The 103,876-nt window shown below is 59.6% G+C and carries 102 protein-coding genes, 1 tRNA gene and 3 pseudogenes (1 of these 106 running past the window's edge); 56 read left to right on the forward strand and 50 right to left on the reverse strand.

Features of this window, described 5'->3' with window-relative positions:
* From tolB to nadA, 7 genes are all read left to right on the forward strand, one after another.
* Nucleotides 1-541 carry the 3' end of a Tol-Pal system beta propeller repeat protein TolB gene (gene tolB, locus ACM6J5_RS23675; protein WP_167362903.1) on the forward strand. 740 nt of this gene lie to the left of the window's left edge, so 541 of the gene's 1,281 nt are visible here — the last part of the coding sequence; its start codon lies beyond the left edge, outside the window; its stop codon occupies nt 539-541.
* A 52-nt stretch (nt 542-593) separates the two neighbouring features.
* The gene (gene pal / locus ACM6J5_RS23680; protein ID WP_003178634.1) at nt 594-1,091 is read left to right on the forward strand and encodes a peptidoglycan-associated lipoprotein Pal; all 498 of its coding nucleotides are present in this window, start codon (nt 594-596) and stop codon (nt 1,089-1,091) included.
* 6 nt (nt 1,092-1,097) lie between these two features.
* A complete protein-coding gene (gene ybgF / locus ACM6J5_RS23685) occupies nt 1,098-1,937 on the forward strand; it encodes a tol-pal system protein YbgF (protein ID WP_414929438.1) in 840 nt (279 codons plus the stop codon).
* 166 nt (nt 1,938-2,103) lie between these two features.
* Nucleotides 2,104-2,751, forward strand: coding sequence for a 7-carboxy-7-deazaguanine synthase QueE (gene queE, locus ACM6J5_RS23690; protein WP_150754451.1), 648 nt, complete (start codon nt 2,104-2,106; stop codon nt 2,749-2,751).
* A gap of 1 nt (nt 2,752) precedes the next feature.
* A complete protein-coding gene (gene queC, locus ACM6J5_RS23695; protein ID WP_414929439.1) occupies nt 2,753-3,445 on the forward strand; it encodes a 7-cyano-7-deazaguanine synthase QueC in 693 nt (230 codons plus the stop codon).
* Between the two features lie 63 nt (nt 3,446-3,508).
* A tRNA-Lys gene (locus ACM6J5_RS23700) sits at nt 3,509-3,584 on the forward strand.
* A gap of 270 nt (nt 3,585-3,854) precedes the next feature.
* Nucleotides 3,855-4,913, forward strand: a complete 1,059-nt coding sequence (nadA, locus tag ACM6J5_RS23705; RefSeq protein ID WP_095942772.1) for a quinolinate synthase NadA — start codon at nt 3,855-3,857, stop codon at nt 4,911-4,913.
* 136 nt (nt 4,914-5,049) lie between these two features.
* Here nadA and ACM6J5_RS23710 read toward each other — a convergent pair whose 3' ends face one another.
* From ACM6J5_RS23710 to arcD, 12 genes are all read right to left on the reverse strand, one after another.
* On the reverse strand, nt 5,050-5,538 hold the full coding sequence (locus ACM6J5_RS23710) for an RDD family protein (RefSeq protein WP_095942771.1): 489 nt from the start codon (nt 5,536-5,538) through the stop codon (nt 5,050-5,052).
* Between the two features lie 95 nt (nt 5,539-5,633).
* On the reverse strand, nt 5,634-5,846 hold the full coding sequence (locus ACM6J5_RS23715) for a cold-shock protein (protein WP_007977299.1): 213 nt from the start codon (nt 5,844-5,846) through the stop codon (nt 5,634-5,636).
* Between the two features lie 403 nt (nt 5,847-6,249).
* The gene (gene gcvT, locus ACM6J5_RS23720; RefSeq protein ID WP_150673656.1) at nt 6,250-7,374 is read right to left on the reverse strand and encodes a glycine cleavage system aminomethyltransferase GcvT; all 1,125 of its coding nucleotides are present in this window, start codon (nt 7,372-7,374) and stop codon (nt 6,250-6,252) included.
* Nucleotides 7,375-7,410: 36 nt separating this feature from the next.
* The gene (locus ACM6J5_RS23725) at nt 7,411-8,787 is read right to left on the reverse strand and encodes an L-serine ammonia-lyase (RefSeq protein ID WP_150673655.1); all 1,377 of its coding nucleotides are present in this window, start codon (nt 8,785-8,787) and stop codon (nt 7,411-7,413) included.
* A 203-nt stretch (nt 8,788-8,990) separates the two neighbouring features.
* Nucleotides 8,991-11,843 carry an aminomethyl-transferring glycine dehydrogenase gene (gcvP, locus tag ACM6J5_RS23730; protein ID WP_414929440.1) on the reverse strand — a complete coding sequence of 951 codons (2,853 nt, stop codon included), beginning with the start codon at nt 11,841-11,843 and terminating at the stop codon, nt 8,991-8,993.
* Between the two features lie 11 nt (nt 11,844-11,854).
* The gene (gene gcvH, locus ACM6J5_RS23735; RefSeq protein WP_008047373.1) at nt 11,855-12,238 is read right to left on the reverse strand and encodes a glycine cleavage system protein GcvH; all 384 of its coding nucleotides are present in this window, start codon (nt 12,236-12,238) and stop codon (nt 11,855-11,857) included.
* A gap of 430 nt (nt 12,239-12,668) precedes the next feature.
* The gene (locus ACM6J5_RS23740) at nt 12,669-14,177 is read right to left on the reverse strand and encodes a sigma-54-dependent transcriptional regulator (RefSeq protein WP_414929441.1); all 1,509 of its coding nucleotides are present in this window, start codon (nt 14,175-14,177) and stop codon (nt 12,669-12,671) included.
* A 200-nt stretch (nt 14,178-14,377) separates the two neighbouring features.
* Entirely contained in the window at nt 14,378-14,740 is a 363-nt protein-coding gene (locus tag ACM6J5_RS23745; protein WP_095942766.1) for a DUF5064 family protein, read from the reverse strand.
* 63 nt (nt 14,741-14,803) lie between these two features.
* Complete coding sequence (gene arcC, locus ACM6J5_RS23750) at nt 14,804-15,733, reverse strand: carbamate kinase (RefSeq protein ID WP_095942765.1); 930 nt, start codon at nt 15,731-15,733, stop codon at nt 14,804-14,806.
* A gap of 151 nt (nt 15,734-15,884) precedes the next feature.
* Nucleotides 15,885-16,895, reverse strand: a complete 1,011-nt coding sequence (locus tag ACM6J5_RS23755) for an ornithine carbamoyltransferase (RefSeq protein WP_095942764.1) — start codon at nt 16,893-16,895, stop codon at nt 15,885-15,887.
* Nucleotides 16,896-16,919: 24 nt separating this feature from the next.
* Nucleotides 16,920-18,176: an arginine deiminase gene (gene arcA / locus ACM6J5_RS23760; RefSeq protein ID WP_095942763.1), complete on the reverse strand. Its 1,257-nt coding sequence runs from the start codon at nt 18,174-18,176 to the stop codon at nt 16,920-16,922.
* Nucleotides 18,177-18,228: 52 nt separating this feature from the next.
* A complete protein-coding gene (gene arcD, locus ACM6J5_RS23765) occupies nt 18,229-19,656 on the reverse strand; it encodes an arginine-ornithine antiporter (RefSeq protein ID WP_414929442.1) in 1,428 nt (475 codons plus the stop codon).
* Nucleotides 19,657-20,091: 435 nt separating this feature from the next.
* Here arcD and ACM6J5_RS23770 point away from each other — a divergent pair, with 435 nt between their 5' ends.
* Together ACM6J5_RS23770 and ACM6J5_RS23775 are read left to right on the forward strand one after the other, a co-directional pair.
* A complete protein-coding gene (locus tag ACM6J5_RS23770; RefSeq protein WP_414929443.1) occupies nt 20,092-20,226 on the forward strand; it encodes a hypothetical protein in 135 nt (44 codons plus the stop codon).
* Complete coding sequence (locus ACM6J5_RS23775) at nt 20,223-21,086, forward strand: DNA-3-methyladenine glycosylase family protein (RefSeq protein WP_414929444.1); 864 nt, start codon at nt 20,223-20,225, stop codon at nt 21,084-21,086. Before ACM6J5_RS23770 ends, ACM6J5_RS23775 begins: the two co-directional genes overlap by 4 nt.
* Before the next feature lie 127 nt (nt 21,087-21,213).
* On the opposite strand, the gene ACM6J5_RS23780 is transcribed toward ACM6J5_RS23775, so the two are convergent.
* From ACM6J5_RS23780 to ACM6J5_RS23790, 3 genes and pseudogenes are all read right to left on the reverse strand, one after another.
* A complete protein-coding gene (locus ACM6J5_RS23780) occupies nt 21,214-22,563 on the reverse strand; it encodes a CoA transferase (RefSeq protein WP_414929445.1) in 1,350 nt (449 codons plus the stop codon).
* 171 nt (nt 22,564-22,734) lie between these two features.
* Nucleotides 22,735-23,490, reverse strand: coding sequence for a methyl-accepting chemotaxis protein (locus ACM6J5_RS23785; RefSeq protein WP_414929478.1), 756 nt, complete (start codon nt 23,488-23,490; stop codon nt 22,735-22,737).
* A gap of 150 nt (nt 23,491-23,640) precedes the next feature.
* Nucleotides 23,641-24,873: pseudogene (locus ACM6J5_RS23790) on the reverse strand (chemotaxis protein); the annotation flags it as partial.
* Nucleotides 24,874-25,250: 377 nt separating this feature from the next.
* Between ACM6J5_RS23790 and ACM6J5_RS23795 the strand changes: the two are divergent.
* The gene (locus ACM6J5_RS23795) at nt 25,251-25,472 is read left to right on the forward strand and encodes a hypothetical protein (protein WP_414929446.1); all 222 of its coding nucleotides are present in this window, start codon (nt 25,251-25,253) and stop codon (nt 25,470-25,472) included.
* 338 nt (nt 25,473-25,810) lie between these two features.
* Here ACM6J5_RS23795 and ACM6J5_RS23800 read toward each other — a convergent pair whose 3' ends face one another.
* The 8 genes from ACM6J5_RS23800 to gap form a co-directional block, all read right to left on the reverse strand.
* Nucleotides 25,811-26,542 (reverse strand): hypothetical protein, encoded by a 732-nt coding sequence (locus tag ACM6J5_RS23800; RefSeq protein ID WP_414929447.1) that lies wholly within the window; start codon nt 26,540-26,542, stop codon nt 25,811-25,813.
* 146 nt (nt 26,543-26,688) lie between these two features.
* Nucleotides 26,689-27,078, reverse strand: a complete 390-nt coding sequence (locus ACM6J5_RS23805) for a YbaN family protein (protein WP_150673646.1) — start codon at nt 27,076-27,078, stop codon at nt 26,689-26,691.
* 159 nt (nt 27,079-27,237) lie between these two features.
* A complete protein-coding gene (locus tag ACM6J5_RS23810; RefSeq protein ID WP_095942755.1) occupies nt 27,238-27,840 on the reverse strand; it encodes a biliverdin-producing heme oxygenase in 603 nt (200 codons plus the stop codon).
* A 114-nt stretch (nt 27,841-27,954) separates the two neighbouring features.
* Nucleotides 27,955-30,522, reverse strand: a complete 2,568-nt coding sequence (locus ACM6J5_RS23815; RefSeq protein ID WP_414929448.1) for a TonB-dependent receptor — start codon at nt 30,520-30,522, stop codon at nt 27,955-27,957.
* A gap of 122 nt (nt 30,523-30,644) precedes the next feature.
* Entirely contained in the window at nt 30,645-31,610 is a 966-nt protein-coding gene (locus ACM6J5_RS23820; protein WP_414929449.1) for a FecR family protein, read from the reverse strand.
* Nucleotides 31,611-31,731: 121 nt separating this feature from the next.
* Nucleotides 31,732-32,250, reverse strand: coding sequence for an RNA polymerase sigma factor (locus ACM6J5_RS23825; RefSeq protein WP_414929450.1), 519 nt, complete (start codon nt 32,248-32,250; stop codon nt 31,732-31,734).
* A 77-nt stretch (nt 32,251-32,327) separates the two neighbouring features.
* Entirely contained in the window at nt 32,328-32,792 is a 465-nt protein-coding gene (locus tag ACM6J5_RS23830; RefSeq protein WP_095942751.1) for a methylglyoxal synthase, read from the reverse strand.
* Between the two features lie 149 nt (nt 32,793-32,941).
* Nucleotides 32,942-33,943 carry a type I glyceraldehyde-3-phosphate dehydrogenase gene (gap, locus tag ACM6J5_RS23835; protein WP_095942750.1) on the reverse strand — a complete coding sequence of 334 codons (1,002 nt, stop codon included), beginning with the start codon at nt 33,941-33,943 and terminating at the stop codon, nt 32,942-32,944.
* A gap of 220 nt (nt 33,944-34,163) precedes the next feature.
* On the opposite strand from gap, the gene edd reads away from it, so the two are divergent.
* The 11 genes from edd (at nt 34,164) to ACM6J5_RS23890 (ending at nt 47,819) form a co-directional block, all read left to right on the forward strand.
* A complete protein-coding gene (gene edd / locus ACM6J5_RS23840) occupies nt 34,164-35,990 on the forward strand; it encodes a phosphogluconate dehydratase (protein ID WP_057713545.1) in 1,827 nt (608 codons plus the stop codon).
* Nucleotides 35,987-36,946 (forward strand): glucokinase, encoded by a 960-nt coding sequence (locus tag ACM6J5_RS23845; RefSeq protein WP_414929451.1) that lies wholly within the window; start codon nt 35,987-35,989, stop codon nt 36,944-36,946. The genes edd and ACM6J5_RS23845 overlap by 4 nt, the downstream gene beginning before the upstream one ends.
* Before the next feature lie 186 nt (nt 36,947-37,132).
* Nucleotides 37,133-37,864 carry a response regulator gene (locus tag ACM6J5_RS23850; RefSeq protein ID WP_095942747.1) on the forward strand — a complete coding sequence of 244 codons (732 nt, stop codon included), beginning with the start codon at nt 37,133-37,135 and terminating at the stop codon, nt 37,862-37,864.
* Between the two features lie 31 nt (nt 37,865-37,895).
* Nucleotides 37,896-39,323 carry an ATP-binding protein gene (locus ACM6J5_RS23855; RefSeq protein WP_224790036.1) on the forward strand — a complete coding sequence of 476 codons (1,428 nt, stop codon included), beginning with the start codon at nt 37,896-37,898 and terminating at the stop codon, nt 39,321-39,323.
* Between the two features lie 228 nt (nt 39,324-39,551).
* Complete coding sequence (locus ACM6J5_RS23860; RefSeq protein ID WP_414929452.1) at nt 39,552-40,811, forward strand: AGE family epimerase/isomerase; 1,260 nt, start codon at nt 39,552-39,554, stop codon at nt 40,809-40,811.
* Between the two features lie 117 nt (nt 40,812-40,928).
* Entirely contained in the window at nt 40,929-42,227 is a 1,299-nt protein-coding gene (locus tag ACM6J5_RS23865; RefSeq protein ID WP_095942744.1) for an ABC transporter substrate-binding protein, read from the forward strand.
* Between the two features lie 159 nt (nt 42,228-42,386).
* Complete coding sequence (locus ACM6J5_RS23870; protein WP_007974433.1) at nt 42,387-43,295, forward strand: carbohydrate ABC transporter permease; 909 nt, start codon at nt 42,387-42,389, stop codon at nt 43,293-43,295.
* Complete coding sequence (locus ACM6J5_RS23875; protein ID WP_095942743.1) at nt 43,288-44,133, forward strand: carbohydrate ABC transporter permease; 846 nt, start codon at nt 43,288-43,290, stop codon at nt 44,131-44,133. The genes ACM6J5_RS23870 and ACM6J5_RS23875 overlap by 8 nt, the downstream gene beginning before the upstream one ends.
* 4 nt (nt 44,134-44,137) lie before the next feature.
* Complete coding sequence (locus ACM6J5_RS23880) at nt 44,138-45,298, forward strand: ABC transporter ATP-binding protein (RefSeq protein ID WP_414929453.1); 1,161 nt, start codon at nt 44,138-44,140, stop codon at nt 45,296-45,298.
* A 205-nt stretch (nt 45,299-45,503) separates the two neighbouring features.
* Complete coding sequence (locus ACM6J5_RS23885; RefSeq protein WP_095942741.1) at nt 45,504-46,850, forward strand: carbohydrate porin; 1,347 nt, start codon at nt 45,504-45,506, stop codon at nt 46,848-46,850.
* Between the two features lie 114 nt (nt 46,851-46,964).
* Nucleotides 46,965-47,819 carry a D-hexose-6-phosphate mutarotase gene (locus ACM6J5_RS23890; protein WP_095942740.1) on the forward strand — a complete coding sequence of 285 codons (855 nt, stop codon included), beginning with the start codon at nt 46,965-46,967 and terminating at the stop codon, nt 47,817-47,819.
* A 154-nt stretch (nt 47,820-47,973) separates the two neighbouring features.
* Here ACM6J5_RS23890 and ACM6J5_RS23895 read toward each other — a convergent pair whose 3' ends face one another.
* Nucleotides 47,974-48,834: a MurR/RpiR family transcriptional regulator gene (locus tag ACM6J5_RS23895; protein WP_170948639.1), complete on the reverse strand. Its 861-nt coding sequence runs from the start codon at nt 48,832-48,834 to the stop codon at nt 47,974-47,976.
* Nucleotides 48,835-49,062: 228 nt separating this feature from the next.
* Between ACM6J5_RS23895 and zwf the strand changes: the two genes are divergently transcribed.
* The 4 genes from zwf to ACM6J5_RS23915 all read left to right on the forward strand — a co-directional run bounded on the left by zwf (nt 49,063) and on the right by ACM6J5_RS23915 (nt 52,885).
* Entirely contained in the window at nt 49,063-50,532 is a 1,470-nt protein-coding gene (gene zwf, locus ACM6J5_RS23900) for a glucose-6-phosphate dehydrogenase (protein ID WP_095942739.1), read from the forward strand.
* Nucleotides 50,519-51,232, forward strand: coding sequence for a 6-phosphogluconolactonase (gene pgl / locus ACM6J5_RS23905; protein ID WP_414929454.1), 714 nt, complete (start codon nt 50,519-50,521; stop codon nt 51,230-51,232). The genes zwf and pgl overlap by 14 nt, the downstream gene beginning before the upstream one ends.
* A gap of 17 nt (nt 51,233-51,249) precedes the next feature.
* Complete coding sequence (locus ACM6J5_RS23910; RefSeq protein WP_095942737.1) at nt 51,250-51,915, forward strand: bifunctional 4-hydroxy-2-oxoglutarate aldolase/2-dehydro-3-deoxy-phosphogluconate aldolase; 666 nt, start codon at nt 51,250-51,252, stop codon at nt 51,913-51,915.
* 244 nt (nt 51,916-52,159) lie between these two features.
* Nucleotides 52,160-52,885: an intradiol ring-cleavage dioxygenase gene (locus ACM6J5_RS23915; RefSeq protein ID WP_095942736.1), complete on the forward strand. Its 726-nt coding sequence runs from the start codon at nt 52,160-52,162 to the stop codon at nt 52,883-52,885.
* Nucleotides 52,886-52,887: 2 nt separating this feature from the next.
* Here ACM6J5_RS23915 and ACM6J5_RS23920 read toward each other — a convergent pair whose 3' ends face one another.
* Nucleotides 52,888-54,069 (reverse strand): aminotransferase class V-fold PLP-dependent enzyme, encoded by a 1,182-nt coding sequence (locus ACM6J5_RS23920; protein WP_414929455.1) that lies wholly within the window; start codon nt 54,067-54,069, stop codon nt 52,888-52,890.
* Nucleotides 54,070-54,088: 19 nt separating this feature from the next.
* Nucleotides 54,089-54,325, reverse strand: coding sequence for a DUF3820 family protein (locus ACM6J5_RS23925; RefSeq protein ID WP_003227425.1), 237 nt, complete (start codon nt 54,323-54,325; stop codon nt 54,089-54,091).
* A 203-nt stretch (nt 54,326-54,528) separates the two neighbouring features.
* On the opposite strand from ACM6J5_RS23925, the gene ACM6J5_RS23930 reads away from it, so the two are divergent.
* The gene (locus ACM6J5_RS23930) at nt 54,529-54,996 is read left to right on the forward strand and encodes a ferritin-like domain-containing protein (RefSeq protein ID WP_095942734.1); all 468 of its coding nucleotides are present in this window, start codon (nt 54,529-54,531) and stop codon (nt 54,994-54,996) included.
* Between the two features lie 125 nt (nt 54,997-55,121).
* On the opposite strand, the gene ACM6J5_RS23935 is transcribed toward ACM6J5_RS23930, so the two are convergent.
* Nucleotides 55,122-55,592 (reverse strand): MaoC family dehydratase, encoded by a 471-nt coding sequence (locus ACM6J5_RS23935; protein ID WP_007974451.1) that lies wholly within the window; start codon nt 55,590-55,592, stop codon nt 55,122-55,124.
* 41 nt (nt 55,593-55,633) lie between these two features.
* On the reverse strand, nt 55,634-56,578 hold the full coding sequence (locus ACM6J5_RS23940) for an alpha/beta hydrolase (protein ID WP_095942733.1): 945 nt from the start codon (nt 56,576-56,578) through the stop codon (nt 55,634-55,636).
* Between the two features lie 245 nt (nt 56,579-56,823).
* Here ACM6J5_RS23940 and fadD2 point away from each other — a divergent pair, with 245 nt between their 5' ends.
* Together fadD2 and fadD1 are read left to right on the forward strand one after the other, a co-directional pair.
* Nucleotides 56,824-58,512 carry a long-chain-fatty-acid--CoA ligase FadD2 gene (gene fadD2, locus ACM6J5_RS23945; RefSeq protein WP_414929456.1) on the forward strand — a complete coding sequence of 563 codons (1,689 nt, stop codon included), beginning with the start codon at nt 56,824-56,826 and terminating at the stop codon, nt 58,510-58,512.
* Nucleotides 58,513-58,892: 380 nt separating this feature from the next.
* The gene (gene fadD1 / locus ACM6J5_RS23950; protein ID WP_095942731.1) at nt 58,893-60,593 is read left to right on the forward strand and encodes a long-chain-fatty-acid--CoA ligase FadD1; all 1,701 of its coding nucleotides are present in this window, start codon (nt 58,893-58,895) and stop codon (nt 60,591-60,593) included.
* A gap of 337 nt (nt 60,594-60,930) precedes the next feature.
* Here the strand turns inward: fadD1 and ACM6J5_RS23955 are convergent, their stop codons facing one another.
* On the reverse strand, nt 60,931-61,308 hold the full coding sequence (locus tag ACM6J5_RS23955) for a hypothetical protein (protein ID WP_008054262.1): 378 nt from the start codon (nt 61,306-61,308) through the stop codon (nt 60,931-60,933).
* A 352-nt stretch (nt 61,309-61,660) separates the two neighbouring features.
* On the opposite strand from ACM6J5_RS23955, the gene ACM6J5_RS23960 reads away from it, so the two are divergent.
* Nucleotides 61,661-62,617: a YihY/virulence factor BrkB family protein gene (locus ACM6J5_RS23960; protein WP_095942730.1), complete on the forward strand. Its 957-nt coding sequence runs from the start codon at nt 61,661-61,663 to the stop codon at nt 62,615-62,617.
* 2 nt (nt 62,618-62,619) lie between these two features.
* Nucleotides 62,620-63,159 (forward strand): peptide deformylase, encoded by a 540-nt coding sequence (gene def, locus ACM6J5_RS23965; protein WP_095942729.1) that lies wholly within the window; start codon nt 62,620-62,622, stop codon nt 63,157-63,159.
* A 105-nt stretch (nt 63,160-63,264) separates the two neighbouring features.
* On the opposite strand, the gene ACM6J5_RS23970 is transcribed toward def, so the two are convergent.
* A complete protein-coding gene (locus ACM6J5_RS23970) occupies nt 63,265-63,675 on the reverse strand; it encodes a GNAT family N-acetyltransferase (protein WP_095942728.1) in 411 nt (136 codons plus the stop codon).
* 329 nt (nt 63,676-64,004) lie between these two features.
* Between ACM6J5_RS23970 and ACM6J5_RS23975 the strand changes: the two genes are divergently transcribed.
* From ACM6J5_RS23975 to ACM6J5_RS23990, 4 genes are all read left to right on the forward strand, one after another.
* Nucleotides 64,005-64,946, forward strand: coding sequence for a fatty acid desaturase (locus ACM6J5_RS23975; protein WP_414929457.1), 942 nt, complete (start codon nt 64,005-64,007; stop codon nt 64,944-64,946).
* Between the two features lie 53 nt (nt 64,947-64,999).
* Nucleotides 65,000-65,791: a phosphate/phosphite/phosphonate ABC transporter substrate-binding protein gene (locus ACM6J5_RS23980; RefSeq protein WP_414929479.1), complete on the forward strand. Its 792-nt coding sequence runs from the start codon at nt 65,000-65,002 to the stop codon at nt 65,789-65,791.
* A 203-nt stretch (nt 65,792-65,994) separates the two neighbouring features.
* Nucleotides 65,995-66,543, forward strand: coding sequence for a sigma-70 family RNA polymerase sigma factor (locus ACM6J5_RS23985; RefSeq protein ID WP_414929458.1), 549 nt, complete (start codon nt 65,995-65,997; stop codon nt 66,541-66,543).
* Nucleotides 66,540-67,553, forward strand: coding sequence for an ABC transporter substrate-binding protein (locus ACM6J5_RS23990; RefSeq protein WP_414929459.1), 1,014 nt, complete (start codon nt 66,540-66,542; stop codon nt 67,551-67,553). The genes ACM6J5_RS23985 and ACM6J5_RS23990 overlap by 4 nt, the downstream gene beginning before the upstream one ends.
* A gap of 129 nt (nt 67,554-67,682) precedes the next feature.
* Here ACM6J5_RS23990 and gstA read toward each other — a convergent pair whose 3' ends face one another.
* On the reverse strand, nt 67,683-68,285 hold the full coding sequence (gene gstA, locus ACM6J5_RS23995) for a glutathione transferase GstA (protein WP_095942724.1): 603 nt from the start codon (nt 68,283-68,285) through the stop codon (nt 67,683-67,685).
* Between the two features lie 99 nt (nt 68,286-68,384).
* On the opposite strand from gstA, the gene ACM6J5_RS24000 reads away from it, so the two are divergent.
* The 3 genes and pseudogenes from ACM6J5_RS24000 to ACM6J5_RS24010 all read left to right on the forward strand — a co-directional run.
* A complete protein-coding gene (locus ACM6J5_RS24000) occupies nt 68,385-69,281 on the forward strand; it encodes a LysR family transcriptional regulator (protein WP_150674271.1) in 897 nt (298 codons plus the stop codon).
* 396 nt (nt 69,282-69,677) lie between these two features.
* A pseudogene (locus ACM6J5_RS24005) lies at nt 69,678-70,451 on the forward strand (PAS domain-containing protein); the annotation flags it as partial.
* 138 nt (nt 70,452-70,589) lie between these two features.
* A pseudogene (locus tag ACM6J5_RS24010) lies at nt 70,590-70,997 on the forward strand (methyl-accepting chemotaxis protein); the annotation flags it as partial.
* Nucleotides 70,998-71,185: 188 nt separating this feature from the next.
* Here the strand turns inward: ACM6J5_RS24010 and ACM6J5_RS24015 are convergent.
* Entirely contained in the window at nt 71,186-71,824 is a 639-nt protein-coding gene (locus tag ACM6J5_RS24015; RefSeq protein ID WP_150674270.1) for a glutathione S-transferase family protein, read from the reverse strand.
* 373 nt (nt 71,825-72,197) lie between these two features.
* Between ACM6J5_RS24015 and ACM6J5_RS24020 the strand changes: the two genes are divergently transcribed.
* A complete protein-coding gene (locus ACM6J5_RS24020) occupies nt 72,198-72,446 on the forward strand; it encodes a DUF6124 family protein (RefSeq protein ID WP_095942720.1) in 249 nt (82 codons plus the stop codon).
* A 150-nt stretch (nt 72,447-72,596) separates the two neighbouring features.
* On the opposite strand, the gene ACM6J5_RS24025 is transcribed toward ACM6J5_RS24020, so the two are convergent.
* A complete protein-coding gene (locus ACM6J5_RS24025; RefSeq protein ID WP_414929460.1) occupies nt 72,597-73,484 on the reverse strand; it encodes a LysR family transcriptional regulator in 888 nt (295 codons plus the stop codon).
* Nucleotides 73,485-73,624: 140 nt separating this feature from the next.
* Here ACM6J5_RS24025 and ACM6J5_RS24030 point away from each other — a divergent pair, with 140 nt between their 5' ends.
* The gene (locus ACM6J5_RS24030; RefSeq protein ID WP_414929461.1) at nt 73,625-74,476 is read left to right on the forward strand and encodes an isocitrate lyase/PEP mutase family protein; all 852 of its coding nucleotides are present in this window, start codon (nt 73,625-73,627) and stop codon (nt 74,474-74,476) included.
* 78 nt (nt 74,477-74,554) lie between these two features.
* The gene (locus ACM6J5_RS24035; protein WP_414929462.1) at nt 74,555-75,850 is read left to right on the forward strand and encodes an SLC13 family permease; all 1,296 of its coding nucleotides are present in this window, start codon (nt 74,555-74,557) and stop codon (nt 75,848-75,850) included.
* A 21-nt stretch (nt 75,851-75,871) separates the two neighbouring features.
* On the opposite strand, the gene ACM6J5_RS24040 is transcribed toward ACM6J5_RS24035, so the two are convergent.
* Nucleotides 75,872-76,903, reverse strand: a complete 1,032-nt coding sequence (locus tag ACM6J5_RS24040) for a LacI family DNA-binding transcriptional regulator (protein ID WP_414929463.1) — start codon at nt 76,901-76,903, stop codon at nt 75,872-75,874.
* Between the two features lie 215 nt (nt 76,904-77,118).
* On the opposite strand from ACM6J5_RS24040, the gene ACM6J5_RS24045 reads away from it, so the two are divergent.
* Nucleotides 77,119-77,652 carry a gluconokinase gene (locus ACM6J5_RS24045; RefSeq protein ID WP_095944528.1) on the forward strand — a complete coding sequence of 178 codons (534 nt, stop codon included), beginning with the start codon at nt 77,119-77,121 and terminating at the stop codon, nt 77,650-77,652.
* An 81-nt stretch (nt 77,653-77,733) separates the two neighbouring features.
* On the forward strand, nt 77,734-79,086 hold the full coding sequence (locus ACM6J5_RS24050) for a GntP family permease (protein WP_095944529.1): 1,353 nt from the start codon (nt 77,734-77,736) through the stop codon (nt 79,084-79,086).
* Between the two features lie 155 nt (nt 79,087-79,241).
* Here the strand turns inward: ACM6J5_RS24050 and alaC are convergent, their stop codons facing one another.
* Nucleotides 79,242-80,459, reverse strand: coding sequence for an alanine transaminase (gene alaC / locus ACM6J5_RS24055; protein ID WP_150674268.1), 1,218 nt, complete (start codon nt 80,457-80,459; stop codon nt 79,242-79,244).
* Nucleotides 80,460-80,596: 137 nt separating this feature from the next.
* Between alaC and ACM6J5_RS24060 the strand changes: the two genes are divergently transcribed.
* The 3 genes from ACM6J5_RS24060 to ACM6J5_RS24070 all read left to right on the forward strand — a co-directional run bounded on the left by ACM6J5_RS24060 (nt 80,597) and on the right by ACM6J5_RS24070 (nt 82,399).
* Complete coding sequence (locus tag ACM6J5_RS24060; protein WP_414929464.1) at nt 80,597-81,259, forward strand: LysE family translocator; 663 nt, start codon at nt 80,597-80,599, stop codon at nt 81,257-81,259.
* A 67-nt stretch (nt 81,260-81,326) separates the two neighbouring features.
* The gene (locus ACM6J5_RS24065; protein ID WP_095944531.1) at nt 81,327-81,812 is read left to right on the forward strand and encodes a GyrI-like domain-containing protein; all 486 of its coding nucleotides are present in this window, start codon (nt 81,327-81,329) and stop codon (nt 81,810-81,812) included.
* 98 nt (nt 81,813-81,910) lie between these two features.
* On the forward strand, nt 81,911-82,399 hold the full coding sequence (locus tag ACM6J5_RS24070) for a GNAT family N-acetyltransferase (protein WP_095944532.1): 489 nt from the start codon (nt 81,911-81,913) through the stop codon (nt 82,397-82,399).
* 146 nt (nt 82,400-82,545) lie between these two features.
* Here ACM6J5_RS24070 and ACM6J5_RS24075 read toward each other — a convergent pair whose 3' ends face one another.
* Nucleotides 82,546-83,031 (reverse strand): GNAT family N-acetyltransferase, encoded by a 486-nt coding sequence (locus tag ACM6J5_RS24075; RefSeq protein WP_095944533.1) that lies wholly within the window; start codon nt 83,029-83,031, stop codon nt 82,546-82,548.
* 142 nt (nt 83,032-83,173) lie between these two features.
* Here ACM6J5_RS24075 and ACM6J5_RS24080 point away from each other — a divergent pair, with 142 nt between their 5' ends.
* The 3 genes from ACM6J5_RS24080 to ACM6J5_RS24090 all read left to right on the forward strand — a co-directional run bounded on the left by ACM6J5_RS24080 (nt 83,174) and on the right by ACM6J5_RS24090 (nt 85,247).
* The gene (locus ACM6J5_RS24080) at nt 83,174-83,599 is read left to right on the forward strand and encodes a YybH family protein (protein ID WP_095944534.1); all 426 of its coding nucleotides are present in this window, start codon (nt 83,174-83,176) and stop codon (nt 83,597-83,599) included.
* A gap of 66 nt (nt 83,600-83,665) precedes the next feature.
* Nucleotides 83,666-84,010, forward strand: coding sequence for a YciI family protein (locus tag ACM6J5_RS24085; RefSeq protein ID WP_108215161.1), 345 nt, complete (start codon nt 83,666-83,668; stop codon nt 84,008-84,010).
* A 1-nt stretch (nt 84,011) separates the two neighbouring features.
* The gene (locus ACM6J5_RS24090) at nt 84,012-85,247 is read left to right on the forward strand and encodes an RNA polymerase sigma factor (protein ID WP_414929465.1); all 1,236 of its coding nucleotides are present in this window, start codon (nt 84,012-84,014) and stop codon (nt 85,245-85,247) included.
* Between the two features lie 101 nt (nt 85,248-85,348).
* Here ACM6J5_RS24090 and ACM6J5_RS24095 read toward each other — a convergent pair whose 3' ends face one another.
* Entirely contained in the window at nt 85,349-86,203 is an 855-nt protein-coding gene (locus ACM6J5_RS24095) for a LysR family transcriptional regulator (protein ID WP_095944536.1), read from the reverse strand.
* Nucleotides 86,204-86,295: 92 nt separating this feature from the next.
* On the opposite strand from ACM6J5_RS24095, the gene ACM6J5_RS24100 reads away from it, so the two are divergent.
* Nucleotides 86,296-86,730, forward strand: coding sequence for a multidrug/biocide efflux PACE transporter (locus tag ACM6J5_RS24100; protein ID WP_414929466.1), 435 nt, complete (start codon nt 86,296-86,298; stop codon nt 86,728-86,730).
* 33 nt (nt 86,731-86,763) lie between these two features.
* On the opposite strand, the gene ACM6J5_RS24105 is transcribed toward ACM6J5_RS24100, so the two are convergent.
* The gene (locus tag ACM6J5_RS24105; protein WP_414929467.1) at nt 86,764-87,786 is read right to left on the reverse strand and encodes a transporter; all 1,023 of its coding nucleotides are present in this window, start codon (nt 87,784-87,786) and stop codon (nt 86,764-86,766) included.
* 271 nt (nt 87,787-88,057) lie between these two features.
* Here ACM6J5_RS24105 and ACM6J5_RS24110 point away from each other — a divergent pair, with 271 nt between their 5' ends.
* A complete protein-coding gene (locus ACM6J5_RS24110) occupies nt 88,058-89,683 on the forward strand; it encodes a methyl-accepting chemotaxis protein (protein ID WP_414929468.1) in 1,626 nt (541 codons plus the stop codon).
* Nucleotides 89,684-89,743: 60 nt separating this feature from the next.
* Here the strand turns inward: ACM6J5_RS24110 and ACM6J5_RS24115 are convergent, their stop codons facing one another.
* Together ACM6J5_RS24115 and ACM6J5_RS24120 are read right to left on the reverse strand one after the other, a co-directional pair.
* The gene (locus ACM6J5_RS24115) at nt 89,744-90,049 is read right to left on the reverse strand and encodes a PepSY domain-containing protein (RefSeq protein ID WP_095944540.1); all 306 of its coding nucleotides are present in this window, start codon (nt 90,047-90,049) and stop codon (nt 89,744-89,746) included.
* Between the two features lie 138 nt (nt 90,050-90,187).
* Nucleotides 90,188-91,312: a glycerophosphodiester phosphodiesterase gene (locus tag ACM6J5_RS24120; protein WP_414929469.1), complete on the reverse strand. Its 1,125-nt coding sequence runs from the start codon at nt 91,310-91,312 to the stop codon at nt 90,188-90,190.
* A gap of 211 nt (nt 91,313-91,523) precedes the next feature.
* Between ACM6J5_RS24120 and ACM6J5_RS24125 the strand changes: the two genes are divergently transcribed.
* Complete coding sequence (locus tag ACM6J5_RS24125; RefSeq protein ID WP_095944542.1) at nt 91,524-91,850, forward strand: DUF2025 family protein; 327 nt, start codon at nt 91,524-91,526, stop codon at nt 91,848-91,850.
* Between the two features lie 145 nt (nt 91,851-91,995).
* Here ACM6J5_RS24125 and ACM6J5_RS24130 read toward each other — a convergent pair whose 3' ends face one another.
* Both ACM6J5_RS24130 and ACM6J5_RS24135 read right to left on the reverse strand, forming a co-directional pair.
* Nucleotides 91,996-92,319: an antibiotic biosynthesis monooxygenase family protein gene (locus ACM6J5_RS24130; RefSeq protein ID WP_095944543.1), complete on the reverse strand. Its 324-nt coding sequence runs from the start codon at nt 92,317-92,319 to the stop codon at nt 91,996-91,998.
* Nucleotides 92,316-93,023 (reverse strand): CTP synthase, encoded by a 708-nt coding sequence (locus ACM6J5_RS24135; RefSeq protein ID WP_414929470.1) that lies wholly within the window; start codon nt 93,021-93,023, stop codon nt 92,316-92,318. Before ACM6J5_RS24135 ends, ACM6J5_RS24130 begins: the two co-directional genes overlap by 4 nt.
* A 15-nt stretch (nt 93,024-93,038) precedes the next feature.
* On the opposite strand from ACM6J5_RS24135, the gene ACM6J5_RS24140 reads away from it, so the two are divergent.
* Nucleotides 93,039-93,980, forward strand: coding sequence for a LysR family transcriptional regulator (locus tag ACM6J5_RS24140; protein ID WP_414929480.1), 942 nt, complete (start codon nt 93,039-93,041; stop codon nt 93,978-93,980).
* A 6-nt stretch (nt 93,981-93,986) separates the two neighbouring features.
* Here ACM6J5_RS24140 and ACM6J5_RS24145 read toward each other — a convergent pair whose 3' ends face one another.
* Together ACM6J5_RS24145 and ACM6J5_RS24150 are read right to left on the reverse strand one after the other, a co-directional pair.
* Nucleotides 93,987-94,517, reverse strand: a complete 531-nt coding sequence (locus ACM6J5_RS24145; RefSeq protein WP_150674257.1) for a DUF1003 domain-containing protein — start codon at nt 94,515-94,517, stop codon at nt 93,987-93,989.
* Between the two features lie 125 nt (nt 94,518-94,642).
* Entirely contained in the window at nt 94,643-95,254 is a 612-nt protein-coding gene (locus tag ACM6J5_RS24150; protein ID WP_414929471.1) for a TetR/AcrR family transcriptional regulator, read from the reverse strand.
* 217 nt (nt 95,255-95,471) lie between these two features.
* On the opposite strand from ACM6J5_RS24150, the gene ACM6J5_RS24155 reads away from it, so the two are divergent.
* Nucleotides 95,472-96,527: an MBL fold metallo-hydrolase gene (locus ACM6J5_RS24155; protein ID WP_095944547.1), complete on the forward strand. Its 1,056-nt coding sequence runs from the start codon at nt 95,472-95,474 to the stop codon at nt 96,525-96,527.
* Between the two features lie 23 nt (nt 96,528-96,550).
* Here the strand turns inward: ACM6J5_RS24155 and ACM6J5_RS24160 are convergent, their stop codons facing one another.
* From ACM6J5_RS24160 to ACM6J5_RS24170, 3 genes are read right to left on the reverse strand one after another with little or no spacing between them, the layout of a single operon-like run.
* On the reverse strand, nt 96,551-96,871 hold the full coding sequence (locus ACM6J5_RS24160) for a helix-turn-helix domain-containing protein (RefSeq protein WP_095944548.1): 321 nt from the start codon (nt 96,869-96,871) through the stop codon (nt 96,551-96,553).
* A complete protein-coding gene (locus ACM6J5_RS24165; protein WP_095944549.1) occupies nt 96,864-97,226 on the reverse strand; it encodes a type II toxin-antitoxin system RelE/ParE family toxin in 363 nt (120 codons plus the stop codon). The genes ACM6J5_RS24160 and ACM6J5_RS24165 overlap by 8 nt, the downstream gene beginning before the upstream one ends.
* A 46-nt stretch (nt 97,227-97,272) precedes the next feature.
* The gene (locus tag ACM6J5_RS24170) at nt 97,273-97,590 is read right to left on the reverse strand and encodes a hypothetical protein (protein WP_095944550.1); all 318 of its coding nucleotides are present in this window, start codon (nt 97,588-97,590) and stop codon (nt 97,273-97,275) included.
* A gap of 243 nt (nt 97,591-97,833) precedes the next feature.
* Between ACM6J5_RS24170 and ACM6J5_RS24175 the strand changes: the two genes are divergently transcribed.
* Nucleotides 97,834-98,202: a hypothetical protein gene (locus tag ACM6J5_RS24175; RefSeq protein ID WP_095944551.1), complete on the forward strand. Its 369-nt coding sequence runs from the start codon at nt 97,834-97,836 to the stop codon at nt 98,200-98,202.
* Nucleotides 98,203-98,226: 24 nt separating this feature from the next.
* Entirely contained in the window at nt 98,227-98,916 is a 690-nt protein-coding gene (locus ACM6J5_RS24180) for a DUF6933 domain-containing protein (RefSeq protein ID WP_414929472.1), read from the forward strand.
* 19 nt (nt 98,917-98,935) lie between these two features.
* Here the strand turns inward: ACM6J5_RS24180 and ACM6J5_RS24185 are convergent, their stop codons facing one another.
* Nucleotides 98,936-99,901: a hypothetical protein gene (locus ACM6J5_RS24185; RefSeq protein WP_414929473.1), complete on the reverse strand. Its 966-nt coding sequence runs from the start codon at nt 99,899-99,901 to the stop codon at nt 98,936-98,938.
* Between the two features lie 275 nt (nt 99,902-100,176).
* Here ACM6J5_RS24185 and ACM6J5_RS24190 point away from each other — a divergent pair, with 275 nt between their 5' ends.
* Nucleotides 100,177-101,967, forward strand: a complete 1,791-nt coding sequence (locus ACM6J5_RS24190; RefSeq protein WP_414929474.1) for a SulP family inorganic anion transporter — start codon at nt 100,177-100,179, stop codon at nt 101,965-101,967.
* Between the two features lie 209 nt (nt 101,968-102,176).
* Here ACM6J5_RS24190 and ACM6J5_RS24195 read toward each other — a convergent pair whose 3' ends face one another.
* Nucleotides 102,177-102,890 carry an HNH endonuclease gene (locus ACM6J5_RS24195; protein ID WP_150674253.1) on the reverse strand — a complete coding sequence of 238 codons (714 nt, stop codon included), beginning with the start codon at nt 102,888-102,890 and terminating at the stop codon, nt 102,177-102,179.
* A 119-nt stretch (nt 102,891-103,009) separates the two neighbouring features.
* Entirely contained in the window at nt 103,010-103,543 is a 534-nt protein-coding gene (locus ACM6J5_RS24200; protein WP_414929475.1) for a Bro-N domain-containing protein, read from the reverse strand.
* Nucleotides 103,544-103,876: the final 333 nt, after the last annotated feature.

Consider the following 103,876-nt stretch of genomic DNA (forward strand, 5'->3'; position numbering starts at 1 on the left):
TGGCAATCGCCTGGCGTTCGTGCTGTCGAAAGACGGCAACCCGGACATCTATGTGATGAACCTGGGTTCGCGTCAGATCAGCCGCGTCACCAACGGCCCTGGCATCAACACCGAACCGTTCTGGGGCAAGGATGGCTCGACCATCTACTTCACGTCCGACCGTGGCGGCAAGCCGCAGATCTACAAGACCAGTGCCGGTGGTGGCGGTGCCGAACGCGTGACTTTCGTCGGTAACTACAACGCCAACCCTAAACTGTCGGCTGATGAAAAGACGCTTGTCATGATTCACCGTCAGGATGGCTTCACCAATTTCAAGGTGGCGGCCCAGGATTTGCAGCGCGGTAGTGTAAAAATCCTCACTGATAGCACTCTGGACGAGTCGCCTACTGTCGCGCCCAACGGCACCATGGTAATCTACGCCACCCGCCAGCAGGGCCGGGGAGTCTTGATGCTCGTGTCCATCAATGGACGCGTAAGGCTCCCGCTTCCTACCGCACAAGGCGAAGTCAGAGAACCTTCCTGGTCCCCTTACCTGAACTGACGCGGCGCTATACGTTGTACTTAACACACTGGGGTTCATTAGGAGTTTCACGATGGAAATGCTGAAGTTTGGTAAATTTGCTGCGCTGGCACTGGCCATGGCTGTAGCTGTAGGTTGCTCGTCCAAAGGCGGCGACAATGCCGGTGAAGGCGCGGTAGATCCAAACGCTGGTTACGGCGCAAACACTGGTGCAGTTGACGGCTCCCTGAGCGAAGAAGCTGCTCTGCGCGCTATCACTACTTTCTACTTCGAATACGACAGCTCGGACCTGAAGCCAGAAGCCATGCGCGCTCTGGACGTTCACGCCAAAGACCTGAAAGCAAACGGCGCTCGCGTTGTTCTGGAAGGCAACACCGACGAACGTGGTACTCGTGAGTACAACATGGCACTGGGCGAGCGTCGTGCGAAAGCCGTTCAGCGCTACCTGGTACTGCAAGGTGTTTCCCCAGCTCAGCTGGAACTGGTTTCCTACGGCGAAGAGCGTCCAGTTGCTACCGGCAACGACGAGCAGTCCTGGGCTCAAAACCGTCGCGTCGAACTGCGTAAGTAATTCGTCATGCGAACGTGCCGTCGTGCTGTAACTGTTCTGGCTCTCAGTCTCGCGCCGCTTGCGGTGTGGGCTGCGGTTCCTGTGGTCGATAACGACTCCGGCTATAACAATAGCGGGAGCAGTTATCCGCCTGCAGGTTACGGTACGAACGGCGCCTATGCCGGGGGAGGGGTTTCGGCCCCTGTCTCGGCACAGGGCGAGCTGTTCAACCAACTGCAATCAATGCAGCAACAGATCGAGCGCCAGCAAGGTGCGATTGAAGTTCTGCAAAATGATGTAGCGCGCATGAAACAGGAAAACCTGGAGCGATACCAGGATCTTGATCGGCGCATAGGAACCGGCGTTGCACCAGCCGCGACTCCTGAAAATTCTTCCACCGGCGGTGATTCGAATTCCGCTGGTGCAGCCGCAGGTGCGGCAGCTGGCGCAGCCGCCGCTCAAGCACCTGCCGCGGGTGGCGAACCGGCGGATCCGGCGAAGGAAAAGCTCTATTACGATGCTGCCTTCGACCTGATCAAGGCCAAGGATTTCGACAAGGCCAGCCAGGCTTTTGCCGCTTTCCTGCGCAAATACCCGAACAGCCAGTACGCGGGCAACGCCCAATACTGGTTGGGCGAAGTGAATCTGGCCAAAGGCGATCTGCAAGGCGCAGGTCAGGCGTTTGCCAAGGTTTCGCAGCTGTATCCCAAGCACGCCAAAGTGCCGGACTCGCTGTACAAGCTCGCTGATGTAGAGCGTCGCCTGGGTCATACCGACCGGGTCAAAGGCATTCTGCAGCAGGTGGTGTCCCAATATCCGGGCACTTCCGCCGCTCAGTTGGCCCAGCGTGATCTGCAAAAAATGTAAGCCTGCTTGACCCGTTTCAAAGAAACCCGCGCTTGTCGCGGGTTTTTTCGTTAGAATTCACGCCCTTTTTATGAAACACGCTTTTAGGGGCCTGCGCTTTGCCGGGGTTCCTTCAAGTGCCTGACGGAGGCGGACAGCCTGTTTAGCTGTTACGCCCGTGGCGACTATGCAAGACACATTGAGAATCACCGAAGTTTTCTACTCGTTGCAGGGTGAAACGCGGACTGCCGGCCTGCCCACTGTTTTTGTGCGCCTGACCGGTTGCCCTCTGCGTTGCCAATACTGCGACAGCGCCTACGCGTTCACCGGCGGAACCATTCGCACGCTCGACGACATCCTCGAGCAAGTTGCCGGTTTTCGCCCGCGATACGTCTGCGTCACGGGCGGCGAGCCCCTGGCACAGCCCAACGCCATTCCCTTGCTCAAGCGCTTGTGTGACGCCGGTTACGAAGTGTCGCTGGAAACCAGTGGCTCCATCGATATCTCGGCAGTAGATTCCCGGGTCAGTCGCGTTGTCGACCTGAAAACCCCGGGTTCGAAGGAAGCGCACCGCAATCGCTACGAAAACATCGAGCTGCTCACGCCCAACGATCAGGTGAAGTTTGTCATCTGCTCGCGGGAGGACTATGACTGGTCCGTATCCAAGCTGATCCAGTACGGTCTTAACCTGCGTGCCGGTGAAGTCCTGTTCTCGCCAAGTCACCATGATCTCAATGCCCGGGATCTGGCGGACTGGGTGGTGGCGGACAACCTGCCAGTGCGTTTGCAATTGCAGCTGCATAAATATCTATGGAATGACGAGCCGGGGCGCTGAAATGACTGAACAACTCAATACGGCTGAAAAACGAGCGGTCATCCTGCTTTCCGGTGGCCTGGACTCGGCGACCGTCGTGGCCATGGCGCGCGCCGAAGGCTACAGCTGCTACACCATGAGCTTTGACTACGGTCAGCGCTCTCACGCCGAGCTGTACGCCGCCGAGCGTGTGGCGCGGGACCAGGGTGTGGTCGAGCACAAGGTGATCGGCCTGAACCTGAACGGCATGGGCGGCTCGGCCCTGACCGACAGCAGTATCGATATTCCAGAGGAGCTCGGTGAAGGCATTCCGGTGACGTACGTGCCTGCGCGTAACACGGTGTTCCTGTCCCTGGCCCTGGGCTGGGCAGAAGTGCTCGGCGCACGGGACATCTTTATCGGCGTCAACGCGGTGGACTACTCCGGTTACCCGGACTGCCGTCCCGAGTTCATCGAGTCGTTCGAGCGCATGGCCAACCTGGCAACCAAAGCCGGCGTGGAAGGCAATGGCTTCCGCATCCAGGCGCCGCTGCAAAACTTCAGCAAGGCGCAGATCGTCCAGGAAGGCGTGAAGCTTGGCGTGAACTATGGACTGACCGTTTCCTGCTATCAGGCCGACGATGAAGGCCGTGCGTGCGGCAAGTGCGACAGCTGCCGACTGCGTGCAGAAGGCTTTGCGGCGGCCGGAATCAGCGATCCAACCCCTTATTTTTGATTTATTTCAAAATAGGTGTTGAATAGTCCTTAAAAATCAGTATTATACGCGCCACCACACAGCGGGTCGTTAGCTCAGTTGGTAGAGCAGTTGGCTTTTAACCAATTGGTCGTAGGTTCGAATCCCACACGACCCACCATTTTTGGCGGTTTAGAAAATCCGGAAGGCCCACGCAAGTGAGGATTTCCGGGTTTTTTTTTGCCCGCGATTCAAGCCCGCTTCGCAGCGCGCTGCTGCGCATGACGCAGGTCAGAATCACCTTTTGCATCCGTCGGATATTCTGTAGCCTTGCGCAGCTTCAACGCTGTCCGTGCCTGATCAATACTCACTTTCCCGGCGGTACCCCGATGGGTCCGGAGCCGGGTGTATACTCGACTTTCGCGCGAATGCGCTTGCAGGTCTTGCGAACATGACGCAAATTTCCGAACGCCTTCTGGTTCAAGCCCACCTCGACGCCAAACAGCCCAAGCCGCTGACCGCCGATGAAGAGGCTTATTACCGTGCTGCCATCGCTGCCGAGCTCAAGGCTCAGGACGCGGTGCTGGTGGCCCACTTCTATTGTGACCCTGTCATTCAGGCGCTGGCCGAAGAGACGGGGGGCTGTGTTTCCGACTCGCTGGAAATGGCTCGTTTCGGCAACGCCCATCCGGCCAAGACCGTGGTCGTCGCTGGCGTGAAGTTCATGGGTGAGACCGCCAAGATCCTCAATCCGGAAAAACGCGTGCTGATGCCGACGCTCGAAGCGACCTGTTCGCTCGACCTGGGTTGCCCGGTGGACGAGTTTTCCGCGTTCTGCGATCAACACCCGGAGCGCACGGTGGTGGTGTACGCCAACACGTCGGCTGCGGTAAAGGCCCGAGCGGATTGGGTGGTGACTTCAAGCTGTGCGCTGGAGATCGTCGAAAGCCTGATGGACAATGGCGAGACCATTATCTGGGGCCCGGACAAGCACCTGGGGACCTACATCCAGCGCCAGACCGGTGCCGACATGCTGCTGTGGGACGGTGCCTGCATCGTTCACGAAGAGTTCAAGTCCAAGCAGCTTGAAGACATGAAGGCGCTGTACCCGGATGCGGCGATTCTGGTGCACCCGGAGTCGCCGACCTCGGTGATTGAATTGGCGGACGCCGTGGGTTCGACCAGTCAGTTGATCGCGGCGGCCCAGAGCCTGCCGAACAAGACGCTGATCGTCGCGACCGACCGTGGCATCTTCTACAAGATGCAGCAGCTGTGCCCGGACAAGGTCTTTATCGAAGCCCCGACGGCGGGTAACGGCGCGGCATGCCGCAGTTGTGCGCATTGCCCGTGGATGGCCATGAACACCCTTGAGCGCACGCTCAAGGCGTTGAAGGAAGGGTCGAACGAGATCTTTGTCGACCCGGCACTGATCCCGCAGGCGATTCGCCCGCTCAAGCGCATGCTTGATTTCACCCAGGCTGCGCGGATGAAGTTGGCCGGGAACGCCTGAAGTCTGTCAGGATCGCCGCATAATACTGTAGGAGTGAGCCCTGCTCGCGATGGCGGTCTGTCAGTCATATCAATGTTGACTGACAGACCGCCATCGCGAGCAGGCTCGCTCCTACAATGGTTTTTGCGTCGGAGAATTATTTGGTCTTCTTCGGAATCCGCACCAGCTCGGTATTGGAGTAGATGTCATGCCAGCTGCGTTTCTGTTTGTCGAACAGCGACCAGAAGAATCCGAGGCCAACGCAGAGCAGCGAAGCAATCGACACCACAAAGCGCAGCAGCGCCTGCCACAGGCTGATGGACGAGCCATCGGCATTCTGCACACGGATGCACCAGACCTGCATGCCCAGCGTCTGACCGGACCAGGTCCAGAATTTGGCGAAGAAGCCGAACAATACGAACAGCAAGACGGTGGAAAGCAGGGGGTCGCCGTCCAGCGCGCCCGCTTCGGTCAGGGTGCGCATCCTTTCTTCGCCGATGATCGCCATCTGGATCATCTTGTAGACGCCGCTGGTGACGATCAGCAGAGCGGTGCACAGCAGGAAATCATAGAACATGGCTGCCAGACGACGACCCAGGCCAGCGGCAGGAAAGTTGCCCTGGGGGGTAAGCAGGTGTTTCGACATGGCAGGCTCTCGGCGAAAAAAGAAGCCATTTTACGGATTTACGCGCACAAAAAAGCCCCTGATGTCAGCATCAGGGGCTTTTTCGTTACAGAAGATCAGGCTTCTGCTTGTACTTCGTCAGCCTGCATGCCTTTCTGGCCCTGCACGGCGATGAAAGTCACTTTCTGGCCTTCTTTCAGGCTCTTGAAGCCGTTGCCCTGGATGGCGCGGAAATGCACGAACAGATCCGGACCGCTTTCAGGAGTGATAAAACCAAAACCTTTCTCGTCGTTAAACCACTTGACGGTACCGCTCTGACGTTGGGACATTTCTTATTTCCTTTGACGCAAAAAATTAATGACAGTCTCCTTCTCATGAAAGAGTACTGGGGCTGGTTGCAGGAGAGTAAGAAGACGTCGAACGGGATGTAGCTAACTTGTAGGCTACTGCCCAGGTCACGATTCCAAGCGACCCATGCAAACACAGTGAACAAACTCTACGCCAACTACGGGAGAAAAAACAAGCCCCGTGAAGGCCCCGTATTTCCTCAGGTTGATGGCAAAGTCAGTCCATTAGCGGGGGCTTATTCCCTAGTGTTGTTCAATTGTTTTCGATCGTTATAAGCAAAGTTCATAATCGAAGCTTATAGCCAAACGATGCACTGTTATATGGCGGTTGCGTTACACATTAGTGCACCGTTAACGCAACCGCGTTACTTATAGGAACAGTCAATCAGCCACGATAGTAGCGTTGTGGAACAAATGGCATTTTGCTTACAAGCAAAGGCACCTTTTTCCCACGAACGATCGCCCAAACGGGGGTGTCCAGTGCGATGTAGGCGCTGTCGACATAACCCATGGCCAGCGGACCGCCCAGGGTCGGTCCGAAACCGCCGCTGCAGACGCTACCGATGATGTCGCCGGCTTCGTTGACGATCTCGGCGCCTTCACGCACGGGTGTACGTTCCTGCGGCAGCAGACCTACACGTTTGCGGTTCACGCCTGCCTGTTGCTGGGCGAATACGGTTTCGGCGCCAGGGAAGCCGCCAGCCCGTGCACCATCGGCGCGACGTGGCTTGGAGATCGCCCACAGCAGGCTTGCTTCGATCGGGGTGGTGTCGGTGTTCATGTCGTGGCCGTACAGGCACAGGCCGGCTTCCAGGCGCAGGGAGTCGCGGGCGCCAAGACCGATGGCGGCCACTTCCGGTTCGGCCAGCAGGGCGCGAGCCAGGGCTTCGGCATTGGCGGCCGGTACGGAAATTTCGAAACCGTCTTCGCCGGTGTAACCCGAACGGCTGGCAAAGCAGTCCACGCCCAGCAGCTTCACGCGGGCGAACTGCATGAAGGTCATCTTTGCAACTGTAGGCGCCAGACGCGCCAGTACATTGACTGCCGCCGGGCCTTGCAGGGCGAGCAGGGCACGCTCTTCGAACAGCGGCTCGATGCTGCACTGGTCGCCGATGTGCTTGCGAAGGTGGGCCAGGTCCTGATCCTTGCAGGCGGCGTTGACCACCAGGAACAGTTCGTCGTTACCCAGGTTGGCGACCATCAGGTCGTCGAGGATGCCGCCGGTCTCGTTAGTGAACATGGCGTAACGCTGCATGCCCACCGGCAGGTCGATGATGTCCACCGGCACCAGGGTTTCCAGGGCCTTGGCGGCATTGGCGCCGGTCAGGCGGATCTGGCCCATGTGCGAGACGTCGAACAACCCGGCCTGATCGCGGGTGTGCTGGTGTTCTTTCATCACGCCCAGCGGGTATTGCACGGGCATGTCGTAGCCGGCGAAGGGCACCATGCGTGCGCCGAGTTCGATGTGCAGTGCGTGCAACGGGGTTTTCAACAGTTGTTCGGTGGACATATTCAGCTCCTGAAGAAGGGTGCAGATGAGCGCGCATCAGCACTCGATAATGTTGACCGCCAAACCGCCACGGGCGGTTTCCTTGTATTTGCTTTTCATGTCGGCGCCAGTCTGGCGCATGGTGCGGATGACCTTGTCGAGAGAGACGAAGTGTTGTCCGTCGCCGCGCATGGCCATGCGCACGGCATTGATGGCCTTGACCGAACCCATGGCGTTGCGCTCGATGCAAGGCACTTGCACCAGCCCGCCAATCGGGTCGCAGGTCAGTCCGAGGTTGTGTTCCATGCCGATTTCCGCGGCGTTCTCCACTTGTTGCACAGTGCCGCCCAGTACTTCGCACAAGGCGCCGGCGGCCATCGAGCAGGCGACACCGACTTCGCCCTGGCAGCCGACTTCGGCGCCGGAGATGGAGGCGTTTTCCTTGTACAGAATGCCGATGGCCGCGGCGGTCAGCAGGAATCGCACCACGCCGTCGTCATTGGAACCCGGGATAAAGCGCATGTAGTAGTGCAGCACCGCTGGAATGATCCCCGCCGCACCATTGGTGGGCGCCGTTACGACGCGCCCGCCGTTGGCGTTCTCCTCGTTGACCGCCAGCGCGTAGAGGTTGACCCAGTCCAGCACAGACAGTGGGTCGCGCAAGGACGATTCCGGGTTTTTGCACAATTGCCGATGCAGCGCGGCGGCCCGGCGCTTGACCTTCAGCCCGCCGGGCAGGATGCCTTCGTTACGGCATCCGGCGGCGACGCAGTCCTGCATCACTTGCCAGATTTTCAGCAGGCCGGCGCGGGTTTCCGCTTCCGGGCGCCAGGCGCTTTCATTGGTCAGCATCACCTGGCTGATCGACAGCCCGTATTTGACGCAATGACCGAGAAGATCCTTGGCGCTTTTGAACGGAAAGGTCAGGGGCGTGGCGTCTTCGACGATGCGGTCGGCGCCGGCGGCGTCCTCATCGACCACGAAACCGCCGCCGACCGAGTAGTACTCGCGGCTGCGGATCTGCAGGCCCGCTGCGTCGAAGGCGCGGAAAATCATGCCGTTGGGGTGATAGGGCAGCGGTTTGCGAATCATCGCCAGGTGTTCTTTCTCGTTGAACGCAATGCTGTGTTCGCCGAGCAGGTTCAAGCGGCCGTTGCCGCGAATGTCTTGCAGACGCTCAGCGACGGTTTCGGTATCCACGGTGTCCGGGTGTTCGCCTTCCAGGCCCAGCAACACAGCCTTGTCGCTGCCGTGGCCTTTACCGGTGGCGCCGAGCGAGCCGTACAACTCGACCTTGACGCAGGTGGTGGCCGTCAGCAGCCCTTCACGGCGCAAACCTTCGACGAAACGCGCAGCGGCGCGCATCGGGCCGACGGTGTGGGAGCTGGAGGGGCCGATGCCAATCTTGAACAGGTCGAACACGCTTAACGACATGGTGGTTCTCCGGTTTCTTGTTATGGGTATGGCGGGATCTGAGGCTTGGCTCAGTTCCCTGTGGGAGCGAGCCTGCTCGCGATAGCGGTCGTTCAGTCGACAACGATGGTGGCTGTCAGTCCGTCATCGCGAGCAGGCTCGCTCCCACAGGGGGCTGTGGTGTTCTGGAAATTGGGGGCGGATGATTCCGCCCCCTCATTCGTTTAAGCGTAGCTTTCGATCGACGGGCAGGCGCAGACCAGGTTGCGGTCGCCGAACACGTTGTCGACGCGACCGACCGGCGGCCAGTACTTGCCTTCGATCAGCGACGCAACCGGGTACACCGCTTGCTCACGGCTGTACGGGTGCGACCACTCGCCCACCAGTTCCTTGGCGGTGTGCGGCGCGTTTTTCAGCGGGTTGTCGTCCTTGTCCAGCGTGCCGTTTTCCACTGCGCGGATTTCTTCGCGGATGCGGATCATGGCGTCGCAGAAGCGGTCCAGTTCTTCCTTGGACTCGCTTTCGGTCGGCTCGATCATCAGCGTGCCGGCCACCGGGAACGACATGGTCGGCGCATGGAAGCCGAAGTCGATCAGGCGCTTGGCGACGTCATCGACGCTGATGCCGCTGCTGTCTTTCAGTGGGCGCAGATCAAGGATGCACTCGTGCGCCACCAGGCCGTTGCTGCCGGTGTACAGCACTGGATAGTGTTCTTCGAGGCGACGGGAGATGTAGTTGGCATTGAGGATCGCCAGCTGCGAAGCACGCTTGAGGCCCGCGCCACCCATCATACGAATGTACATCCAGGTGATCGGCAGAATGCTCGCGCTGCCGAACGGTGCCGCGCAAACGGCGCCTTCCTTGCGCTCCATCTGGGCGTGGCCCGGCAGGAATGGCGCCAGGTGCGATTTCACACCGATCGGGCCGACGCCCGGGCCGCCACCGCCGTGAGGAATGCAGAAGGTCTTGTGCAGGTTCAGGTGCGAAACGTCGCCGCCGAACTTGCCCGGGGCGCAAAGGCCGACCATGGCGTTCATGTTGGCGCCGTCGATGTACACCTGACCGCCGTTGTCATGAACGATGCCACAGATTTCGCGGATGCCTTCTTCGAACACGCCGTGGGTCGACGGGTAGGTAATCATCAGCGCGGCGAGGTGTTCGCGGTGCTCGATGGCTTTGGCGCGCAGGTCTTCGATGTCGACGTTGCCACGGGCATCGCAGGCGGTGACGACCACGCGCATGCCGGCCATGTTGGCGGTGGCCGGGTTGGTGCCGTGGGCCGACGACGGGATCAGGCAGATGTCGCGACGGTCTTCGCCACGGCTCTGGTGGTAGGCACGGATCGCCAGCAGACCTGCGTATTCACCCTGGGAACCGGCGTTCGGTTGCAAAGATACCGAGTCATAACCGGTAGCGGCGCAAAGCATCGCTTCCAGCTCGTCGGTCAGTTGCTGGTAGCCGACGCTTTGCTCGGCCGGGGCGAACGGGTGCAGGGCGCCGAACTCGGCCCAGGTCACCGGGATCATTTCGCTGGCGGCGTTGAGCTTCATGGTGCACGAACCCAGCGGGATCATGGTGCGGTCCAGCGCCAGGTCCTTGTCCGCCAGTTTGCGCAGGTAGCGCATCAGCTCGGTTTCCGAGTGGTAGCGGTTGAACACCGGGTGGCTGAGGATCGGCGACTGACGTACCAGCGTGGCCGGGATGGCGCTCTGCACCGAAGCGGCGAGGGCGGTGAAATCCGGCAGGGCCTTGCCGTCGGACAGCAGTATCCACAGGGCTTCAACGTCAGCCTGAGTGGTGGTTTCGTCCAGGGACAGGCCCAGGCGCTCGCCATCGACCACGCGCAGGTTGATGCGCTGGGCGTGTGCCTTGTCGTGCAGGGCAGCGGTTTGCGCGCCGGTCTTCACGGTCAGGGTGTCGAAGAAGCTCGCTTGCTCGACGCTCAGGCCCAGTGCACTCAGGCCTTTGGCCAGGATTGCGGTCAGGTGATGCACACGATTGGCGATCTGCGTCAGGCCTTTCGGACCGTGGTACACGGCGTACATGCTGGCGATGTTGGCCAGCAGTACTTGCGCGGTGCAGATGTTGCTGGTGGCTTTCTCGCGACGGATGTGTTGCTCGCGGGTCTGCATGGCCAGGCGCAGGGCCGGGTTGCCGAAACGGTCTACGGAAACACCGACCAGGCGGCCCGGCATGTCACGCTTGAACGCGTCCTTGGTGGAGAAGTACGCCGCGTGCGGGCCACCGAAGCCCAGCGGTACGCCGAAGCGTTGTGCACTGCCGATGGCCACGTCGGCACCGAATTCACCCGGCGCGGTCAGCACGGTCAGGGCCAGCAGGTCGGCAGCCACGGCAACGAGGGCGTTGGCGGAGTGGAAGCGTTCGGTCAGTTCGCGGTAATCGAACACGTCACCGTTGCTCGCCGGGTATTGCAGCAGGGCGCCGAAGAATGGCGTCACGTCGCTCAGCTCGCGCTCGTCGCCAACCACCACGTCGATGCCCAAAGGCTCGGCACGGGTGCGCAGTACGTCGAGGGTCTGCGGGTGACAATGCACGGAGGCGAAGAAGGCGTGGCTGCCTTTGTTCTTGCTCAGGCGTTTGCAGAAGGTCATGGCTTCGGCAGCGGCGGTGGCTTCGTCGAGCAGCGAGGCGTTGGCGATCGGCAGGCCGGTGAGGTCGCTGATCAGGGTCTGGAAGTTCAGCAGCGCTTCGAGACGGCCCTGGGAGATTTCTGGCTGGTACGGGGTGTAGGCGGTGTACCAGGCCGGGTTTTCCAGCAGGTTGCGCAGGATCGGCGACGGCGTGTGGGTGCCGTAGTAACCCTGGCCGATGAAAGTCTTGAACAGCTGGTTCTTAGTCGCGATGGACTTGATCAGGGCCAGGGCATCGGCTTCGCTCAAACCATCTTCCAGGCCGAGGACGCTGGTGCCCTTGATGCTGTCGGGAATCACGCTGGCGCTCAGGGCTTCCAGGGAGTCGAAACCGAGGCTGTTGAGCATGGCTTGCTCGTCACCGGCGCGCGGGCCGATGTGACGGGCGATGAATTCGTTGGCTGTGGTCAGATTCACTTGGGTCATGTCAGCGCTCCTCAGGCTTCGGCTTGGGCTTTGATCAGGCGGTCGTAGGCGTCCTGATCCAGCAGTTGGGCGACTGCCGAGGCGTCGCTTGGCTGGAAGCGGAAGAACCAGCCTTCGCCCAGCGGATCTTCGTTGACCAGTTCAGGGCTGCTGTCCAGCGCCGGGTTCACTTCCAGCACTTCGCCGTCCAGCGGCATGTACACGCCACTGGCAGCCTTTACCGATTCCACGGTGGCGGCTTCGGCGCCTTTGTCGTAGGACTGCAGCTCAGGCAGTTGAACGAAAACCACGTCGCCCAGGGCGTTCTGTGCGAAAGCGGTGATGCCGACCGTGACGCTGCCGTCAGCTTCGGTGCGCAGCCATTCGTGATCTTCAGTAAAACGCAACTCGCTCATGGAAACTCCTAAGGGGGCCAGACTCGTCTGGTGGACGCGATTGAATGCTTGGGCGATGCCCGGGTTATGGGGGAGTACATAGCAAGAACGCGGCCAATGTTGTTTTTATTGTTATTTATCAATGAGTTAGGTGGTTTCTGCAAAGTCTGAAAATCAATCGTTGTAGCGAAATCGATACGGCACATGTCAATGATAAAAGCCGAGGTGGATCAAAGCCTTGTACAGCCGTGATCGGAGAGGGGTGTAGCGATATCGTTCCGCTGTAGCGCTTTCAGTACAGATGGAGGTCGTATTTAGAGTGGGATTTGCGGGGCGAACACAAAACCTGTGGGAGCCAGCCTGCTGGCGATTGCGGTGTGGCAGGCAATAAAGATGTTGACTGATATGACCCCATCGCCAGCAGGCTGGCTCCCACAGGTTTTGTGTTGTGTCAGGCCTTGCTCGGAATTCCGTACTTGCGCAACCGATGGGCAATCGCCGTGTGGGAGGTTTGCAGACGCGTCGCCAGTTGCCGGGTCGAGGGGTAGCTGGCGTAGAGTTTTTCCAGCAGGGTTTTCTCGAACTCGTCCATGGCCTGTTCCAGGCTGTCGACGTCATGGTCGCCCTGGCGAGCCACCGAGGTGCCGGCGATGTCGAGGTCGCCGATGTCCACCAGGCTGCTTTCGCAAATTGCCGCGGCGCGGAAGATCACGTTCTGCAATTGCCGCACGTTGCCCGGCCAGCGGTTGCCCAGCAGCGCCGGGTAAGTGCCCGGCGCCAGGCGACAGATCGGTCGCTGGATCTGCGCGCAGGCCTGCTGCATGAAGTAGCGGGCCAGCAGCAGGATGTCCTGGCCGCGCTCGCGTAGCGGCGGCACCTCGACATTGAGGACGTTGAGGCGATAGAACAGGTCTTCGCGGAACAGGCCTTCGCTGACCATTTTTTCCAGGTCGCGGTGGGTCGCGCTGAGGATCCGTACGTTGACCTTGACCTCACGGTCACCGCCGACCCGGCGAAAACTGCCGTCGTTGAGGAAACGCAGCAATTTGGCCTGCAAGTACGGTGACATCTCGCCGATTTCATCGAGAAACACCGTGCCCTGGTTGGCCAGTTCCATCAGCCCCGGCTTACCGCCCCGTTGTGCGCCGGTGAAAGCGCCAGGGGCATAGCCGAACAGTTCGCTTTCGGCGAGGTTCTCCGGCAATGCCGCGCAGTTCAACGCCAGAAAGGGTGAATTGTGCCGGGCACTGATGGCGTGGCAGGCGCGGGCCACCAGTTCCTTGCCGGTGCCGGTTTCGCCCTGGATCAGCAGCGGTGCATCGAGGGCCGCCACCCGCTGGGCGCGCGCCTTGAGGGTGCGGATCACCGGGGACTCGCCGAGCAGGGCATCGAAACCTTCGGCGTGGTCATGGTGCAGCGCGGAGAGGCGTTCGCCGATGCGGTTCGGTTGGTACAGGGTCAGCAGGGCGCCGGCGTCGGTAATCGGCGTGGCGTCGAGCAACAGGGTCTGGCCGTTGACGGTGATTTCCCGAAGCGGCAGGCGAAAGCCGTGTTCGAGCAGGGCGTCGAGCAAGGCCGGGTCGGCAAACAGGTCGCCCACGCTTTCACCGTCCGGTTCGCGGCCGTACAGGGCGATCAGGGCCGGGTTGGCCAGCAGCACCTTGCCGTCGCTGTCCAGTGCCAGCACCGGGTCGGTCATGGCGGCCAGCAAGGCGTCGAGCTGCAAGTGCCGGCGCTGGCCGGGCAGGATGTCGACCACCGTCACCGCTTGCACGCCACGCACGCTGAACAGGGCATCGCGCAGTTCCTCGAGCACTTGCGGGCTCAGGGTCGGGGCGTCGATATAGACATTGGGCGGGACCATTTCCACCGCATCCAGGTTCAGATTGCGCCCGCCGAGCAGGGCCAGGACTTCCTGGGTGATGCCGACGCGGTCGATGAAGCTGACGTGGATACGCATGGGGCGGTCTTGGGGTCTGCAGTGCGGAGGGTGGCAAGTATGCCTTGGGGCGGGCTAATGGTGAAATTTTGCGCGACCTTCAATGGGGTGATGCCCCCCTGTGGGAGCGAGCCTGCTCGCGATGGCAGTGTGTCAGTCACTAAAAATATTGTCTGACACTACGTCTTCGCGAGCAGGCTCGCTCCTACAGGCTCGGTAGGTTATTCCAGGTGCTCGGGTTTGACCGGGTCGCCCGATTTCATGTTCAACTGCACCCGCACGTCCTCGAACATCGCGTCGTAGTGCTTGTGGATCGAACCGATGTTGCTATGGGTTTTCGGGATGCCATGCTTTTCGGCAATCTTGGTGACGTTGCTGGCGAAGTTGTAGGCCATGTCCTTGGGCAGGAAGAACGACTCGCTCATGTCCTTGTTCTGAATGCTGCCGTGCATCTTGAACAGCATCCCTTTGCCTTCCTTGGGGTCCTGGCTGACTTCATAGTCGATATGGATGTTATAGCTGACGTCGTCCTTGTTCAGCGCGTGTCGCTCGATGTGCAGGTGACCCGGCTCGAACGTTGCCATTGTTGACTCTCCTTCAAAAGATCTCGAATCAGGACAGGCCTCAGGCCTGCCCCGATGTTTCGTTTACTGATAGCTGATGCCCGGTGTCGCCGTGCTGATGCGCGTACCGGCCTTGCCCTGGACGATCGCTTCGATGTCCGCGAGCGAGCCGATCACTGCGACTTTTCCAGTATGGCGTGCGAATTCGCAGGCTGCCTGCACCTTCGGTCCCATGGAGCCGGCGGCGAAGCCGAGTTTCTCAATTTCGTCGGGGTGGGCCTGGGCGATGGCTTTCTGCGTGGGTTTGCCAAAGTCGATGAACGCGGCGTTGACGTCGGTGGCGATTACCAGCAGATCGGCTTCAAGCTGTTCGGCCAGCAGCGCCGAGCACAGGTCCTTGTCGATGACCGCTTCGACGCCCTCGAGTTTGCCGGGCGAGGTATACATGGTCGGAATGCCGCCGCCGCCGGCGCAGATCACGATGCTGCTTTTTTCCAGCAGCCATTTGATCGGACGGATTTCGAAGATGCGCTTGGGTTTCGGGCTGGCGACCACGCGGCGGTATTTGTCGCCGTCCGGGGCAATGGCCCAGCCTTTTTCGGCGGCGAGTTTTTCCGCATCGGCCTTGCTGTAGACCGGGCCGATGGGTTTGGTAGGGTTCTTGAAGGCCGGGTCATTGGCATCGACTTCGACCTGGGTCAGCAAGGTCGCGAAGGGCACTTCGAAGTCCAGCAGGTTGCCCAGTTCCTGTTCGATGATGTAGCCAATCATGCCTTCGGTCTCGGCGCCGAGCACGTCCAGCGGATAGGGCGAAACCGAGGTGTAGGCCGCCGCCTGCAATGACAGCAGGCCGACCTGAGGGCCATTGCCGTGGGCGATGACCAGTTGGTTGCCGGGATGGATCCTGGCGATCTGTTCGGTTGCGATTCGGATGTTGGCGCGCTGGTTGTCAGCGGTCATGGGTTCGCCCCGGCGGAGCAGGGCATTACCGCCAAGAGCTACGACAATACGCATGGTGCAGTCCTTCTAAACAGAGGAAAGGCAAACGACTCGGTCAATTGTAGGAGTGAGCCTGCTCGCGATTGCGCAGCATCAGTCGACATTAATATTGAATGTCAGACCGCTATCGCGAGCAGGCTCGCTCCTACATTGACCGGTGCCGGTCTTAAAGGTCAGCCAGCGTCGACACCAGAATCGCCTTGATCGTATGCATGCGGTTTTCCGCTTGCTCGAAGGCGATGCAGGCCGGCGACTCGAACACGTCATCGGTCACTTCGATGCCGTTGCTCAGGTGCGGGTACTGCTCGGCAATCTGCTTGCCGATCTTGGTGTCGCAGTTGTGGAACGCCGGCAGGCAGTGCATGAATTTGGTGCGCGGGTTGCCGGTGGCTTTCATCAGTTCGGCGTTGACCTGATACGGCAGCAGTTGCTGGATGCGCTCGGCCCAGGCTTCGACCGGCTCGCCCATCGATACCCAGACATCGGTGTGGATGAAGTCCACGCCCTTGACCGCCGCTTTCGGGTCTTCAGTGAGGGTGATGCGCGCGCCGCTTTCTTCTGCGTATTGCTTGCAGCGGCCCACCAGGTCGTCCGCCGGCCACAGGGCTTTGGGCGCGCAGATGCGCACGTCCATGCCGAGCTTGGCGCCGATCAACAGCAGGGAGTTACCCATGTTGTTGCGCGCGTCGCCCAGGTAGGCGTAGCTGATCTCGTGGATGGGCTTGTCGGCGTGTTCACGCATGGTCAGCACGTCGGCGATCATTTGCGTCGGGTGATATTCGTCGGTCAGGCCGTTGAACACCGGCACGCCGGCGAACTTGGCCAGTTCCTCGACGATTTCCTGCTTGAAGCCACGGTACTCGATGGCGTCGTACATGCGCCCGAGTACGCGGGCGGTGTCCTTCATGCTTTCCTTGTGGCCGATCTGCGAGGAGTTCGGGTCGATGTAGGTGACGTTGGCGCCCTGGTCATAGGCTGCGACTTCGAACGCGCAGCGGGTGCGGGTCGAGGTTTTTTCGAAGATCAGTGCGATGTTGTTGCCCTTGAGATGCTGCTGTTCGGTGCCGGTGTACTTGGCCCGCTTGAGGTCGCGGGACAGGTCGAGCAGGTAGCGCAATTCGCGAGGGGTGTGGTGTTCCAGGCTCAGCAGATTGCGGTTATGGATATTGAACGCCATTTTGGATCTCCTAAGGTGAACAGGTTAGTAGTCAATCGGGTCGCGGATGATCGGGCAGGTCATGCAATGGCCGCCGCCCCGTCCCCGGCCGAGTTCGCCGGCGCTGATGGTGATCACTTCCACACCGGCCTTGCGCAGCAGGGTGTTGGTGTAGGTATTGCGGTCGTAGCCGATGACCACGCCGGGCTCCAGGGCCACTACGTTGTTGCCGTCATCCCATTGCTCGCGTTCGGCGGCGAAGCTGTTGCCGCCGGTTTCCACCACGCGCAGGGCCTTGAGGTTGAGGGCCTGGGCGACGGTATCGAGGAAGCTGGTTTCTTCGCGGCGGATGTCGATGCCGCCCGCCTTGCTTTCATCGGGACGCAGGGTGAAGGCGACAATCTTGTTCACCACTTCCGGGAAGATCGTGACGAGGTCGCGATCACAGAAGCTGAACACGGTGTCCAGGTGCATCGCCGCGCGGGATTTCGGCAGGCCGGCGACGATGACTTTCTCGACCGCCTTGTTTTTGAACAGGTTCACCGCCAGTTGCGCAATGGCCTGGCGCGACGAGCGTTCGCCCATGCCGATCAACACCACGCCGTTGCCGATCGGCATCACATCACCGCCCTCAAGGGTGGAGTTGCCATGTTCTTTGTCCGGGTCGCCGTACCAGATCTGGAAGTCGGCGTTGGTGAATTCGGGGTGGAACTTGTAGATGGCGGTGGTCAGCAGGGTTTCCTGACGGCGTGCCGGCCAGTACATCGGGTTGAGGGTGACGCCACCGTAAATCCAGCAGGTGGTATCGCGGGTGAATTGGGTGTTGGGCAGCGGCGGCAGGATGAAGCTGGAGTTGCCGAGGAAGTCGCGGAACATCTCGATGGCTTTGCCGCCGAAACTGGTCGGCAAATCATCGCCCGACACGCCACCGATCAGGAACTCGGCGATCTTGCGTGGCTCCAGGCTGCGCAGCCAAGAGGCCGTTTCGTTGATCAGGCCCAGGCCCACCGAGTTGGCGGTGATCTTGCGTTCCAGAATCCAGTCCAGGGCTTCGGGAATGGCGACGATGTCGGTCAGCAGGTTGTGCATTTCCAGCACATCGATGTTGCGTTCGCGCATCTTGGTGACGAAGTCGAAGTGGTCGCGCTTGGCCTGGGCCACCCACAGCACGTCATCGAACAGCAGTTCATCGCAGTTGTTCGGGGTCAGCCGCTGATGGGCCAGGCCTGGGGAGCAAACCATGACTTTGCGCAGTTTGCCGGCTTCGGAATGGACGCCGTACTTAACTTTTTCCGTGGTCATTGCAGTGATCCTCCAGATGACAAAAAAGGGTAGTGATCCTGGAAACAGGGGGCTAAAGGGTCAGGAAACCGTCGTAGAGACCGTAGGCCGCCACCACGGCGCCGACGACCACCGCAGCGAAAATCAGCTTCTCGACGTTGGTAAAAACCGGTTTGTTGATTTCCAGCTTGGCTTTGGCGAACAGAATCACGCCGGGGGCGTAGAGCAGGGCCGAGAGCAGCAGGTATTTCATGCCGCCGGCGTAAATCAGCCAGATCGCATATATCAGGGCCACGGCGCCGATAAGCAGGTCTTTCTTGCGTGCGGCCAGCGCGCCTTCGTAGGTTTCGCCGCGAACCGCCAACAGCAGTGCGTAGGCCGCCGACCACAGGTAGGGCACCAGGATCATCGAGGTGGCGAGGTAGATCAGCGACAGGTAAGTACTGGCCGAGAACAGCGTGATGATCAGGAAGATCTGCACCATGGCGTTGGTCAGCCACAGGGCGTTGACCGGTACATGGTTGGCGTTTTCCTTGCGCAAAAACGCCGGCATGGTGTGGTCCTTGGCGGCAGCGAACATGATCTCCGCGCACAGCAGCACCCACGAAAGCAGCGCCCCCAGCAATGAGATGATCAGACCAACGCTGATCAGCACCGCGCCCCAGTGACCGACCACGTGTTCCAGCACGGCGGCCATGGACGGGTTCTGCAGTTTGGCCAGTTCCGGCTGGGTCATGATCCCCAGCGACAGCACATTCACCAGGACCAAAAACAGCAGCACGGTGACAAAGCCGATCACGGTGGCTTTACCCACGTCGCTGCGTTTTTCCGCCCGGGCCGAAAAGATGCTCGCGCCTTCGATGCCGATGAACACCCACACGGTGACCAGCATCATTTTGCGCACTTGATCCATCACGCTGCCAAGGTCCGGGTTCTTCAAGCCCCAGATGTCGGCGGTGAAGATGTCCAGTTTGAAAGCGAACAACGCGATCAACATGAACAGCAGCAGCGGCACGATCTTGGCGACGGTGGTCACCAGGTTGATGAACGCTGCTTCCTTGATTCCTCGCAGCACGAGGAAATGTACGGCCCAGAGCAGCACCGAGGCGCCGATCACGGCAGCAGGGGTATTGCCCTCCCCAAATAGCGGAAAGAAGTAGCCGAGGGTGCTGAACAACAGTACGAAGTACCCGACGTTCCCCAGCCAGGCACTGATCCAGTACCCCCAGGCGGACGAGAAGCCCATGTAGTCGCCGAAACCGGCCTTGGCGTAGGCGTAGACACCGCCATCAAGATCGGGTTTGCGGTTGGCCAGGGTCTGGAACACGAATGCCAGGGTGAGCATGCCGACCGCGGTAATCGCCCAACCGATCAGAATGGCGCCGACATCCGCGCTGGCGGCCATGTTTTGTGGCAAGGAAAAGATCCCGCCACCAATCATCGAACCTACGACTAACGCAATCAGCGCGCCGAGTTTCAATTTTCCGGGTGCTTCAGACATTGCATGACTCCAATGCAGGAGAAGAGAGGCAACAGACTAATTCCGTTGGCTATACAATCAGCTGACTTGGATCACTAAATGAGAGTGCGACAGTTTGTTGGCAGAGTGCCATTGTTTGCAGGGTGGCTGTCTGTAATGCTTGTTCTAGAGGCTTTTGCAGGTTATTTAAGAACTTTTTTGCATTTGTTTCGAATTATGACGTTAGTTGGTTGTTCAGGATCTGAAAATGCTCTTAACGGGTTTTGTACAAAATTGATGTATTAATAAAACGTATAAAGCAAATGGTTATATCGACGACCATTTAGCCGTTTTGTGCAAGTTAAAAGACGGTTGTTGGCGTTATTCAATAAACGTCATTACTCTTCATCAATTTAATTAACATCCGCTATGTGACGGTCTCGCGGCAGTTGCCGCCCGAAAAATGGAGATGCAACGATGTCGCAATCACTGAACAAGCTTCGCTTGAGCGCATTGAGCGCGTTGGTGGTGGGCCCGATGATTGCTCGCATCGCTCTGGGCCATGCGGGGCTGGCGGCCTATGGCTTGTACAGCGGGTTGTCGAGCCTGTGAAGGTGTTGCTGGCGTATCAGCCACCCTATGACTGGCCGGCGATGCTGGGTTTTTTGTCGGCGCGGGCGATTGCAGGATTGGAGACGGTTGCCGGCGGCGTTTACTCGCGCGGCATCGAACTGAAGGGTAAGCACGGCAGCTTTTCTATCCGACCTGCTACGTCTGATGCCCTGGAGCTGACGCTGGATTTTCCCGACTCGAACGCCGTGCCCGAAATCGTCGCAAGCGTGCGGCAGATGTTTGATCTGGATGCCGACCTCGCCACGATCCATCGGCATTTAGCGGTTGATCCGCTAATGGCCCGGTTGATTGCCGAGCGCCCCGGGCTGCGTGTGCCGGGGGCCTGGGATGGGCTGGAATTGGCGATCCGCGCGATACTGGGGCAGCAGATCACGGTGGCGGCGGCGATCAGATTGGCGGGGAAACTGGTGGCGCAGTACGGTGTGCCGTTGAGTTCAGAGCTACCGGGTTTGACCCATGTGTTTCCCCGGGCCAGCGTTTTGGCAGGCGCAGATCTGGCAGCGCTGGGCATGCCGAAAAGCCGAGGCCGGACCTTGTCGGGGGTGGCTCAGGCACTGCTCGATGATCCACGATTGTTTGAGCCCGGCCGGGAGGGGGGCGTAGCGCGGTTGCTGGCGTTGCACGGGATTGGTGACTGGACGGCGCAATACATTGCCTTGCGCCAGTTGCGGGAGATGGATGGGTTTCCCAATGGTGATGTCGGGCTGATCAATGCGTTGACGGCGCTGGAAGGTGGGCCGGTGACGGCGCGGCAGCTTTTAACGCGAGCCGAAACCTGGCGGCCTTATCGGGGGTATGCGGCGCAGGTGTTGTGGACTTCGTTGAGTCGCCCTGATTGATCGGGAGCGAGTTTAGTGTTGTCTCTGCTGGCGCTATCGCGAGCAGGCTCGCTCCTACATTTGATCGCGGTCGTCCGGGAGAACCCGGTTACCTGTGGGGAGCCTGTTCGCGACAGCCATCTGAAAGTCACCACCACTGCGCGGGATGTGAACCCAGCTCAGTCGCGGGCAATGCCCACTGCAGCGGCGTTCCGATGATCTTCAGGGGCGGCTGCAATCGATGCGCCGGCCCCCAGGGCGTTTGCTCAATCTGGAGCCCCTGATCGTGTTGATCTTCGCCACGCAACGATTCATTCGGGCCGGCACCCTGTTCGATCAACAACCTCGCCGTACGCGCCAACGACAACCGGGCCGAGCTCCCCGTACCGTCGTTCAACCGCTGTGCCAACAACCGGATCGCACTGGCCGCCATCAAATACCCGGTGGCGTGATCGAGGGCCTGTACCGGCAATGGCGTCGGCTTGTCCGCCTGTTTCCAGCGCCTGCCCGCTTCGGCGATGCCACTGCTCATCTGCACCAGGCTGTCGAAGCCCCGCCGGTTTTGCCAGGGGCCGCTCCAGCCATAGGCGTTGAGGCAAACGTCGATCAGGCCGGGGTTCAGTTGCCGACGCTCATTCATGCCCAGGCCAAGTCGCTCCAGTGCATCGGCGCGATAGCCGTGGAGCAGAATGTCGGCGTCCTTGAGCAGGCATTCGAATACGGCGCGGTCGGACCTGTCGTTCAGATCAAGACGCGCGCAGCGTTTTCCCAAGGTGACTTCCGGCACCACCCCGGGCTCGTTCCAGGTCGGCGGATCAATGCGCAAGACATCGGCACCGAGGCCTGCCAGAAAGCGACTGGCAATGGGGCCTGCCAGTACTCGGGTCAAATCCAGCACCTTGATATCGGCCAACGGTCGAGCAACTGAACCTGTCCACGGTTTGCGGCTCTGGCTTGGGTGGTTGGCGAACAGAATCAAGGGTTCGGCATTCACTGCCTGGCCTTGAGGATGGACCTGCCATTGTTCCCAGGTGCGCATTTCGGCGGCGCAACCACCGGCATCGACCACCGCCTGCTCCAGTTCGTTGTTCGCCCATCGGGCCACTTTGCCGGCCATCGCTGAGCGGTCCGTACAGGCGCCGAGCACGCTTTCGGCGGCGGCGCGGTGGTGGGGCGCGTTGGTGTGCAGGCGAATCCAGCCATCGCGGGTGGCGTAGTCACCGGCTATCGGGTCCCACAGCGGCGGAACGCTCCAGCCAAGCGTGCGAATCGAGGTTGCGAACCAGAATGATGAGAGGCGCCGGTCAACTTCAAGGTCGGGCAGGCGCCCGGTTTGCTGGTGCAGCAGTTCGCTGGCGGCCTGGCCTGCGGCGGCAATGCTGGCGCAGGCCAGATCCGTGACGGCAAACGCCGAGGGCAGGGCGCCGCTGGACGTGAATGGAATCGGGGTATGAGGCAAACCGAGTGCGGCTTGAATGGACGTGAGCAGATCAGTCATCGAAGGGCCCTCCGGAGTGAGAGCCAGATCTTAGTTCAAACATGGCTGGATCATGTGAAACCTTGTGGGAGCGAGCCTGCTCGCGATAGCGGTGGATCAGTCGACATCTGCATTGAATGTCAGTCAGCTATCGCGAGCAGGCTCGCTCCTACAGGGGGATGTGGTGATTATTTAAACGCGGAACTGATCCATCAACCTCATCTGGTGGGTGGTCAGGGAATTGAGCTGGCTGCTGATCTGCGCCGATTCCGTGGCCTGGCCGGTCAGGGTTTCGGTGACGGTGCGGATCGCCGAGACGTTGCGGTTGACCTCTTCGGCGACGGCGCTTTGCTGTTCGGCGGCGCTGGCGATTTGCAGGTTCATGTCGCTGATCACGGTGACCGCGTCGCTGATCTTGCCCAAGGCCTGGACTGCCTGCTGGATCTGCCCGGCGTTGCTGTGGGCCTGGGTCTGGCTCGAATGCATGGTAGCGACCACGCCGCGGGTGCCGCTCTGGATGCGTTCGATCACCAGACGAATCTCTTCCACCGAATCCTGGGTACGCTTGGCCAGGTTGCGCACTTCATCGGCAACCACCGCAAAGCCACGACCGCTTTCACCGGCACGGGCAGCTTCGATGGCGGCGTTGAGCGCCAGCAGGTTGGTTTGTTCGGCGATGCTGCGAATCACCTCCAGCACCGAGCCGATCTGCTCGCTGTTGACCGCGAGGGCTTCGACTTCGGTCACGGCCTTGCTGACTTCTTCGGCCAGTTGATTGATGTCGCGGGTACTGCGCTCGATGATCGACATGCCGTCGCGGGCCGACTGGTCGGCACCTTTCGCCGCGTTGGCCGCGTTCGAGGCGCTGTTGGCGACATCATGGGCGGTGGCGCTCATTTCGTTGGACGCGGTGGCGACCTGGTCGATTTCGCGGAATTGTACCTGCATGCCTTCACTGGTCTGGCGGGCGATTTCCGAAGACTGGTCGGCGGTGCCACGGGCATCGGTGATGCTTTGCTTGATCTGCGCGATGGTCGGTTGCAGCTTGTCGAGGAAGCGGTTGAACCAGCCCACCAGTTCACCCAGCTCGTCCTTCTTGCTGTAGTGCAGGCGCTGGGTCAGGTCGCCGTCGCCACTGGCAATCGCCTTGAGCATGTCGGCCACGCTGTTGATCGGGCGGGTCACGCCGGACGCGGTGAGCCACATCAGCAACAGCCCGAGCAGGCCGGCAATCACCGCCACCGACAGCGCCTTGAGTGTGCCGCTTTGCTGGGCATCGTCGAGCACCGCTTGCAGCTTCACCGAATCGGCCAGCAGCACTTGTTTGGGCAGGTCGATCACCACGGCCCAGGCCTTGGCATCGCTAATCGGGCTGACCGGGTACACCGCGCGGATCAGGTCGCCTTGCTGGAGAATCTTCGGCGCACCATTGGCGAGCAATTGCAGGATGTCCTTGCCATCGCCGCCCAGGGTGTCGCCGATGTTCTTGCCGACTTTGCCAGCATCGACACTGTAGGCGGCCAGCACGCCGGTGCCGGAAACGATCAGCATGTGCCCGGCACTGTTGAACAGGTCGCGCTGGGAGTCGACCGCCGCCGCTTGGAGGGCGTCGAGGGCGATGTCGATACCGACCACGCCGATGGACTTGCCTTCGACCAGCAGCGGTACGGAAATGGTGGTCATCAACACTTCCTTGCCGCCGACCGTATCGGCGTAGGGGTCGAGCAGGCAGATGCGCTTGCTGTCCCGCGGGCAGGTGTACCAGACGTTGTACGGCGTGCCGCTGAGGTTCAGGGTGGTTTTGGTCATGTCCTCTTCGACCATGATTGTGTTCAACGACTCACCGCCGGCGCGGCTCCAGTAGGTGGCGAAACGACCGATCTCGTTGGACTGGCGGGCGGCGTCGTTGGCGAATTCGCTGTCCTTGCCGTCCAGCCCGTTGGGTTCGAAGGCCAGCCAGATCCCCAGCACTTTGCTGTTGCGCTCGAAGGCGGTTTTCAGGCTCTCGTTCAATTCCTCACGCAAAGCGCCGGGCTCCAGCGAGCGCTTGGCGGCCAGGGTGCGCATGTCCTTGATCTGGTCGGCCAGGGCGGTCACCACCGTCAGGGTTTCACCGAAGGTCTTCTGCACCCGCACCGCTTGCTCGGCGGCTTTGGCCTGGAGCAGGTCCTGCACACTGGTGGTGAGCATTGTGCTGCTGGAATCGCTGACCAGGTCATCGTTCTGATTGGTCTGGTAGATGTTCATGCCCACTATCAAGGCGACTACGCCCAGCAGGCACAGACCGGACAGCAGGACGATTTTCAGGCGGATGGACAGTGAGTCGAACATAGGGCGAGCTCGCGAATGGATGAAGTGTTGGCTGTGGGCCGTTGCGGCTCACTCGCTAAATCCATTTAGCGCCGATCAATGCACATCGGCGTGGCGTTGAGGTTACATGAGGGGCAACCCGACGAACGGTATTGGTTGAACGTTTGCGCAGGAAAATGTGCCGAAAATGGGGTTAAAAATAGGAAAAACGCGGGGCGGATTCAAGAGGAGTTCACGTCTCGAGTTTTGAGGCGACGGGCTGGGGGTGTGTGCTCCAACATATATATGTACCGCCTCTCATGGTGGGCGGGACGTTTAAATGCAGATGCCACTTCGGTGGAACTCTTCCGGAAGTCTTGGCTTCTGGCATCTGATTTTAAGTAGTGAGAAAACACATCATGTGGAACACAAGTTGTAAAAGTGCCGGGTTACGCTCGTTGTTGTTTTTGGGGATGTTGTTGGCGGCGGATGTGACACCTGCAATGTCTTTTCTGAGCTCGGCAGCTGTTTCGGGCATCGCCTCTCAAGTAACAACGGCGGTAACGGTACTGCCGGACAAACTGAACACGCTCGAGGACAGCCTGGCTGACGAAACCGATGTGAAGCATTCGCTACTTTAAAATTGAACAAGGGGGCGGATGAGGATTCGTTCGATCTTGTAACAGACGGTACTGGTCACGCTGCGGGCGCCATTCAGTTGGACGGGTGTCACGGCCAATTGAAGTCTGACCCTTTCTGGACCAGCAGTGGCAAGTATCGCAATAAGTGGGAAGTCGAATACAACCGGGGGTATTGGTTGATCCAGGTTAAAGGCAAAGACGCGTCGGGGGTGGGAGGTCGCAGAGTGCCGAACGTTTCATTCGCACAGATATGCTATCAAAGGATGTTGCGTAATTAGGGCTGTCATGTTCCCGGCAAAGCGAGTGTGCATGAGCGCTTTGCCGAGCGAATCATACGATCAGGCCTCGATGTGCAGTCCCTGCTTTTTCACGCTCGGATCCTGGTCGGACTTTTTATGCAATTGGTCCAGCCAAGAGTCCGGGCTTCTCAGGTCCAATGCGCCTTTGCTCAACAATAATCCATAGTCAATCAGCGTATGGAAGTTGCTCAAGTCCAGTTTCACCTTGCCCTCGAACTGTGGCTTGTCCAGCTGGACCAGTTCGATCACGGCGATTGCGTGCTTGAGAGTCAAGGCTTGCAAGCCTTTGGTCTTGTTCAACAGGCTATTCAGTATTTCCTCTCCCTTGGGGGTCAATGTGTTGGGGGGCGAAGTGACTTTCAACCGACCGTCTACGGCTATCGTGAAACCAATGACGTTTTTGGCCATGCCTGGCCATTTACTTTGCAGGTCTTTTTTGAAGTTGGCGTATATCCCTTCCATATCATGGAGCATATCTCCTGCGCGAAGCTCTTTAGCCCAAAGGATTAGGTCTCTATGGCACTTTATTTCATAACGCAGGCCGGAATACTTGCTGCCTGTACCGGATACCTCCAAAAATTTTTCCAACTCATCCAGATCTTCGCTAGTGATACCTGTTTTTATAGGGGACCGGAGTTTCTCGATGGTCAAATTCACCCTTTTCTCATCTACTACAAAGCCTTCGACTTTCTTGGATTGGGCTTTTTCCGTGTTCGCCTTCACTGTTTGCGGATACGGAACTTGAAAAGATGCAGCGGCACTTACATTCATGTCAGCTTCTCGTTGTGGGCGTCATGGTGCTTAACGGCCAGACACAGAAATGGATGACCTGATAAACACGTAGGAGAAATCCGAACAGGAAGTAGGTACTTTCAAGTGTGCCGTTGCCGGCTGATACAGGGCGGTTTGAAGAGGTTTCAGGTCGATTGCGACAGTGATTCCGGTCGCGACCAGATCCACAGGTTGCCCAGCCCCATACCGGCAATTGCCAGGTAAATCGGCCAGCCGTGATCGAGCATCACCAGCATCAGACCGGCGCATAACAGCATGCTGACACTGGCGCTGATTTTTGCCCGGCGCGCGATGATCCTGCCGTTGCGCCAGTTATGGAGGATGGGGCCGAACAGCCGGTGGTTTTCCAGCCAGGCACTCAGGCGCGGCGAACTTCGGGTTGCGGCCCAGGCGGCCAGCAGGATGAACTCGGTGGTTGGCAGGCCGGGTATGACGATGGCGATCAGGCCGACGCCCAGGCTGACGTAGGCCAGCAGGCCGAAGAGGAGGCGGGAGAGTTTTGTTGATGCGGGCATGGGCTCGGGAGGCGTGTGACGCTGAATGGAGATCCTGCAGATTGACCCGGCCCTTTGTAGGAGCGAGCCTGCTCGCGATAGCGGTCTTACAGTCGACATCTCTATTGAATGTCATTCCGTCATCGCGAGCAGGCTCGCTCCCACAGGGGCAGTGGTGTGTCAGGCAGCTTCGGTAGCGTAAGCCTGCTCCAGCAACACCGTAAAACGGTTGAACGCGTCGATGGCGCCTTTTTCCACTTCGGCTTCTTCCTGGGCGCTGAATGCCAGACCGTCCAGGGTCTTGACGAAGCGCTTCCAGCCTTCAGCGCGGCCACCGGCCGGTTCGCCGAGGTGGCGGGCGCCGAAGGTTTCGCTCAGGCCAAGGCCCACGGCACGCTTGATCAGAAACGCCGCGCCGAGCTTCGAACCTTCGGAGACGAAGATCCAGCCCAAGGCCTCGGCCTTGGTCGGGTGCTTCAGTGCACCGGCCACAGGTGCCGGCACGTCGGTGTCCAGGTCCGCGAGGTCGGCCCTGGCGGCATCGGCACGGCAGCGGGCCGGCAGGTCCGGGACGATGGCGGTCAGTTCTGCATCGTTATACAGCGACACCAGTTCCGACTGGAACAGGTACTGCGCCACCACGAAGCGGGCGAAACTGGCCGGGGTTTCAAACGGAGCATGGGCCTTGACCAGGGCATCGAGCTTGCTGTGTGGCTCGTTGGTGATCTGGTTCAAACGTTGCGAACGCAGGTTGGTGCGTTGTGCAGTGGCCTGGGTAGTCATGGCGATTCCTTGGAGAAAGATGAGGCGCTTGGTAACGAGACGAACAGCAAGGCGCCTGACAGTAAAAATTCCTCGCCGGGCGGCGTGATGAAACCGCCCGGCGAGATGAGCGGATCAGATATCCCAGATCAGGTTGACCGCAAAGTTGCGACCCGGCTGGGTCAGGCGGTCGAGGTTGGCCGGTTGGGTCACCGAGGCTTCGCCGACGCTGTCGTAGCCGCGCACGTCATCCCACAGCCAGTATTTCTTGTCGGTGAGGTTGTAGACGCCGCCGCTGATAGTCACGTCGTCGGTCACTTTGTAGAACGCGCTCAGGTCCAGAATGCCGAAACCGGGGGTCTTGAACTGGGTGCTGGTACCGTCCGGGGTTTTGAAACTGGTGCTGTCGACGCGGTCCTTCTTCTTCGCCAGCGTCCAGCTGAGCAAGCCGCCGTAGGTGTCCTGGTCGTAGCCGAGGCCGAATACGCCGGTCAGCGGGTTGACGCTGTTGAGCGGCTCGCCGTTGTCGTCGTTGCGACCGTAGGCATAGGCCACCGAACCCCGGGTATAGAGGCCTTGCGGCGCACCGAAGGCGTCGAGGTTCAGACGGCCCTTGATCTCGGCACCCTTGATGGTGGCGTGCTTGATGTTGTTGCTCTGGAACGTGGTCTCGGTGTAGCCCGGAGTGATGGCGTTCTCGTTGATGAAGTCGCGGTACTTGTTGTAGAACACGGCTACGTCAAACGAGCCCTGCTCGAAGTTGCCACGCAAGCCCGTCTCGTAGCTTTTGCTCTTTTCCGGTTCGAGGTCCGGATTAGGCGCTACCCGATAGCCGCCGGCGATGTTTTCGAAACGACCATACAACGCCTTGGCGGTCGGGGTGCGGAAGCCTTCGGCGTACTGGCCGTACCAGGTGTAGTGATCGTTGAAGCTGTAGGTGGTGCCGAACTTCGGCGACAGGCGATGCCAGGTCTTGGTCTCGTCGCTCACCACGCCGTTGCCGCTCTGGTCGGCGGTGGCCAGGAACTCGTCGGTGATGTGCGGCTTGAGCTGGGTGTAGTCGTAGCGAGCACCGGGCAGGAAGGTCCAGTTGCCCCAGCTGATCTGATCCTGGGCGAACAGGGCGTAGCTGTTGATGGTCGGGTCCGGGAAATCACTGGCGGGTGTCAGTGTGTCGCTGGCGCTAGGGGCACCGATGACCCGGCACGCGCCGGCCACGGTCAGGCAGGTGCCAGTACCGGTACGCAGGCCGGTAACTTTGTCCTGCTTGATGGTGGTGCCATAGGTGAAGAGGTGTTCGGTGTCGGCGATGGCAAACGACTTGTCAGCCTGGGCGTCGAACACCCATTGGCGATCCTTGTAAGTCGTATCGCGGTTACGCAGCACGGTCCGCGACGGCGGCGCGTAGATTTCTTCGGTGCTCTGGTCGGTCTTGGCGATCTGATAGTTCAGCGTCCACTTGATGTTGTCAGCCAGTGCGCTGTCCAGGCCGAAACTGTGTTCCAGACCAAAGCGTTCGCGGGTGATCGTGTCATTGCCGGTACGGGACTTGTAGTAGCCAAAACCGCGTCCGGCGTTGAACGGTCCGCCCACCGCGCTCAATTGATTGGTGTCGCGGTCGTCCTTGTAATGCTCGTAGGTCAGGCCAAAACGCGCGTCGTCGGCGTAATTCCAGCCCAGTTTGGCCAGCACGCTGGTGGTGCGCGCGTCCTGCGGGTTGGCTTCGGTACGGTTCAGGCCAGTGCCGCCGGTTTCGCCAAAGGACTCTGTTTCATGACCGTTGCGTTGACTGAGATGCAACAGGCCATCGAACTCGCCGGTGCGGCCGGCGACGGTGCCGGAAGTCAGCCAGCTGTCGTCGGCGGAGCTGTAGCCGGTTTTCAGGCGCGCGCCGACGTCCTTGCCCGGCTTGATGATGTCGTCCGGGTCCAGCGTGTAGTAGCTGACCGCGCCGCCAATGGCGCTGCTGCCATACAGCACCGATGCCGGGCCCCGGAGGATTTCCACACGCTTGACGATTTCCGGGTCGACATAGTTGCGGTTGGTCTGGGCATACGGGCCGTTGAAGAAACCGTCGGGCACCTGCACGCCATCGACCTGGGTCAGCACGCGGTCGCCATCGATGCCGCGAATGTTGTAGCCCGTGATGCCGGCGCGTTGGCCTGCACCACCCACCGAAACACCGGGTTCGTAGCGCACCAGTTCCTTGATGGTATTGACGTTGTTGCGGTCCAGATCTTCGCGAGTGTAGACAGAGACCGTGCTCGGCACGCTGTTCACATCCTGCTCGTTACGGGTGGCGCTGATGGTGACCTGATCCAGATTGAGGGCACTGCTACCACTGCGTTTTTCCAGGACGATGCTGTTGTTGCCCAGTTTGCGATAGCCCAGGTTGGTCCCCACCAACAGGCGATCCAGGGCGTTCTCCGGCGACAGCGAGCCGCGTACTCCCGGTGAGGCCACACCTTGCGCCAGCTCCGACGACACGCCGACCTGCCAGCCCGTCACGGCGGTAAAGGCATTGAGTGCCGACACCAATGATTGCTGGGGAATGGCGAACGCGTAGTCGCCCATTTTGCGGGTCGACTGCTCGGTGGCCGTGGCGGCCATGAGCGGTGCGGTACCGGCCATCAGGATGGCGGCGGTCAGCAGCGACAGCACGCGGGAAGGTGTAGGGGCTTGGCGGGTAAGGCGAGGGGACATCGATAGCGCTCCGTGTCGCACGAATCTTTATAGGTGCTGATCGGCATGGTGAGATGCGAATCAATTGCATTGGCTATAACGAGACGTACGGGGTTTGGCTATCGAGTAAAAATAATTCTCATTCAGTTCAGGATGACCAGCGCCGGGAATTCCTGGAGCCTTGCCGAGGTGATGTGAGCCAGGGAGCGGACCACGTCCAGTGGCTGATCGAGGCGGTAGTTACCCGTCACGGTGACATCGGCCAACTGTTCGTTGTTGTTGATGATCCAGCCCGGGTAGTAGCGGCGAAGTTCTGCCAGCACCTGGTTCAACGGGCAGTTTTCGAACACCAGCCGTCCCTGGACCCACGCCAGGTCGGTGGCGGTATCCAGCTTGGCCGGGCGGTCGAAGCCGTTGGGGCCGATGCGAATGCTTTCCCCGGCGGACAAGCGCACCCGCGTGTCATCCCGGGTGGCGCGCAAATCGACATCCCCGCGCTGTACCCGCACCTGCGCCACGCCGTCGAGGTAGCGCACGGCAAACGCGGTATCGCGAACGCTGGCGGTGACCGGGCCGGCGTCGATTTCCAGTGCCTGGCCGCGATTGGCCTGCACTTCGAAAAACGCCTCGCCCTGATACAGGCGGGCAACACGTTGTCGGTCGTTGATGGTGCTGGAAAACGCCGAATTGGTATTGAGCAAAACCCTGGAACCGTCCTCCAGTTGCAGGCGCTGGCGCTCGCCGATGACGGTCAGGTGATCGGCCTGCAGGCGCATTGGCAAACTGCTGAAACTGAACAGTCCGAGGATCAGCACGGCGGCGGTGGCCAATGGTTTCCAGTGCGGACGCAAACGGGCGAGGACAGTGACTTTCGACGGACGGGCGGCCAGGTTTTGTGCGCATTGCGCCACTTGCGGGCCGTCCCAGATCGCCTGGGCCTTGGCGAACGCCTGGGCATTCAACGGATCGGCATCAAGCCATGCATGGAATTGGCGGCTCTGCTCCTCGTCGGGACTGCCGAGCACGATCAGCCACTCCAGGGCCTGGTCCATCGCGCTTGCGGGATCCTGCGCCGATGAAGGCTCTGGAGAGCGGTGGTTGTCCGTCACGGTGTTTCCTCGGCAGTGTCTGCGCACGGCTGTTTTTTTAGTGAAGCGTAAAAAGTGCGCCAAGGGTAGCAAAGCCCGAAGGTCAGCGCAGTCGGTCCAGATAAGCGCAGGGCCTTGGCGCTCAGTTGGCGTTCAAGCGATCGGCAACCCCGATGCAGATCGACATGATCAGTTTGAGTTCTTTCTGCACGGTGCTGAGGGACACGTTCAGCTCCTCGGCGATTTCCTGGTAGCTGTGCCCGTGCAGGCGGCTGAGGATGAAAATCCGCTGTTGGCGGGCGCTGAGTTGACCGAGGCTCACGTTCAGGCGCTCCAGCAATTGTTCGGCGTGGGCGGCGTCTTCGGCGCTGCTGGTGGGGGCGGCGATGCTGTGCATCACCTCCTGCGGAACGTCGTCGACCATGGTGCGCGAATGGATGCGCCGCGCGCGCAAATGGTCCAGCGCCAGGTTGCGCGCCGTCTGGAAGACAAAGGGTTCAAGATGATCGATGGCCCGTTCGCTCAATGCACGGGTCACCCGCAGGTAGGTTTCCTGCAAGAGGTCTTCAGCAGTGCTGTGATTGTTGACCATCCGTTCCAGCGTGCGCAGCAGGGAGGTGCGCTGGGCGAGGAAAACGTGGTTGAAGCGCGACTGACTCACGGGAGAACCTGATCCATTTCGAGTAGATGATAATGCTTATCATCTACTCGAGTGGTCAAGTGCTGATTTGTGAAGCTTTATGCGCGGCCCTGCAAATAGGTGGCGTAATCGGGAATCCGATGGGTATGCGCCTGATCCATCAACGGGCTGCTGAGCAGGTAGTCGGCGCTGCATTCGTTGCACGCCACCGGGATGTTCCACACCGCCGCGACCCGCAGCAACGCCTTGATGTCCGGGTCGTGGGGCTGGGGTTCGAACGGGTCCCAGAAAAACACCAGCATGTCGACCCGCTGCTCGGCGATTTGCGCACCGAGCTGCTGGTCGCCGCCCAGTGGCCCGCTGATCATGCTTTGCACCGGCAGGTCGAGGCGTTGCTGCAACAACAATCCCGTGGTGCCGGTGGCGACCAGATCATGCCGGGCCAGTCTGTCTTTCTGCCGTTCGGCCCAGTCCAGCAAGAACACCTTGCAGTGGTCATGGGCGACCAGGGCGATGCGCTTGCGCGCCAACAGGGTCTTTTGTGTAAAGCTGATGCCGATCATCGGTTGCCGCTCCAGAAATGACACGTACCCTGTAGGAGCGAGCTCGCTCGCGATGGATGTAAGGACCCCACGCTCATTCAGGCGCCCCTTGTCATCGTTAACGACCATCGCGAGCAAGCTCGCTCCTACAAGACCGGGGGGCGTGCTGCTTATTCAGCGTTGCACAGCGCCAGGCAGTTATCGAGCATGCGGTTGGAGAAGCCCCATTCGTTGTCATACCACGCCAGTACCTTAAGCAGCTTGCCGCTGGACTTGGTGTGGTTGGCGTCGAAGATCGACGACAGCGGGTTGTGGTTGAAGTCGCTGGAGACCAGCGGCAGGGTGTTGTAGCCAAGGATCTTCGAGTGCTGGCTGGCTTCTTTCAGCAGCGCATTGACCTCATCGGCCGACGCTTCGCGCTTGAGCTGCACCGTCAGGTCCACCAGCGACACGTTGATCACCGGTACGCGCACCGACATGCCGGTCAATTTGCCCGCCAGTTCCGGCAGCACCAGGCCCACCGCTTCAGCAGCACCGGTCTTGCTCGGGATCATGTTCTGGGTGGCCGAACGGGCGCGGTACGGATCGACGTGATAGACGTCGGTCAGGTGCTGATCGTTGGTGTAGGCGTGGATGGTGGTCATCAGACCGCTTTCGATGCCCAGTTCGCGATGCAGCACCTGGGCCACCGGGGCTAGGCAGTTGGTGGTGCACGACGCGTTGGAAATAATCTGGTGCGATTGGCGCAGAATGTCGTGGTTAACACCGTAGACCACGGTAGCGTCGGCGCCTTTGGCCGGAGCCGAGATGATCACTTTGCGTGCGCCGGCCGTAATATGCGCGGCGGCCTTGGCCCGGTCGGTGAACAGACCAGTGCATTCGAACACGACATCAATTTTTTCCGCGGCCCAGGGCAGGTCGGCCGGGTTGCGGATGGCACTGACCGAAATGCGGTCGCCGTTGACCGTCAGGCTCTCCTGGTCGTGCTGGACATCGGCATCGAACGTGCCGTGAACGGTGTCGTACTTGAGCAGATGAGCATTGATCGCGCTGTCGCCAAGGTCGTTGATGGCAACGATCTGCAGATCCTGACGGTAGCCCTGGGTATAGAGTGCGCGCAGGACATTACGGCCGATGCGGCCAAAACCATTGATTGCGATTCGAAGAGTCATAGTGCGGCGCTACCGTCGTTTTGTTGTTGGAATTACAAGATTATTCGTAAAAAAATAGAAAACAAGCCTTTTTGATGGCAATATTTTGTTCGATCTACAACGAGTGACCTGAATCAACTGGTCCGAATGGTCAAATAAACCGTCTGTCATCCCATCGACACCGGCCTTTGATCAGCATAGACAATCAGGTCGCCACATCCGTTAGCCTGGAGTTCTACACATGCATCCCCGCGTCCTTGAGGTCACTGAACGGCTTATCGCCCGCAGCCGCGCCACGCGCGAGGCCTACCTTGCATTGATCCGCGGTGCGGCCAGCGACGGTCCGATGCGCGGCAAGCTGCAATGCGCCAACTTCGCCCATGGCGTGGCCGGTTGCGGCAGCGACGACAAGCACAGCCTGCGGATGATGAACTCCGCCAACATCGCGATAGTGTCGTCTTATAACGACATGCTCTCGGCGCACCAGCCGTATGAAGTCTTCCCCGAACTGATCAAGAAAGCCCTGCGCGAAATCGGCTCCGTCGGCCAGTTCGCCGGTGGCACCCCGGCCATGTGCGATGGCGTGACCCAGGGCGAGCCGGGCATGGAACTGAGTCTGCCTAGCCGCGAAGTGATCGCGTTGTCCACCGCCGTGGCGCTGTCCCACAACATGTTCGACGGCGCGCTGCTGCTCGGCATCTGCGACAAGATCGTGCCGGGGTTGATGATGGGCGCGCTGCGCTTCGGCCATCTGCCGATGATCTTCGTACCGGGCGGGCCGATGGTGTCGGGCATTTCCAACAAGCAGAAAGCCGATGTGCGCCAGAAGTACGCCGAAGGCAAGGCGACCCGCGAAGAGCTGCTGGAATCGGAAATGAAGTCCTACCACAGCCCTGGCACCTGCACCTTCTACGGCACCGCCAACACCAACCAGTTGCTGATGGAAGTCATGGGGCTGCACCTGCCGGGCGCGTCCTTCGTCAACCCGAACACGCCGCTGCGCGATGCCTTGACCCGCGAAGCCGCGCACCAGGTCACGCGCCTGACCAAGCAGAACGGCGACTTCATGCCAATCGGCGAAATCGTCGACGAGCGTTCGCTGGTCAACTCGATTGTCGCGCTGCACGCCACGGGCGGCTCGACCAACCACACCCTGCACATGCCGGCTATCGCCATGGCGGCGGGCATTCAATTGACCTGGCAGGACATGGCCGACCTCTCCGAAGTCGTGCCGACCCTGAGCCACGTCTACCCGAACGGCAAGGCCGACATCAACCACTTCCAGGCCGCGGGCGGCATGTCGTTTCTGATCCGTGAACTGCTGGAAGCCGGGTTGCTCCACGAAAACGTCAACACCGTGATGGGCCATGGCCTGAGCCGCTACACCCAGGAGCCGTTCCTCGACAATGGCCAACTGGTCTGGCGTGAAGGCGTGACCGACAGCCTCGATGAAAGCATCCTGCGCCCAGTCGCCCGTGCATTCTCGGCAGAGGGTGGCCTGCGGGTGATGGAAGGCAACCTCGGTCGTGGCGTGATGAAAGTCTCCGCCGTGGCCGTGGAAAACCAGATCGTCGAAGCGCCAGCCATGGTGTTCCAGGATCAGCAGGACCTGGCCGATGCCTTCAAGGCCGGTTTGCTGGAAAAGGATTTTGTCGCGGTGATGCGCTTCCAGGGCCCGCGCTCCAACGGCATGCCAGAGCTGCACAAGATGACGCCGTTCCTCGGCGTGCTGCAGGATCGCGGCTTCAAAGTCGCGCTGGTGACCGACGGGCGCATGTCCGGCGCGTCGGGGAAAATCCCGGCGGCCATTCATGTCAGTCCCGAGGCTTATGTCGGTGGCGCTTTGGCGCGGGTGCAAGAGGGCGATATCATCCGCGTCGATGGCGTCAAAGGCACCCTGGAGCTTAAGGTGGACGCCGAAGAATTCGCAGCGCGCACACCGGCCAAAGGCCTGTTGGGCAACAACATCGGCACCGGTCGCGAGCTGTTCGGTTTCATGCGCATGGCCTTCAGCTCGGCGGAGCAGGGCGCCAGCGCCTTTACTTCTGCCCTGGAGACGCTTAATTGAAACTGGCTTTGGTCGGTGACATCGGTGGGACCAACGCACGTTTCGCGTTGTGGAAAAATCAGCAGCTGGAATCGGTCCAGGTGCTGGCAACGGCAGATTTCCCAAGCCCCGAAGAGGCGATCAGCCGCTACCTGAATGGCCTGGGGCTGGCGCCGGGTTCGATCGGTTCGGTGTGCCTGTCGGTGGCGGGCCCGGTGAGTGGTGATGAATTCAAGTTCACCAACAATCACTGGCGCCTGAGCCGCAAGGGCTTTTGCCAGACCCTGCAAGTGGATCAGCTGCTGCTGGTCAACGATTTCTCGGCCATGGCCCTGGGCATGACCCGTTTGCAGCCCGGCGAATTCCGCGTGGTTTGCGAAGGCACGCCGGAGCCATTGCGCCCGGCGGTGGTGATTGGCCCGGGCACGGGCCTGGGGGTCGGCACTTTGCTCGATCTGGGCGAGGGCCGATTCGCCGCGTTGCCGGGGGAGGGTGGTCATGTCGACCTGCCATTGAGCAGTCCGCGTGAAACCCAGCTCTGGCAGCACATCTTCAACGAAATTGGCCATGTCAGTGCGGAAACAGCCCTGAGCGGCGGCGGCTTGCCCCGTGTTTACCGGGCGATCTGCGCGGTGGACGGGCACACGCCGGTGCTCGACACACCGGAAGCGATCACGGCGGCCGGGCTGGCGGGCGACCCGATTGCCGTGGAAGTGCTTGAGCAGTTCTGCTGCTGGCTCGGTCGCGTGGCCGGCAATAACGTGCTGACCACCGGTGGGCGCGGTGGCGTGTACATCGTGGGCGGGGTGATTCCACGGTTTGCCGATTTCTTCCTCGAAAGCGGCTTCGCCCGCTGCTTCGCCGACAAGGGCTGCATGAGCGATTACTTCAAGGGGATTCCGGTGTGGCTGGTGACGGCGCCGTATTCGGGCCTTGTTGGGGCGGGAGTAGCGCTGGAGCAATCAATCCCGAACTGAAACCCGATTACCTGTAGGAGCGAGCCTGCTCGCGATGGACGTCAACGATAACGCGTGCTTTCTGAATGTACGCGGTGCCTGCAAGTCCATCGCGAGCAGGCTCGCTCCTACAATTGTTTTGTGGTGTTTGCAGTTTCAGTGCTTAAGGCATAATCCGCCCAATTCAAACAACAAGGACGCCTTCCTGTGAGCTCAGTCAACAAGTCGATTTTGTTGGTCGATGACGATCAAGAGATACGCGAGTTGCTGGATACCTACCTGACCCGCGCCGGTTTTCAGGTGCGTGCCACCGCCGATGGCGCCGGTTTTCGCCAGGCGCTGAACGATGCGTCGGCCGATCTGGTGATCCTTGATGTGATGCTGCCCGACGAAGACGGCTTCAGCCTGTGCCGCTGGATTCGCCAGCACCCGCGCCAGGCGCAGGTACCGATCATCATGCTCACCGCCAGTTCCGACGAAGCCGACCGTGTCATCGGCCTGGAACTGGGCGCCGACGATTACCTCGGCAAGCCTTTCAGTCCACGGGAATTGCAGGCTCGGATCAAGGCGTTGCTGCGCCGCGCGCAGTTCGGTCAGGAGCGCAGTGGCGGTGAGGTGCTGGCCTTCGATGACTGGCGCCTGGACATGGTCAGCCATCGGCTGTTTCACATCGACGGCGAAGAGGTGATTCTCTCGGGCGCCGACTTTGCGCTGCTGAAACTGTTCCTCGATCACCCGCAGGAAATCCTCGACCGCGACACTATCGGCAACGCCACTCGCGGCCGTGAACTGATGCCCCTGGATCGCATCGTCGACATGGCAGTCAGCCGGTTGCGTCAGCGCCTGCGCGACACGGAAAAACCACCACGGCTGATCCGCACCGTGCGCGGCAGCGGCTACCAACTGGCGGCCAACGTGGTTGCCGGCAATGGTCACTGAAACTTTGCGCAAGCTCGCCGCCAAGGTGCCGATGCCGCGTTCGCTGCTCGGGCGGATGTTGTTGCTGACCCTGCTGGCGGTGTTGTTCGCCCAGGCATTGTCGAGTGTGATCTGGGTGTCGCAACTGCGCGCGACTCAGCTCGAGGGCCTGGTCACCAGTGCTCGCAGCCTGGCCCATTCAATGACCGCCAGCGTCAGTTATTTCCGTTCGTTGCCGGTGGCGTTTCGGCCCCTGGTGCTTGATCAGTTGCGCAGCATGGGCGGCACCCGGTTCGTGGTGACGCTCAACGACAAACCCCTGGGCATGGAGGTGCTGCCCATCACCCCGCGCAAAGAGGCGGTGCTCAAAGCGGTGGACGAAGTGCTGCGCCAGTCACTCGGCCAGGACACGGATATCTCGGTCACCTTCGTCAGCCCGGAAGACCTGCGCATCTTCAATGGCGGCCTGAAGCTCGATGAGTTGCCACGCTCCTGGGCGCACTACGCGCTGACCCTGGAGCCGGTGAACCCGCCGGTGCTGGTCACGCAGATCCAGATGGCGCCGGGCGAATGGCTGTACATCGCCTCGTTGTTGCCCGAGCCCTATACCAGTCTTGAGGAGCAGGGCCTGCCGGCGCAGCAGGTGTGGTTCATTGTCCTGACCAGCAGCTTTTTGCTGTTGTTCATCGGCCTGCTGGTGCACTGGCAGAGTCGTCCGCTCAAGCGCCTGGCGCGGGCGGCGCGGGACCTGTCGTTGGGGGCCGACGTGGAACCGGTGGCCGAGGGCGGTGGCAGCGAAGTGGTCGAGGTCGGGCGCGCCTTCAACACCATGCGCGAGCGCATCAGCCGTTACCTGACCGAGCGCAGCCAGTTGTTCAGCGCCATTTCCCACGACCTGCGCACGCCGATCACCCGCCTGCGCCTGCGGGTCGAATTGCTCGAAGACGAAATGCTGCAAACCAAGTTCGGGCGCGATCTGGACGAGCTCGAATTGTTGGTCAAGGGCGCGCTGCAATGCGTGAAAGACACCGACATCCACGAGAACATCGAGCCGGTTGACCTCAACCATGTGCTCGACTGTCTGGTGGAGCCCTATCTCGCGCCGAATGGCAACGGCCGCGTGACCCAGCAGGGGCGGGCGCTGGCGGCGTACCCGGGCAAACCGCTGGCGCTCAAGCGCTGCATCGGCAACCTGATCGACAATGCGCTGAAGTACGGGCAGAACGCGCACCTGCACATCGATGACGACGAAAGCGCGTTCATCCTGCATGTCGATGATGAAGGGCCGGGCGTGCCGGAGCAGCGCCTGGAGCAGGTGTTCGAACCGCACTTCCGCCTGGCCGGGCAGCAGCAGGGTTATGGCTTGGGGCTGGGGATTGCCCGCAACATTGCCCATAGCCATGGCGGTGAAGTGAGTTTGCAGAATCTGCGTGAGGGTGGGTTGCGGGTGACCCTGCAGTTGCCCCGCAGTGTTGACTAGTCAGACCGCGTTATCGTTCTTCGCGAGCAGGCTCGCTCCCACATTGGATTCGTGTACGACGCAGCCCCCCTGTGGGAGCGAGCCTGCTCGCGAAGGCGTCAGATCATTCAACACATCCCTCAAGGTAAATGTCACGGCTCGGTGACATAACCCATCCCCTTCGTTACAAGCCGACCTTCGTCTGTTGTTTATGCTGCCCCACAGTCATAACAACAAAAAAGGTACGCCATGGACACCTTCCAACCAGCCTTCAGCAGTTGGCTGAATGCACCTGCCCATCAGCAATGGCTTGCCACCGAAGGCTTGCGCCTGCTGGCGTTTGCCAAAGCTTCGAAACTGCCTGAAGGCTTCGGCAACCTCGATGAAAAAGGTCGCCTCCCGGCTGATGCGCAAGCCCAGACCATGAACACCGCGCGCATGACCCACAGCTTCGCCATGGCCCATATTCAGGGCTTGCCGGGTTTTGCCGAGCTGATGGATCACGGTGTCGCGGCGCTGCGCGGGCCGTTGCGTGATGCGGTGCACGGTGGCTGGTTCGCGGTTGCCGAGCATCGCGACGGCAACACCGGCAAGAACGCCTACCTGCATGCCTTCGTAGCACTGGCAGCCAGTTCTGCGGTGGTCGCGCAACGCCCCGGTGCGCAAGCCTTGCTTGATGATGCCATCGACATCATCGACACCTGTTTCTGGAGCGAAGAAGAAGGCGCCATGCGCGAATCCTTCAATCGCGACTGGAGTGAAGAAGAAGCCTACCGAGGCGCCAACAGCAACATGCACGCCACTGAAGCCTTCCTCGCCTTGGCCGATGTCACTGATGACAGCCGTTGGCTGAGCCGTGCCCAACGGATTGTCGAGCGCGTGATCCATGGTCACGCAGCCGCCAACGACTACCTGGTGATCGAGCATTTCGACCGCGCCTGGCAGCCGCTGCGCGAGTACAACCGCGAAAATCCGGCCGACGGCTTTCGCCCCTACGGCACCACCCCGGGCCATGGTTTCGAGTGGGCGCGGCTGTTGCTGCACCTCGAGGCGTCGCGGGTGAAGGCCGGGATGCTCACACCGGGCTGGCTGGTCACCGACGCGCAGAAACTGTTCGAGCACAATTGCCTCCACGGCTGGGACGTCGATGGTGCGCCGGGCATTGTCTACACCCTGGACTGGGACAACAAAGCGGTGGTCCGCCATCGCCTGCACTGGACCCATTGCGAAGCCAGCGCCGCCGCCAGTGCCTTGCTCAAGCGCACTGGCGATGAACAATACGAACACTGGTACCGACTGTTCTGGGAGTTCTGTGACAGTCATTTCATCGACCGTTGCGATGGCAGCTGGCATCACGAACTCGACCCGCTGAACCGCCCAAGTGCCGATATCTGGCCTGGCAAACCTGACCTTTACCACGCCTGGCAAGCCGTGCTGATTCCGCGCCTGACGCTGGCGCCGAGCATGGCCACGGCGCTGGCGCGCTTGTCCCAGAGCGGTTCTATGTAACCATGCGGTGACATTCGCGCATCCCTTCGTTACCTGCGAGGGGATATCCCCTGTTTAGAATCCTATGCAGCGCAAGCAACAGACTTGCATGCATAACAACAAGAAAGGTGCTCCTGGATGAATTCGTTTTCTCGCCTCGCTACTGTCATTTCTCTCGCTTCCCTGTCTGCACTCCCTCTCAGTGTCCTGGCCGCCGAATCCAAAGGTTCCGTTGAAGTCGTTCACTGGTGGACTTCCGGTGGTGAAAAAGCAGCGGTCGATGTCCTGAAGGCTCAAGTCGAAAAAGACGGCTTCACCTGGAAGGACGGCGCAGTCGCCGGTGGTGGCGGTTCCACGGCCATGACCGTACTCAAGAGTCGCGCCGTAGCCGGCAACCCGCCGGGCGTTGCACAGATCAAGGGTCCGGACATCCAGGAGTGGGGCAGCACTGGCCTGCTCAGCACCGACGCATTGAAAGAAGTATCCAAGTCCGAAAACTGGGATGGCCTGTTGTCGAAGAAAGTCTCCGACACCGTTAAGTACGAAGGCGATTACGTGGCCGTGCCGGTGAACATCCACCGCGTCAACTGGCTGTGGATCAACCCCGAAGTGTTCAAGAAAGCCGGGATCGAAAAAGCCCCGACCACCCTCGAAGAATTCTATGCCGCCGGCGACAAGTTGAAAGCCGCCGGCTTCATCGCGCTCGCCCACGGCGGCCAGCCCTGGCAGGACAGCACCGTGTTCGAAGACGTGGTGCTCTCGGTCATGGGCGCTGACGGTTACAAGAAAGCCCTGGTCGATCTGGACCAGAAAACCCTGTCCGGCCCGCAGATGACCCAGTCGTTCGCCGAGCTGAAAAAGATCACCGGCTACATGGACCCGAACCGCGCCGGTCGTGACTGGAACATCGCCGCCGCCGAAGTCATCAACGGCAAGGCCGGCATGCAGATGATGGGCGACTGGGCGAAAAGCGAGTGGACCGCGGCGAAGAAAGTCGCTGGCAAGGACTACCAGTGCGTAGCGTTCCCAGGCACTGAAAAAGCCTTTACCTACAACATCGACTCCCTGGCGGTGTTCAAGCTCAAGGCCGATCGCAAGGGCGATATCGCTGCCCAGCAAGACCTGGCCAAGGTTGCATTGGGTACCGACTTCCAGAAAGTCTTCAGCATGAACAAGGGTTCGATCCCGGTGCGTAACGACATGCTGAACGAAATGGACAAGCTCGGCTTCGACGAGTGCGCCCAGAAGGCGGCGAAGGACTTCATCGCCGACGACAAGACCGGCGGCCTGCAACCGAGCATGGCGCACAACATGGCCACCTCCCTGGCTGTGCAGGGCGCGATCTTCGACGTGGTCACCAACTTCATGAACGACAAGGACGCTGACCCGGCCAAGGCCAGCGCCCAACTGGCCTCGGCTGTCAAAGCTGCCCAGTAATCCCTTGGCATTTACCTGAGTGAGTTCCCCCTTGTAGGAGCGAGCCTGCTCGCGATGGTGTGTCAGCTGCACAGATGTCTACTGACACTCCATCGCGAGCAGGCTCGCTCCTACAAGGGATCGCACTCCGATCCTTACATCTAAACCTGGATTATCCCGATGAGCTCTGTGGCGGTTTTCAGCAAAGCCTCACCGTTCGATGCGCTGCAACGCTGGCTACCCAAGTTGGTACTCGCGCCGAGCATGCTGATCGTGTTGGTTGGTTTCTACGGTTACATCATCTGGACGTTCATTCTGTCCTTCACCAACTCCAGCTTCATGCCGAGCTACAAGTGGGTCGGCCTGCAGCAATACATGCGCCTGATGGACAACGACCGCTGGTGGGTCGCGAGCAAGAACCTCGCGGTGTTCGGCGGCATGTTCATCGGCATCAGCCTGGTGCTGGGCGTGTTCCTCGCCGTGTTGCTGGACCAGCGCATTCGCAAGGAAGGCTTCATCCGCACCGTCTACCTGTACCCGATGGCGCTGTCGATGATCGTCACCGGTACCGCGTGGAAATGGCTGCTCAACCCTGGCCTGGGCCTGGACAAGATGCTGCGTGACTGGGGTTGGGAAGGCTTTCGTCTCGACTGGCTGGTGGATCAGGATCGCGTGGTGTACTGCCTGGTGATCGCCGCCGTGTGGCAGGCCTCCGGGTTTGTCATGGCGATGTTCCTCGCCGGTCTGCGCGGCGTCGATCAATCGATCATCCGTGCCGCGCAAGTCGACGGGGCGAGCCTGCCGACCATCTACCTGAAGATCGTCCTGCCGAGCCTGCGCCCGGTGTTCTTCAGTGCCTTCATGATCCTGGCGCACATCGCGATCAAGAGCTTCGACCTGGTTGCGGCGATGACCGCGGGCGGTCCGGGTTACTCCTCCGACCTTCCGGCGATGTTCATGTATTCCTTCACCTTCAGCCGTGGCCAGATGGGCATCGGTTCGGCCAGCGCCATGCTGATGCTCGGTGCCGTGCTGACCATCCTCGTGCCGTACCTGTACTCCGAGCTGCGAGGCAAACGCCATGACTAATCAACTCGGAAAGCCTGGTATCAGTTTCAGTCGCATCGCGATCTACGCCACCCTGCTGTTGGCAGCGGCGGTATACCTGATCCCGCTGGTGGTGATGCTGCTGACCAGTTTCAAATCCCCGGAAGACATCCGTACCGGCAACCTGTTGAGCTGGCCGACCGTGATCGATGGCATCGGCTGGATCAAGGCCTGGGACGTGGTCGGCGGCTACTTCTGGAACTCGGTGAAAATCACCGTGCCAGCAGTGCTGATCTCGACCTTCATCGGGGCCATGAACGGCTACGTGCTGTCGATGTGGCGCTTCCGTGGTTCGCAACTGTTCTTCGGCCTGTTGCTGTTCGGCTGCTTCCTGCCGTTCCAGACGGTGCTGCTGCCGGCCTCGTTCACCCTCGGCAAGTTCGGCCTGGCCAACACCACCACCGGCCTGGTGCTGGTGCACGTGGTCTACGGCCTGGCGTTCACCACGCTGTTCTTCCGCAACTACTACGTGAGCATTCCGGATGCGCTGGTCAAGGCCGCAAGGCTCGATGGCGCGGGCTTCTTCACGATCTTCCTGAAGATCCTGCTGCCGATGTCGATCCCGATCGTGATGGTCTGCCTGATCTGGCAGTTCACCCAGATCTGGAACGACTTCCTGTTCGGCGTGGTGTTCGCCAGCGGCGATGCCCAGCCAATTACCGTGGCCCTGAACAACCTGGTCAATACCAGCACCGGGGCCAAGGAATACAACGTTGATATGGCCGCCGCGATGATCGCCGGGCTGCCGACACTGCTGGTCTACATATTCGCTGGCAAGTATTTCCTGCGTGGGCTGACGTCCGGCGCGGTCAAGGGGTAGAAACATGGCAACTCTCGAATTACGCAACGTCAACAAGACCTACGGCCCCGGCTTGCCGGACACCCTGAAAAACATCGAACTGAAAATCGATGACGGGGAATTCCTGATCCTGGTCGGCCCGTCGGGCTGCGGTAAATCCACGCTGATGAACTGCATCGCCGGCCTGGAAACCATCAGCGGCGGCGCGATCCTGGTGGACGACGCCGACATCAGCGGCATGAGCCCCAAGGATCGCGACATCGCCATGGTGTTCCAGTCCTATGCGCTGTACCCGACCATGAGCGTGCGCGACAACATCGCCTTCGGCCTGAAGATCCGCAAAATGCCGACTGCGGAAATCGACGAAGAAGTCGCTCGGGTTTCCAAGCTGTTGCAGATCGAACACCTGCTCAGCCGCAAACCCGGCCAGCTCTCCGGCGGCCAGCAACAGCGCGTGGCGATGGGCCGTGCCCTCGCGCGGCGGCCGAAGATCTATCTGTTCGACGAACCGCTGTCCAACCTCGACGCCAAGCTGCGGGTCGAGATGCGCACCGAAATGAAACTGATGCACCAGCGCCTGAAAACCACCACGGTCTACGTGACCCACGACCAGATCGAAGCCATGACCCTGGGCGACAAAGTGGCGGTGATGAAGGACGGGATCATCCAGCAGTTCGGCACGCCTAAGGACATCTACAACAACCCGGCCAACCTGTTCGTGGCGAGCTTCATCGGTTCGCCGCCGATGAACTTCATCCCGTTGCGCCTGCAGCGCAAGGACGGTCGTCTGCTGGCGCTGCTCGACAGCGGCCAGGCCCGTTGCGAACTGCCGCTGGGCATGCAGGACGCGGGTCTTGAAGACCGCGAAGTGATCCTCGGCATGCGCCCTGAGCAGATCATCCTCGCCAACGGCGAAGCGAACGGTTTGCCGACCATTCGCGCCGAAGTCCAGGTCACCGAACCGACCGGGCCCGACACCCTGGTCTTCGTCAACCTCAACGACACCAAGGTCTGCTGCCGCCTGGCACCGGACGTTGCGCCGGCGGTGGGCGAGACCCTGACCCTGCAATTCGATCCGGCGAAAGTGCTGCTGTTCGATGCGAAGACCGGGGAACGGTTGGGGGTTGCCGGCCTGCCGAAAACCGAGGCGCACAGCGCCAACGTGGCCCAATTCAAAGGCCGCTGAAGAACAAAACTGTAGGAGCGAGCTTGCTCGCGATGATCTCAACGGCGCCGCATTTAATCAGAGAGTACGCGTCGTCATTGCGTCCATCGCGAGCAAGCTCGCTCCTACAGAGGGGGGATATGCGGTGCGCGGCCTGTCGCGCATCGCAACTGATGTAACCGCGTTAAAGAAGAAAAGTTAATAACAATAAAACGAGGAAGTAGGGATGAAGATGAAGAACAAGGCCCGGTTGATCTGCCAGGTTTCAGCAGCGGCAGCACTGGTTCTGGCCGGCAACGCGATGGCCGATGAAGCGTTCAGCTCTGACTCCAAATGGATGACGGGCGACTGGGGTGGCGAGCGTACCAAGCTGATCGAGCAAGGTATCGACATCAAGATGGACTACGTCGGTGAAGTCGGCGGCAACCTGCACGGCGGTTTCAACGATGACAAGACCGCGCGCTACGCCGACCAGTTTGGCCTGGGTGCGGCGCTGGACCTGGAGAAACTGTTCGGCTGGGATAACACCCAGGCCAAGATCCAGCTCACCAACCGTAACGGTGAGAATATCTCCAACGACCGTATCGGCGATCCGCGTGCCGGCACCTTGAGTTCCTCCCAGGAAGTCTATGGTCGCGGCCACATGGTCCGTCTGACCCAACTGTGGATTCAGCACCAGTTCTTCGACAACAAGCTGGACGTCAAGGCCGGTTACTTCGGTGAAGGTGAAGACTTCAACACCTTCCCGTGCGAATTCCAGAACCTGGCGTTCTGCGGTTCCCAGGTAGGTAACTGGGCGACCAACATCTGGTACAACTGGCCGGTCAGCCAGGCGGCGATCCGAGTGAAGTACAACATCAATGACGAGCTCTACGCCCAGATCGGCGCGTACAACCAGAACACGTCGCAACTGGAACACGGTAACGGCTTCAAGCTCAGCGGCAGTGGCACCAATGGCACCGTCCTGCCAGTCGAGCTGGTCTGGTCGCCGAAGGTCAACAACCTGCCGGGTGAATACCGTGTCGGTTACTACAAAAGTACCTCTGATGCCGACGATGTTCTCGAGGACGACAACGGCCAGAACGCCGCGACCACCGGCAACCCTTATCGCGTCCACGATAGCAAGCACGGCTACTGGTTCGTCGCGCAGCAGCAACTCACCAGCCACAATGGCGATGCTTCCCGTGGTCTGAACATCGCGGCCAACGCCACTTTCCATGACAAGGACACCAACTTCATCGACAACTACCAGTCGCTGATGTTCGTGTACAAGGGCCCGTTCGACGCACGTCCCAAGGATGACGTGGGTATCGGTTTCGCCCGTATCCATGTCAACGATGACGTGAAGAAAAACGCCGAACTGACCAACGTCGCCAACGGTGTTTCGGAATACGACAATCCGCTGTTCTCGCCCATTCGTGAAACCGAATACAACTACGAGATCAACTACGGCTTCCACGTGACCAACTGGCTGACCGTACGTCCCAACCTGCAATACGTCACGCACCCGGGTGGTGTGGATGAAGTCGACAACGCGCTGGTGGCCGGCCTGAAAATTCAGTCGGTGTTCTAACGCGTCTGCGATAAGCTTCTCTCCAAGTGCGCATATTTGCGGACAGCCATGGCTGTCCGCTTTTTTTTACGGGCCGCGCACCCCGGTGACAGATGATTTTCAGGACCGTGGCACATGCTTGAGCATCCGCTACAACGCTTCTTCAAATCCTTGCGCGAACGTCCGTTGTTTGCGTGGGAGCGCTATCAGACGCGCGATGTGCTGGTGATCGATCATCCGCTGTGTCAGGCGGTGTTCAGCCGTCAGGGCGCGCAGTTGTTGCACTTCCAGCCCAAGGGTCAGAAACCGTGGCTGTGGTGCGCGGCAAAGTGGCCGCAGGTCGGCGCCATTCGCGGCGGCGTGCCGGTGTGTTGGCCTTGGTATGGCCGGCATCCGAGCGAAAACGCCTGGCCGTCCCATGGCTGGGCGCGGTTGCTCGACTGGAAGCTGCTTGACAGCAACAGTGACGACGATGGCGTGCGATTGCACTGGCAACTGAAGCTGTGCGACTGGCAAGTGGACCTGCACGCGCATCTGGGTGAACGCATGGAGCTGCGCCTGAGCACCGAGCATCAGGACGACATGCCGTGCCAGTTGAGCCAGGCGTTGCATGCTTACTGGCGTATTGGCGATGTTAGTGAGATAGCGCTGTCTGGGCTCGAGGGGGCGCAGGGTTACGACCAGTTGAGCCGGCAGGTTTGTCAGCAGGAAGGCGAATTACGCGTGGACGGCGGATGCCAGAGGGTGTTCCAGCATGACGGCGAATTGCAGTTGAACGACCACGCCTGGGACCGGGCGTTGTGCATTGATACCGGGGATACGGCAGACACGGTGGTGTGGCACCCCGGTTCACGTCCGTTGCTCGGCGTGACCTGGAACGAGATATCCGAATTTGTCTGTGTGGAAGCGGCGAGCGGCGGTACTGACAGCCTGTGCCTGAAGCCTGGGGAGCGGGCCCATTTGAGTTTGCAGGCGCGGGTGGGGGCTTAGTTCTGGATCTTGTGGTGTCTGGGCTGGCCCCTTCGCGAGCAGGCTCGCTCCCACATTGGGTCTTCGGTGAACACAAGGTTTATGTTCAAACCAAATCCCCTGTGGGAGCGAGCCTGCTCGCGAAGAGGCCGGACCGGTCAGCCGAGATTTCGGATCAGTTGAACTCGTCACCCACCGGATACCGGCTGGCATTCAGGCTCTCCTTGATCTTGCGCAAATGCGGCTGGAAATCCACGCCCCGGCGCAAGGTCATGCCGGTAGCGAGCACGTCCAGCACGGTCAGCTGGATGATCCGTGACGTCATCGGCATGTAGATGTCGGTGTCTTCCGGCAGCGGAATGTTCAGGCTCAGGGTGCTGGCCTTGGCCAGTGGCGAGTTCTCGGCGGTCAGGCCAAGCACCGAGGCGCCGTTTTCCCGGGCGATGCGCGCCACTTCCACCAGTTCGCGGGTGCGACCGGTATAGGAAATGATCACGAACAGCTCTCCGGTATGGGCCACGGAGGCAATCATGCGCTGCATCAGCACATCCGCGTGGGCCGTGACGGCGAGGTTGAAGCGGAAGAACTTGTGCTGCGCATCCAGTGCCACCGGGGCCGAGGCGCCGAGGCCGAAGAAGTGGATCTGCCGCGCCTGGATCAGCAGGTCGACGGCGCGGCTGATCAGGTTCGGGTCCAGTGCCTGGCAGGCGCTGTCCAGCGAGGCGATGGCGCTGCCGAAGATCTTCTGCGTGTAGGCCTCCGGATTGTCATCGGCCTCCACCGCACGGCTGACATAAGCGGCGCCACTGGCCAGGCTCTGGGCCAGTTGCAGTTTGAGCTCAGGGTAGCCGCTGACGCCGAACGAACGGCAGAAGCGGTTGACCGTCGGTTCGCTGACCGAGGCGGCCTGGGCGAGGGCGGCGATGCTGAAGCGGGTGGCCTGCTGCGGGTTGAGCAGGATCACCTCGGCGACTTTGCGTTCGGCCTTGTTCAGCTCTTCAAGGCGATTCTGGATTTGCTCCAGTAAATTTCGCACGCGGTCCATATAAGTATCCTTGATTCACCGGCACCGATAAGCGCGCGGCTAATGCAAAAAGGGCCTTTGGTGAGGCCCGTAACGGTGGCCTATCCTACTGATGGCTCCGACCGACCACCACTCGCAATCTGTATTTTGCGAAAATGTTGTGGTTATTACTACATTTTCCCTTGAGTGATGCCTTAAAAAAAGGTATTTGTAGCTTAACTTGATAAAAGAACAAACATCATGCTCTCGATTACGGTTGAACCGTGCACCTTTGCCTTGTTCGGCGCCCTTGGCGACCTGGCCTTACGCAAGCTGTTTCCTGCCCTTTATCAACTCGACGGAGCCGGCCTGTTGCACGAGGATACGCGGATCATCGCGCTGGCCCGTGAGCCGGGCAGCGAGCAGGAACACCTGGCGTTCATCACCTCCGAGCTGCGCCGCTATGTCGGTGCCAAAGAGCTGGACGAAGCCGTGGTCGAGCGTTTTCTGGCGCGCCTGAGCTACCTGCACGTCGACTTCCTCAACCCCGATGATTATGTGGCCCTGGCCGAATCCGCCGGTAGTTCGCAGCGGGTCATCGCCTACTTTGCGACCCCGGCCGCGGTGTATGGCGCGATTTGCGAGAACCTGGCCAAGGTCGGTCTGGCAGAAAACACCCGCGTGGTGCTGGAAAAGCCCATCGGTTCGGACCTGGAATCCTCGCGCAAGGTCAACGACGCCGTGGCGCAGTTCTTCCCGGAGAACCGCACCTACCGCATCGACCACTATCTGGGCAAGGAAACCGTCCAGAACCTGATCGCCCTGCGTTTCGCCAACAGCCTGTTCGAAACCCAGTGGAACCAGAATTACATTTCCCATGTGGAAATCACCGTGGCCGAGCAGGTCGGCATCGAGGGCCGCTGGGGTTACTTTGACAAGGCCGGCCAGCTGCGGGACATGATCCAGAACCACCTGCTGCAACTGCTCTGCCTGATCGCCATGGACCCGCCGGCCGACCTGTCCGCCGACAGCATCCGCGATGAGAAGGTCAAAGTGCTCAAGGCCCTGGCGCCGATCAGCCCGGAAGGCCTGACCACCCAGGTGGTGCGCGGCCAGTACATCGCCGGCTACAGCGAAGGCAAAGCAGTGCCGGGGTACCTGGAAGAACCTAACTCCAACACCCAGAGCAATACCGAAACCTTTGTTGCCCTGCGCGCCGACATCCGCAACTGGCGCTGGGCCGGCGTGCCGTTTTACCTGCGTACCGGCAAACGCATGCCGCAGAAGCTGTCGCAGATCGTCATCCACTTCAAGGAGCCGTCGCACTACATCTTCGCTCCCGAGCAGCGCCTGCAAATCAGCAACAAGCTGATTATCCGCCTGCAGCCGGACGAAGGCATTTCCTTGCGCGTGATGACCAAAGATCAAGGCCTGGACAAAGGCATGCAGCTGCGCAGCGGTCCATTGCAGCTGAATTTTTCCGACACCTGGAGCAGCGCACGGATTCCCGATGCCTACGAGCGGTTGTTGCTGGAAGTGATGCGCGGCAATCAGAACCTGTTTGTCCGTAAAGATGAAATCGAAGCCGCGTGGAATTGGTGTGACCAGTTGATCGCCGGGTGGAAAAAATCCGGTGATGCGCCCAAGCCGTACGCGGCCGGGTCCTGGGGGCCGATGAGCTCCATTGCTCTGATCACGCGGGACGGGAGGTCGTGGTATGGCGATATCTGATTTGAAACTGCCGCGGGGCGTCAGCGCCCATGCGTTCAAGAGCCCGGTGCTGCTGGCTGAAAGCCTGGCACTGAACGTGGCGAAACAACTGAGCGACGCGATCGACGCCCAGGGCACCGCGACCCTGGTGGTTTCCGGTGGCCGCAGCCCGGTGGCGTTTTTCCAGCACCTGGCCAAGCAAGTGCTGGACTGGTCGCGCGTGGTGATCAGCCTGGCCGACGAGCGCTGGGTACCGGTCGAACACGCCGACAGCAACGCCGGTCTGATCAAGCGTTACCTGCTGCAAGGCCCGGCGGCCAAGGCGCAGTTCCTGAGCCTGTACAGCGCCAGCGCCAACCTGGAACAGGCGGCCGAGCAGGCCGACCGTTTGCTGTCCGAGTTGCCGGTGATCGACGTGCTGATCCTCGGCATGGGCGATGACGGCCACACCGCGTCGCTGTTCCCCAACAGCCCGAACCTTGCCGAGGCATTGCAAGTCGATGGCGTCCGTCGCTGCTGGCCGATGCTGGCGCCGACCGTGCCGCATCAGCGCCTGACCATGAGCCGCGCGCTGCTGGCCTCGGCCAAACACAAGGTTCTATCGATTTCCGGTCAGTCCAAGCTGACTACCCTGAGTACCGCACTGGCCAGCGACGATGTCGCCGCAATGCCGATTCGCGCGTTTCTGCAACCTACGTTAGAGATTTACTGGTGCCCATGAGCCAAGGAACAGCCGCTATGACAAACCCATCCCCGACCGTTTCCATGGCGGACAAAGTTGCCCTGATCGACGGCATTTGCGCGAAAGCGCGGATTCTGCCGGTGATCACCATCGCCCGCGAGCAAGACGTTCTGCCCCTGGCCGACGCCCTCGCGGCCGGTGGCCTGACGGCCCTGGAAGTGACCCTGCGTTCGCAATTCGGCCTCAAGGCCATCCAGATTCTGCGTGAGCAGCGTCCGGAACTGGTGACCGGTGCCGGCACCGTGCTCGATCGCCACATGCTGGCGGCGGCCGAAGCGGCCGGCTCGCAATTCATCGTCACCCCGGGTATCACCCGCGACCTGCTGGAAGCCAGCGTCGCCAGCCCGATCCCCCTGTTGCCGGGCATCAGCAATGCCTCGGGCATCATGGAAGGCTACGGCCTGGGCTATCGCCGCTTCAAGCTGTTCCCGGCCGAAGTCAGCGGCGGCGTTGCGGCCATCAAGGCTTTGGGCGGTCCGTTCGGCGAAGTGAAATTTTGCCCGACCGGCGGCGTGGGACCAGCCAATATCAAGAGCTACATGGCATTGAAAAACGTCATGTGCGTGGGCGGTAGCTGGATGCTTGATCCGGAGTGGATCAAGAACGGCGACTGGGCCCGCATTCAGGAATGCACCGCCGAGGCTTTGGCGCTGCTGGACTGATCGCTTCACCCTACACCTCGTTGTGTGTTCTACGGCTTTACGGTGCGCTTGGTCGGTGCACCGTTTTTTTTTGCCTGAAAGAAAGAGTCGTGCCCGGATTGCCAGCTCGGCGCTTATCCCCTGCGGGAGCGAGCAAGCTCGCTCCCGCAGGGGCAAGGGCAGGGACATCATGCGATACATAGTTACCGCATACCTGAAATCGGTCAGTGCTAGCCTGCGTCCATCTTATGGAAGAGAGAACGTCATGGACGCTACCACCCCAGATGCACCCGCGGCACCGGTTTGCCTGCTGTCCCCCGAACAGATTGCCGGCCCGTATTTCCGCAACCCCAAACTGATCCGCAGAAACATCAGCGAAGGCGCCGAAGGCGTTCCGTTGGTACTGCGACTGACCATTGTCGACGCCATGACCGGCGAGCCGGTCCCCGATGCGCTGGTGGACATCTGGCACTGCAATGCCCGCGGTGCCTATTCGGGCTGGAGCAAGATCAACCCGGACGTCGAGGTCGATACCGGTGACATTGGTGCCGTCCCGCGCACCGATGACGATACCTACCTGCGCGGCGGGCAATTCACCGACAAGTCGGGCATCGTGCGCTTCACCACGATCTATCCGGGTTTTTACGCCGGCCGCGCCTTGCATATTCACGTCGCCGTGCGTATCACGTCCGGCAACAACTATCTGCAAGAACGGCATGTCGCCTGGGTCGGGCAACTTTACCTGCCGGAGGTGGCCTCACGTTCGGTGCTCGGTAGCCGAGCCTATAGCGGCCGAACCGTGCCGGTCCTGACCAACGACCAGGACTTTTTCTATACAACCATGGGCGGTGAAGAATCGACCTTGAGCGTGCACACCCTGGGGCGGGATTCGGCTGAAGACGGCTACTTCGGGCAGATGACCATCGGCATCGACACGTTCGCCGTGTCGACACAGATCAGGCCCGAGGACTTTGACAAGTACACCGTCTGAACTCAGCCCAGCTCGGTCAGTGCCCTGGCCAGCACATCCATGTCAGCCGCCGTGGTGGTCAGCCCCGGTGTAATGCGGATGCACGGACCGCATGCCGCGCCACTGCGGGTTACGGTGAACAGGTTGTATTCATTGAGCAGGCGCTGGACCATGAGTTGCTGGTCGGCATGCCGGGTAAAGCGCATCGAGGTGATGCCGCAATACAGGCGCGGGTCATCCGGGGTCAGGACTTCGACCCCCGGCAACTGCCGCGCCGCACCGACCCAGCGGTTGCGCAGATAATTGAGCCGCGCGCCCTTGGCTGAGGCCCCCCCCATCGCCCAATGTTCTTCAAGCACCAGCGGCAGGGTCAGCAGCGCCGGGATGTTGGGGGTGCTGTACGAGGTACGGGCACGAATGTCAGTGGGCGGGAAATGCGTCTCGCCCATGTCCGGATCGATGTCGGTCAGGCGTTCGGGCGCGATGTAGATAAAACCGAGCGTCAGCGGTGCGCCGATCCACTTGTGCAGGTTATAGCCAGCGAATGCGATACCAGGATCAGTCAGGTCGAACTCAAGCTGGCCGAGGGCATGGGCGCCGTCGAGGATGATGTCGATGCCATGCTCCTTCGCAGCCGCTGCAATCGCCTGCACCGGCATCACCAGCCCCGTGCGATGGGTGACGTGGGTCAGGGCCATCAGCTTGAGCCGCGGATACCGCGCGAAGGCTTCCCGATAGGTATTGAGCAGGCTGTCGAAGGTTGCCGGGTGTGCGTGTTCGATCTCTATCACTTCGACACCACGATTACGCGCCAACCAGCGCATGGCGCCTTTGACCGTGTCGTACTCCAGATCGCAAACCAGTACCTGATCGCCGGGCTGCAGCCGGTTATAGTTGCGGATCAGCGACTGCAAACCCTCCGAGGCGTTACGGGTCAGGGCGATGCTGTCGGCGGGCACGCCAATCAATCTGGCCAGTTGCGCGCGGATCTTCAGGCTGTCGCCCTGTTCGAAACGCTGACGCACGTACACCGAATTGCTGCGGTTGATCAGCTCGATGTTGCGCTGGTATTCCTCGATCACCGTGCGCGACATGCGTCCGAAATAACCGTTCTCCAGATTGAGCGGGCCGGGTTCGACATCGTAGCGGTCGGCAAAGGTTTGCCAGAAGGCTTCATCACGGGCGCGGCGGGTGTTGTCGGGCATGGGGTACTCGGTAGGTGATTCAGTGGCGCGGGGCCGGTTTGCCGTGTTTGGCGCGCAGCGGTTCGAGCAAGTCCGATAAACCGTTGTGATCGATTTCCTGCATCAGGGCCAGCAGACCGCCTAACTCGCCATGGGGGAAACCCTCCCGGGCGAACCAGTTCAGGTAAGGGCCGGGCAAGTCGGCAATGATTCGCCCCTTGTACTTGCCGAAGGGCATTTCGCGGGTGATCAGCAGTTCGAGCTTTTCAGGGTTCATCAATCGGTCGTCTTGATTCAGTCAGTCTGGAAAATACAGGCATTCTGCATGCAGGCCAAATGACAGATCATGCAAATAAAACGGATACAGATTTTCTTGTAATGAGTAACTACTTGAAAAATAAGGAATAAGTAAGAGGTTACCGGCTGGCATGCAGGGTGCACTACTCATTGCATCTTTCATCAACCGCGAGGAATTGAGAAATGACCGACGTGAATAAAGAAGCCATTTCTGTACTCAACGACCTGATTGAAACCAGCAAGGACGGTCAGGCCGGATTCAAGACTTGCGCTGAAGACATCAGGCACCCTGAACTCAAAACCCTGTTCATCAAGCGTTCGACCGATTGTGGGACGGCCGCAGCGGAACTGCAGTCTGCCGTGCGTTCGATGGGGGGCGATCCGGAAACCTCCACCAGTATCGGCGGTGACATGCACCGTCGTTGGGTCGACGTGAAGTCGATGTTCACCGGCAAGGGCGAGGAGGCTGTACTCAATGAAGCCGAGCGCGGTGAGGACCATGCGTTGAAGGCTTACCGCGACGCCATGGAGAAAATCAACAAGCACAACCTGGTGGGCATTCGCGATCTGGTGGAGCGTCAGTACCACGGCGTGCAACGCAATCACGATCAGGTCAAGGCCCTGCGTAACCAGGCGCGTGCACGTTCGTAACGCCTGCTTGAAACAACTGTGGGAGCGAGCCTGCTCGCGAAGGCGGCGTGTCAGTCACTATTAAAGGTGGCTGTCAGAGCGCTTTCGCGAGCAGGCTCGCTCCCACAGTGTTTTTGACCGGTCAATCAGCCGATGCTGATGGCCGGCAGTTCCGTCAAGGTCACGCTCTGTTGCTTGCGTGGCGCGAGGATTTCCGCCTCGCCATCCACTACCAGTTCATCGCGCTGGTTGAACACGCGAGTGGCGATGCGCACGCGAAACTTCGGCAGTTTTTCCAGGATTTCCAGGCGCACGGTCAGGGTATCGCCGATTTTCACCGGTTTCTGAAAGCTCATTTGCTGGCCGATGTAGATGGTCCCCGGGCCAGGCAATTCGCAGGCGACCGCCGCGCTGATCAATGCGCCGCTGAACATGCCGTGGGCGATGCGCTCCTTGAACATGGTGCTGGCGGCGTATTCGGCATCCAGGTGTACCGGGTTGTGATCGCCGGACATCGCAGCGAACAACTGGATGTCGCGCTCTTCGACTGTCTTGCTGAAACTGGCGGTCTGGCCGACTTCGAGGGCTTCGTAAGGGGTGTTGGTAACCTGGGTCATCTGTATCAATTCCTGTGACGAATTAAAAAATTCACAAAAAACTATTCGGACCGGTGCGGCCGAGGAGCGCTCAAGGCCTGTGCGATCCAGTTCAGCACATCGGCGATGATTTCATCGCGGTTGCTCTCATTGAACAGTTCGTGCCGCGCCTGCGGGTAAACGGTCAGTTGCAGGTGCTGGTTTCCGGCCGCTCGCAGCGCGTCGGCCAGATCCTTGAGACGTTTGCCTTCGCTCACCGGATCACATTCGCCGCCAATCACCAGCAGCGGCAGGCCCGGGTCGATCTGGGCGAGATTGGACGCTTTGCTGATTTGCTGCAAGCCGCCGAGCAAATCGATCCACAGTTGATTGGTGCAACGGAAACCGCAGAGCGGGTCGTTGACGTACAGATCGACCTGCGCCGGATCACGGCTGAGCCAGTCGAACGGTGTGCGTGCCGGTTTGAATTTGTTGTTGAACGAGCCGAACGACAGCCATTCGATCAAGGCGCTGCGTCCCTTGCGGCCCTGGCGCAGGCGTTCGAGACGGGCGATTTGCCGTGCCGCGCGATAAAGCGCCACGGGCTGGAAGTTCGAGCCGCTGAGGATGGCCCCGTGCAGGCTGGCACTGTGGTGCAGCAGATAGCCCTGGGCGATGTAACTGCCCATGCTGTGACCGAGCAGCACGATCGGCACGCCCGGATACTGCTGGCCGATGTGCTGGTTGAGGCTGGCCAGGTCGCTCACGACCTTGCACCAGCCATCGTCATCGGCGAAATGCCCGAGTGTCCCGTTTTCGGCAGTTTTGCCATGTCCACGCAGGTCTGGTGCGCATACGCCATAGCCCTGAACACAGAGTTTTTCCGCCAGGGGGCCATAGCGGCCGCTGTGTTCGGCCATGCCGTGGGCCAGCAGAATCATTGCCTTGAGGCTGCCGTCGGGAAGCCACTGGTTGACGAAGAGGCGGCTGTGGTCGCTCGTGGTCAGCCAGAAAGTGTCATGGATCATGGCGGTTCCTTTGCATGAGGCTGCTTTGTCTGAAACAGCTCGTTGCAGTTTATAGCGCATCCTTGGCTGGGCGTCTGATCAGCCTACGCCACGGCGAGTAGATTCATACGGTCAATGACGGCCGTGGGCATATTTGCCTGCTACGTCATAACTGCTAGTGTCCGTGAAGCTCCGCTTTTTGCATTTTTTTTGAAAAGTGACAGAAAAGTGGCCCCGGATAGATTCAGGTAAAGAGGACAAGAACAATGCAACCTGATTTCTGGAATGACAAACGCCCGGCTGGCGTCCCCCTGGATATCGATCTGGGAGCCTACAAGTCGGTAATCGAGGTGTTCGAGCGTTCCTGCAAGAAGTTTGCTGACCGCCCTGCGTTCAGTAACATGGGCGTGACCCTGACCTACGCCGAACTGGAACGCCAGAGCGCTGCCTTCGCCGGCTACCTGCAAGCCCACACCGACCTGGTGCCGGGTGACCGCATCGCGGTGCAGATGCCCAACGTCCTGCATTACCCGATTGCCGTGTTCGGTGCCTTGCGCGCCGGGTTGATCGTGGTCAACACCAACCCGCTGTACACCGCGCGGGAAATGCGTCACCAGTTCAAGGACTCCGGTGCCCGGGCGCTGGTGTATCTGAACATGTTCGGCCAGAAAGTCCAGGAAGTGCTGCCCGACACCGATATCCAGTACCTGATCGAAGCGAAGATGGGCGACCTGATGCCCGCGGCCAAGGGGTGGCTGGTCAACACGGTGGTGAGCAAGGTCAAGAAGATGGTCCCGGACTATTCCTTGCCCCAGGCCGTTTCCTTCAAGAGCGCACTGCGCATGGGCCGCGGCCTGGGTATCAAGCCGCTGAAGGTCGGCCTCGACGACATCGCCGTGCTGCAATACACCGGTGGCACCACGGGCCTGGCCAAGGGCGCGATGCTGACCCACGGCAACCTGGTGGCGAACATGCAACAGGCACGGGCCTGCCTGGGACAGTTCGGCAGCGATGGGCAACCGTTGTTGCGCGAAGGGCAGGAGGTGATGATCGCGCCGCTGCCGCTGTACCACATCTATGCCTTCACGGCGAACTGCATGTGCATGATGGTGACGGGCAACCACAACGTGCTGATCACCAATCCACGGGACATCGCCGGCTTCATCAAGGAACTGAAGAACTGGCGGTTCTCGGCGCTGCTGGGGCTCAACACGCTGTTCGTCGCGCTGATGGATCACCCGGACTTCAAGACCCTGGACTTCTCCAGCCTCAAGCTCACCAACTCCGGCGGCACTGCGCTGGTCAAGGCCACCGCCGAGCGTTGGGAACAACTGACCGGTTGCCGCATCACCGAAGGTTACGGCCTGACCGAAACTTCGCCGGTGGCCTGCACCAACCCCTATGGCGACCAGTCGCGGATCGGCACGGTCGGCCTGCCGGTGCCGGGCACCACGCTGAAAGTCATTAGCGATGACGGCGTCGAACAACCTTTGGGCGAGCGTGGCGAACTGTGTATCAAGGGCCCACAGATCATGAAGGGTTACTGGCAGAAACCCGAGGCCACGGCCGAAGTGCTGGATGCCGAGGGTTGGTTCAAGTCCGGTGACATTGCGGTGATCGACCCGGACGGTTTCGTGCGCATCGTTGACCGCAAGAAGGACATGATCATTGTCTCGGGTTTCAACGTGTACCCCAACGAGATCGAAGACGTGGTGATGGCTCATCCGAATGTCGCCAACTGTGCGGTCATCGGTGTGCCTGACGAGCGGTCGGGGGAGGCGGTGAAGTTGTTCGTGGTGGCCCGTGAAGCAGGGGTCAGCCTTGAAGAGCTGAAGGCTTACTGCAAGGAGAACTTCACGGCGTACAAAGTACCGAAGCACATCGTGCTACGGGAGTCGCTGCCGATGACGCCGGTGGGCAAGATTTTGCGGCGGGAGTTGCGTGATATTGCCTGATGGGTGAATGGCTGATCCCTGTAGGAGCGAGCTCGCTCGCGATGGACGTCAACGATAACGCGCGCTGTCTGAATGATCGCGTTGCCAGGACGTTTTTCGCGAGCAAGCTCGCTCCTACACGTTTAAGCTAAAGGCCCGGTTTTCGCGGGTTACAGGGCTTTATAGGTTTTTTGCTCTAAAATGACTGCTTGCAAGTCTTGAGTCACAATTGTGACCGTAGAGGCCGCTTTTGGCTCTGGTCGACCCTTGGCAAAGCTGCTACTCTCGGCGCGCTTTGTGACTTCTCGGCCTTCTATCAGCCAGATTCACCAATGACCAAACACCAATAATAATCGCATCAAATGCGGTGCTGAATTCGCGTTGCTGAGGAGTGGGCTTCCATGATCGAAGACTTTTGGAAGGATAAGTACCCAGCTGGGATTGCTGCCGACATCAATCCAGACGAGTATCCGAATATTCAGGCAGTGTTGAAGCAATCCTGCCAACGCTTCGCCAACAAGCCGGCATTCAGCAACCTGGGCAAGACACTCACCTACGGTGAACTGTACGAATTGTCCGGTGCGTTTGCCGCTTATCTGCAACAGCATACCGATTTGCAGCCTGGCGATCGAATCGCCGTGCAACTGCCCAACGTGTTGCAGTACCCGGTAGCCGTCTTCGGTGCCATCCGCGCCGGGCTGATCGTGGTCAACACCAACCCGCTCTACACCGCGCGGGAAATGGAACACCAATTCAACGACTCCGGTGCCAAGGCCCTGGTCTGCCTGGCCAACATGGCGCACCTGGCCCAAACCGTGGTGCCGAAAACCGGCGTCAAGCACGTGATCGTCACCGAAGTCGCCGACCTGCTGCCGCCGCTCAAGCGTCTGCTGATCAACAGCGTCATCAAGTACGTGAAGAAGATGGTGCCGGCCTATCACTTGCCCAAGGCCGTCAAGTTCAATGACGTGCTGAGCAAAGGCCTGGGCCAGCCAGTGGCGGAAGCCAGTCCGGCCAGTGGCGATGTCGCGGTACTGCAATACACCGGCGGCACCACCGGCGTGGCCAAGGGCGCGATGCTGACCCACCGCAATCTGGTGGCGAACATGCTGCAGTGCAAGGCGCTGATGGGTTCCAACCTCAATGAAGGTTGCGAGATCCTGATCACCCCGCTGCCGCTGTACCACATCTATGCCTTCACCTTTCATTGCATGGCGATGATGCTGATCGGCAACCACAACATCCTGATCAGCAACCCGCGCGACTTGCCGGCGATGGTCAAGGAACTGTCGAAGTGGAAGTTCAGCGGTTTCGTCGGCCTGAACACGCTGTTCGTGGCCTTGTGCAACAACGAAGGCTTCCGCAAGCTGGATTTCTCCGCGCTGAAAGTCACCTTGTCGGGCGGTATGGCCCTGCAACTGGCTGCGGCCGAACGCTGGAAAGCGGTGACCGGTTGCGCCATCTGCGAAGGCTACGGCATGACCGAAACCAGCCCGGTGGCGACGGTGAACCCGATCCAGAACATCCAGATCGGCACCATCGGCATTCCGGTTCCGTCGACCCTGTGCAAAGTCATCAACGATGCCGGTGTCGAACAACCGATGGGCGAAATCGGTGAACTGTGCGTGAAGGGCCCGCAAGTCATGAAGGGTTACTGGCAGCGCCAGGAAGCCACGGATGAAATCCTCGACAGCGAAGGCTGGTTGAAGACCGGTGACATCGCGTTGATCCAGCCCGATGGCTACATGCGTATTGTCGATCGCAAGAAAGACATGATCCTGGTCTCCGGTTTCAACGTGTACCCGAACGAACTCGAAGACGTGCTGGCCACCCTGCCGGGCGTGCTGCAATGCGCGGCTATCGGTGTACCGGACGAGAAGTCGGGCGAGGCGATCAAGATTTTCATCGTTGCCAGGCCGGGCGTGAACCTGACCAAGGAGCAGGTGATGGAGCACATGCGCGCCAACGTCACCGGCTACAAGGTCCCGCGCTCCGTGGAGTTCCGCGATGCACTGCCGACCACCAACGTCGGCAAGATCCTGCGTCGTGAATTGCGCGATGAAGAGCTGAAGAAGATCAACGCGAAGAAAGCTACCGCGTAATCAGCAAAAAGCCCCGCCGATGCGGTAATGCTGTTCACTTAAGCGAATGTGGTCCTCTGTAGGAGCGAGCTTGCTCGCGATGGTCGTTAACGATAACGCGTATTTACTGGCTAAACGCGGCGTTCTTGAGTCCATCGCGAGCAAGCTCGCTCCTACAACTTCCTTAACTGAACAGCATTACCGCCGATGCGGGGCTTTTTGTTGGATGCCTGACAACACCGATCCTCTGTAGGAGCGAGCATGCTCGCGAAAAAAGTACAGACAACGCGGGCATCCAGGCCCCCCGCGTTATCGTTTACGTCCATCGCGAGCAGGCTCGCTCCTACAGGAATGATGGTTATTGGCGAAACGGCGCGAAGTTGACGTTGGTGCCCGCCGGACGCATGTCCTGGAGGAAGGAGTCCTTGTCGGCGCTCAGTTCCAGGCTCAATGCCGCCTTGCGCTTGCCTTCATTGCGCACCACCAGGCCTTCGAGCTTCTCGCGCAGGAACACGGTCGGCACTTTCAGGTGCAGCAGTTCGTCGGTGGCCGGCGTGTGCATCAGCAGGTGAATCCACTCGTACTGACCGATGGCAAGGCGCGTCACCGGGAGATCGAACCACCAGATGTTGCGGTTACGGTTCAATTCGGCGAAGTGGCAGTTGTTGACGCCAAGCACAGCACCGCCGAGTTCCTGGTTTCTGCGGGCAATGGCCTGCTTTTTATCGAGTTTCATAACGTTCCTACGGGATTGGATCTTCAGCGCCAAGGCCTGAATGTGATGCGCATTCTCAGGGGTTGGCCCGCAAACATAAAGCGCAACCTGCACTGAGCGATGAAATGTCGTGGTGAAATAAATGAAACTCCCTGCAAAAGCCCCCGGTCAACCTTGTGTAACGACTTTCCTGCATTGAAATGTCTTAATGAAAAGAGGACGCGGCCATCTTCAGATGGCCGTTTTTGTGTCAGCCTGAACTTGCACGCTGTATTTGTTTCAAAGTCGCCAACTGGGCTACCTTGATGAAAGAAAACAGCCCCTGAGTCGCCACGACTTCAACCCAATCCGTATGCGGCGAATGGAGACGCGAATGATTTTCCCGGACATGAGAGGCTTGCCCCTGCACCGTGTGATGATGCGCACGGTCACCGAATTCATGGCCGACGAGATGTCGACCTATGCCTCGGCGCTGGCCTATCAAATGCTCTTTTCGTTGTTTCCGTTCATTCTGTTCCTGATCGCCCTGATCGGCTTCCTGCATCTGCCCGACTTCTTCTCCTGGCTGCGCCTGCAATCGGAACTCGTATTGCCGCCCCAGGCGCTGGAGCAGGTCAACCCGGTGATCGACCAGCTTCAGCAGTCCAAGGGGGGATTGCTGTCAGTGGGTATCGTGATTGCGCTGTACACTGCCTCCGCCGGCGTGCGGCTGATGATGAGCGCGATGAACGCTGCCTATGACGTGGTAGAAGGGCGCCCGCTGTGGAAACGCTTTCCGTTGTCGATCATCTACACCGTCGGCATTGCCGGCATGCTGCTGATCGCCGCGGCACTGATGGTGCTCGGGCCGCAGGTGATGAGCTGGATCGCTGCACAAGTCGGCCTTGAGTACTTCATCGTCACCCTCTGGACCATCGCGCGCTGGCCGGTGATCGTGATTTTGATGATGGTCGCGGTGGCGTTGATCTACTACGTCATGCCCGACGTCAAACAGGAATTCCGCTTCATCACCCCAGGCTCGGTGCTGGCGGTGGTGGTATGGATCATCGCGTCCCTGGGCTTCGGCTTGTACGTCAAGGAGTTCGCCAACTACAACGCCATGTATGGCAGTATCGGTGCGATCATCGTGCTGTTGCTGTACTTCTACATTTCCGCCGCGGTACTGCTGCTGGGCGCGGAAATGAATGCCGTGATCGAGCACATGTCACGAGAGGGTAAAGACCCTGGCGAAAAAGTGGCTGGCGAGCATGGTCCCGTCCATGAGGAAAAACACCACGTTTCAGGCCTGGGCCGCGATCATTCACACAAACCGACCATTGATGAAACCTGATCATGATTCGTGAAATTCTGAAAATGGGCGATGAGCGCCTGCTGCGCATTGCCTCGCCAGTGTCGGTCGAAATGTTCGACAGCCCCGAGCTGTGGCAACTGATCGATGACATGTTCCAGACCATGGAAAGCGTGGGGGGCGTTGGCCTGGCCGCTCCGCAAATCGGCGTCGACCTGCAACTGGTGATCTTCGGTTTCGAGCACAGCGAGCGATATCCGGATGCCGAGGCCGTGCCGCAGACGATCCTGATCAACCCGTTGATCACACCGCTGAGCCCGATCCTGGAAGAGGGCTTCGAAGGCTGTTTGTCCGTGCCTGGCCTGCGTGGCGCGGTGCAGCGTTACCAGCAGATTCGCTACGAAGGCGTCGACCCCAAGGGCGAGCCTATCGTGCGTTTTGCTTCGGGGTTTCATGCACGGGTGGTGCAGCATGAGTGTGATCACCTGATCGGCCGCCTGTACCCGTCGCGCATTACCGACTTCAGCAAGTTTGGCTTCACCGAGGTGATGTTCCCGGACCTGGACCCCAACGCGGACGACTAAAGCCGCCGCAAAACCTGTAGGAGCGAGCCTGCTCGCGAAAGCGGTCTAACAGTCAGCATTGATGGTGACTGACACACCGCCATCGCGAGCAGGCTCGCTCCAGATTTAGGGCGCCAACCCCATCGCAATCATTGGCTTGCTGCGCGCATAACGGCTCAATCGCTCAACCATCGCGTAAGGCATTGGCGGATCAAAAGTAAACCCGCGTCGCTCATAAAACCCCCGCAAATCCGGATGACAGAACAACCACACCGGCTGTTCGCAATCCTTCACCGCGGCCGCAATCAATCCGGCGGCAAGCCCCTGCTCGCGACAGGCCGGATCGACCAGCAAGCCGGTCAGCCAATGCCCACCGGACACCGGACGCAAACACAGCACGGCAACAATCTGCTCACGCCGGGCCACCCACAGCTGCGCGTCGCGCACGGCTTTCATCGACGATTGGTGAGCGCGATAGAACTTGTTCATCAATGGCCATAATGGTTCGTCGAGCAGGGCGTATTGGGTGTCGGGCATGGTCTTTGGCTGTCGGTATGCAAAGCGGGCGATTATAAAAGAACGCGCGCGCCGGGATAGGTGTATACCTGATCTCACATCCCCATGAGTGGAGTACGCATCATGTCCAAAGGTATGGATTCAAAGAAAGCGGCGAAAAAGAAACCAGCGAAAACCGCCATTGAAAAGCGCGCGGACAAGAAAGCCAAGAAAGTCGGCGTGTTCGGTCACTGATGCCGCATTGATTGATCGCTCCCATGCAAAGTGGGAGCGATCCTCCTGAAAATAATCTGCAGGATTTCCCAAGGCCATTGCACAGAAGGGGACTGGTCCCAGATCTGAGCAACGCCATGCCCCATTACTTTGATAGCGCCCACCAGGCAGAAATCGAAACCCTGCGCCGACGCTTCACCGCGCGCACCGAGTGGCCGACCTGGCTGCTGTTGATCGGTGTGTATGGCGCCTGGTTTGGCGTCATGTTGAACAGCCATCGATTGGGTCTGTGGTGGAGCACGCTGTTGCTGATTCCATTGCTGGTGCTGTGGTTGTCCGTGCAACACGAACTGTTGCACGGCCACCCCACGCGCTGGCCAACCCTGAACAAAATCCTTGGCTACGCGCCGTTTGCCGTCTGGTATCCGTACACCTTGTACCGCGATAGCCATTTGCTGCATCACCGCGACGAGGACCTGACGATCCCCGGTCGCGATCCGGAAAGCCGTTACCTGAGTGCCGGGCAGTGGCAGGGCAGTTCACCTCTGGGGCGCAGCCTGCACTGGCTGAACAAAACCGTGCTCGGCCGCTTTGCCCTGGGCGCACCGCTGGCCTTGCTGGCGTTGGCCCGTGAAGAGCTGCAACGCCTCAGAGCAGGCGAGCGACAAGCCTGGTTGATGTGGTTGAGTCACGGCTCGATGACCGGGTTGATGCTGCTGTTCATCGCGAACTTCAGTGTGTTGCCGGTTTGGCATTATCTGTTTTTGATCAGTGTGCCGGCGCTGTCGATCTCCATGATTCGTTCCTACTATGAACATCGGCCTCATGCCGCGCCGGAGCAACGCACCGTGCTCAATGAAGCGGCGTGGCCGTGGCGCTGGCTGTTCCTGAACCTCAATTTTCATCTGGTGCACCACGAGTTGCCGGGGTTGCCCTGGTACGACTTGCCCCGCGCTTATCGGGCTCGCCGCGAGCAATGGCTGGCGCGTAGTGGTGGGTTCCTGGTGCAAGGTTATGGGCGGTTGTGGCGTGAAAATGGAGTGAAGGCCATCGACAGCCCGAGGCATCCGTTTTACTGAAACATGGATCACCTCCAATCCCACAGGGAACTTCGTTGTATGGAGATACGATGATTACCCAACACATCGCCGAACTTCTGATGTACACCGCCCCCGACCCCATCCACCAGGCCAACGAACGCTGGCTGGCGCGAATCCTTGAGCATCTGGGCGACACCCGCCTCGATACCGATGGCCTGTCACTGATGCAGATGTGGTTGTCGCCGCACTTGCTGCTGACACAAACCTGCGGTTATCCGCTGATGACGGCATTGCGCGGCAAGGTCCGGGTGCTGGGGCGGCCTCGTTATGAGCTGCCGGACAGCAGCGGCGGCAATCATTGCAGTCTGATCCTGGGACCGATTGATGATGCACGGCGAACCCTGGCGGATTTTCGCGGCAGCCGAGGCGTGATCAATGGCCTGGACTCCAACAGCGGCATGAACCTGCTGCGCCACCGGTTGGCGCCGCTGCAACGTGACGGCCGGTTTTTTGCCCGGGTCGGAATCAGCGGCAGCCATCGCGAAAGCCTGCGCTGGTTGCGCGAAGACCTTGCCGATCTGGCGGCCATCGACAGCGTGACCTTTGCCTATCTGGCGCGTCATGCCCCAGAGGAAGTGGCCGGTTTGCGAGTGATTGCCCGCAGTGCGCTCAGTCCTGCCTTACCGTTCATTACCGCCGCGACGATCAGCGATGAGCTGGCTGAAGAACTCCTGCGGGTGATGAACCTGGCGCTGCGCGAGCTGCCGGAAGTTGCCGAAACCCTCGGATTGCCAGAGGTACTGCCCGCCGACGAAAGCGACTATCAGGTTGTGCTCGACTATCAGCGTGAAGCCGAGATCTTGGGGTATGGGGACTTGCGATAAGGTTTGAATGTTGGGTCCAGGTACACCAAAACCTGTAGGAGCGAGCTTGCTCGCGATGACGGACTGTCAGGCGCAAATAATTTTTTAATTCAATAAAAGAATATAAAAATAAGTTTTAAGTATTATTAATGAATAAGGCTCCTTGCTAGGATTCGCCTCACCGGACCACCGGACATTCAGCGACCCCTAACCCAGGAGCCCCTATGTCCGGCGCCGATATTCTTCATCGCCAATACGTGGACGGATTGTTCCGCGCCCACTACCACTGGCTCTGCACACGCCTGCGTCAGTCCCTGAACGATGCCGCCGCTGTCGAAGACATTGCCGGCGAAACCTTCGTGCAACTGCTCCAGGCCCCTGGCCTGACGGCAATCCGTGAGCCCCGTGCCTTGCTCAGCACCATCGCCCGGCGCCTGCTCTATCAGCGTTGGCGTCGAGGTGACCTGGAGCGCCAGTACCTTCAGCAACTGCAACAGGCCGAGCCGATCCACGCCGAATCGCCGGAGGCACTGGCTCAGGTGTCCCAGACCCTGACCCGTGTGGATCGCAGTCTTCAGCGGCTGCCCGGCAAAGTCCGCTCTACCTTCCTGCTGTCGCGGGTCGACGGCCTGACCTATCCACAAATTGCCGCCACGCTGGGCATCTCCCTGCGTTCAGTCAGCGATTACATGTCCCGTTCCCAAGCCCTGTGCGACCGGCACAGCGCCAACCAATCCCTGAACCGTCCCCTCCAGAACAAGAGGTCCGCATGAGATCGATCAAAACCCTGCTCGGCAGTTCGTTGCTGGCCCTGAGCCTGTTGTCCCACCCGGCATCGGCCACGGAAAAAGCGGCGCCTATCCACTTTGGCGACATCACCTGGGAAAGTGGCAGCCTCATCACCGAAATCCTGCGCCTGATCGTTGAAAAAGGTTACGGCTACCCGACCGACACACTGCCGGGCAGTACCGTCAGTCTTGAAGCGGCGCTGGCGAAAAATGATATCCAGGTCATCGGTGAAGAGTGGGCCGGACGCAGCCCTGCCTGGGTCAAGGCGGCGGCGGAGGGCAAGGTGTTCGGCCTTGGCGATACGGTCAAGGGCGCCACTGAAGGTTGGTGGGTGCCGGAGTACGTGATCAAGGGCGATCCCGAGCGCGGCATCAAGCCCTTGGCCCCAGAGCTGAAATCCGTTGCCGACCTGGCGAAATACAAGGACGTGTTCCGCGACCCTGAAGACCCGAGCCGCGGACGCTTCCTCAACAGCCCCACCGGCTGGACCTCGGAAATCGTTAACAGCCAGAAACTCAAGGCTTATGACCTGACCGCCAGCTATGTCAATTTCCGCACGGGGTCCGGTGCCGCACTGGATGCCGAGGTGGCATCGTCGATCCGCCGTGGCAAACCGGTGCTGTTCTACTACTGGTCGCCGACACCGCTGCTGGGGCGTTTCAAACTGGTGAAACTCGACGAACCGTCGTTCGACGCCGAAGCCTGGAAAACCCTGGCCGACGCCAACAACCCCAACCCCAAAGGCACGCGCTCGATGCCGGCCAGCCTGGCCATCGGCGTGTCGGCACCGTTCAAAGCGCAATACCCGGACCTGGTGACGTTCTTTGAAAAGGTCGACCTGCCGATTGATCTGTTGAACCAGACCCTGGGCCAGATGAGTGAAAAACGACAGAAACCCCGGGACGTCGCCGAAGCGTTTTTGCGTGAACAGCCGCAGGTGTGGAAGGGCTGGGTGCCGGGGGAAGTGGCCACCAAGGTGAGTGCCAGTTTGTAGTTTTGTGTTGTCTGGAAGGTTGCCATCGCGAGCAGGCTCGCTCCCACATTAGGTCTGTATTGCCCACAAAACCCGTGGTCAACCAAGATCCCCTGTAGGAGCGAGCCTGCTCGCGATTGATCTCAAGTCTTACGCCAACTCTGCGGCCAACGCCGCTTTCACCGCCGGCCGTTGATCCACCCTGGCTTGAAACCTTGCCAACGCCGGCCACCCATTCAAATCAATCTCAAATAACCGAGCCCAGCGCAGCACCGTAAACAAGTACGCATCAGCAACGCTGAACCCGCCCGCCATCAAATAATCCTGCCGCTCCAGCGTCTGGTTCAACACGGCAAAACGCTTGAACAGTTTCTCCTTGATCAGCGCTTTCACTTCATCCGGAAATCGACTGTTGAACAGCCAACCGAGCCCGCCATGAATCTCCGTCGAGATGAAGTTCAGGCATTCCTGCAATCGCACCCGCTCAAATGTCCCCTGGGCTGCGGCCAGTTTTGCGTCTGGATGTAGATCCGCCAGGTATTGCAGGATCGCCGGGCCTTCGGTCAGCACTTCGCCGTTATCCAGTTGCAGGGCAGCGACGTAACCCTTGGGGTTGATGGCGAGAAAGTCGTCGCCGTCGGCGGTGGTTTTGCTGATGTTATCGACGCGGATCAATTCGAAGGTCAGTTCCAGTTCGCGCAATACGATATGCGGCGCCAGCGAGCAGGCTTGAGGGGCGTAATACAGCTTCATGGGGCGGGCTCTGGTTGTGGATTTACGCCAGTGTCATAGTGCGCTGCGGCCTCGGTAAAATTAATCTTTCAGAAATCTGCCATAAGGAAAGCTACTGCCATGATGAACCTGATGCACTGGCGAATGGTGGTGGCCGTGGCGGACACCGGCAACATCACCCGCGCCGCCGAGCGGGTCGGAATGACCCAGTCGGGCGCCAGTCAGGCCTTGGCCTTGATCGAGGAAACCCTGGGCGTACAGTTATTCAGCCGGGAGAATCGCCAGACGCTACCGACAGCCATCGGCCTGCCGGTCATCGAGCAGGCGCGGACCATGCTCGCCGCGCTGCAAGCCATTCGCAGCACCGTCGAGGCCGCCAAAGGCGTTGAACGCGGGACGATTCGCCTGGCCAGTTTCCCCATGGTGCTGGCGACTTTTCTGCCGCCGTTGCTGCGCCAATTCAACCGGCTTTACCCCGGCATCGAGGTGGTCGCCCTGGAAGTCAGCGATGACGAAGTGGAAACCCTGCTCGGCGCGGGCCTGGTGGATGTCGGCGTGGTGCTCAATCCGTCTACCGAGCGCAAGGCCAGTCCTTTGGGACGCGATGCCTGGATGGCGGTGTTGCCCGGGGGCCATCCGCTGGCGCGGCGCACCCATGACGAAGGCGTCACCCTCGAAGAGTTGGTGGCGCAACCCTTTGTACTGGCCACGGGCGGATGTTCGACCAATGCGCGAAGCCTGGCAGCCGATGCGGGGCTGCAACTGCAGGATGTGCGCGTCGAGGTCCGCGAGTGGAGCAGTGCGTTCACCCTGGTGCGGGAAAACATCGGCGTGAGCCTGGTGCCGGAAATGACGCTGCCAGGTAATCGGCAGGGTTTGCGCGTGGTGCCTGTGCTGCCGCGGATCGACCGCGAGTTTGCCTTGGTGGTCACGGCGAACAAACCACCGTCGGCGGCGGTGCAGGCGCTGCTGGACATGCTCGATGGACGCAAACCCCTCTCCCCGGTAAACCGCTGAACCGATTTTGTCCTCAATGATGGCCTACTAGTGGCCTTGCAAGCCCGAGGTTCCTGTCTATGATCAGGTGTAACTAACTATATCGGTCGTGATGGGGCGGTCGATGTCTTGGCGAAAGAGTGCGCAATCGAAGGCACCAACACTTGATGACAGGGAGTTGTCCGCTAAATGGAATTTGTTGTGAACCTGTTAGGGCTGGCCCGCATGCGGGCTATCAAGAGAAGGATGTCTTGATGAGCGTGTCGCTGTAAGGACCCTCCGATTGATCATCATTTATCACCTGACTAGTCCTTCTTTTTGGAGGGATGCGTGTGCCTGTTCCGTGGAACGCAGTGGTGGATGTGAAAGACCTGCAACTTTCATCAATCAAAAAACCGCGCTGAAGGTGATACAACCATGTTCAACCTACATCACAAGGCTGACCTGCTGGAAATCGAACGCTTCAGCTGTGCGCTGACTGAGGCTAATGCCAAGTTGGCGGCGATCAGCCGTTCGATGGCGATGATTGAGTTCACCCCGGACGGTATCGTCATCGATGCCAATGAAAGTTTTTGCAATGCCATGGGCTACAGCTCCGACGAAGTGCGCGGCAAACATCACCGGGTCTTTTGTGAAGAGCAGTATTACCGCAGCGACGAGTACACCAAGTTATGGCGTGACCTGGCGCGGGGCGAGCCGCTGAGCGGGACCTTTCAATGCTTGCACAAGAGTGGCCGGGAGATCTGGCTCGAAGCCAGTTATATGCCGGTGCTGGGCCCCGACCGGCAGGTGAAAAGCGTGATCAAGGTGGCCACGGACATCACCGCACGGATCAACAAGGAACACGAAAACGAAAGCAGGCTCGCCGCGATCGGCCGTTCAATGGCCGTGATCGAATTCACGCCCGAAGGCAAGGTCATCAGCGCCAACGAGAACTTCCTGAAAACCATGCAGTACTCGCTCAACGAAGTGGTGGGGCAGCATCACAGCCTGTTTTGCCACCGTGCCGAAGCCGAGTCCCAGGGTTACCGGAATTTCTGGGCTTCGCTCAACCGTGGCGAATATCACTCCCATCGTTTCGAGCGCAGGAACAAGCAGGGTCAGACAGTATTCCTGGAAGCGTCCTACAACCCGTTGTTCGACGCCAAGGGGCGGTTGTACAAAGTGGTCAAGTTCGCCAGCGATATCACTCACCAAATGACCACCCTGCAAACCGCCGCAGAATCGGCCCACAGCACATCGGTGCAAAACGACGTCTGCGCGCGCAAGGGTTCCGAGGTGGTGCAGCAGACGGTGCAGATCATCCAGGACATTTCCCGGGACCTGAACGAAGCGGCGCTGAGCATCGATGCCGTGAGCAAACAGTCCGACATCATCGGCACCATTGTGCAGACCATTCGCGGCATTGCCGATCAGACCAACCTGCTGGCGCTCAACGCGGCGATCGAAGCGGCCCGCGCCGGTGAGCACGGGCGCGGCTTTGCGGTGGTGGCCGATGAAGTGCGCAGCCTCGCGGCACGCACCAGTCAGGCGACGCTGGAGATTGTCGAGGTGGTGCGCAAGAACCACGATTTGTCGCTCAGTGCGGTGTCGAGCATGCAATCGAGCTTGAGCCGAACCGGCCTCGGCGTGGAACTGGCGAACGAGGCGGGGGAGGTGATTCTGGAAATCCAGCAGGGTTCGCGGCATGTGGTGGATGCGATCAGTCAGTTCAATTCGACGTTGCAACTGAACTAAGCAGGGCAACTGTAGGAGCGAGCCTGCTCGCGATGGTCGATAACGATAACGCGTGTTTTCTGACTAAACGCAGCGCTCTTGCGTCCATCGCGAGCAGGCTCGCTCCTACAAGAAACCGCGGCAAATGAAAAAGGGTCCCGGTAGAGGGACCCTTTTTCATTGTGTGGCCGGCGGCAATCTGCGGCCACTCAAGGCAAGCCATTGCAACAATGCTTCAGGAAACCGGGGTGTTGCGCCAGGCGTTTGAAATACTCATCGACGGCGGGGTAGTCAGGCCGGTCGATTGGCGTCATCAGCCAGCGATTGACCGACAAACCGATGACAACGTCGGCCAAAGTAAACTGTGGTCCGGCGACATAGGCCTTGGTGGTTGCGAGTTGATGCTCGAGGATGCCCATCTTCTGGTTCCAGGCGCGGATGCCGACTTCAAGGCTATGCGGGTCCTGGAATTCCGGGTCCTTGCGCACCAGTGCCATGAACGGGTATCTCCAGGACGGATTGAGCTCGGTGGCTTGCCAATCCATCCACTGCTCCACCCGGGCGCGGGCGGCCGGATCGGTGGGTAGCAGGTCGGTGTGATGGTGGTGGTGTTTACCGACCAGGTAGCGGCAAATGGTATTGGACTCCCATAACACCCCGGCTTCATCGATGATCACCGGCACCTGCGCGTTGGGATTGAAGCGCAGGAACTCGGGGCTGTGGGTGGACGCAAAACCACTGCCCCAGTCCTCGCGTTCGTAGGTTATGCCCAGTTCTTCGCAGGTCCACAGGACTTTTCTGACGTTGATGGACGAGGCTTTGCCGAGAATCTTCAATGTGTGTTCCATTTGAGCTACTCCATCGCGAAAGGCGTAGGTGTAATTGTAGGAGTGGTCTGTAGGAAAGGGGTTTCATCAGGTTTCCGCAGGCTACGGTTTCTTGCTCCATTGCCTACAACTGCGCCAGAATCCGCCGGCTTGTGCGCCTGGTATCCGGACTCTATCGTTCCGTGTCGCTGCAAATTCAGCGATCGGGTTTCGCAGCCCGGGTAACTCTAGACGCATAGCGTCCACCGTTCGTGATCAATCACGTTATGGCGGCTGTGCGTGGGAGACCTCAGGGTCTACCGGGTTCTAGAGTCCCGGTCTGCGACCCGCGTACAGCTGCCACCCTTCGTATCGCAGCGAGACGTGGCAGCTCCATCACTCTAGGAGCATCACCATGTTCAAACCCACGCCGAACCCCCCACGCAATCCCAGCCCAATGTTCTCCATCTCACCCGGCATCAATAACGAAACTCTGTTGGCGCACGCCTGCGAATCGTTGGCCTCGGCGAGTGTCATGACCAATGACTTTGCTGCATTCCTGGAAGGTAGCCAGCGCAACACGGCTCTGGCGATTGCACAGATCATCATGCTGGCCGAGTTGGCGGTGAACCGGGTGCTGGATAACCTCGATCCGCAGGATTAATCACGGAACCTGTGGCGAGGGAGCTTGCTCCCGCTGGAGTGCGAAGCGCTCCCAGTATGAGCGGATGCGTTTTTTCCGTATTACGACGGCTGCGCCGCCGAACGGGGGCAAGCCCCCTCGCCACAATATGGTCTGTATCTGGAGGATCAACTACGGAGTTTCGATTCTCGTCGAACTAATCAGGTCTTTGACTACTGCTGACTGATTCGCCTTTCGCGTGGCCAATCCAAGTATCGCCTTCGGCCAATCAAGCCGAAGTGCTCTGTAGTGCAGGTCAGCGCGTTGAATTCGCTGCATCGATGCGGGTACCACCGCAATACCCATCCCGGCAGATACCAGGTTTACAGCGGAAGATAGTTGGGGTGCCTGCTGACGGATGGTCGGATTGAACCCGGATTGCCGGCAAGCGGTCACGATATCCGCACTCAGCCCATAACCGGATTTGCGTGAATACAGGATGAAGTTCTCCTGCCGTAACTCAGCAAGCGACAGACGCTTGCGTGACATTAATGGGTGGCCGTCAGGCAGGACAACAATAAGTGGTTCTTCGGATAAGGTGATGAAGTCAATATCGCCGCCCATAGCAAACGGAGGCCTGACGAACGCAGCGTCAATTTCTCCACGGCTGAGCCTGGAAATAAGCGATTCGCTATCGTTCTCCTCAAGGTTTACCTCCACCTTGGGGTGCTGTCGCTGATAACGGCTGATCAAACCGGTGACGGTATCGTTGAACGAAGCGGATTCGGTGAATCCCAGGTTCAACGAGCCGACCTCTCCTCGTGCGGCGCGCCGCGCATTTTTTTGGGCGTCCTCGGCACGCGCAAGAATATCTTGTGCCGAGACCAGGAATACCCTGCCAGCATCACTGAGTATGACGCCGCGTCCTACCCGATGGAAAAGCGGCGTACCAATTTCATCCTCCAAATCACGTATTTGCTGTCCAAGCGGGGGTTGGGCGATCCCAAGTTGTTCGGCTGCTCGTGTGAAGTTCTCCGCTTGGGCCGTAACGACGAAATAACGTAGATGCCTGAGTTCCAATTAGGACTCCAAAGATATCAATCTTGTATTTTCTAAATATTAGACATTTTATTTGTCTGCCGCCATGCTTCTTCTGCACCAAAAATACCGCCAGTGGTTCGGTCAGAACGTTTACGGTCCGAGAATTAGGAGAACTTCATATGAAACCAACTCGACAATTGCGTGAAAAACTATCCTCAGGTTCTCCTGTGATAGCACCAGGCGCTTATGACGGTATATCCGCTCGACTAGTTGCTATGGCGGGTTTCGACGCGGTCTACGCCAGCGGCGGTGCGATTGCGCGTGCTTCTGGATATCCGGACATCGGTCTATTGAGTTTCTGCGAAGTACTGGAGCGGATCGAGAAAATTGTCGAAGCAAGTGACCTGCCAGTGATCGCAGACGCCGACACGGGATTTGGGGGATCAGCCAATGTTCAGCGCACGGTTCGAGCTCTTGAGCGTGCCGGTGTCGCCGCTTTCCACCTTGAGGATCAATCGTTTCCCAAGCGCTGCGGCCATCTGGATGACAAAAAGTTAATAGACGTAAGCGAGATGTGCCGGAAAATTCGAATTGCACGCCATACGCTGATCGATCAGGACTGCATGGTTATTGCCCGTACCGATGCAATTGCGACAGAAGGTTTTGAGTCTGCGTTAAGCCGAGCCGAGCAGTACGTGAAGGCCGGTGCAGACATGATTTTCGTAGAAGCCCCAGAGACACTGGATCAAATCCGCACGATTGCCCGACGCATCCCAGGGCCAAAACTGATGAATATGTTCTACGGTGGCAAGACTCCCTTAATGCCCATTGAAGAGCTGTCCTCCCTTGGCTACCAGCTCGTCATCATTCCTTCGGATATGCAGCGTGCTGCAATACACGCGATGCAAATCGTTTTGGCTGAAATCAAACGCTCAGGGGATAGCAGCGCCATGGCAGCTCAATTGACGAGTTTCGAGGAACGCGAAAAAATCGTTCAGACCAGTCGGTATCTTGCCTTGGACTTGTTATAAACCCAGCTATGAAGTCGGACCTCAGGAACTGAGAAAATTCAAGATGTAAACCGAGTCCGCGGAACATAGGAAAGTGATATGGATGTTCAGCTCATAACAGTGGCCGGTTTGGTAACTGTGACAATCGCGCTATGGGCAACACGCAGACTTCCGGAGTACTTGACTGCACTTTTGTTCTTCGCGTTCGCGATGATTCTCCATGTCGCTCCCGCGTCCTTGATATTTTCTGGGTTTACCTCCGCCGCATTTTGGCTCGTTATCAGTGGCTATGTCATTGGAATCGCTATCCGCAAGACAGGATTGGCCGCTCGAAGTGCGAGGGTGCTCGCTACCCATCTTTCCAGATCATATCCACAAATGGTCTTGGGTATTGTCGGCCTCACTTACGCGCTCGCTTTTGTTATGCCTTCCAATATGGGGCGTATTGCGCTACTGATGCCGATTGTCCTGGCGCTTGCTGATCGAGTGGGTTTCAGGGAGAAAAGTCCAGGGCGTATTGGTCTTTCACTTGCTGTCGGCTTTGGAACCTTCCAGCTTTCGGCATCCATTCTGCCGGCGAATGTTCCAAATCTTGTCATGGCGGGGGCCATCGATACCACGTACGGGTTGCAGTTATCCTATCTGCCTTATCTGATATTGCATGCACCCGTACTTGGCATACTGAAGGGACTTGCACTATGTGCGTGTATCGTCTGGTTGTTTCCAGATAAAGCGGGAAAAAGCATAGAGGTGGAACCTGCTCGCCCTTTGAGTCCTGAGGAAAAGAGGTTGGGTATCCTTCTTTTGATGACTCTGGGGCTCTGGCTTACCGACTCCTTACACGGCATTTCCCCTGCATGGGTCGGCCTCGTGGCAGCTTGCGTATGCCTCCTTCCACGAGTTGGCTTTGTATCCAGTGAAGAGTTTGGTCAAGAGGTAAATCATCGGACCGCGGTCTATGTCGCAGCAATCCTCGGACTCGCCGCACTTGTAGGACAAAGCGGACTCGGAACATTAATTGGTAATGAAATACTTACCCTCGCACCGTTGAATCCGGCTTCACCGTTCGGCAGCTACACCTCAATCGTAGGTCTTTCCACGCTGCTAAATTTTGTGGTTACAGCGAACGGAGTACCAGCGTTATTTACTCCCTTGGCACAGTCGTTAGCCACCGCATCCGGACTGCCGTTACTTAGTGTTCTGATGATTCAGGTCATCGGGTTTTCAACACCGCTTCTGCCTTACCAAGCCTCTCCGATTGTTCTTGCTATTGAAATGGGAAGAATCCCTTTCATGGCAGCGTTACGGTTGAGTCTTGCGCTTGCATTTATTACGTATGTTGTATTGGTTCCCATCAATTACGGATGGTTTGTCTTTCTGGGTTGGTTACCGTGATCCGTGTCGCCGAACGTGTCTTTAAGTACTCTCCCGCACCTTCAACTCAAACCCCATGTCCTGCACCGGCTTGGCCACGGTGTTGCCGACCATCAGCGTCAGCATCTGTTCCGCCGCGCGACGGCCGATGGCTTCGCGTGGGGTGTTGATGCTGCTCAGGCGCGGGACCATGTGTTCGGACATGGGCAAGTCGTTGAAACCGAGGATCGCCACCTGTTCGGGAATCCTGATCCCATTGCGCATGGCTTCAAGCAGGGCGCCCTGCGCCAGGTCGTCGTTGCCGAAGAAGATCGCGTCGACATCCGGATGACTGGCCAGCAGTTGCAGAAACAACTCGCCGCCGAGGCCGACAGAGGAGGAGCGGGGCGTCAGCACTTCCAGGTCCGGGTCATACAGGCCAGCCTTTTGCAGGGCTTTGCGGAAACCTTCGCCGCGCAGCAAGGTGCGCTGGTCCAGTTGCGCGCCGATGTAGGCCAGGCGTTTGCGACCGCGAGACAACAAATGCTCGGCCGCCGTTTCGCCGGCGGCCAGTTGCGAAAAGCCAACGCAATTGAGCCCGGCGGCGCTGTCCAGTTCCATCATGTACACACACGGAATGTTGCTGGCTTCGATCATCCGCCGTGAACTTTCGGTGCGGTCGAAACCCGTCAGCAACAAGCCGCGCGGTTGATAGGCCATGTAATTGCGCAGCAGGTTTTCTTCTTCATCGCGCGAATAATGGAAGTTGCCGATCAGCACTTCGAAGCCCTTGGGGCGCAAAACCCGATGAATGGCTTCCAGGGTGTCGATGAACAGCAAATTGGATAGTGAAGGCACCAACACCACCACCGATTGGCTCTGGGCCGAGGCCAGGGCGCGGGCGGCAGTGTTGACCACATAGTTGAGCTCCAGCGCCGCTTTCTGCACCTTTTCCACCAGTTCGGTGGCCACGGTGCTGACCCCGCGCAAGGCGCGGGAGGCGGTGATCGGGCTGACGCCGGCCAGTCGGGCCACTTCGTTCAGGGTAGGGCGGCCAGTGGTGCGGGTATTTTTATCGTTCTTGGTTGTGTTCATCGACGGCTTGCCAAACAAAATTCAAGGCACTAAGGTAGCGCTGTCTCGATGCAGCTGCAAATGCGTGAGCGAGGGTTCGCCTGATCCTTGCTTTTTGGTGTTGGGACCTAACCTGCTGCAACCCATAAAATGACAAGAAAGGCGTCGGCAACTTCTGCTTTTGAACTAGTGTCATAACTGGCAAAGGTAGCGCTGTCTGCGCGCTGAGGTGTTACATGAATCATCCCATCACCGCCCTGGTCATCATGGGCGTTGCCGGTTGCGGCAAGACGTGCGTCAGCGAGGCCCTGTGCCATTTGAGCGGCGCCACTGCCATTGAAGGCGACTCTTTTCACCCTGCCGCCAATATCGAAAAGATGAGCGCGGGTATTCCCCTGAACGATGAAGACCGTGCCGGCTGGCTCGACAGCCTGTGCGATGAACTGCGCCGTGTCGACGCCATGGGCCAGCGCCCGGTGCTGACCTGTTCGGCGCTCAAGCATATCTATCGCGAACGTCTGCGCAGTGCCTTGCCGGGCCTGGGCTTCGTGTTCCTTGAATTGACCCCCGAAGTCGCCGCCGACCGTGTGTCCCATCGACCAGGCCACTTCATGCCGTCGACCCTGATCGACAGCCAGTTCGCCACCCTCGAATCGCCCGTCGGCGAGCCGTTGACCCTGGCGCTGGATGCTTCGACCCATAGCGTCGAACAACTGGCGGCGCAGGCTCATGCCTGGTGGCAGGCGCACGGCCTGAAACAGGCGGTATGACTGTGTTCCCAAAGACAGCGCTGTCCTCACGATTTCTGATCAACCCGCTTTAATAACAACAACAACCAGGAGACACCCCTAATGTTTGGCATGTCCCACGAGACGTTCCTGCTGCTCGATGCAGTGGTCACGGTGATCGGGCTTATCGTCCTGATCACCAAGTTCAAATTTCACCCCTTCATCGCCCTGATCATCGCCGCAGCCTTCCTCGGGCTGACCTCCGGCATGCCGATCGGCACCATCATCAAGGCGTTCCAGGACGGCTTTGGTGGTGTGCTTGGCTTTGTCGGCATCATCCTGGCGCTGGGCACGATGCTCGGCAAAATGATGGCCGAATCAGGCGGTGCGGATCAGATTGCGCAGACGTTGATCCGCGCCTTCGGCAAGGACAAGGTGCAGTGGGCGATGATGTTCGCCGCGTTCCTGGTCGGCATTCCGCTGTTCTTCGAAATCGGCTTCGTGTTGCTGATTCCATTGGTGTTCATCGTGGCCCGCCGCACCGGCGTGTCGATCATCAAGATCGGTATCCCGTTGCTGGCCGGTCTGTCCGCCGTACACGGCCTGGTGCCGCCGCACCCGGGTCCGTTGCTGGCCATCGGCGTGTTCGGTGCCGACATCGGCAAGACCATTCTTTATGGTCTGATCGTTGCGTTGCCAACCGCCATCATCGCTGGCCCGATCTTCGGTACGTTCATTGCCAAGCACATTCCCGGTCATCCGAATCAGGAACTGGTGGATCAACTGGTGCGCGATGAGAATGCCGGCGATCTGCCTAGCTTCGGCATTACCCTGATCACTGTGCTGTCACCCGTGTTCCTGATGTTGCTCAAGACCTTTGCCGATGTGGTGCTGCCGGACGGCAACTTCTTCCGCACTTTCATGGACCTGATCGGTCACCCGATCTCGGCTCTCCTGCTGGCATTGCTGCTGTCGCTGTACACCTTCGGCTACAAGCAGGGCATCGGTTCGCAACAGATGCTCAAATGGCTGGATGCGAGCCTCGCGCCGACCGCCGCGATCATCCTGATCATCGGTGCCGGTGGTGGCTTCAAGCAGATGCTGGTGACCAGCGGTGTAGGTGATGTGATCGGTCACATGGCGGTGGCTGCACAGATCTCGCCGATCCTGCTGGCCTGGCTGGTGGCGGCGGTGATCCGTATCGCGACCGGTTCGGCGACCGTGGCGACCATCACGGGTGCCGGCATCGTGGTGCCGGTGGTGGGGATGATTCCGGGTGTGAACCGTGAGCTGCTGGTGCTGGCCACCGGTGCAGGTTCCCTGATCCTGTCCCACGTCAACGACGCCGGTTTCTGGCTGGTCAAGCAGTACTTCAACATGACCGTGGCCGAAACCTTCAAGACCTGGACTGCGATGGAAACCATCCTCTCCGTGGTTGGCCTGGGCTTTATCCTGTTGTTGTCGCTGTTCGTCTAAGCGATTCGACAGGCACAAAAAAACCGCAGCGATGCGGTTTTTTTGTGGGTGCTGTAGGAGCGAGCCTGCTCGCGATGGTCGTTAACGATAACGCGGGGTATCTGATTTTCCGCGGTGGTCTTGCGTTTTTCGCGAGCAGGCTCGCTCCTACAGGGTTAGGCGTTGGTTTTGGCGACTAACCCATCCGCCCGGAACATCCCGCGAATCCCGCGCACGGCCTGGCGAATCCGGTCCTGGTTTTCGATCAGGGCGAAGCGCACGTGATCATCGCCGTATTCGCCAAACCCGACGCCCGGCGAGACACACACCTTGGCTTCGGCCAGCAGCTTCTTGGCGAACTCCAGCGAACCCAGGTGTGCATAAGCCTCGGGAATCTTGGCCCAGACGTACATCGAGGCTTTCGGGTTTTCCACCATCCAGCCCAGTTCATGCAGGCCCTTGACCAGCACGTTGCGGCGCTGCCGATACTGTTCGGCGATGTCGCGCACGCATTGCTGGTCGCCTTCAAGCGCAGCGATGGCCGCCACTTGCAGCGGGGTGAAGGTGCCGTAGTCGTGGTAGCTCTTGATCCGCGCCAGGGCGTTGACCAGTTCCGGGTTGCCGACCATGAAACCAATGCGCCAGCCGGCCATGTTGTAGCTCTTGGACAGGGTGAAAAACTCCACTGCAATGTCCTTGGCCCCCGGCACTTGCATGATCGACGGGGCTTTCCAGCCGTCGTAGACGATGTCGGCGTACGCCAGGTCGTGCACCACCAGCACGTCGTACTGTTTGGCGAGGGCAATGACGCGCTCGAAGAAATCCAGCTCCACGCACTGGGCGGTAGGGTTGGACGGGAAACCGAGGATCATCATCTTCGGCTTCGGGATCGAGCCGCGAATGGCTCGCTCCAGTTCAGCGAAGAAATCCACGCCCGGCACCAGCGGCACCGACCGCACCTGGGCGCCGGCAATCACGGCACCGTAGATGTGAATCGGGTAACTCGGGTTGGGCACCAGCACGGTGTCGCCCTGATCGAGGGTGGCCAGCATCAAGTGCGCCAGGCCTTCCTTGGAGCCGATGGTGACAATGGCTTCGCTTTCCGGGTCGATGTCGACCTCGTAGCGATCCTTGTACCAGTTGGAAATCGCCCGGCGCAGGCGCGGAATGCCCTTGGACGTGGAGTAGCCGTGAGTGTCTTCGCGCTGAGCGACCTGCACGAGTTTTTCGACGATGTGCGGCGGCGTGGCGCCGTCGGGGTTGCCCATGCTCAAGTCGATGATGTCTTCGCCACGACGACGGGCGGCCATCTTCAGCTCGGCAGTGATGTTGAAAACGTAAGGGGGGAGTCGATCGATGCGCGCAAAGCGGCGCGGCGAACCTTGTTCGGCCATTGTTGCCTCGGATAACGTAAGCGCCCGGAACCGTCCGAGCGACGCAGGTCAGCGGTGACCTGTGGCGGAATGTAAGGGCAGCTGTGGCAGACTGTCCAGCCTCCATGTAAACAATTTTTTCCGAAGGATAGGGTTCGATGGAATTTACCAGCGGCTTCTTGTTGAGCCTCTCGCTGTGCCTGGATATCGGCGTGGCCAACATCGCGATGATCACCCTGGCCATGCAACGCGGCTATTTCCAGGGCTTTGCGCTGGGGCTGGGGACCTGTGTCGGCGACCTGATCTATGCGGTACTGGCGCTGGCTGGCATGACCGTGTTGCTGCAATACGAAACCGTGCGATGGGTATTGTGGATCGGTGGCTCGGCGCTGCTGGTGTACTTCGCGGCGAAGATGATCTATTCGGCGATTCACCACGAGGCGCTGCTGGCGGAGACGGCGGAGGTCGGGAACAACTCCCACTGCAAGGAGTTTTTTCGCGGGATTTTCCTGGCCATGTCTTCACCCAGCGCGATCCTCTGGTTCGCCGCGGTGGGCGGCACCCTGATCGCCCGTTCCGGTGGCGGTGGCCCGCTCAGTTCGGCGCTGTTTCTCGGTGGTTTCCTCTGTGCCGGGCTGCTCTGGTCGGCAGGCCTGTGCTTCGCCGCGAGCCATGGCGGCAAGTTGCTGGGGGACAAGCTGCTGCGTTATTCCTACATGGCATCGGCGGCGATCTTCTGCTATTTCGCGGTCTACGTGATTCTATCGGGGTACAACGAGTTCGTTGGCGCCGCTGCCGTCGAGCAGTTGCACGCACTGTAATTGGGCGAATCGGGTTTGGCTTCTATACTCCCAGCCGAACCCATTTTTATGCGTCAGGAGTCGAGTCATGGATGAGTTAGCACGCGTCGAACCGACGCAACCGCGCTTCGAACACGGGCACTTCCTGCTGATTGCAGGGCTGGGCGGACAATTTACCCAGCAAACCACCCAAGGCATTCCCGATCTCTGGGAGAGATTCAACCCGCATCTGGGCCAAATTCCGGGCCAAAAAGGCGAAGTCACCTACGGTGTCTGCTGCAATTTCGACGGCAAGGGCGGCTTCGATTACATCGCGGGCGTCGAGATCAGCAAGCTCGACGATTTGCCGGACACGTATCGTTGGGTAGAGATTCAGCCCCAGCAGTACGTCGTGTTCGAACATCAAGGGCCGCTGGCCACATTGCCGCAAACCTTCCAATACATCCATGGCACGTGGCTGCCGCAGTCCGGGCGTGAATTGCTGGACGCCCCGGAATTCGAGCGCTACAGCGAAGACTTCAATCCCAGGCTCAACACCGGCAAGCTGGAAATCTGGCTGCCGATCAAGGCGTGACACCTGCATCGAGAGGCGGATCAGCCGATTCGTCTCTCGATGTCCCACGGCGGCTGATTTATGATCCCCGGCCTTTCCCACGCCGATTCCGAGCTGCCATGAACACCGTCATCCGCAACGTCACTCCCGCCGATCTGGACCGCTGCTTTGCCATCGAAACCCTTGCCTATGAAGGTGACGAGGCCGCGACCCGCGAGAAGATCGCCACCCGCATCGCCACCTGGCCCGAGGGGTTTATCGTCGCGCAAGTGGACGGGGTCGTCGCCGGATTCATCAATTCCGGTGCGGCGTTTCAGGTGGAAATGTCGGACGAGGCGTTCAAGGAACTGATCGGCCACGACCCGGCCGGACCCCACGTGGTGATCATGTCGGTGGTGGTGCATCCGGATTATCAGGGGCAGGGCCTGGCCAAGCGCCTGATGGGCGAGTTCATCGAACGCATGCGTGGGATGAACAAAGCCAGCATCAATCTGATGTGCAAGGAGCGGCATATTCCGTTGTATGCCGGTTTTGGCTTTGCCTACATCAAACCGTCGGCGTCCGACCATGGCGGCATGGCGTGGCATGAGATGGTGCTTGAACTCTGATCCGACGTAGATCCCCTGTAGGAGCGAGCCTGCTCGCGAAGGTGTGTCAGCATAAGTGGTGTCGACTGACACTCCATCGCGAGCAGGCTCGCTCCTACAGGGGGGCGGTGTTGTGTCAGTAATGTCTGCAAAAAACTAACGCGCAGTCAAAACACCAACCCCATCCGCCGCTCATAACCGATCCGGCCCTTGTACGCCTCGCCGCTGTCGACAAAGCCAAACCTGGCGTACAGGGCGATGGCGGCTTCGTTGTCGGCATCCACCGACAGTTCCAGCCCCCGGATTTCCGGCCAGGCCAGGCGCGCCGCCTCGGGCAGCGCTTGCAGGCAGGCCTTGCCGTAGCCCTTGCCTTGGGCGCGTTGATCGACCTGTAGCGCATGCAGCGTAGCGCTGTGTTCATCGGCCCATGCCGGCAACACCGGCGGGCGCTTGAGCAACAGGAACGCGACGGGCACATTCTCGGCCAGCAGGGCGAAGCCTTTGACGCCAGGCCCGGGCTTGGACAGCAGCGTGTGCAAGGCGCCGTGGATATCACCGCAGAACCTGATCTGTTGCGAATGCACTTCAATGGCCTCGACCTGTTGGCGCTGCAGCGCATTCAGGCTTTCATAAGGCACGAGTCGGGCTGTCACTGGAGTGTCCTTTTTCCAACTGAAAATGAGTCTTGGATTCTAGCGAGTCTGGCCGTTTGGATTATTTTTATTTCACCTGTCGATTTGCCGGATCGCCGGACGACTAAGGGTGTCTTCACTATAAAAACCACGGAGAACCACCATGAACTCGCAAACCCAGATCCAGAACCTCATCGAGAACTATCGTCAGGCGGTCATGGCCAAGGACATTGAAAAAGTCATGGCCCTTTATGCCGATGACATCGTCTCCTTCGACGCGGTCAAGGCCCTGCAATTCAAAGGCAAGCCGGCGTATCGCGCACATTGGCAGGCCTGCATGGAAATGTGCCCCGGCCCGCACATCTTCGAATTCCACGAAATCACCATCGAGCCGTCCCAGGAAATTGCATTCGCTCACTGGCTGGCAAATTGCGGTGGCACCAACGACAAGGGCGAAACCCAGTCCTGCTGGATGCGCGTCACCGCCTGCTATCGGCAAGAAGCCGGGCTGTGGCAGATTGTCCACGAACATTGGTCGGCACCGTTCGACATGACCAGCGGTGCAACGCTGTTCGATCTCAAACCCTGATCGTCGGGAAGCCGAGCCAGAATGCCAATCAGCGACCATCGTTGATCGTTCGATAAGGAGAGCGTGATGAAGTATTTATGCCTGGTCTACAGCGATGAGCAGTTGCTGCATTCGCTGCCGGAAAGCCCGAAGGACGAAGAATGCATGGCCTATGCCGAGTCGATCCAGGGCAGTGGCCGGATGGTCGCCGCCGAAGCGCTGGAATCGGTGCAGACCGCCACCACGGTGCGCATGCGCAACGGCAAGATGTCGATCACCGACGGGCCATTCGCTGAAACCAAGGAGCAGTTGGCCGGCTTCTACCTGATCGATGCCAGGGACCTCAACGAAGCCATCCAGGTCGCCGGGAACATTCCGGCGGCCCGGGTCGGCAGTGTCGAAGTGCGCCCCGTTCGACAGTTGAATCCTTAAGATGCCGGGGCTGCCGGTTCAGGCGCAGGTCGAGCGGGTCTATCGCGAAGAGTCGCGGCGCATTCTGGCGACCCTGATTCGTTTGCTGGGGGATTTCGACCTCGCCGAAGAGGCCTTGCACGAGGCGTTTTTCGTCGCGGTCGAACGCTGGCAGCGTGACGGCGTGCCGGACAATCCGCGGGCCTGGCTGGTGTCCACCGGGCGCTTCAAGGCTATCGATGCCTTGCGTCGGCGGGCACGTTTTACCGCGTCGCAACCCTTGTTGATCGCGCAACTGGAGGCGCTGGAACAGGCCGACTGGAGTGATGAAGACGTGGAAGACGATCGCCTGCGGCTGATCTTCACTTGCTGTCACCCGGCCCTGGCGGCCGACGCGCAAGTGCCGTTGACGCTGCGGGAGGTCTGCGACCTGACCACGGAAGAAATCGCCCGGGCCTTTCTCTCGGCCCCGGCCACCATCGCCCAGCGCATCGTGCGCGCCAAGGCGAAGATCCGCGATGCGAAAATCCCTTATCAAGTGCCGACGCTCGCTGAGTTGCCCGAGCGCCTGGACAGCGTATTGCGGGTGATTTACCTGGTGTTCAACGAGGGCTACTCGGCGTCCATCGGGGCCGAACTGATACGTGAGGATTTGACCCGCGAAGCGATCCGCCTCGGCCGGTTGCTGGTGGAACTGCTGCCGGAGCCGGAGGTAATGGGCTTGCTGGCATTGATGCTGCTGCACGAGTCGCGCCGCCCGGCCAGGACTTCGGCGAGTGGCGAGTTGATCGTGCTGGATGAGCAGGACCGTTCGCTGTGGGATGCCGGGTTGGTCCGCGAAGGCTGCACGCTGGTCGAACAGGCGCTGACCATGGGACGATTCGGACCCTATTGCCTGCAAGCGGCGATCGCGGCGGTGCATGCCGAAGCCCCGACGGCTGGGGAAACCGATTGGCCGCAGATTGTCGGTCTGTATGACGTTCTGCTGCGGGCGGTGCCGTCGCCGGTGATCGAGTTGAATCGAGCGGCGGCGATTTCGCAACGCGATGGTCCACTGGTGGGGCTGACGTTGGTCGACGCGATTCTGGAGCGGGGAGAACTGCTCGACTACCACCTGGCGTATTCGGCGCGGGCTGAGTTCTGTCGGCAACTGGGCCGGGTGCAAGAGGCGCGGGCGGCTTGGGAACGGGCGCTAGAGTTGACCCGGCAAGAGCCGGAGCGGCGGTTTATTGAAGAGCGGCTCAGGGCACTGGATTGATGTGATACTGGCTGGCCTCATCGCGAGCAGGCTCGCTCCTACAGGGGAATGCATTTCAAATTGTGGGAGCGAGCTTGCTCGCGATAAGGGCCGAAGGACCTTCACTCCAGCATCTTGCCCAACAACCAGCTCCCCGCCGGCCCCGGCGGATTCAAGCGCGACCACAACGCATCCACCGACACCGTTTTCGGCCAGCCGCGCACCACCAGTTCCTGCAACGTGCCGGGCCCGAACCGCTCAACCAGCCAGCGGGGCAACGGCGCCCAGCCGAATCCGCCCTGGGCCATTTCCAGCAGCATCAGATAACTCGGCGCCGACCAGACGCGGCCCTTCGCCCGACTGTCATAGGGATTGATGATGGTGGCCAGGCGCAGCTCGCGGTGCTGCTGCAGTACGTCCCGGTCGACGTGGTCCAGCGTTGCCAATGGATGTGCCGGGGACACGAACAAGGCGAATTCCGTGCGCTCGTCCACCGTCGAGCTGACCAGGTCCGGCGGGTAGCTGTCCTGCATTTCGGCGAAGGCAATCTGCGCCCGGCCGCTTTGCACCAGGGACATCAGGTCATCGCATTCGGCGATCAGGCACTCGAGCTCCAGGTCCGGGTAACGCTGCTCGAAGGCACTGAGGGCGGCTTCGAAGCGATCCGACTGATAGGTATCGGACAGCGCCACCGTCAGCTTCGCTTCCACCCCTTGGGACAGTTGGCTGGCGGCGATTTCCAGGCGACTGGTGGCGGCCAGGATGTCTTCGGCCCGTTGCAGCATGACGTGCCCGGCCGGGGTCAGCCCGGGCTTGCGGCTGCTGCGGTCGAACAGCGTCAGGTTGAGGTCGATTTCCAGGCTGGCCACCGCCGCGCTGATGGTCGACTGACTGCGGCCCAATTTGCGCGCCGCGGCGGAAAACGAGCCTTGCGTCGCGGCTTCGACAAACGCCAGCAACACTTCGTGAGAGGCCATGAACTATCGCCTTGATCGATGGTTATTGGTTATGAAGTATCGGTGTGGTGACGGATCATGGCAACCACACCGTCACTCAAGGGAGTTCGGCCATGAGCGCCAACAAATCCATTACTGAACGTATTTTCCAAGCCATTGGCTTCGAACTGCTGGCCATCCTGATCTGTACCCCGTTGCTGGCCTGGATCATGAAAAAACCGATGCTGGAAATGGGCATGGTCACCGTCCTCATCGCCGGCCTGGCCCTGGCCTGGAACGTGGTCTTCAACGGTCTGTTCGATCGGCTGCTCAAGCACCTGGCCATCGCACACAACGCCTGGGTCCGCGTGGTGCATGCGCTGTTGTTCGAAGGCGGACTGGTGGCCCTGGGCGTACCGCTGATCGCCTGGTGGCTGAATGTCAGTCTGTGGCAAGCGTTCCTGCTGGATATCGGTGTGTTGCTGTTCTTCCTGCCGTACACCTACGTCTACCACTGGGCATATGACGTGGTTCGGGAGCGGATGCTGGTGACTCGCGAAGTTTGCTAAGTACCGTTTTTGTGGCGAGAGAGTTAGCAGGCGTCAGTAATCCCGCTGCTTGCGAAACGCCCAGCGCCCGGCGATCACGGTAAAGGTCGCCACCAGCACCACCAAGACCCAGAAACCCTGCGGATCATCGGCCAGCGGAATGCCGCCGACGTTCATACCGAAGAAACCGGCAATGATGTTGATCGGTAGCGCCAGCACCGTCACCACCGTCAGGGTGAATAGGGTGCGGTTGGTCTGTTCGTTGATGTTGGCGGCGATCTCCTCCTGCAACAGCTTGATCCGCTCACCCAGCGCCGTGAGGTCGTTGATGATCAGCGCGAACTCCTCGGTGGATTTGCGCAACTCCTTCACGTCTTCCTTTTGCAGCCATTGCGGCGGCCGGTTGAGCAGGCGCAGCAATGAGCCCGGTTCCAGCGCCAGCAGCCGTTGCAATCGCACCAGCACCCGGCGATTGGCGCCCAGTTCGGCGCGGTTGGTCGACAGCCGCGAGGACAGCAATTCATCTTCGATCTGATCCACGCTCTGGCTGGTCTTGCGCACGATCTGGGTCAGCACTTCACCCTGGTCGCGCAGCAGATGCACCAGCAACTCCAGCGGGGAACGAAAGCATTCCCGGGCCTTCACCGACGAGCGCAATTTGTCCACCGAGTGCAGCGGTTGCAGGCGGGCGCTGATGATCAATTGGCTGCGGGCGCACACCCACAGGGTCGAGACATCCGAGGAGACCATGTTGCTGAGGTTGAACACCACATCGTTGACCACCGCCAGCAACGCGGAGTCGACATGTTCGATACGCGTCGAGCGCGAGCCTTCGTGCAGCGCTTCGAAAAACTCCTCGGGCAATTCCAGATGGCTTTTCATCCAGCGCTCGCACGCGGCGTGGGCCAGGTTCAGGTGCAGCCAGAGAAATTGCTCGTTGCTTCCCGGTTGTTGCAGGTACTGCAAGGCCTCGGCGGAATTGATTTCCCGACCGGCCTCACCGGGGCGAAAGCTGAAACCGTAAAGCAGGCCGAACAGATCCGTGTCGCGATGGCTTTGATCGATGCTGTGGTTCATGAGGACTCGCAAGGGGAGGCGCCTGTCACATGTTTTACAGATTCACTTGAGCGGCATCATTGCAAGCGGGGGTGACGTTTTTGTGACAGGAAAATAACGCAAAAAATTGTTCTACCGACGGTCGGGATATTCTCAAGAACCGCTCTGGCTAGCCGATCACGCTTGGGTTGAGTTGCGCGCCGTCGGCCTCGGCCGGGACCGCAGACAGGGATGTCCGGACACTTTTCACGCCTTAACGGGCGTGCCTCATTCCTGTCATGAGTACCCTGCGATGCTTTTGCAAAAGTCCCTGAGAGCACAAATTCTTGCCCTGCTGAGCGGCAGTCTGCTGGCGATGCTGTTGATCGCCCTGGCGTGCTTTCACTTCCTGTCCAGCGGCGTGCAGAACTACGCCAATCTGATCGAAGGCCCGCTGCACACCTCGCAATTGATCGATGAAGCCAACCTGCAATTCAAGGTGCAGGTGCAGGAGTGGAAAAACGTCCTGCTGCGCGGCAAGCAACCGGCGGACCTGAGCAAGTACTGGGGGCAATTCGAGGAGCGTCAGCGCGATGTGCAAAACATCCTCGGCGAGCTGGCCGCGCAGAAGGGCATCGAGCCGCCACTCAAGAGCCGAATCGAGCGCTTGCGTGACGAACATCGTCAGTTGGGCGCGGCCTATCAGAAGGGCCGGGACGCGTTCGTGGCCGCCGGTGGTGACCCGGCGGCGGGCGACGCGGCGGTCAAGGGCGTGGACCGCGCCGCCAGCGATCAGATGAGTGAACTGGTCAGTGAGTTGCGCAAGCAGGGCGCTGAACAATCGACACTGATCAGCGCCAGTGCCGATCGCACGGTGTTGCTGGGGCTGGTCGTGATGCTGGTTTCGGGGCTGCTGATCGGCCTGCTGAGCCTGTGGCTGGTCAACCGTAACCTGGTCGAGCCGATCCGCAAACTGATCGAATACGTGGCGCAACTCAGCCAGGGGCGTTTTGCCGAGCGCGTGGCCAGCACCCGTCAGGACGAGTTGGGCAAACTGGCGATGGCCGCCAACACCCTGCGCGATTTCCTCGCCGAAACCTTCAGCCGTTTACAGCGCAGCGCGTCGGACCTGGACAGCGCCAGCGGTGAGTTGAATTCGATCGCCACCCTGATGGCCGGCGGCACCAACGAGCAGTTCAACCGCACCGATCAGGTGGCCACGGCGATGAACGAAATGTCCGCTACCGCACAGGAAGTCGCCCGTCATGCCGCCGAAGCGGCGCGGGCCGCCGACGATGCCGACCAGTCCGCCCAGCAGGGCGAAAAAGTCATGCAGGGCACCATCCACACCATCACCCAAATGCGCGGCGAAATCGCCAACACCGCCACGGTCATCCGCCAACTGGAAACCGACAGCGGACGCATTGGCAAAGTCCTGGAAGTGATTCGCGGCATCGCCGAGCAGACCAACCTGCTGGCGCTCAACGCCGCCATCGAAGCGGCCCGCGCCGGTGAGGCCGGACGCGGATTCGCGGTGGTGGCCGATGAAGTGCGCAGCCTGGCCCAGCGCACGGCGGCGTCGATCATCGAGATCAACCAGATCATCCAGACCGTGCAGACCGGTGCAATCGAAGCGGCCCAGGCGATTGAAAGCGGTCAGTCGCGCAGCGAACAAAGCGTGCAGCAAGTGACGGAGGCCGGCGCCATGCTCGAGCGCATCACCCTGGCCGTGGAAGCCATCCGTGACATGAACCGCCAGATCGCCACTGCCGCCGAAGAGCAGACCTCGGTGGCCGAAGACATCTCGCGCAACCTCACCGAGATCACGAGTATCGCCAGCACCAACCTGGACAACGTGCAGCGCACTGAAGCGGCCAGCACCAACCTGCACGGCTTGTCGGGGCAGTTGAACGAGGTGACGGCGCGCCTGAGCGCTTGAACCCCGAAAACGCAAAAGCCGCACGATGTTCCCATCGTGCGGCTTTTGTCTGTTTCGCGATTACGTGTCCTGTTTGTTTTCCAGGACCTTGCCGTTGGAGGCATCGATGTCCACATCCCACTCGACGTTCTTGGCGTCACGCAGTTCGACTTCGTACTCGTAACCGTTGAAGTGGTTGTCCAGCTCGGTCTTGGTAATCGTTGCACCCGGGTGCAGATCCAGGGCGATCTTGTTCAGGTCTTCCAGTGGCTTGATCTTGCCGTCCTTGACCAGTTGCGGGATCTGATCGACCCGCACATCGGCCTGGGCCAGGCCGGCGCTGAGGGTCAGGGTTGCAGCGGTAAACAAAGCAGTCAGGGTCTTCATGGGCTTCTTTCCTTGGGTGATCCGTTCAAGTGAGATCAGGTTAGCCTGTGTAACTTAATCCACCCTTAAATCCCTCGACATGTCCTGCATCAATCCCTGTAGGAGCGAGCCTGCTCGCGATGCAGGCACCTCGGTGGCTCAATAGCCGTTGTTCTTCAACACCTGATCGACACTCGCCGCCGAGCGTTTATAGAACTTCAACAACTCACTGGCGCGATTGGTGAAGATGCCGTCGACACCGGCGTCCATGACTTTCCGGTAGTCCACCGCATCGTCGATGGTGTAGACGTGCACCAACAGGCCCTGGTCGTGGGTGTACTGGTTCATCCAGGGTTGCACCAGATCCGAGTAGCTCTGGTCGCCACCCTGGGTCAGTGCGGCGGACGGGCCGGTGCCGATGGCGCCCTGGGCCTTGGCGTAGTCGACCCAATTCTGGAACTCGGCCTTGTCCTTCGGTTGCTGTTTGGCGTAGTAAGCGGCTTTATCCTTTTCGCCGGACTCGGCGAATGTCACTTTGGAGTTGGGTTCGATACTGCCTTCGCCGACCCACAGCAGCAGGATCTTCGGCACCTTCGGCATTTCCTTTTGCAGCAGTTCGAGGCTGCTCTTCTCGAAGGTCTGCAGGACCACCTTGCCTTTGCCCTGGCCGACCGCCAACTCGCTTTTCGCCAGTTTCGAACCGGTCGGGCTCAGCCAGCCACGGTCCTGAAGTTTTTCCTTGAGGTCGTGTTCGATGCCGGGGAACTGCTTGGGCTCCTTGGTCTCGATGTACAGGCCGGGCTTGTGCAGGCTGTTGCCCTCGGCGATGTCGATGATTTCATCAAGGGTCAAAATCTTCAGACCCGCGAAGGCTGGACGTGCGCGATCCGGGTACGCGGCATTGAACCAGCTGCCCGCGTCCAGGGTTTTCAGTTCGGCCATGGTGAACGCATTGGCGGGGCTGTCCTTGCGCTCGGGGAATTTGCTGGCGACGTCGGTGGTGCGTTGCAGATTGTTGTCGTGCAGGGCAAACAGCACGCCATCCTTACTGCGCTGCAGATCCAGTTCCAGGTAGTCGGCGCCCAGGTCGCGGGCAGTCTTATAGGCGGCGGCGGTGGATTCCGGCGCATCGAACGACGCGCCCCGGTGGGCGATTACCGCTGGATGCGGAATGCCCAGGCGGGTCGCCAGTGCCGAGGGTGCTGGTTCGCTGGCGGCCTGTGCGTGGCCGAGGCCGAGCAACAGGCTCAGTAACAGGGCGCTTTTGGTAAAGGTTGCGGACATGCTCGAGATCCTTTCGCAATGAGTGGGCGGTCCCTTTTAACAAGTCATCTTTGCAGACGCTATCGCCAGACCGACAAAAAGCTGTCTAAAGCTGATTTTCGTCAGCGCTTTTGTGCGCTCGTTTGCAGTACGCTGGGGCGCTGCAATTTCCCCGGCAGAGGGAAACGCGGGCCCTGCGTGCAAACCAACGATCACCATTGCGGGGTTTACCATGCGCATCACTTCCCAGCTCATCTGCCAGGCTGCCGACCAACTCAAAGGTTTTGTCGGCCTCAACCGCAAGACCGGCCACTACATCGTGCGTTTCAGCGAAGACTCGTTTGGCATGGACGTGGCGGACGACGGCATCATCCCGACCAGCGAATTCGTCTGGGCCGAGGGCCCCGAGCAGACCATGACGCTCAAGCGCGAATTGATTCAGTTGCTGCTGGACCAGAACATCGATGACCGGATCAACATCACCGAGCCGTTGCGGGTGTACATGAACCGGCGGGAAGTGCCGGAGATTTCGGCGGTTCGTTGTCTGGTTAAGGGTTGAGTTTTTGTACTGACCGTTCTGGCCCCATCGCGAGCAGGCTCACTCCTACAGTGGATCTTTGTCGTGCACAAATGTTGTGACCGACCGGGATCAAAATGTGGGAGCGAGCCTGCTCGCGATGGCGATCTGAAAAACACTACATCACTCACTGGTTAAACCCGTAGGCCCGCTCAACCCGACACACCCGTGTATGACACCGCCCATACCAGGTCGAGCGCCCACGCTCGCGAATCGCACTGTGCTCAGGATGATGTTTCCACGCCAGAATCGCCGCTTCACTGGCCCAGTACGACACGGTTATTCCCAACCCATCCTCGCCCCGCGCCGACTCCACACCGAGAAACCCCGGCTGTTCACGGGCCAGTTCCAGCATTCGTGCAGCCGCCTCGGCGTAACCCTGGTCACCCTCGGTGCGCAGTGAGGTAAAAATCACCGCGTAATAGGGCGCAGTTGGCGTATCGGCGATCATGCCGAGCGCCCCGCACAGGCTTCGACAAAGGCGCCAACCAGCGGCGGCAAGACGCCCTTGAGCGCCGCCCGCTCGGGCTGGAACAAGGTCGCGACAAAGAACGGATGACCGCTGAGCTCGACCGCCCGTAGTCCGTGTTCAGAATCGTGGCCGACGGCGTGAAGTTCGCGCTTGAGCAGCTCCCCTTCGAACTGCGGATTCACACCATAACGACAGCGATAGCCTTCACGAATCTCGGCGCTTTCGTACGCATGGGCAATCAACGAGCCTTCACGTAAATGAATGGTATCGACCGCTTCCACCAGCGCGCACGACAGCGGCGTCAGCAGTGCTCGTGCCGCACCGGGATTTGTCTCGCCATGTTCGGCATCCGACCAGCCCAGCACGTTGCGCGCATATTCCAGCACCGCGTGTTGAAAACCACCGCAGGTGCCGAGGAAAGGTCGCCGTTGTTCGCGGGCAAAACGAATCGCTTTTAATGCACCGTCCGTGCTCCGGTAAGGGCTGGCCGGTACGCACCAGAAGCCATCGAATGTATGCAGCGGTGCATCGGCGTGGATTTCATCGGTGGCCAGCCATTGCCATTGCAGGTTCAGGCCAGAGTGTTCGGCGGTCATTTCGAGGGCGATGGGAATGGCCTGGTGGGCGGTGACTTGCGGGTCGTGGTCGCCGATCAGGGCGATGCGAATCGGGCGGGTTTCCATGTGGGGCCTCTGCACTTGTTGATTGCCGGTGCCCACTATAAATTGGCGTTCACGCACTCAATATTGGCGTTTTCCCAAGTGATCAATGCAGCGACGCACTATCGACTCGACTACCCGGACCTGGCCCTGATCCTCGCGCTGGTGCGCGCCGGCTCTCTGTCCCGGGCCGCGCAACTGCTGAAGGTGGATGTCTCGACGGTGTTTCGAGCGGTGCGCCGGCTGGAGGCTGCCCTGGGCCAGCAACTGTTCGAAAAAAGCCGCGCCGGTTACCTGCCCACCACCCTGGCGCAGTCCCTGGCGGAACAGGCTGAGCGCGCTGAGCAGGCTTTGGAGGCGGCGCGCATCGGTGTGGAGCAGGGCGGTGACGTGATCAGCGGCATCGTGCGCCTGACCTGTACCGATTCAGTCCTGCAAGGTTTGCTGTTGCCGGCGCTGGCGCAGTTCATGCCGAATTATCCGGCGCTGACCCTTGAACTCAGCACGTCCAATGATTTTGCCAACCTCAGCCGTCGGGATGCCGATATCGCCCTGCGCCTGACTCGCACGCCACCGGAGCATCTGGTGGGACGGCGGCTGGCGGAGATTTCCTACCGCGTGTATGCCAGCGAGCGATACCTGCAGTCGGTCAATAGCACTGACCTGGCCGCATTGACCTGGATCGCCCCGGATGACTTCCTGCCGGATCACCCGACCGTTACCTGGCGTCGCCAGGCCTTGCCGGGGGTAACGCTGGGCTATCGCTGCAACAGCATGTTGTCGGTGACCGAACTGGTCAGGGCGGGGTTGGGCGTGGCGGCGTTGCCGGACTTTTTGATCGGCGACGGATTGCAGCCGCTGAGCGAACCACTGCACGGATTCGACACCGCGCTGTGGCTGCTGACTCGTCCCGACTGCCGCGCCTTGCGCTCGGTGGTCACCTTGTTCGATGAGTTGGGGCGGGCGCTGAAACTGCCGTGAAAACCTTTAGGCCTTAGGCTCATCCTTGCGCACCAGGTGTTGGTGCATTTCCGTGGTCAGGTTTTCGATGCGCTCGGTGAGGGTCTTGGTCATCTCCGTGAGACGGGTGTTCTGCTCAAGCAGCTCCAGCAATTGCGCAGTGTTTTTCGCAGCTTCCGCCTGCCGCTCACTGTTGGCGGTCGCCAGCGCTTCGCGGTGCTGCGCATCGGCATCGGATTGGGCTTTGTCCCGGGCTGCCTGACGCGTCTGGGCCAACAGAATCAATGGCGCGGCATAGGCCGATTGCAGGCTGAAAGCCAGGTTGAGCAGGATGAACGGGTACGCATCGAAGTGGGTGAACCCCGACAGGTTGAGGCACACCCAGATCACCACGATCAGCGTTTGTGCACCGAGAAAAGTCGGTGTGCCGAAGAACCGCGCAAAGGCTTCGGCGCGCAAGGCAAACTTGTCATTGCCGAATGTTGGCGCGAGGTGGGCATGGGGACGATGGAAACGCAGGTGATCGACGTGGGCGGTGGTTTCGTGGCGGGTGGTCATGATGCTCTCTGTCTGGCGCTGGGACTGAAGCTCACTATAGCCTCAGCGCCAGTTTCATTCTGAAACACATCGCGTCGTTTAAATCAGAGCCATCGATCCTTCGACACGGCTGTCGACCTTGTCATTTATTGCAACTGATAGCAGGCCAGAAACATGTCCAGCGCGGACTCGGCCACCTGGTGTTGTTCTTCGGCTGACAAGCTGGGTTGCCCCATGGAAATCTGTGGCCAGAATGCAAAAGACTTGAGCAGGCCATGGATCTGTTGGGCGGCGAATTCGGGAGCCACGGCCTTCAATCGGCCATCCGTTTGAGCGGCCCGAATCCATACTGTCAGCCCTTCTTCGCGTTCGCCCATTCGCGCCACCATATCCTGCGCCCGCTCCGGGGAATGAATCGTCGCCGCTATCGCCACCCGCGCCAGGTCGAGAAAATTGTCATCGCCCAACATTTGCAGCTTGGCCATCAGCAACCCGCGCAATTGCTCGCGCAACGGCAGGTCGGGACGGTAGGCCGTTTCCTGTTCCGCCGTCACCCGGATCCATAACTGATTGAGGATCTCGGCGAACAACTCTTCCTTGCTGGGAAAGTGGTTGTACACCGTGCGCTTCGACACACCGGCAGTGGCAGCAATCTTGTCCATGCTGGTGATCTCGAAACCGTTTTCACGGAATTCGTTGATCGCGGCTTGAATGATCGCTTGGCGTTTTCGGTCGGTGAGGCGCTGAGGAGCTGTCATAAATACGCTTCGGCAGGGGAGAAAGGGTGGAATTACACTCAGCAGTTTACTTGTCATCGACTTTGATGCAACCTAGAAACTACACTGTGCAGTGTAATGTTTTGTTAACCCTGCCCAGCAAAAATAGAAAGTCCGGCTGATGCGTGCGTGCTTTGGCCATTTATCGTCCCAAAACGGAAAGTCGCGTGATGCGCGGTTTTTCTGGAGTCATTCAGTCATGGCCAATTCAAACTCCCCGGTGGACAACGCCTCCACACCTGAAGCATCCCGACAGGCTCAAGGGCAGTATCAAAACTTCACGCCGGTTCAACGTTTAAGCTTTGGCAAAACCATGGGCATCCTGTGGAGCGTGCTGTTCCACAAGCCGCAAAACACCCGCCCGAGTGCGCCCGTCCCGGTGCAAGCCCTGACTCAAGCCGCGCTGATCGCAGCGCCGAACCACAGTGTCTATCGCCTGGGCCACTCCACGGTGCTGCTCAAGCTGCGCGACAAGTTCTGGATCACCGACCCGGTCTTCGCCGAGCGTGCCTCGCCCGTGCAATGGGCCGGACCCAAGCGTTTTCACCAGCCACCGATCAGCCTGGAAGAATTGCCACCGATTGAAGCGGTGATCCTGTCCCACGACCACTACGACCACCTGGATCATCAGGCCGTGCTCAAGCTTGCGGACAAGACCAAACATTTCCTGACCCCACTGGGCGTAGGCGACACCCTGATCAAATGGGGTATCGACGCCAGCAAAGTCCGCCAATTGGATTGGTGGCAAGGCACGGAAGTCGATGGCATCCAGTTCATCGCCACCCCGTCGCAACACTTTTCCGGCCGTGGCCTGTTCGACAGCAACAGCACCCTCTGGGCCTCGTGGGTGATGATCGATGGCGACACACGCCTCTTCTTCAGCGGCGACAGCGGCTACTTCGACGGCTTCAAACGCATCGGCGAACAGTACGGCCCATTCGACCTGACCCTGATGGAAACCGGTGCCTACAACGTCGACTGGCCGCACGTGCACATGCAACCCGAACAAACCCTGCAAGCCCACCTCGACCTCAAGGGCCGTTGGCTACTGCCGATCCACAACGGCACCTTCGACCTGTCGATGCACGCCTGGTACGAACCCTTCGACCGCATCCTGGCCCTGGCCTGGGAACGCAATGTATCGATCACCACACCGCAGATGGGCGAGGCGTTCAACTTGATGCATCCGCAGCGTGGTGGGGCGTGGTGGCTGGCGGTGGAAGGGGAGTGTGAGCGGGTGGTGCAGAACGCGTAGAGCAATTAGCTGAGTTGTAGAGCTCAGCTAAAAACCACGTCAATTCGGCCTTCTTTGCGTGAGCGCGGGGCCGACTTGACCACGATTTGCACATCACGCCCGAGAAGTAACAGGCAATCCATCATCTTGGCCTCACTTATCCCACGAAACTTTCCGCGCAACATTTCGGAAAGCTTGGGCTGTGACAGACCTAAAATTTCGGACGCCTGAACCTGGGTCAAATGGCGAGCCTTGATGATTTCGCCTATTTTTGCGGCCAATTGGGATTTGACTCGCATTTCATTGGCGTTCGGTGTCCCGAGGTCTTCGTAGACGTTGCCACTGCTTTCTTCGATTTCAATCATGTCCTGATCCTTTTGCGTGTTCCTGCGCCGCTTGAAGTCTCTTCCTGATCAAATCGATGTCGCACTGCGCGGTTTTGATTCCCGTGGTCGACTTTTTCTGAAAACAGTGCAGAACATAGACAGCATTGCCAAAACGAACGGTATAAACGGCGCGATAGGTGTTCGTATCGAAGTCCTCAATCAACTCAAGGACTCCGGCACCACCAAAGCCTTTTAGTGGTTTTGCATCTAGGTGCTTCTTGTTGCTTTGGGCCAGATCAAGCGCGTGGCCAAAAACGTCCTGTACATCTGCGGGCATCTGCTTGAGATCTTTTTTGCTGCTGCTAACCCACAGGAGTGGCTTCCTTGTACTCATGCGAAAATATACCTAAATGGGGATAATCGTCAATCGATGAGTTGGCTCACTCCACCATCGCAAAATCCGCCCGCCCAACCGGATTCGGCGTCGACCCTCTCACATTCATCCCTCGACCCGGCGCAAACCCCGGGAAGAACACCAACCCCTCCGACTCGAACCGATAGGCCAGAGCCAGGCGCGTGACATCCAGCACCTCCTGTCGCGCCTCGAAGCGTTGAATGGCCTCCGCCGAAACCCGGGATTCCCGCGACAGCTCTTGCACACTCCAGCCCAGCATCGCTCGGGCCTGGGCGCAGTGGGCCGGGGTGAATTGGAAGAGGGCGATACGTTCCAGGGTGATTTTCATCGCTTGAGAGGCCATGGTGTTCTCCGGGCTCGAGAGTGTTGGTCAAAATATACTGTGTTTTTGTACAGTTGTTTTGGGCCCGGATCAAATTCATTTTTTAATTTTTCTTTTCAGCCAGACGAACGGTAACTGTCTCGGTGCGAGGGGAAACTGTCGAAGTCGCCAGCGAATCACCACTCGATTCCGGGGTTGGTAAAGGCGGTTTTTTTCGCAAGAATAGCGCTTCACACTGTTCAGGTTTTCACGCAGGAGAATCTCATGCCGATCCTCGAAAGCGACTGGAAGAAGTTCAAGGAGCTGCGCAAGATTGCGCTCGACCGTTTCTGCCTAGGTGTTCTTGCCGATGCCAAGGCGATTGCGCAACATGATGCGTTGTCGGCTCATGCTCGCTACGGGATGCTTTACGGCATGATCCATGATCGAAACAAGGACATGGCCCAGGCGTTTGACTACAACAGCCAATCCCGTTCAAGTGCGCTCCGGGGCTTGTGGCTGATGGTCATGCATGACTTGCTGACCGAGGCAGAGTTATCGGTTCTCAGCGAAGGTGCGCTGAGATACATTGCCGAGGTTGTTCGCCAGCCCTACGAACTTGAATGGGTCGATGAGATCGTCCCGCAGGACTGACCAACCTTTACCAGAGAACCAGGGATGCTGATTTTCAATTGCACCGAAGCGGCCAGTAAATTCTTCAGTCGTGTGCACAAGGGCAAAAAAATCACGAGGGTGGAAAGTCCACCATCACCCGTCATTGAAGACGATGAGCCTGATGAGTCCGCCGAACAGTGGCTGGTCCACGCCGTCACTGTTCAACGCAAACATGTGCTGTTCGCCATCCACATCCCGACTCGTTACTGCATGATCTTCGCCGATGCAAAAAAGGCCGACGTCGAGGGGTTTGTTCGACGTTTTTCTGATCGCTGGATTAGCGGTCTGATACGCCATGCAGGGCAGTTCGACATCCTTCAGTGGGTCGATGACGAGCCGATGATGGAACGTTTTCAAGAAAGCTGCGGCCAGTTCACTCTGTACCGGCGCAGCCATCGCAGCGCGCAAAAACACATCGATGAAATCGCCTGGATTTTTCAGGATGTAGCCGCTGAGCGGGGCTCTTTACCGCCTGACGAGTTTTCGGCAGAGCGCTTCGACGGCGAAATGAATGACTACCCAAGAAATAGCAAAGGCCATAAAGACTATTTCTACCCGGATTCGGAAATGATGGCTCACTGGTTACGTCGATACTGCGGCCTAGACGCAACAGGCATCCTGACTGCACTGGATCGACGCATGGAGGTGAAACGGGAGATCTGGGCATTGCAAAGGCAACTCGACGCACAATGAACCAACGCTGCGTTTCGTATTACTTGCCCGCCAACCCCGGCGCTTCCCGCACGATAAAGTGATCCAGATTCTCGATGTTGGCGCTGAACACCCCGAACGTCTGCTCGGGGTTTTTCTTGCTTGGCACCTGCTTCAGCTCGGGTGTTACCCCATAAAAGAAGCAGTACAACTCCCGCCCACTCTCGATGGCGTGCTTGATCTCTTCCAGGAAAGCCTTGCGCTTGCGGTAGCTGTCGATGAGTTTCTTGCTCAGGTAGACATTGACCGAGTAAGGCTTCTTCTCGAACCAGACCTTCTTCTCGAAGTCGATGCGAAAGCTCTGGGTGTAGTCCTTGATCTCCTTGACCTTGCCCCAGTAAATCAGCCCTTTGTTGTCTTGCAGATACTCGATCTTCTTGAAAAACGACCCGTAAGGCGCGGTGTGCTCGCCAATCTTCAGCGGCACGCGCTTGAGCAAATCCTTGTCGTCGAAGTTCGACACGAAACACTCCACCGGATGGGCGAAGATGCTGGTCTTGTCCGGGGCCGATTCCCTGCTCGGTTGTTCGACATTGCTAGCCGCCTTAGGCGCCAATGGCTCATCCCGAACCACATCGGCAATCACCACCGGGCTGGACGACTTACGCACATACTCCCGCCGGGTCAGTAACAATTCCGACGGGAAATGTTCCTCGCGACTGTCATCCGTTTCCGCCTCATCCGCGCCCGACGCCGGTGTCTTCACGCTGACATAAGGGCAGCCCTCGACATGCCGTGTACTCGGCAAGTTCTTGAAGTGCGGCGTGCGCACGTAATTCACATTCTTGGCGTTGAACGTGCCCAACTCATTGGCTGCATCGAACGCCAGGCGACAGGCATCGTTGGGGCACTGGAAGTGTTCCCTGGCGGAGTCGAAATCCATCGTCTCGTCGAAATTCAGATCCCGAACGTCGTAGATCGACAACTTGTCGTTGAGGCTGAGGCAGTAGGCGAGGTCGAATTTCATGTCGGGTTCCAAGTCCTTTAGGTGACCAGCTTCCAGTGATGGCGCATTCGAAGCAATAGCTACACTCAGATCACCTCGATATCGCCGAGCCTGCACAGCCCATCAACGAGGGAGTGCTCCACTGTAGGAGCGGGCCTGCTCGCGATGGTCGTTAACGATTACGCGTGTTTACAGGTTAAACGCAGCGCTCTTGAGTCCATCGTCGGATCGCCGCCCGGAGCAAGCTCGTTCCTACAGTTTTTAAATGAACAGCATTACATCAACGAGGGCGGTTCATGAGCCATTCAGACGCTTCGCCCCCTCTCCCGGAACCGGGCCGCATAGCCCGCCGCGATGAACAGACCGGTTGGCGCCGCTGGCTACCGGGGCTGGGCATGCTGCGCGAATACCAACCGGCATGGTTGCGCAACGACATCGTGGCCGGCCTGGTGCTGACCACGATGCTGGTACCCGTCGGTATCGCCTATGCGGTGGCCTCGGGCGTGCCCGGCATCTATGGCCTCTACGCGACCATCGTTCCGCTGCTGGCCTATGCCTTGTTCGGCCCCAGCCGAATTCTGGTGATGGGCCCGGATTCCTCCCTGGTGACCGTCATCCTTGCTGTCATCATTCCACTCTCCGGCGGCGACCCGCAGCGTGCCGTCGCCCTGGCGGGGATGATGGCGATCGTCTCGGGAGCGGTGTGCATCCTGGCCGGTATCGCGCGTCTGGGTTTTATCACCGAGCTGCTGTCCAAACCGATCCGCTACGGCTACATGAACGGCATCGCACTGACCGTATTAATCAGCCAGTTGCCCAAGCTGTTCGGTTTTTCGATTGAACCCGACGGCCCATTGAGAAACATAGGGGCCATCGCCTCAGCGGTGATGGAAGGAAAGGTCAACTGGACCACCTTCACGGTGGGCGCACTCACCCTGGCGGCGATCCTGCTGCTCAAACGATGGCCGCGACTGCCGGGCATCCTGATCGCCGTGGCAGGCGCGACAGTCGCCGTGGGCGTACTCGACCTGGCGACACGCGCCGGTGTGTCGGTCCTCGGTTCGCTCCCCCAAGGCTTGCCCGGTTTCGCCATCCCCTGGATCACCCGCGCCGACATCGTCCCGGTGGTGATCGGCGGGTGCGCCGTGGCACTGGTCTCGTTCGCCGACACCAGCGTGCTCTCCCGTGTCTACGCGGCGCGGACCCGAACCTACGTCAACCCGAACCAGGAAATGCTGGGCCTCGGCATCGCCAATCTCGCAGCCGGTTTCTTTCAGGGCTTCCCGATCAGCAGCAGCTCGTCACGCACACCCGTGGCCGAAGCCGCCGGAGCCAAAACCCAAATGACCGGCGTCGTCGGCGCACTGGCGGTTGCCTTGCTGCTGGTGGTGGCGCCGGACCTGCTGCAACATCTACCGTCCAGCGCCCTGGCGGCCGTCGTGATCGCCTCGGCCATTGGCCTGATCGAGATCGCCGACCTGCGCCGGATCTATCGCATCCAGCGCTGGGAGTGCGGGCTGTCGATTGTCTGTACGGTCGGCGTGGCCGTGTTCGGCGCGATCGAGGGCATCGGCCTGGCCATCGTGATTGCCGTCATCGAGTTCCTCTGGGACGGCTGGCGCCCGTACTCCGCGGTATTGGGCCGCGCCGACGGGGTCAAGGGCTACCACGACATCAAACGCTACCCCGACGCGCGCCTGATCCCCGGCCTGGTCCTGTTTCGCTGGGATGCGCCCTTGTTCTTCGCCAACGCCGAACTGTTCAGCGACCGAGCGCTGGACGCCGTGGCTGCATCGCCCACACCCGTGCGCAGACTGGTGGTCGCCGCAGGCCCCGTCACCAGCGTCGACGTGACCTCCGCCGACATGCTGGCCGAACTGGACGACGCGTTGCATGCGGCGGGTATCGAGTTGTGCATTGCCGAGATGAAGGACCCGGTGAAGGACAAACTGAAGCGGTTTGGGTTGTTTGCACGGTTGGGGGAGACGGCGTTTTTTCCAACGATTGGGACGGCTGTGGATAGTTATGTGGCGAATTATCGGGTGGATTATGTGGAGGGGGATGAAGGCGGGAAGGTGGGGCGTTGAGCCTGGCTGGCAGCCCTTGCACCGATTTGGCAGACAAACACCTTACTGTGGCGAGGGAGCTTGCTCCCGCGGGGCTGCGAAGCGGCCCCAACTCAGCAAACGCGATCAATCAGACGGAGCACGTAACTTGCTGGGCGACTGCTCCGCAGCCGAGCGGGACGGTGCGGCGATCCGACAAGCTCCCTCGCCACAAAATCCAGCTTGTCTGACTATTCGGGAATCAATCGCCCAACCTTTTCATAAAGCAACGCTGTGAACTCTTCCCGATCACTCGAATGATGACAACGCCGATGACAGTTCGGGCATAGCGCTACAGCATTGCTCGGACGGTCTGAGCCTTCCTGTGCCAAATGCTTAACGTGGTGAACCTCAAGAAACGGAGTGCCCGACTTTTCAAACGGAGCAGGGTTGCCACAGCCTTCGCATTTACCTTCAGCCTGCTGGCGAACCCACGCTCTCACTTCCGGATCGCGAACGTACGACTTTCCGCTGGACTGAGTTTGCTCTGGTTTCTTAATCCCTTTTGGCTCGGCTTTAATCGGTTGTCGCTCAAGTTTTGCAGCTCGCTGCTCCAGCGTCGCCTCGTCCGCTGTCGGGGCGAAGTCTTCGGGAGTCAAAGGGCCTGGAGCATTGAGTGCTTCACGAATGCTCTTCGCAACATTGGCGCCGACATTTTTGGCGGGTTTGTAGCCCTCGATGCGGTCTCGCCCGAGTTCAACCAACACGGTAGAAATGTTCTGCATCCGAAACTCAACCGAACCTTTGGTTCGGCCAGCCAAAGCACCCTCGCGCAGGACGCGATTTTCATGAGCCTTGTTGACCGCCTGACCGTTCTGCTCGCGAGACAGCATGCTGAGATAGGCATCGACCGCAGCCTGAATCTCTACCTCACTCCAATCGCCGTTGCTCTTTTCCGTATCCATACAATCGCCGAGGGTTAATTACCCTCGGACGATACTGAGTGGCCACTACGAATGTCTACGAAAATTCCTACAAAAAGAAGGGAAGGTTCTCGCAAACGGTCCTACAAGAAGCAGGTCACCTAACCTATCGAATGCTTCGACGACTGAAATACTTGCACAACCTTCCGCCACCAAGGTTTAACGACCGGCGCCCGCTGTTGCGTGTGATCGAGCAACAGGTAAGGCATATCCCGCAACCGAATCCAGCCTTCATCCTGCCAGTGCAGCAGGCTCAGCGACATTTCTGGCCAATCCAACAAGCTCAGCATCGGCCGATCCGAATTGTCCGACTGCTCCGCATCACGTAAGGCCGGCACCACTTGATGAGTGACCCACTCACGCAGCAATCGATTTCCAGGCGCGTAGTGATAAACCAACAGCGCATAAACACCGGACTCACTGAGCATCAGCTGCTTTTCCGGTTGCCGGTAATACTCAATCCACAACGAGCGGTGCTGGTCTTTGTCTAGTTTGTTGACCATGCGTTCACTTAGATGGACACCCATCAAGCGGCCGATATCGCGGGCGCAGAACCATGGTTGGTTTTCCAGGAGGAGGGCATGTAGAGGGAGGTTGTGGCGGGTGAAGACTGTTACAGAAAGGAGATCAGACATGACCGATCTCCATGGTTTGGAGAGTGACGAGAAGGTTGTGTTCAGGCATATCCATTACCTCTACGTTTGGACTTTGGCGGGCCTGACCCCAACGTAGAGTGGACATAAGAAGCTCCAACGAGCAAAAGCCTCACACAGCCGTACGATAGATCACCAAGGGTGACTGCTCGTCTGTGCAATTGGCTAGCTTTCTACGTTGGGCGTTTCTTAGGCACCTGCAGTAGAGCTTAGGGCTGCTTGGAATGGCCCTCAATACAGATGGTGCTGGAATACATGTAGGAGATTTAGCTACTACCGAGATTGCGAGTAAGAGTTTTCCTACCTCATAAAAAA

Source organism: Pseudomonas sp. IT-P74 (genome assembly GCF_949768175.1).
Lineage (GTDB): Bacteria > Pseudomonadota > Gammaproteobacteria > Pseudomonadales > Pseudomonadaceae > Aquipseudomonas.

Bases quoted from the DNA above. Each gene is read 5' to 3' on its own strand.
- ACM6J5_RS23870 (WP_007974433.1), top strand. From the start codon at position 42,387: ATGAGCTCTGTGGCGGTTTTCAGCAAAGCCTCACCGTTCGATGCGCTG.
- ACM6J5_RS24180 (WP_414929472.1), top strand. From the start codon at position 98,227: ATGCTGATTTTCAATTGCACCGAAGCGGCCAGTAAATTCTTCAGTCGT.
- ACM6J5_RS23715 (WP_007977299.1), bottom strand. From the start codon at position 5,846: ATGTCCCAACGTCAGAGCGGTACCGTCAAGTGGTTTAACGACGAGAAA.
- ACM6J5_RS23925 (WP_003227425.1), bottom strand. From the start codon at position 54,325: ATGAACCCTGAAAAGCTCGAACTGCTGATCACCCGCGAAATGCCCTTC.
- ACM6J5_RS23880 (WP_414929453.1), top strand. From the start codon at position 44,138: ATGGCAACTCTCGAATTACGCAACGTCAACAAGACCTACGGCCCCGGC.
- ACM6J5_RS24150 (WP_414929471.1), bottom strand. From the start codon at position 95,254: ATGACAGCTCCTCAGCGCCTCACCGACCGAAAACGCCAAGCGATCATT.
- ACM6J5_RS23810 (WP_095942755.1), bottom strand. From the start codon at position 27,840: ATGACTACCCAGGCCACTGCACAACGCACCAACCTGCGTTCGCAACGT.
- gcvT (WP_150673656.1), bottom strand. From the start codon at position 7,374: ATGTCCACCGAACAACTGTTGAAAACCCCGTTGCACGCACTGCACATC.
- edd (WP_057713545.1), top strand. From the start codon at position 34,164: ATGCATCCCCGCGTCCTTGAGGTCACTGAACGGCTTATCGCCCGCAGC.
- ACM6J5_RS23915 (WP_095942736.1), top strand. From the start codon at position 52,160: ATGGACGCTACCACCCCAGATGCACCCGCGGCACCGGTTTGCCTGCTG.
- ACM6J5_RS23885 (WP_095942741.1), top strand. From the start codon at position 45,504: ATGAAGATGAAGAACAAGGCCCGGTTGATCTGCCAGGTTTCAGCAGCG.
- ACM6J5_RS23785 (WP_414929478.1), bottom strand. From the start codon at position 23,490: ATGCAGGTACAATTCCGCGAAATCGACCAGGTCGCCACCGCGTCCAAC.
- nadA (WP_095942772.1), top strand. From the start codon at position 3,855: ATGACGCAAATTTCCGAACGCCTTCTGGTTCAAGCCCACCTCGACGCC.
- ACM6J5_RS24125 (WP_095944542.1), top strand. From the start codon at position 91,524: ATGCGCATCACTTCCCAGCTCATCTGCCAGGCTGCCGACCAACTCAAA.
- ACM6J5_RS23875 (WP_095942743.1), top strand. From the start codon at position 43,288: ATGACTAATCAACTCGGAAAGCCTGGTATCAGTTTCAGTCGCATCGCG.
- ACM6J5_RS24000 (WP_150674271.1), top strand. From the start codon at position 68,385: ATGATGAACCTGATGCACTGGCGAATGGTGGTGGCCGTGGCGGACACC.
- ACM6J5_RS24085 (WP_108215161.1), top strand. From the start codon at position 83,666: ATGAAGTATTTATGCCTGGTCTACAGCGATGAGCAGTTGCTGCATTCG.
- ACM6J5_RS24090 (WP_414929465.1), top strand. From the start codon at position 84,012: ATGCCGGGGCTGCCGGTTCAGGCGCAGGTCGAGCGGGTCTATCGCGAA.
- ACM6J5_RS24185 (WP_414929473.1), bottom strand. From the start codon at position 99,901: ATGAAATTCGACCTCGCCTACTGCCTCAGCCTCAACGACAAGTTGTCG.
- gstA (WP_095942724.1), bottom strand. From the start codon at position 68,285: ATGAAGCTGTATTACGCCCCTCAAGCCTGCTCGCTGGCGCCGCATATC.
- pgl (WP_414929454.1), top strand. From the start codon at position 50,519: ATGGCGATATCTGATTTGAAACTGCCGCGGGGCGTCAGCGCCCATGCG.
- ACM6J5_RS24120 (WP_414929469.1), bottom strand. From the start codon at position 91,312: ATGTCCGCAACCTTTACCAAAAGCGCCCTGTTACTGAGCCTGTTGCTC.
- gcvH (WP_008047373.1), bottom strand. From the start codon at position 12,238: ATGAGCGAGTTGCGTTTTACTGAAGATCACGAATGGCTGCGCACCGAA.
- ACM6J5_RS24105 (WP_414929467.1), bottom strand. From the start codon at position 87,786: ATGAACCACAGCATCGATCAAAGCCATCGCGACACGGATCTGTTCGGC.
- ACM6J5_RS24135 (WP_414929470.1), bottom strand. From the start codon at position 93,023: ATGGAAACCCGCCCGATTCGCATCGCCCTGATCGGCGACCACGACCCG.
- ACM6J5_RS23975 (WP_414929457.1), top strand. From the start codon at position 64,005: ATGCCCCATTACTTTGATAGCGCCCACCAGGCAGAAATCGAAACCCTG.
- ACM6J5_RS23860 (WP_414929452.1), top strand. From the start codon at position 39,552: ATGGACACCTTCCAACCAGCCTTCAGCAGTTGGCTGAATGCACCTGCC.
- ACM6J5_RS23990 (WP_414929459.1), top strand. From the start codon at position 66,540: ATGAGATCGATCAAAACCCTGCTCGGCAGTTCGTTGCTGGCCCTGAGC.
- ACM6J5_RS23985 (WP_414929458.1), top strand. From the start codon at position 65,995: ATGTCCGGCGCCGATATTCTTCATCGCCAATACGTGGACGGATTGTTC.
- ACM6J5_RS24165 (WP_095944549.1), bottom strand. From the start codon at position 97,226: ATGAGTACAAGGAAGCCACTCCTGTGGGTTAGCAGCAGCAAAAAAGAT.
- ACM6J5_RS23725 (WP_150673655.1), bottom strand. From the start codon at position 8,787: ATGTCGTTAAGCGTGTTCGACCTGTTCAAGATTGGCATCGGCCCCTCC.
- ACM6J5_RS24100 (WP_414929466.1), top strand. From the start codon at position 86,296: ATGAGCGCCAACAAATCCATTACTGAACGTATTTTCCAAGCCATTGGC.
- pal (WP_003178634.1), top strand. From the start codon at position 594: ATGGAAATGCTGAAGTTTGGTAAATTTGCTGCGCTGGCACTGGCCATG.
- queE (WP_150754451.1), top strand. From the start codon at position 2,104: ATGCAAGACACATTGAGAATCACCGAAGTTTTCTACTCGTTGCAGGGT.
- ACM6J5_RS24065 (WP_095944531.1), top strand. From the start codon at position 81,327: ATGGATGAGTTAGCACGCGTCGAACCGACGCAACCGCGCTTCGAACAC.
- ACM6J5_RS24130 (WP_095944543.1), bottom strand. From the start codon at position 92,319: ATGATCGCCGATACGCCAACTGCGCCCTATTACGCGGTGATTTTTACC.
- ACM6J5_RS23930 (WP_095942734.1), top strand. From the start codon at position 54,529: ATGACCGACGTGAATAAAGAAGCCATTTCTGTACTCAACGACCTGATT.
- ACM6J5_RS24095 (WP_095944536.1), bottom strand. From the start codon at position 86,203: ATGGCCTCTCACGAAGTGTTGCTGGCGTTTGTCGAAGCCGCGACGCAA.
- ACM6J5_RS24200 (WP_414929475.1), bottom strand. From the start codon at position 103,543: ATGTCTGATCTCCTTTCTGTAACAGTCTTCACCCGCCACAACCTCCCT.
- ybgF (WP_414929438.1), top strand. From the start codon at position 1,098: ATGCGAACGTGCCGTCGTGCTGTAACTGTTCTGGCTCTCAGTCTCGCG.
- ACM6J5_RS23770 (WP_414929443.1), top strand. From the start codon at position 20,092: ATGTCGCAATCACTGAACAAGCTTCGCTTGAGCGCATTGAGCGCGTTG.
- ACM6J5_RS23805 (WP_150673646.1), bottom strand. From the start codon at position 27,078: ATGCCCGCATCAACAAAACTCTCCCGCCTCCTCTTCGGCCTGCTGGCC.
- ACM6J5_RS24190 (WP_414929474.1), top strand. From the start codon at position 100,177: ATGAGCCATTCAGACGCTTCGCCCCCTCTCCCGGAACCGGGCCGCATA.
- ACM6J5_RS24035 (WP_414929462.1), top strand. From the start codon at position 74,555: ATGGATGTTCAGCTCATAACAGTGGCCGGTTTGGTAACTGTGACAATC.
- ACM6J5_RS23815 (WP_414929448.1), bottom strand. From the start codon at position 30,522: ATGTCCCCTCGCCTTACCCGCCAAGCCCCTACACCTTCCCGCGTGCTG.
- arcC (WP_095942765.1), bottom strand. From the start codon at position 15,733: ATGCGTATTGTCGTAGCTCTTGGCGGTAATGCCCTGCTCCGCCGGGGC.
- alaC (WP_150674268.1), bottom strand. From the start codon at position 80,459: ATGGCCGAACAAGGTTCGCCGCGCCGCTTTGCGCGCATCGATCGACTC.
- ACM6J5_RS23855 (WP_224790036.1), top strand. From the start codon at position 37,896: ATGCCGCGTTCGCTGCTCGGGCGGATGTTGTTGCTGACCCTGCTGGCG.
- zwf (WP_095942739.1), top strand. From the start codon at position 49,063: ATGCTCTCGATTACGGTTGAACCGTGCACCTTTGCCTTGTTCGGCGCC.
- def (WP_095942729.1), top strand. From the start codon at position 62,620: ATGATTCGTGAAATTCTGAAAATGGGCGATGAGCGCCTGCTGCGCATT.
- arcA (WP_095942763.1), bottom strand. From the start codon at position 18,176: ATGACCACGGAAAAAGTTAAGTACGGCGTCCATTCCGAAGCCGGCAAA.
- ACM6J5_RS23910 (WP_095942737.1), top strand. From the start codon at position 51,250: ATGACAAACCCATCCCCGACCGTTTCCATGGCGGACAAAGTTGCCCTG.
- ACM6J5_RS24115 (WP_095944540.1), bottom strand. From the start codon at position 90,049: ATGAAGACCCTGACTGCTTTGTTTACCGCTGCAACCCTGACCCTCAGC.
- ACM6J5_RS23935 (WP_007974451.1), bottom strand. From the start codon at position 55,592: ATGACCCAGGTTACCAACACCCCTTACGAAGCCCTCGAAGTCGGCCAG.
- ACM6J5_RS23740 (WP_414929441.1), bottom strand. From the start codon at position 14,177: ATGCGTATCCACGTCAGCTTCATCGACCGCGTCGGCATCACCCAGGAA.
- ACM6J5_RS24155 (WP_095944547.1), top strand. From the start codon at position 95,472: ATGGCCAATTCAAACTCCCCGGTGGACAACGCCTCCACACCTGAAGCA.
- ACM6J5_RS23795 (WP_414929446.1), top strand. From the start codon at position 25,251: ATGTGGAACACAAGTTGTAAAAGTGCCGGGTTACGCTCGTTGTTGTTT.
- ACM6J5_RS24160 (WP_095944548.1), bottom strand. From the start codon at position 96,871: ATGATTGAAATCGAAGAAAGCAGTGGCAACGTCTACGAAGACCTCGGG.
- ACM6J5_RS24045 (WP_095944528.1), top strand. From the start codon at position 77,119: ATGAATCATCCCATCACCGCCCTGGTCATCATGGGCGTTGCCGGTTGC.
- ACM6J5_RS23920 (WP_414929455.1), bottom strand. From the start codon at position 54,069: ATGCCCGACAACACCCGCCGCGCCCGTGATGAAGCCTTCTGGCAAACC.
- ACM6J5_RS23970 (WP_095942728.1), bottom strand. From the start codon at position 63,675: ATGCCCGACACCCAATACGCCCTGCTCGACGAACCATTATGGCCATTG.
- ACM6J5_RS23710 (WP_095942771.1), bottom strand. From the start codon at position 5,538: ATGTCGAAACACCTGCTTACCCCCCAGGGCAACTTTCCTGCCGCTGGC.
- ACM6J5_RS24030 (WP_414929461.1), top strand. From the start codon at position 73,625: ATGAAACCAACTCGACAATTGCGTGAAAAACTATCCTCAGGTTCTCCT.
- ACM6J5_RS24145 (WP_150674257.1), bottom strand. From the start codon at position 94,517: ATGACCACCCGCCACGAAACCACCGCCCACGTCGATCACCTGCGTTTC.
- ACM6J5_RS24080 (WP_095944534.1), top strand. From the start codon at position 83,174: ATGAACTCGCAAACCCAGATCCAGAACCTCATCGAGAACTATCGTCAG.
- arcD (WP_414929442.1), bottom strand. From the start codon at position 19,656: ATGTCTGAAGCACCCGGAAAATTGAAACTCGGCGCGCTGATTGCGTTA.
- gap (WP_095942750.1), bottom strand. From the start codon at position 33,943: ATGACTCTTCGAATCGCAATCAATGGTTTTGGCCGCATCGGCCGTAAT.
- ACM6J5_RS24170 (WP_095944550.1), bottom strand. From the start codon at position 97,590: ATGGCCTCTCAAGCGATGAAAATCACCCTGGAACGTATCGCCCTCTTC.
- ACM6J5_RS23955 (WP_008054262.1), bottom strand. From the start codon at position 61,308: ATGAAACTCGATAAAAAGCAGGCCATTGCCCGCAGAAACCAGGAACTC.
- ACM6J5_RS23865 (WP_095942744.1), top strand. From the start codon at position 40,929: ATGAATTCGTTTTCTCGCCTCGCTACTGTCATTTCTCTCGCTTCCCTG.
- ACM6J5_RS24015 (WP_150674270.1), bottom strand. From the start codon at position 71,824: ATGGAACACACATTGAAGATTCTCGGCAAAGCCTCGTCCATCAACGTC.
- ACM6J5_RS23800 (WP_414929447.1), bottom strand. From the start codon at position 26,542: ATGAATGTAAGTGCCGCTGCATCTTTTCAAGTTCCGTATCCGCAAACA.
- ACM6J5_RS24020 (WP_095942720.1), top strand. From the start codon at position 72,198: ATGTTCAAACCCACGCCGAACCCCCCACGCAATCCCAGCCCAATGTTC.
- ACM6J5_RS24175 (WP_095944551.1), top strand. From the start codon at position 97,834: ATGCCGATCCTCGAAAGCGACTGGAAGAAGTTCAAGGAGCTGCGCAAG.
- ACM6J5_RS23960 (WP_095942730.1), top strand. From the start codon at position 61,661: ATGATTTTCCCGGACATGAGAGGCTTGCCCCTGCACCGTGTGATGATG.
- ACM6J5_RS24110 (WP_414929468.1), top strand. From the start codon at position 88,058: ATGCTTTTGCAAAAGTCCCTGAGAGCACAAATTCTTGCCCTGCTGAGC.
- fadD1 (WP_095942731.1), top strand. From the start codon at position 58,893: ATGATCGAAGACTTTTGGAAGGATAAGTACCCAGCTGGGATTGCTGCC.
- ACM6J5_RS24060 (WP_414929464.1), top strand. From the start codon at position 80,597: ATGGAATTTACCAGCGGCTTCTTGTTGAGCCTCTCGCTGTGCCTGGAT.
- ACM6J5_RS23940 (WP_095942733.1), bottom strand. From the start codon at position 56,578: ATGATCCATGACACTTTCTGGCTGACCACGAGCGACCACAGCCGCCTC.
- ACM6J5_RS23890 (WP_095942740.1), top strand. From the start codon at position 46,965: ATGCTTGAGCATCCGCTACAACGCTTCTTCAAATCCTTGCGCGAACGT.
- ACM6J5_RS24195 (WP_150674253.1), bottom strand. From the start codon at position 102,890: ATGGATACGGAAAAGAGCAACGGCGATTGGAGTGAGGTAGAGATTCAG.
- ACM6J5_RS24040 (WP_414929463.1), bottom strand. From the start codon at position 76,903: ATGAACACAACCAAGAACGATAAAAATACCCGCACCACTGGCCGCCCT.
- ACM6J5_RS23745 (WP_095942766.1), bottom strand. From the start codon at position 14,740: ATGGCAACGTTCGAGCCGGGTCACCTGCACATCGAGCGACACGCGCTG.
- ACM6J5_RS24050 (WP_095944529.1), top strand. From the start codon at position 77,734: ATGTTTGGCATGTCCCACGAGACGTTCCTGCTGCTCGATGCAGTGGTC.
- gcvP (WP_414929440.1), bottom strand. From the start codon at position 11,843: ATGACCCAAGTGAATCTGACCACAGCCAACGAATTCATCGCCCGTCAC.
- ACM6J5_RS23755 (WP_095942764.1), bottom strand. From the start codon at position 16,895: ATGGCGTTCAATATCCATAACCGCAATCTGCTGAGCCTGGAACACCAC.
- fadD2 (WP_414929456.1), top strand. From the start codon at position 56,824: ATGCAACCTGATTTCTGGAATGACAAACGCCCGGCTGGCGTCCCCCTG.
- queC (WP_414929439.1), top strand. From the start codon at position 2,753: ATGACTGAACAACTCAATACGGCTGAAAAACGAGCGGTCATCCTGCTT.
- ACM6J5_RS23830 (WP_095942751.1), bottom strand. From the start codon at position 32,792: ATGATCGGCATCAGCTTTACACAAAAGACCCTGTTGGCGCGCAAGCGC.
- ACM6J5_RS24070 (WP_095944532.1), top strand. From the start codon at position 81,911: ATGAACACCGTCATCCGCAACGTCACTCCCGCCGATCTGGACCGCTGC.
- ACM6J5_RS23780 (WP_414929445.1), bottom strand. From the start codon at position 22,563: ATGACTGATCTGCTCACGTCCATTCAAGCCGCACTCGGTTTGCCTCAT.